At 52.6% G+C, this 115,343-nt stretch carries 97 protein-coding genes, 2 pseudogenes and 1 CRISPR repeat array (2 of these 100 cut by a window edge); of the genes and pseudogenes, 56 read left to right on the top strand and 43 right to left on the bottom strand.

All coding sequences use genetic code 11. The annotated features are described in order from the left end of the window. From alr to ACIPUG_RS07715, 7 genes are all read left to right on the top strand, one after another. Positions 1 to 264: the 3' portion of an alanine racemase gene (alr, locus tag ACIPUG_RS07745; protein ID WP_400338062.1), read on the top strand. The gene continues 819 nt to the left of window position 1, outside the view; 264 of the gene's 1,083 nt are visible here — the last part of the coding sequence; its start codon lies off the left edge, out of view; it ends in the stop codon at positions 262 to 264. Next, a complete protein-coding gene (locus ACIPUG_RS07740; protein WP_400338060.1) occupies positions 257 to 895 on the top strand; it encodes a hypothetical protein in 639 nt (212 codons plus the stop codon). The genes alr and ACIPUG_RS07740 overlap by 8 nt, the downstream gene beginning before the upstream one ends. Positions 896 to 1,088: 193 nt before the next feature. Beyond that, positions 1,089 to 1,568 (top strand): Lrp/AsnC family transcriptional regulator, encoded by a 480-nt coding sequence (locus ACIPUG_RS07735; protein ID WP_010295086.1) that lies wholly within the window; start codon positions 1,089 to 1,091, stop codon positions 1,566 to 1,568. A gap of 250 nt (positions 1,569 to 1,818) precedes the next feature. Continuing rightward, complete coding sequence (locus ACIPUG_RS07730; RefSeq protein WP_014916569.1) at positions 1,819 to 2,433, top strand: YitT family protein; 615 nt, start codon at positions 1,819 to 1,821, stop codon at positions 2,431 to 2,433. Between the two features lie 63 nt (positions 2,434 to 2,496). Further along, complete coding sequence (locus tag ACIPUG_RS07725) at positions 2,497 to 3,690, top strand: amino acid aminotransferase (protein ID WP_039526699.1); 1,194 nt, start codon at positions 2,497 to 2,499, stop codon at positions 3,688 to 3,690. An 83-nt stretch (positions 3,691 to 3,773) separates the two neighbouring features. Next, positions 3,774 to 4,271, top strand: coding sequence for a M48 family metallopeptidase (locus ACIPUG_RS07720; protein ID WP_205531921.1), 498 nt, complete (start codon positions 3,774 to 3,776; stop codon positions 4,269 to 4,271). Between the two features lie 124 nt (positions 4,272 to 4,395). Beyond that, a complete protein-coding gene (locus ACIPUG_RS07715) occupies positions 4,396 to 4,875 on the top strand; it encodes an Hcp family type VI secretion system effector (RefSeq protein WP_014916572.1) in 480 nt (159 codons plus the stop codon). Between the two features lie 49 nt (positions 4,876 to 4,924). Here the strand turns inward: ACIPUG_RS07715 and ACIPUG_RS07710 are convergent. The 5 genes and pseudogenes from ACIPUG_RS07710 to ACIPUG_RS07690 all read right to left on the bottom strand — a co-directional run bounded on the left by ACIPUG_RS07710 (position 4,925) and on the right by ACIPUG_RS07690 (position 7,540). Beyond that, a pseudogene (locus ACIPUG_RS07710) lies at positions 4,925 to 5,330 on the bottom strand (DUF1240 domain-containing protein). Between the two features lie 49 nt (positions 5,331 to 5,379). After that, entirely contained in the window at positions 5,380 to 5,787 is a 408-nt protein-coding gene (locus ACIPUG_RS07705; protein ID WP_400338057.1) for a DUF1240 domain-containing protein, read from the bottom strand. Between the two features lie 37 nt (positions 5,788 to 5,824). After that, positions 5,825 to 6,229, bottom strand: coding sequence for a DUF1240 domain-containing protein (locus ACIPUG_RS07700; protein ID WP_400338056.1), 405 nt, complete (start codon positions 6,227 to 6,229; stop codon positions 5,825 to 5,827). A 47-nt stretch (positions 6,230 to 6,276) separates the two neighbouring features. Further along, positions 6,277 to 6,681: a DUF1240 domain-containing protein gene (locus ACIPUG_RS07695; RefSeq protein WP_072009234.1), complete on the bottom strand. Its 405-nt coding sequence runs from the start codon at positions 6,679 to 6,681 to the stop codon at positions 6,277 to 6,279. Further along, positions 6,674 to 7,540, bottom strand: coding sequence for a hypothetical protein (locus ACIPUG_RS07690; protein WP_080753156.1), 867 nt, complete (start codon positions 7,538 to 7,540; stop codon positions 6,674 to 6,676). Before ACIPUG_RS07690 ends, ACIPUG_RS07695 begins: the two co-directional genes overlap by 8 nt. Positions 7,541 to 9,256: 1,716 nt before the next feature. On the opposite strand from ACIPUG_RS07690, the gene cas1f reads away from it, so the two are divergent. The 6 genes from cas1f to cas6f all read left to right on the top strand — a co-directional run bounded on the left by cas1f (position 9,257) and on the right by cas6f (position 17,784). Then, complete coding sequence (gene cas1f / locus ACIPUG_RS07685) at positions 9,257 to 10,237, top strand: type I-F CRISPR-associated endonuclease Cas1f (RefSeq protein ID WP_400338054.1); 981 nt, start codon at positions 9,257 to 9,259, stop codon at positions 10,235 to 10,237. Further along, a complete protein-coding gene (gene cas3f / locus ACIPUG_RS07680; protein WP_400338053.1) occupies positions 10,234 to 13,536 on the top strand; it encodes a type I-F CRISPR-associated helicase Cas3f in 3,303 nt (1,100 codons plus the stop codon). Before cas1f ends, cas3f begins: the two co-directional genes overlap by 4 nt. Before the next feature lie 396 nt (positions 13,537 to 13,932). After that, entirely contained in the window at positions 13,933 to 15,267 is a 1,335-nt protein-coding gene (gene csy1, locus ACIPUG_RS07675) for a type I-F CRISPR-associated protein Csy1 (protein ID WP_400338051.1), read from the top strand. Then, positions 15,264 to 16,196, top strand: coding sequence for a type I-F CRISPR-associated protein Csy2 (gene csy2, locus ACIPUG_RS07670; RefSeq protein WP_400338049.1), 933 nt, complete (start codon positions 15,264 to 15,266; stop codon positions 16,194 to 16,196). Before csy1 ends, csy2 begins: the two co-directional genes overlap by 4 nt. A gap of 13 nt (positions 16,197 to 16,209) precedes the next feature. Then, a complete protein-coding gene (gene csy3 / locus ACIPUG_RS07665) occupies positions 16,210 to 17,220 on the top strand; it encodes a type I-F CRISPR-associated protein Csy3 (RefSeq protein WP_400338048.1) in 1,011 nt (336 codons plus the stop codon). A 9-nt stretch (positions 17,221 to 17,229) separates the two neighbouring features. Next, complete coding sequence (gene cas6f, locus ACIPUG_RS07660) at positions 17,230 to 17,784, top strand: type I-F CRISPR-associated endoribonuclease Cas6/Csy4 (RefSeq protein WP_400338046.1); 555 nt, start codon at positions 17,230 to 17,232, stop codon at positions 17,782 to 17,784. A gap of 129 nt (positions 17,785 to 17,913) precedes the next feature. Then, positions 17,914 to 18,601: direct repeats of the CRISPR family, unit length 28 nt; unit sequence GTTCACTGCCGTATAGGCAGCTTAGAAA. A 38-nt stretch (positions 18,602 to 18,639) separates the two neighbouring features. Here cas6f and ACIPUG_RS07655 read toward each other — a convergent pair. Both ACIPUG_RS07655 and uvrA read right to left on the bottom strand, forming a co-directional pair. Continuing rightward, on the bottom strand, positions 18,640 to 19,059 hold the full coding sequence (locus ACIPUG_RS07655; protein ID WP_039521522.1) for a secondary thiamine-phosphate synthase enzyme YjbQ: 420 nt from the start codon (positions 19,057 to 19,059) through the stop codon (positions 18,640 to 18,642). Between the two features lie 16 nt (positions 19,060 to 19,075). Beyond that, the gene (gene uvrA, locus ACIPUG_RS07650; RefSeq protein WP_014916582.1) at positions 19,076 to 21,910 is read right to left on the bottom strand and encodes an excinuclease ABC subunit UvrA; all 2,835 of its coding nucleotides are present in this window, start codon (positions 21,908 to 21,910) and stop codon (positions 19,076 to 19,078) included. A 249-nt stretch (positions 21,911 to 22,159) separates the two neighbouring features. Here uvrA and ssb1 point away from each other — a divergent pair, with 249 nt between their 5' ends. Further along, complete coding sequence (gene ssb1 / locus ACIPUG_RS07645; RefSeq protein WP_039283288.1) at positions 22,160 to 22,702, top strand: single-stranded DNA-binding protein SSB1; 543 nt, start codon at positions 22,160 to 22,162, stop codon at positions 22,700 to 22,702. Between the two features lie 155 nt (positions 22,703 to 22,857). On the opposite strand, the gene ACIPUG_RS07640 is transcribed toward ssb1, so the two are convergent. Then, on the bottom strand, positions 22,858 to 23,472 hold the full coding sequence (locus ACIPUG_RS07640) for a hypothetical protein (RefSeq protein ID WP_094370078.1): 615 nt from the start codon (positions 23,470 to 23,472) through the stop codon (positions 22,858 to 22,860). A gap of 232 nt (positions 23,473 to 23,704) precedes the next feature. On the opposite strand from ACIPUG_RS07640, the gene ACIPUG_RS07635 reads away from it, so the two are divergent. Continuing rightward, positions 23,705 to 24,163, top strand: coding sequence for a GNAT family N-acetyltransferase (locus tag ACIPUG_RS07635; protein WP_400338043.1), 459 nt, complete (start codon positions 23,705 to 23,707; stop codon positions 24,161 to 24,163). A 67-nt stretch (positions 24,164 to 24,230) separates the two neighbouring features. Here ACIPUG_RS07635 and ACIPUG_RS07630 read toward each other — a convergent pair whose 3' ends face one another. From ACIPUG_RS07630 to ACIPUG_RS07605, 6 genes are read right to left on the bottom strand one after another with little or no spacing between them, the layout of a single operon-like run. Further along, positions 24,231 to 25,268: a LacI family DNA-binding transcriptional regulator gene (locus ACIPUG_RS07630; protein ID WP_400338041.1), complete on the bottom strand. Its 1,038-nt coding sequence runs from the start codon at positions 25,266 to 25,268 to the stop codon at positions 24,231 to 24,233. Continuing rightward, complete coding sequence (locus ACIPUG_RS07625) at positions 25,268 to 26,320, bottom strand: carbohydrate ABC transporter permease (RefSeq protein ID WP_014916590.1); 1,053 nt, start codon at positions 26,318 to 26,320, stop codon at positions 25,268 to 25,270. Before ACIPUG_RS07625 ends, ACIPUG_RS07630 begins: the two co-directional genes overlap by 1 nt. 8 nt (positions 26,321 to 26,328) lie before the next feature. Beyond that, entirely contained in the window at positions 26,329 to 27,327 is a 999-nt protein-coding gene (locus ACIPUG_RS07620) for a carbohydrate ABC transporter permease (protein ID WP_010279314.1), read from the bottom strand. 23 nt (positions 27,328 to 27,350) lie between these two features. Beyond that, the gene (locus ACIPUG_RS07615; protein WP_039501417.1) at positions 27,351 to 28,442 is read right to left on the bottom strand and encodes an ABC transporter ATP-binding protein; all 1,092 of its coding nucleotides are present in this window, start codon (positions 28,440 to 28,442) and stop codon (positions 27,351 to 27,353) included. A gap of 2 nt (positions 28,443 to 28,444) precedes the next feature. After that, positions 28,445 to 29,551 (bottom strand): glycoside hydrolase family 105 protein, encoded by a 1,107-nt coding sequence (locus ACIPUG_RS07610; protein WP_010279320.1) that lies wholly within the window; start codon positions 29,549 to 29,551, stop codon positions 28,445 to 28,447. Between the two features lies 1 nt (position 29,552). Beyond that, the gene (locus tag ACIPUG_RS07605) at positions 29,553 to 32,015 is read right to left on the bottom strand and encodes a hypothetical protein (RefSeq protein ID WP_400338038.1); all 2,463 of its coding nucleotides are present in this window, start codon (positions 32,013 to 32,015) and stop codon (positions 29,553 to 29,555) included. A 453-nt stretch (positions 32,016 to 32,468) separates the two neighbouring features. On the opposite strand from ACIPUG_RS07605, the gene ACIPUG_RS07600 reads away from it, so the two are divergent. The 8 genes from ACIPUG_RS07600 to ACIPUG_RS07565 all read left to right on the top strand — a co-directional run bounded on the left by ACIPUG_RS07600 (position 32,469) and on the right by ACIPUG_RS07565 (position 40,706). Then, on the top strand, positions 32,469 to 33,776 hold the full coding sequence (locus ACIPUG_RS07600; RefSeq protein WP_010286561.1) for an ABC transporter substrate-binding protein: 1,308 nt from the start codon (positions 32,469 to 32,471) through the stop codon (positions 33,774 to 33,776). Further along, positions 33,773 to 34,324 (top strand): glucosamine kinase, encoded by a 552-nt coding sequence (locus ACIPUG_RS07595; RefSeq protein WP_039501421.1) that lies wholly within the window; start codon positions 33,773 to 33,775, stop codon positions 34,322 to 34,324. Before ACIPUG_RS07600 ends, ACIPUG_RS07595 begins: the two co-directional genes overlap by 4 nt. Further along, positions 34,321 to 35,217, top strand: coding sequence for a BadF/BadG/BcrA/BcrD ATPase family protein (locus ACIPUG_RS07590; protein WP_400338036.1), 897 nt, complete (start codon positions 34,321 to 34,323; stop codon positions 35,215 to 35,217). The genes ACIPUG_RS07595 and ACIPUG_RS07590 overlap by 4 nt, the downstream gene beginning before the upstream one ends. 41 nt (positions 35,218 to 35,258) lie before the next feature. Next, positions 35,259 to 37,082 carry a metallophosphoesterase family protein gene (locus ACIPUG_RS07585; RefSeq protein WP_400338034.1) on the top strand — a complete coding sequence of 608 codons (1,824 nt, stop codon included), beginning with the start codon at positions 35,259 to 35,261 and terminating at the stop codon, positions 37,080 to 37,082. Positions 37,083 to 37,646: 564 nt separating this feature from the next. After that, a complete protein-coding gene (locus ACIPUG_RS07580; RefSeq protein WP_400338128.1) occupies positions 37,647 to 38,357 on the top strand; it encodes a metal ABC transporter ATP-binding protein in 711 nt (236 codons plus the stop codon). After that, positions 38,354 to 39,208: a metal ABC transporter permease gene (locus ACIPUG_RS07575; RefSeq protein WP_014916598.1), complete on the top strand. Its 855-nt coding sequence runs from the start codon at positions 38,354 to 38,356 to the stop codon at positions 39,206 to 39,208. Before ACIPUG_RS07580 ends, ACIPUG_RS07575 begins: the two co-directional genes overlap by 4 nt. A gap of 41 nt (positions 39,209 to 39,249) precedes the next feature. Beyond that, positions 39,250 to 40,128 carry a metal ABC transporter substrate-binding protein gene (locus ACIPUG_RS07570; RefSeq protein ID WP_104212783.1) on the top strand — a complete coding sequence of 293 codons (879 nt, stop codon included), beginning with the start codon at positions 39,250 to 39,252 and terminating at the stop codon, positions 40,126 to 40,128. A gap of 107 nt (positions 40,129 to 40,235) precedes the next feature. Then, positions 40,236 to 40,706 (top strand): lipocalin-like domain-containing protein, encoded by a 471-nt coding sequence (locus tag ACIPUG_RS07565; RefSeq protein ID WP_400338032.1) that lies wholly within the window; start codon positions 40,236 to 40,238, stop codon positions 40,704 to 40,706. A gap of 40 nt (positions 40,707 to 40,746) precedes the next feature. Here the strand turns inward: ACIPUG_RS07565 and ACIPUG_RS07560 are convergent, their stop codons facing one another. The 3 genes from ACIPUG_RS07560 to dtnK all read right to left on the bottom strand — a co-directional run bounded on the left by ACIPUG_RS07560 (position 40,747) and on the right by dtnK (position 44,021). Continuing rightward, a complete protein-coding gene (locus ACIPUG_RS07560) occupies positions 40,747 to 41,562 on the bottom strand; it encodes a DeoR/GlpR family DNA-binding transcription regulator (protein WP_014916601.1) in 816 nt (271 codons plus the stop codon). A gap of 157 nt (positions 41,563 to 41,719) precedes the next feature. Then, a complete protein-coding gene (locus ACIPUG_RS07555; protein ID WP_014916602.1) occupies positions 41,720 to 42,700 on the bottom strand; it encodes a D-threonate 4-phosphate dehydrogenase in 981 nt (326 codons plus the stop codon). Beyond that, positions 42,693 to 44,021, bottom strand: a complete 1,329-nt coding sequence (gene dtnK / locus ACIPUG_RS07550; RefSeq protein WP_400338031.1) for a D-threonate kinase — start codon at positions 44,019 to 44,021, stop codon at positions 42,693 to 42,695. The genes ACIPUG_RS07555 and dtnK overlap by 8 nt, the downstream gene beginning before the upstream one ends. A gap of 235 nt (positions 44,022 to 44,256) precedes the next feature. Here dtnK and ACIPUG_RS07545 point away from each other — a divergent pair, with 235 nt between their 5' ends. The 12 genes and pseudogenes from ACIPUG_RS07545 to ACIPUG_RS07490 all read left to right on the top strand — a co-directional run bounded on the left by ACIPUG_RS07545 (position 44,257) and on the right by ACIPUG_RS07490 (position 58,138). Continuing rightward, positions 44,257 to 45,393, top strand: a complete 1,137-nt coding sequence (locus ACIPUG_RS07545) for an iron-containing alcohol dehydrogenase (RefSeq protein WP_400338029.1) — start codon at positions 44,257 to 44,259, stop codon at positions 45,391 to 45,393. Positions 45,394 to 45,459: 66 nt separating this feature from the next. After that, positions 45,460 to 46,344 (top strand): dihydrodipicolinate synthase family protein, encoded by an 885-nt coding sequence (locus ACIPUG_RS07540; protein WP_205591887.1) that lies wholly within the window; start codon positions 45,460 to 45,462, stop codon positions 46,342 to 46,344. Between the two features lie 38 nt (positions 46,345 to 46,382). Beyond that, positions 46,383 to 47,798, top strand: coding sequence for a sodium:solute symporter family protein (locus ACIPUG_RS07535; protein ID WP_039278406.1), 1,416 nt, complete (start codon positions 46,383 to 46,385; stop codon positions 47,796 to 47,798). A 3-nt stretch (positions 47,799 to 47,801) separates the two neighbouring features. Beyond that, positions 47,802 to 48,989, top strand: a complete 1,188-nt coding sequence (locus ACIPUG_RS07530; protein WP_400338027.1) for an exo-alpha-sialidase — start codon at positions 47,802 to 47,804, stop codon at positions 48,987 to 48,989. A gap of 184 nt (positions 48,990 to 49,173) precedes the next feature. Then, entirely contained in the window at positions 49,174 to 49,641 is a 468-nt protein-coding gene (locus tag ACIPUG_RS07525) for a YhcH/YjgK/YiaL family protein (RefSeq protein ID WP_014916607.1), read from the top strand. A gap of 44 nt (positions 49,642 to 49,685) precedes the next feature. Continuing rightward, the gene (locus tag ACIPUG_RS07520) at positions 49,686 to 50,375 is read left to right on the top strand and encodes an SDR family NAD(P)-dependent oxidoreductase (protein WP_039278400.1); all 690 of its coding nucleotides are present in this window, start codon (positions 49,686 to 49,688) and stop codon (positions 50,373 to 50,375) included. Between the two features lie 669 nt (positions 50,376 to 51,044). After that, positions 51,045 to 53,420, top strand: a pseudogene (gene cutC, locus ACIPUG_RS07515) (choline trimethylamine-lyase); the annotation flags it as partial. Positions 53,421 to 53,495: 75 nt separating this feature from the next. Further along, complete coding sequence (cutD, locus tag ACIPUG_RS07510) at positions 53,496 to 54,446, top strand: choline TMA-lyase-activating enzyme (protein ID WP_094371448.1); 951 nt, start codon at positions 53,496 to 53,498, stop codon at positions 54,444 to 54,446. 46 nt (positions 54,447 to 54,492) lie between these two features. Beyond that, positions 54,493 to 54,909, top strand: a complete 417-nt coding sequence (locus ACIPUG_RS07505) for a multidrug efflux SMR transporter (protein ID WP_039465841.1) — start codon at positions 54,493 to 54,495, stop codon at positions 54,907 to 54,909. 17 nt (positions 54,910 to 54,926) lie between these two features. Then, a complete protein-coding gene (locus ACIPUG_RS07500) occupies positions 54,927 to 55,253 on the top strand; it encodes a multidrug efflux SMR transporter (protein WP_039509866.1) in 327 nt (108 codons plus the stop codon). A gap of 384 nt (positions 55,254 to 55,637) precedes the next feature. Beyond that, positions 55,638 to 57,050, top strand: coding sequence for a hypothetical protein (locus tag ACIPUG_RS07495; RefSeq protein ID WP_400338024.1), 1,413 nt, complete (start codon positions 55,638 to 55,640; stop codon positions 57,048 to 57,050). A 245-nt stretch (positions 57,051 to 57,295) separates the two neighbouring features. Further along, positions 57,296 to 58,138: a fatty acid desaturase gene (locus tag ACIPUG_RS07490; protein ID WP_400338023.1), complete on the top strand. Its 843-nt coding sequence runs from the start codon at positions 57,296 to 57,298 to the stop codon at positions 58,136 to 58,138. A gap of 374 nt (positions 58,139 to 58,512) precedes the next feature. Here the strand turns inward: ACIPUG_RS07490 and ACIPUG_RS07485 are convergent, their stop codons facing one another. Continuing rightward, positions 58,513 to 59,703 carry a LacI family DNA-binding transcriptional regulator gene (locus ACIPUG_RS07485; protein WP_039501443.1) on the bottom strand — a complete coding sequence of 397 codons (1,191 nt, stop codon included), beginning with the start codon at positions 59,701 to 59,703 and terminating at the stop codon, positions 58,513 to 58,515. Positions 59,704 to 60,007: 304 nt separating this feature from the next. Between ACIPUG_RS07485 and ACIPUG_RS07480 the strand changes: the two genes are divergently transcribed. From ACIPUG_RS07480 to fsa, 4 genes are read left to right on the top strand one after another with little or no spacing between them, the layout of a single operon-like run. Next, complete coding sequence (locus ACIPUG_RS07480) at positions 60,008 to 60,451, top strand: PTS sugar transporter subunit IIA (protein ID WP_010286817.1); 444 nt, start codon at positions 60,008 to 60,010, stop codon at positions 60,449 to 60,451. 22 nt (positions 60,452 to 60,473) lie between these two features. Beyond that, entirely contained in the window at positions 60,474 to 60,761 is a 288-nt protein-coding gene (locus ACIPUG_RS07475; protein WP_010286822.1) for a PTS sugar transporter subunit IIB, read from the top strand. A gap of 14 nt (positions 60,762 to 60,775) precedes the next feature. After that, entirely contained in the window at positions 60,776 to 62,035 is a 1,260-nt protein-coding gene (locus ACIPUG_RS07470) for a PTS ascorbate transporter subunit IIC (protein WP_010286825.1), read from the top strand. 54 nt (positions 62,036 to 62,089) lie between these two features. Then, entirely contained in the window at positions 62,090 to 62,755 is a 666-nt protein-coding gene (fsa, locus tag ACIPUG_RS07465) for a fructose-6-phosphate aldolase (protein ID WP_039317201.1), read from the top strand. Positions 62,756 to 62,869: 114 nt separating this feature from the next. Here fsa and yacL read toward each other — a convergent pair whose 3' ends face one another. Then, on the bottom strand, positions 62,870 to 63,229 hold the full coding sequence (yacL, locus tag ACIPUG_RS07460; protein WP_014916617.1) for a protein YacL: 360 nt from the start codon (positions 63,227 to 63,229) through the stop codon (positions 62,870 to 62,872). Between the two features lie 205 nt (positions 63,230 to 63,434). Next, positions 63,435 to 66,032 (bottom strand): bifunctional aconitate hydratase 2/2-methylisocitrate dehydratase, encoded by a 2,598-nt coding sequence (acnB, locus tag ACIPUG_RS07455; protein ID WP_100018553.1) that lies wholly within the window; start codon positions 66,030 to 66,032, stop codon positions 63,435 to 63,437. A 445-nt stretch (positions 66,033 to 66,477) separates the two neighbouring features. Between acnB and ACIPUG_RS07450 the strand changes: the two genes are divergently transcribed. Further along, complete coding sequence (locus ACIPUG_RS07450; protein ID WP_100018182.1) at positions 66,478 to 66,984, top strand: DUF3060 domain-containing protein; 507 nt, start codon at positions 66,478 to 66,480, stop codon at positions 66,982 to 66,984. Between the two features lie 143 nt (positions 66,985 to 67,127). On the opposite strand, the gene ACIPUG_RS07445 is transcribed toward ACIPUG_RS07450, so the two are convergent. Then, positions 67,128 to 68,528, bottom strand: coding sequence for an RtcB family protein (locus tag ACIPUG_RS07445; RefSeq protein WP_205591890.1), 1,401 nt, complete (start codon positions 68,526 to 68,528; stop codon positions 67,128 to 67,130). Between the two features lie 260 nt (positions 68,529 to 68,788). Between ACIPUG_RS07445 and ACIPUG_RS07440 the strand changes: the two genes are divergently transcribed. Further along, entirely contained in the window at positions 68,789 to 69,100 is a 312-nt protein-coding gene (locus tag ACIPUG_RS07440; protein WP_320721892.1) for a metalloregulator ArsR/SmtB family transcription factor, read from the top strand. A gap of 105 nt (positions 69,101 to 69,205) precedes the next feature. On the opposite strand, the gene ACIPUG_RS07435 is transcribed toward ACIPUG_RS07440, so the two are convergent. Beyond that, on the bottom strand, positions 69,206 to 71,500 hold the full coding sequence (locus ACIPUG_RS07435) for a TonB-dependent siderophore receptor (protein WP_400338020.1): 2,295 nt from the start codon (positions 71,498 to 71,500) through the stop codon (positions 69,206 to 69,208). 423 nt (positions 71,501 to 71,923) lie between these two features. Here ACIPUG_RS07435 and ACIPUG_RS07430 point away from each other — a divergent pair, with 423 nt between their 5' ends. Both ACIPUG_RS07430 and ACIPUG_RS07425 read left to right on the top strand, forming a co-directional pair. Further along, the gene (locus ACIPUG_RS07430; RefSeq protein WP_205535333.1) at positions 71,924 to 72,907 is read left to right on the top strand and encodes an AraC family transcriptional regulator; all 984 of its coding nucleotides are present in this window, start codon (positions 71,924 to 71,926) and stop codon (positions 72,905 to 72,907) included. A gap of 107 nt (positions 72,908 to 73,014) precedes the next feature. After that, positions 73,015 to 74,343, top strand: a complete 1,329-nt coding sequence (locus tag ACIPUG_RS07425; protein WP_400338018.1) for an MmgE/PrpD family protein — start codon at positions 73,015 to 73,017, stop codon at positions 74,341 to 74,343. 118 nt (positions 74,344 to 74,461) lie between these two features. On the opposite strand, the gene ACIPUG_RS07420 is transcribed toward ACIPUG_RS07425, so the two are convergent. The 4 genes from ACIPUG_RS07420 to ACIPUG_RS07405 form a co-directional block, all read right to left on the bottom strand. After that, positions 74,462 to 76,174 (bottom strand): hypothetical protein, encoded by a 1,713-nt coding sequence (locus tag ACIPUG_RS07420; RefSeq protein ID WP_400338016.1) that lies wholly within the window; start codon positions 76,172 to 76,174, stop codon positions 74,462 to 74,464. 238 nt (positions 76,175 to 76,412) lie between these two features. Then, the gene (locus tag ACIPUG_RS07415) at positions 76,413 to 77,591 is read right to left on the bottom strand and encodes a dienelactone hydrolase family protein (protein WP_400338014.1); all 1,179 of its coding nucleotides are present in this window, start codon (positions 77,589 to 77,591) and stop codon (positions 76,413 to 76,415) included. A gap of 121 nt (positions 77,592 to 77,712) precedes the next feature. After that, entirely contained in the window at positions 77,713 to 78,897 is a 1,185-nt protein-coding gene (locus ACIPUG_RS07410; protein ID WP_400338013.1) for an MFS transporter, read from the bottom strand. Then, positions 78,894 to 80,087 carry a serine hydrolase domain-containing protein gene (locus ACIPUG_RS07405; protein WP_400338011.1) on the bottom strand — a complete coding sequence of 398 codons (1,194 nt, stop codon included), beginning with the start codon at positions 80,085 to 80,087 and terminating at the stop codon, positions 78,894 to 78,896. The genes ACIPUG_RS07410 and ACIPUG_RS07405 overlap by 4 nt, the downstream gene beginning before the upstream one ends. Before the next feature lie 116 nt (positions 80,088 to 80,203). Between ACIPUG_RS07405 and ACIPUG_RS07400 the strand changes: the two genes are divergently transcribed. After that, complete coding sequence (locus tag ACIPUG_RS07400; protein WP_400338009.1) at positions 80,204 to 81,100, top strand: LysR family transcriptional regulator; 897 nt, start codon at positions 80,204 to 80,206, stop codon at positions 81,098 to 81,100. A 61-nt stretch (positions 81,101 to 81,161) separates the two neighbouring features. Here ACIPUG_RS07400 and lpdA read toward each other — a convergent pair whose 3' ends face one another. The 4 genes from lpdA to pdhR all read right to left on the bottom strand — a co-directional run bounded on the left by lpdA (position 81,162) and on the right by pdhR (position 88,274). Then, entirely contained in the window at positions 81,162 to 82,586 is a 1,425-nt protein-coding gene (lpdA, locus tag ACIPUG_RS07395) for a dihydrolipoyl dehydrogenase (protein WP_014916629.1), read from the bottom strand. Positions 82,587 to 82,800: 214 nt separating this feature from the next. Then, positions 82,801 to 84,690 (bottom strand): pyruvate dehydrogenase complex dihydrolipoyllysine-residue acetyltransferase, encoded by a 1,890-nt coding sequence (aceF, locus tag ACIPUG_RS07390; RefSeq protein WP_400338007.1) that lies wholly within the window; start codon positions 84,688 to 84,690, stop codon positions 82,801 to 82,803. A gap of 14 nt (positions 84,691 to 84,704) precedes the next feature. Then, positions 84,705 to 87,368, bottom strand: a complete 2,664-nt coding sequence (gene aceE, locus ACIPUG_RS07385; RefSeq protein ID WP_400338006.1) for a pyruvate dehydrogenase (acetyl-transferring), homodimeric type — start codon at positions 87,366 to 87,368, stop codon at positions 84,705 to 84,707. Between the two features lie 141 nt (positions 87,369 to 87,509). Beyond that, the gene (pdhR, locus tag ACIPUG_RS07380; RefSeq protein ID WP_010306328.1) at positions 87,510 to 88,274 is read right to left on the bottom strand and encodes a pyruvate dehydrogenase complex transcriptional repressor PdhR; all 765 of its coding nucleotides are present in this window, start codon (positions 88,272 to 88,274) and stop codon (positions 87,510 to 87,512) included. 682 nt (positions 88,275 to 88,956) lie between these two features. Here pdhR and ACIPUG_RS07375 point away from each other — a divergent pair. The 3 genes from ACIPUG_RS07375 (at position 88,957) to ACIPUG_RS07365 (ending at position 92,872) form a co-directional block, all read left to right on the top strand. Then, complete coding sequence (locus tag ACIPUG_RS07375; protein ID WP_014916632.1) at positions 88,957 to 90,315, top strand: amino acid permease; 1,359 nt, start codon at positions 88,957 to 88,959, stop codon at positions 90,313 to 90,315. A 189-nt stretch (positions 90,316 to 90,504) separates the two neighbouring features. Further along, complete coding sequence (locus ACIPUG_RS07370) at positions 90,505 to 91,938, top strand: glycoside-pentoside-hexuronide (GPH):cation symporter (RefSeq protein WP_014916633.1); 1,434 nt, start codon at positions 90,505 to 90,507, stop codon at positions 91,936 to 91,938. Further along, positions 91,916 to 92,872: a family 43 glycosylhydrolase gene (locus tag ACIPUG_RS07365; protein ID WP_400338127.1), complete on the top strand. Its 957-nt coding sequence runs from the start codon at positions 91,916 to 91,918 to the stop codon at positions 92,870 to 92,872. The genes ACIPUG_RS07370 and ACIPUG_RS07365 overlap by 23 nt, the downstream gene beginning before the upstream one ends. 36 nt (positions 92,873 to 92,908) lie before the next feature. On the opposite strand, the gene ampE is transcribed toward ACIPUG_RS07365, so the two are convergent. After that, entirely contained in the window at positions 92,909 to 93,763 is an 855-nt protein-coding gene (gene ampE, locus ACIPUG_RS07360) for a beta-lactamase regulator AmpE (protein WP_010681499.1), read from the bottom strand. Next, a complete protein-coding gene (gene ampD, locus ACIPUG_RS07355; RefSeq protein ID WP_249647356.1) occupies positions 93,763 to 94,335 on the bottom strand; it encodes a 1,6-anhydro-N-acetylmuramyl-L-alanine amidase AmpD in 573 nt (190 codons plus the stop codon). The genes ampE and ampD overlap by 1 nt, the downstream gene beginning before the upstream one ends. 455 nt (positions 94,336 to 94,790) lie before the next feature. Between ampD and ACIPUG_RS07350 the strand changes: the two genes are divergently transcribed. The 5 genes from ACIPUG_RS07350 (at position 94,791) to hofC (ending at position 100,136) form a co-directional block, all read left to right on the top strand. Further along, positions 94,791 to 95,651 carry a nucleoside-specific channel-forming protein Tsx gene (locus ACIPUG_RS07350; protein WP_039283422.1) on the top strand — a complete coding sequence of 287 codons (861 nt, stop codon included), beginning with the start codon at positions 94,791 to 94,793 and terminating at the stop codon, positions 95,649 to 95,651. 144 nt (positions 95,652 to 95,795) lie between these two features. Then, positions 95,796 to 96,686 carry a carboxylating nicotinate-nucleotide diphosphorylase gene (gene nadC, locus ACIPUG_RS07345; protein WP_039501466.1) on the top strand — a complete coding sequence of 297 codons (891 nt, stop codon included), beginning with the start codon at positions 95,796 to 95,798 and terminating at the stop codon, positions 96,684 to 96,686. Between the two features lie 314 nt (positions 96,687 to 97,000). Next, a complete protein-coding gene (ppdD, locus tag ACIPUG_RS07340) occupies positions 97,001 to 97,447 on the top strand; it encodes a prepilin peptidase-dependent pilin (RefSeq protein WP_039501468.1) in 447 nt (148 codons plus the stop codon). Between the two features lie 2 nt (positions 97,448 to 97,449). Continuing rightward, a complete protein-coding gene (gspE, locus tag ACIPUG_RS07335; RefSeq protein ID WP_400338003.1) occupies positions 97,450 to 98,934 on the top strand; it encodes a type II secretion system protein GspE in 1,485 nt (494 codons plus the stop codon). After that, positions 98,931 to 100,136, top strand: a complete 1,206-nt coding sequence (gene hofC / locus ACIPUG_RS07330) for a protein transport protein HofC (RefSeq protein ID WP_400338001.1) — start codon at positions 98,931 to 98,933, stop codon at positions 100,134 to 100,136. Before gspE ends, hofC begins: the two co-directional genes overlap by 4 nt. Before the next feature lie 107 nt (positions 100,137 to 100,243). Here the strand turns inward: hofC and ACIPUG_RS07325 are convergent, their stop codons facing one another. Beyond that, complete coding sequence (locus ACIPUG_RS07325; protein WP_010681506.1) at positions 100,244 to 101,284, bottom strand: GMP reductase; 1,041 nt, start codon at positions 101,282 to 101,284, stop codon at positions 100,244 to 100,246. 292 nt (positions 101,285 to 101,576) lie between these two features. Between ACIPUG_RS07325 and coaE the strand changes: the two genes are divergently transcribed. The 3 genes from coaE to yacG all read left to right on the top strand — a co-directional run bounded on the left by coaE (position 101,577) and on the right by yacG (position 103,216). Next, positions 101,577 to 102,203, top strand: coding sequence for a dephospho-CoA kinase (gene coaE / locus ACIPUG_RS07320; RefSeq protein WP_039497919.1), 627 nt, complete (start codon positions 101,577 to 101,579; stop codon positions 102,201 to 102,203). Then, entirely contained in the window at positions 102,196 to 102,948 is a 753-nt protein-coding gene (gene zapD / locus ACIPUG_RS07315; protein ID WP_039509888.1) for a cell division protein ZapD, read from the top strand. Before coaE ends, zapD begins: the two co-directional genes overlap by 8 nt. Before the next feature lie 73 nt (positions 102,949 to 103,021). Further along, on the top strand, positions 103,022 to 103,216 hold the full coding sequence (gene yacG / locus ACIPUG_RS07310) for a DNA gyrase inhibitor YacG (protein ID WP_039509889.1): 195 nt from the start codon (positions 103,022 to 103,024) through the stop codon (positions 103,214 to 103,216). Between the two features lie 64 nt (positions 103,217 to 103,280). Here the strand turns inward: yacG and mutT are convergent, their stop codons facing one another. The 3 genes from mutT to secM all read right to left on the bottom strand — a co-directional run bounded on the left by mutT (position 103,281) and on the right by secM (position 107,096). Continuing rightward, positions 103,281 to 103,676 (bottom strand): 8-oxo-dGTP diphosphatase MutT, encoded by a 396-nt coding sequence (gene mutT / locus ACIPUG_RS07305; protein WP_039278334.1) that lies wholly within the window; start codon positions 103,674 to 103,676, stop codon positions 103,281 to 103,283. An 89-nt stretch (positions 103,677 to 103,765) separates the two neighbouring features. Then, complete coding sequence (gene secA / locus ACIPUG_RS07300; protein ID WP_205564989.1) at positions 103,766 to 106,468, bottom strand: preprotein translocase subunit SecA; 2,703 nt, start codon at positions 106,466 to 106,468, stop codon at positions 103,766 to 103,768. Positions 106,469 to 106,580: 112 nt separating this feature from the next. After that, a complete protein-coding gene (gene secM / locus ACIPUG_RS07295; RefSeq protein WP_174435823.1) occupies positions 106,581 to 107,096 on the bottom strand; it encodes a secA translation cis-regulator SecM in 516 nt (171 codons plus the stop codon). Between the two features lie 26 nt (positions 107,097 to 107,122). On the opposite strand from secM, the gene ACIPUG_RS07290 reads away from it, so the two are divergent. Further along, complete coding sequence (locus ACIPUG_RS07290) at positions 107,123 to 107,650, top strand: DUF721 domain-containing protein (protein WP_010681513.1); 528 nt, start codon at positions 107,123 to 107,125, stop codon at positions 107,648 to 107,650. A gap of 18 nt (positions 107,651 to 107,668) precedes the next feature. Here ACIPUG_RS07290 and lpxC read toward each other — a convergent pair whose 3' ends face one another. The 7 genes from lpxC to murG all read right to left on the bottom strand — a co-directional run. Further along, positions 107,669 to 108,586 carry a UDP-3-O-acyl-N-acetylglucosamine deacetylase gene (gene lpxC, locus ACIPUG_RS07285; RefSeq protein ID WP_400338125.1) on the bottom strand — a complete coding sequence of 306 codons (918 nt, stop codon included), beginning with the start codon at positions 108,584 to 108,586 and terminating at the stop codon, positions 107,669 to 107,671. A 104-nt stretch (positions 108,587 to 108,690) separates the two neighbouring features. Continuing rightward, entirely contained in the window at positions 108,691 to 109,842 is a 1,152-nt protein-coding gene (gene ftsZ / locus ACIPUG_RS07280; protein WP_005975217.1) for a cell division protein FtsZ, read from the bottom strand. A gap of 68 nt (positions 109,843 to 109,910) precedes the next feature. Then, on the bottom strand, positions 109,911 to 111,167 hold the full coding sequence (gene ftsA / locus ACIPUG_RS07275) for a cell division protein FtsA (protein WP_010298002.1): 1,257 nt from the start codon (positions 111,165 to 111,167) through the stop codon (positions 109,911 to 109,913). Between the two features lie 53 nt (positions 111,168 to 111,220). Further along, positions 111,221 to 112,063, bottom strand: a complete 843-nt coding sequence (gene ftsQ / locus ACIPUG_RS07270; RefSeq protein ID WP_039278323.1) for a cell division protein FtsQ — start codon at positions 112,061 to 112,063, stop codon at positions 111,221 to 111,223. A 1-nt stretch (position 112,064) separates the two neighbouring features. Next, positions 112,065 to 112,985: a D-alanine--D-alanine ligase gene (locus ACIPUG_RS07265; protein ID WP_039509897.1), complete on the bottom strand. Its 921-nt coding sequence runs from the start codon at positions 112,983 to 112,985 to the stop codon at positions 112,065 to 112,067. An 8-nt stretch (positions 112,986 to 112,993) separates the two neighbouring features. Further along, the gene (gene murC / locus ACIPUG_RS07260) at positions 112,994 to 114,454 is read right to left on the bottom strand and encodes a UDP-N-acetylmuramate--L-alanine ligase (RefSeq protein WP_010681517.1); all 1,461 of its coding nucleotides are present in this window, start codon (positions 114,452 to 114,454) and stop codon (positions 112,994 to 112,996) included. Between the two features lie 62 nt (positions 114,455 to 114,516). Continuing rightward, positions 114,517 to 115,343: the 3' portion of an undecaprenyldiphospho-muramoylpentapeptide beta-N-acetylglucosaminyltransferase gene (gene murG / locus ACIPUG_RS07255; RefSeq protein WP_400337999.1), read on the bottom strand. 265 nt of this gene lie beyond the right edge of the window; the window shows 827 of its 1,092 coding nt (coding positions 266-1,092); the start codon falls outside the window, past its right edge; its stop codon occupies positions 114,517 to 114,519.

Below are 115,343 nucleotides of genomic sequence, written 5' to 3'. Positions count from 1 at the left end.
GGCGATGGCTATCCGCGCTGCGCGCCAGCAGGAACCTCCGTGCTCATCAACGGGCGCGAAGTGCCGCTTTCCGGCCGCGTATCAATGGATATGATTACGGTGGATTTAGGGCCGGATGCGCAGGACAAGGTTGGCGATGAGGTCATTCTTTGGGGGCCAACGCTACCGGTTGAACGCATTGCCGCGCATACGGGTGCCAGCGCCTACGAACTGATCACGCGCTTAACCCAGCGCACTGCGGTGGAATACGTCGACGGTGAGTAAAAACGTACCAGCAGGTTTTTATCGGCAGGCGCATGGCTTGCCGACCTTAAAACGGGTTATCTACTATGCGGCAAGCTGGCTTGCCGTCTCCGCGATCCTGACGCTGTTTGCCCTCGTCAATTTCTATACTCTGAAACCGACGGATGTCGGCGGCACGCTGTTTGGCGGCATGTTTAGCGCGATGTTCGATCTCATCTACTGGTCTTGCGCGGCATCGGGTTTCTGTTTTCTGGCGCTCTTTCGGCTTTCAGGATGGCGTGTTGCCTGGATACTCGCGGGTCTGGTGCAAATCGGCATCAGCGCCCTGTGGCGGATTCAATATTGGCAGGAGTATGAAAACGACAATTTGATACTCTCCCCGATGCCCGGTGAACTGTATGTTTCCATGCTGGTAGGCGCAGGCATGGCCGCCATCGGCATCGTGAAATATCGACACACGCGGCGCAGCCCAGTCGCTCAACGCCCAACCTATGCTAAAGCCGTCGCCGCATTGCTGCTCGTTGCGCTTTATCTTGCGCTTCCGCTACATCTCTACCTGCGTGAACCTCTCCCCTACTGCGCCTTTAGCCCTGACGGACAACAGTTAAGCATATGCCTGGGAGACAATGACGAGCGGATTATTGTGGAGTGATGGATTTACTACCGTATAGGCAGCTTAGAAAATGCTAACAATTTACATCACAGAGCTAATAAGGTTCACTGCCGAGCAGGCAGCTAAGAAAATAAAGCTCTCCTAAAATCAGGAATAAAAAACTCATAGGCAACGCGGCCTAAAAAGCTGGTAGTCTGTTTGGCCGACTGCCTGATACTGTTTAGGAAACGCGATGTACCACATTGATGATTTCGATCTGAAAATCCTGACGCTGCTACAGACGAACGGCCGCCTGACCAATCAGGAACTGAGCGATCTGGTTGGGCTTTCCGCCTCGCAGTGTTCCCGCCGCCGCATCGCGCTGGAACAGGCACAGCTGATTCTCGGCTATCATGCCCGTCTGTCGCCGAACGCGGTCGGGCTGGAATGTCTGGGGTTGATTGAGGTGCGACTGATCAATCACACCAGCGAATACGTTGAGCGCTTTCACCAGATGCTGGGGGAAGTGGATGCCATCATCGACGCCTATAAAACCACGGGTGATGCCGATTACCTGTTAAAAGTCGCCGTGGCAGATCTGCCCGGACTCAGCACGCTGATTAGCCAAATTCTGTCGCAGAACAAGAGCGTCGCGCACCTGAAAACCTCAGTGGTATTAAACCGCCTCAAAGAGAACGGTTTGATGATGCCGGAACTGCCTGCGTTGCCCTAAGTTGGGGCAATCGCCTCTATTTGGTGCAAAAAAGGAATGATTCGCGCAACAAAAACCGAATAAACGCACAAAATAGACAAATAAATAATAAAAAACGCATGAATCACGCATTATTTTCATTCATATAATTCAATATGTTGCTCTTATCGCAGGCGGGATTATGCTGATGCCCGCCGCTAAGCAGCACTATCTGGTGCGATTCTTGCTTTGGTAAGCACATGTTTTTACGACAGTCTGTTGAGTGCTCACCATGGATAACGTTATTCCCACACAAAAACTATCACACACGCTGCTGGAAGATATTCTGGCGATACTGATCGGCACGCTGATGGTATCGTTTGGCGTCATTCTGCTGCGTCAGGCCGGTGCCCTCACCGGCGGCACCGCAGGTATCGCTTTTCTTATCCACTATCTGACAAACATCTCCTTTGGCGTCGCGTTTTTCCTGCTGAATCTGCCCTTCTATTATCTGGCCTTGCGCCGCATGGGGTGGGAATTCACGGTGAAAACGTTCTGCGCCGTCGGGCTGGTGTCGCTGTTTTCCGACCTGCACCCGATGTTCGTTCATTTCGATCAGCTCAATCCGTTCTACGCCACGCTGTTTGGCAATATCATCACCGGAATCGGCTTCGTAGTGCTGTTCCGCCATAAGGCCAGCCTCGGCGGCATGAACATTCTGGCGCTGTATCTTCAGGATAAATACGGCCTGCGGGCGGGAAAACTCCAGATGGGTGTTGACGTTGTGATTGTGCTGACTTCCCTGTTCGTGGTAAGCATACCGATGTTGATTGCTTCGATTCTGGGGGCAACCATTCTGAACCTGATTATCGCGATGAACCATCGCCCCGGCCGTTACGCGGCCTGATTGTCCCCACCATCGTCGGGGTTGCGGTACCCATAAAAATGACACATTCAGGAGAGCTACACTGTGTTTCAAAACGTTGATACCTATGCCGGAGATCCTATCCTGTCTCTGATGGAAAAATTCAAACAGGATCCAAGAGCGGATAAGATCAATTTGAGTATCGGGCTCTACTACAACGAGCAGAATATTATCCCACAGCTGCGCTCCGTCAGTGCGGCAGAAAGCAGCCTGAAACAGCCAGCACAGAGCGCGAGCTCTTATTTGCCGATGGAAGGGCTACAGCCTTACCGTACCGCGATCCAACAACTGCTATTTGGTGAAAACCACGCGGCGCTGGAAGCGGGTCGCATCGCCACCATCCAGACACTGGGCGGTTCCGGTGCGCTAAAAGTCGGTGCGGACTTCCTGAAACGCTACTTCCCGAATTCAGAAGTGTGGGTCAGCGATCCAACATGGGAAAACCATATTGCGATTTTTGAGGGCGCGGGCTTTAACGTTCACACTTATCCGTATTTCGATGGCGAAAATCTGGGCGTGAAATTTGACGCCATGCTGGCCACCCTGCAATCGTTGCCAGCACGCAGCATCGTGCTGCTGCACCCGTGCTGCCACAACCCGACCGGTTCCGACCTCACCACCGAACAGTGGGATCGCGTCATTGAGGTCATCATCCAGCGTGAGCTGATTCCGTTTATGGACATCGCCTATCAGGGCTTTGGCCTCGGGATTGAGCAGGACGCCTATGCGATTCGCGCCGTTGCCAGTGCGGGTGTTCCGGCACTGATCGCCAACTCGTTCTCCAAGATTTTCTCACTGTATAGCGAGCGCGTCGGCGGCCTTTCCGTGGTGTGTGACGATGCTGACAGCGCACAGCGCGTTCTGGGTCAGTTAAAAGCAACCGTCCGCCGCAACTACTCTTCCCCACCGAATTTCGGCGCACAGGTGGTCTCTAAAGTCCTGAACGACGTGCAGTTGAATGCCGACTGGAAAGCGGAAGTCGAAGAGATGCGTACCCGCATTCTGAGCATGCGTCAGGAACTGGTTTCGGCACTGAAAAACGCACTGCCGAACCGTAACTTCGACTACCTGCTCACCCAGCGCGGTATGTTCAGCTACACCGGATTCAGCCCAGAACAGGTTGATCGTCTGCGTGAAGAATTCGGCGTGTACCTGATCGCCAGCGGCCGTATGTGTATGGCGGGGCTGAACCACAGCAACGTCCAGCGCGTTGCTGCGGCTTTCGCCGCGATTCAGTAAATCGTAAAATAATAAAGCCACTGGCTTAACCGACTCACCGTTGTGAACTCGCTTAACTCAGTGGCTTCTGTGATAAAAATCCCATGACCCAACTACGCTATCTGAACGGCTATCCCCCAGCGATTGTTGCCCAAGTACAAACGCTCCTCGATCAAGGCAAACTCGGCCTCTGGCTGGAAAAAAGATACCCTGACCGTCATCCGATCCAGAGTGATAAGTCGCTCTATCAGTTTGTCGCCGAGCTGAAACAGCGCTATTTGAAAAACGCCCCAGCGATATCAAAGGTGCTTTACGACAATAAACAGAACCCGATAAAAGGGACGCTAGGAACCAATACGTTTGTGGCGCGTGTGCAGGGCGGAAAATTAAAGTCCAATAACGAAATCAGAATAGCGACGCTGTTCCGTGACGGGCCGGAAGATTTCCTGCGGATGATCGTGATACACGAACTCGCTCACCTCAAAGAAAAAGATCACAACAAGGCCTTCTACCAACTCTGCTGCCATATGGACCCTGATTATCACCAGTTGGAATTTGATATGCGAATCTGGCTGAACTGGCGAGAAATAAATGCGGGTTAGGTCTAACTTCACCTTTTATTATGACTCGCTTTACTTTAGCTTTGCCTTAGCCGTATTATTTCCGCGCGGATAATCAATATATTATCACGTAGTCTATTGATAAATATTCTCATAAGGATTTGATATGGCTAATTTGATTTATGCCAGCATTAATGGTCAAAAACAGGGCTTAATATCATCTGGTTGCTCAACGCTAGATTCAATTGGTAATCGCTACCAAACGGGTCATGAAGATCAAATACAAGTATTAGGTTTAAACCACAGCATCAGTCGCGAACAGAATGTCGCACATCACCCGATTCATTTTATTAAGCCAATCGATAAATCGTCTCCGTTATTAGGGATGGCGATCTCTTATAATGAAAAAGTTGATGTGACATTTTATTTTTATCGCGTCAATTCCGCTGGGCAGTTAGAGCTTTATTACGAAGTGACCTTAACGGATGCGAGCATTGTCGACGTCACCTGTGTCTATCCACACGTCATCGATAATAACGACATCATGCCGTATGAAAAAGTCCAGCTGAAATATAAAACCATAGCATGGAATCACAAAATCGCAGGAACATCAGGTTACAGCATTTGGGAAGAAATGAGTCTCTAAGATTTATGACCTTTGATAACAGGCGCATCTTATCAGGTGTGCTTGTTATTTACCATTCATCACAAAGAGCGATATTTTTCACATATTTATTGGGATCCATCCAGAAGTTTTTAGGACAGATTTCATAGCCTTGTTCTCTAAAATTAAAAGATATATACATAGATGCAATAAAACTAACCACCACACCAATAAAAAAAATAACCACACACACTTGCTAATATTCCATGCATTCCTATAGGTTTGTTTTTTACTGCCATGTAAAACCCTAAATACGAAAAGTAGAATAATATTGGTGCACCAAAAATAAGTATACCTACTTTCCATGAAAAGATAATGACATCGTTTAGCCTAAATAGATTCCAATAGCCGTTAAAAGAAAACCATATTCCCCAGCATGTAAGAATAAAAGTCAACACTGAAAACGCGAAAAATAATGGCCTATTTATTTTAAACACGAACAATCCTCCACAAGCATGAAAAAATAAAGACCTATCAGATCATTGTTTACCATTCATCACAAAGAGAAATGTCTTTCACATACTTATTGGGAGCTATCCATGAGTTCTTAGGACAGGTTTTATAATCTTGATCATTAAGATCATATGATATATAAATTGATGAAAAAAAACTAACAACCGCACCAAATATAGCCACAACAGCTAATGAGTTAGCTAGTTTATTATTCATTTTAGGCACTTCATTTTTTATAGCTGAATAAAATGCCAAATATGAAAAATAAAACAACAAAGGTGATCCAAATACCATTAAACCAAGTTTCCATGAAAAAATTATCACATCACTTTTTTGTAAAAAACTCAAATATCCATTGAAGGAAATCCAGCTAATAAAACATGAAATAAAAAAAAGGAAAACTGCAAACGCACCAACTAATGGCCTGTTTACCTTAACCACAAATACCCCCTAAATTATAAAGTAATTATAACTACATTTATTCTTTACAAAGAGCAATATTCCTTACATATTTATTGGGAGCTATCCATGAGTTCTTGGGACAAATTTTATAATCCTGTTCATTAAGACTATAAGAAATACACATAGATGAAAATAAACTCGCCGCAGTACCAAAAATAGCAAATATAACCAATACATTTGAAACTTTATTATTCATTTTAATTGGTCTATTTTTTACAGCAGAAAAAAAACCAAAATAAGAAAACTGGAACACTATTGGAACTAGAAAAATTATCACCCCGAGTCTCCATGAAAATGAAATAACATCATTTAGATTAAAGAAATCAATATACCCGCTTAAAGAGAACCATCCTCCCCAGCATGAAAGAAGAAAAATAAAAACTGAATATATGAAAAAAAACGGTCTATTTATCTTAACCACGACTGACTCTCCCCTCATCCATGAAAAAGTATACTCTTGTACCATTTCTAGTCTTTACAAAGAGAAATGTCTTTCACATACTTATTGGGATCCATCCAGGATATTTTTTGACATACTAAATAACCTCTATCATCCAGACTATACGATATATACATTGATGAAAAAAAACTAACCACTGTGCCAAATATAGCTATAACAGCCAATACATTAGCTAGTTTATTATTCATTCTCGCCATTTCATTTTTAATTGAGGAATAAAATGCCAAGTATGAAAAATAGAACAATAGTGGCATTGCAAATACTAAAACACCAACTTTCCAAGAAAAAATAATTACATTACTTAATTTAAAGAAGGCTAAATACCCACTTAAAGAAAACCAGCACCCCCAGCAGGACATGAGGAAAACCAACGTCGCAAATGCACCAACTAATGGCCTATTTATCTTAACCACGACTATATCTCCCCCAAGCATTAAAGAATTGATCGGGATGGTATGGATAATATTTTGAATTATATGATTTATGCGATTTCAATTTTTTTATTATTGATTCACTTATTTTATACTCATTATCTAACCAGTATAAGATTGCACTCACTAAAACACCTAAAAAGAACACCCCCATAGCAATAGCAAGAACGCCACCGCCTGTAACCATAAGCCCAGTAGCTGCCATTTTCGCCCCCCATGCAACCCCAACCGATACAGCTAACTTTGCCGCATCCATCGTTAAATTAACAAAGAAATCGGTTAGTGCGTATTCATCTTTCACCATCAACTCAATGGCTCGATAAGCACCTGAAAACACAATGCAGAACCTCGCTCCTGCCGCAATACCACTTTCAATGCCTTTGGTACCTATTCCTATATCGAGTATTTTTTGGTTACTGACTAAATATCGGGTGGCATCTAGATACTTTCTTACCCCCGGATAACCAGATAATTTTATGTACTTACTGCCATTTTTCCCGACATATTCCGTTGCCGTTACACCGAATCCTTTTATCTCCATCACGATTCGGCTCACAGACACGGCTTCTGCGATGTTCCCAGCAAACGATGAAACAGGATCGGTACAGGCAAAAATGGCCGTTTTCCACGACTCATTAGGGTTTGGTGTACATAACGTCTTTAAAAAATACGTCGCTTCCTGCACAGTTAATATGGCATGAATGTTATCGTTATTTATTTCATTGAGTTGAGCATGTAATTTCTGATAGTTAATATCAGCATGCTGCTTTTTAAAATCAAGATGATCTTCTAGCCGATAGTCATCATCCACAAGCGTTTTTAAAACCGGGTCATATTTCACAGCATCTCATTCCTTTGAATTTTACTTAAGTCAACGAACTATTTCCCTGTAAGGCTACTTTAACGGAAAAATGATGATTTTTAAATGTTAATAATGCCCAATCCGCAATTTTCCATTCCACACAAAGAAACCCATTACTTAAAAATGTTACGAGAAAGGGGAATCAGAAATACGTTATTTAACGATGATAACGCATCAAATACTGACGATAGTGCTACCTCGATAATAGCCAGATAATGGCGCTTAAGACAGGGGATAAACTGCCTGTACGGCAGTGAACGGTAATACCGCCGCAACATCCTTGTATCTCTTTTTCTAAGCTGCCTATTCGGCAGTGAACATGGCCGAATTTGTGAACGCATGCACGTCAGATTTCTAAGCTGCCTGTGCGGCAGTGAACAATCACTGGCTCAGGGGATTCTACAACCCTAATTTCTAAGCTGCCTAACCGGCAGTGAACACCACTGCCGCGCCGCAATGCTCCAGTTGTCCTTTCTAAGCTGCCTATACGGCAGTGAACATTAGAGGCTGGCGTTTAGAATCCGTTTAACGCGTTTCTAAGCTGCCTATGCGGCAGTGAACCAATCGGCAGTCAGTGGCAGCGGCACCAGTACTTTCTAAGCTGCCTATACGGCAGTGAACGGAGAAACCGAGCTGGCGCGGATATCGCGTAATTTCTAAGCTGCCTATACGGCAGTGAACTAGGGGTATCAGACAGACACCCTGTTATCACCTTTCTAAGCTGCCTATACGGCAGTGAACGTTCTGACGAACTAAACCGGCATGGTCTTCCATTTCTAAGCTGCCTATGCGGCAGTGAACGATAAACATCGGGCTATCACACAATGGGCATATTTCTAAGCAGCCTATGCGGCAGTGAACAATTCGGTGGTACAACGTTCCCTATTGGAAAATTTCTAAGCTGCCTATGCGGCAGTGAACAAGTCCCAGCTTGATATGGTTGCTCAGTCTCCTTTCTAAGCTGCCTTTGCGGCAGTGAACACTGTGGTCGAAACGTGGAGCGGTGACGTGCTTTTCTAAGCTGCCTGTGCGGCAGTGAACTATTTTGTCGCCTATCCACGTAAATACTGGCTTTTCTAAGCTGCCTGTGCGGCAGTGAACCATACATCCAACACTTAGCCTTTGTTAGAGCATTTCTAAGCTGCCTGTGCGGCAGTGAACCAGCCTGATTGATGACTGGTATGCAGCAGAGCTTTCTAAGCTGCCTGTGCGGCAGTGAACAGGTTGATATTTAGCCCCAGCATGTGGCGGGATTTCTAAGCTGCCTGTGCGGCAGTGAACATGCGACGAATCAGGCTCAGCGCGCAATTGATTTTTCTAAGCTGCCTGTGCGGCAGTGAACGTGTCGTAAATTCGTCGATTTCATTAATTGGCTTTCTAAGCTGCCTGTGCGGCAGTGAACTGTAGCCAGATCACTCTAACGGTTTGTTTTATTAGCAGCAATTGCCGTTTTCTCTGCAAAAACCCTTTTTTTCAGCTCATCTGTAACTCATTGATTGTTAAGCCTGTGAAATAGGCCAAATAAAAAGGGTCTGTGTTTGGGTAATATTTTTGCGGTCAGAATTTTTCATATACAACTGTGATAATCTGATTTTCGTTAGTTTTCTGAAGATTATATTTTTCTTATCAAATAATTAGCCTGCGATTTATTTCACTGGCGTCACAGCTATTATCGATTGCGGCAGAAAATACATTATGGATAACGCCTTTAGCCCTTCGGACTTAAAAACCATTCTGCATTCCAAACGCGCCAATGTTTATTATCTCCAGCATTGCCGCATTCTCGTTAACGGTGGACGTGTCGAATATGTGACGGAGGAAGGAAACCAGTCTCTGTACTGGAATATTCCCATCGCCAATACCAGCGTTGTTATGCTGGGGACCGGCACCTCCGTCACACAGGCAGCGATGCGGGAGTTCGCCAGAGCGGGCGTGATGATCGGTTTTTGTGGCGGCGGCGGTACTCCGCTGTTTGCAGCCAACGAGGCGGAAGTCGCGGTATCCTGGCTATCGCCACAGAGCGAATATCGGCCAACCGAGTATTTGCAGGATTGGGTCAGCTTTTGGTTCGATGATGAGAAAAGGCTGGCTGCCGCCATCGCTTTCCAACAGGTGCGAATAACACAAATTCGTCAGCACTGGCTGGGCTCGCGTCTGTCCCGCGAATCCCGCTTTACTTTTAAAGCCGACCATCTTCAGGCGCTTCTCGATCGCTATGAAAAAGGGCTAACCGACTGCCGCACCAGCAATGACGTGCTGGTGCAGGAAGCGATGATGACCAAAGCCCTGTACAAACTGGCCGCCAATGCCGTGAGCTATGGCGACTTTACCCGCGCCAAACGCGGCGGTGGCACCGATCTGGCTAACCGCTTTCTCGATCACGGTAATTATCTCGCTTATGGGCTGGCCGCCGTCTCGACATGGGTGCTGGGTCTGCCGCACGGGCTAGCCGTGTTGCATGGTAAAACTCGCCGTGGCGGGCTGGTATTCGACGTCGCCGATTTAATTAAGGACGCGCTCGTACTGCCGCAGGCGTTTATTGCTGCGATGGAAGGCGAAGATGAGCAAGAATTTCGTCAACGCTGCCTGACCGCATTCCAACAATCTGACGCGCTGGATATGATGATCGGCAGCTTGCAGGATGTCGCCAGCAAGCTAAGTCAGGTGGGGCGATGAACATTCTGCTGATTTCAGAATGCAATAAGCGCGCGCTAGTCGAAACCCGCCGGATACTGGATCAGTTTGCTGAGCGCAAGGGCGAACGCACGTGGCAAACCGCTATCACGCAGGAAGGGCTGAACACGCTACGCAAGCTGCTGCGCAAAACGGCGCGTCGCAATACGGCCGTCGCCTGTCACTGGGTTCGCAGTGCGAATCATACCGAGCTGCTGTGGATCGTCGGTAATTTACGGCGTTTTAATGCACAAGGGAGCGTGCCGACCAACACCACCAGCCGCGATATTCTGCGCTCGAAAGATGAAAACCCGTGGCACAGCGCCGAGGTGTTTAGCCTGCTGGCCGCTATTGCTGGGTTATTTCACGATGTCGGCAAGGCTAACGCGCTATTCCAGACGGGGTTGAGCGGTACAGGTCCACGCAGCCAACCGTATCGGCATGAATGGGTATCGCTGCGGCTGTTTCAGGCCTTCGTGGGGGAGCAAGACGATAAAGACTGGTTAACCGCGCTCAGCACGGCGACTCCAGAGGCAGAAACAACCCTGCTGGCAGCCTTACAGCGGGATAAGCAAACGCCCAGTAGCAGTCCATTTCGCACTTTGCCGCCGCTGGCGCAGGTTATCGCCTGGCTGATTGTTTCACACCATCGGCTGCCTGTGTTTAACAAATCGACAGAGCTTGCGCCCAACAGCAGTGAACCCCAGCTCGACTATGCAGAAACATGGTTAACCGACCATCTCTCGGCACAATGGAATGCACTCAATCATTGCAAGCTCGATGTCACGCCAGCCAATCTGGCACAGGTGTGGCAGTTTCCGCATGGCACACCGCTATGCAGCAGCGTCTGGCGTGAGAAGGCGCGCAAGTTTGCGGGTCGAGCGCTAAAACTCCCCTCATTCATGCATTTCGCTCAGTTAGATCAGCGGCTGACCGTGCATCTGGCGCGTCTCGCACTCATGCTGGCTGACCATCATTATTCAGCAGGCGCGGCAACGGTTGGCTGGCAGGATCCCGCTTATCCGGTTTGGGCTAACACCGATCGCAAAACGGGGGAATATAAACAGAGGCTGGATGAACACTGCGTCGGCGTCGGACAAAATGCTCTGCTGCTGGGGCGCAGTCTGCCGCATCTGCGCGATACGCTACCGGCAATTACTCGGCATAAGGGATTTCGTCAGCGCAGCGCACACCCGCGCTTTCGCTGGCAGGATTGCGCATTCGATCTCGCCTGTTCTATTCGCGAATCCAGCAAGCAGCATGGATTTTTCGGCGTCAACATGGCCTCGACAGGCCGGGGGAAAACCTTCGCTAACGCCCGAATTATGTATGGCTTGTCGGACGAAGCACTCGGCTGCCGCTTCTCTGTCGCGTTAGGGCTACGCACGCTGACGCTACAAACGGGTGATGCGCTACGGCAGCGCTTAAAGCTGGATGAAGACGACTTAGCGGTGCTGATTGGTTCACAGGCCGTGCAAGATCTCCATGAAATGCAGTTGGAAAATGAGACACGCCAACAAAACACAGCGCAGACGGGCAGTGAATCCGCTGACCCGCTGTTCTCTGAACATCAGTATGTTCGTTACGATGGTTCGCTGGACGATGGCAGGTTAAAGACGTGGCTGGAACGTAGCCCAACTCTGCATCAATTACTGAGTGCACCGGTGCTGATCACCACCATCGATCACCTGATGCCCGCCACAGAAAGTCTGCGCGGCGGCCACCAGATTGCCCCGATGCTACGGCTATTGACCTCAGATCTGGTACTCGATGAACCGGATGATTTTGGGCTGGAAGATCTTCCCGCGCTCTGCCGGCTGGTAAACTGGGCAGGCATGCTGGGATCGCGTGTTCTACTTTCCTCGGCCACGTTGCCACCCGCGTTAATTCGCGCGTTGTTCGGTGCCTATCTTGATGGACGTGCTGCCTGGCAACAGGCTTACGGCACACCGAATACACCCTTGAACGTGTGCTGCGGCTGGTTTGATGAATTTGATTGTCAGCATGAGCAGTACGGCGATGTGAAAGGCTTCATAACCAGGCACGATGCGTTCGTTCAGCAGCGGCTGAAGCATCTGACCAAAGAGGAACTCCCGCTCCGGCTGGCTTCCATTGTGCCCGTCAGCAGCCCCAGTAAAAATGCGGATGAGGTTCATCTGGCAGTCGCACAGGCGATCCACCCACTGCTGCGCGATTTACATTCACAGCATCACCAACAGCATAAGAGCGGAAAAACCGTCTCGCTGGGACTGGTCAGAATGGCAAACATCGACCCGCTGGTTGCCGTCGCCCGCCAGTTGCTTGCCATCCCCTCACCGCCGGATACCTGTATTCATTACTGCATTTATCACAGCCAACATCCGCTGGCGATGCGTTCCTATATTGAGCAGCGACTTGATGCAGCACTGATGCGTAACGACGCCGATGCACTATGGCAGGTCGATGAAATTCGTCAGGCGATAGAAAACGCGCCGCCGCAGCATCATATCTTTGTGGTGTTAGCGACCTCGGTCGCCGAAGTGGGTCGTGACCACGACTACGACTGGGCGATTGTCGAACCCAGTTCAATGCGTTCATTCATCCAACTCGCCGGACGCATATTGCGCCATCGTCAGGATGAACAGCATGTGCCTAAAACGCCGAATATCGCCCTGCTCAGCCACAATATCAAAGCGCTCAAAGATGAAGACGTCGCGTACTGTAAACCTGGGTTTGAGTCAAAAGACGAACGGCTGGATACGCACGACCTTCGTCAGCTATTGCAGGAGGAGGACTACCGTCATCTCAATGCCGCCCCGCGCATTGTACAACCGGCGGCCCTCACCAAACCGTTTTCACTGGTGGAGTTAGAACATGCTGTTTTAGGAAAAACGCTGCTTGGCCTCACAAATCAAAAGCTCGATGACCTGAAACGCCCGCCCGCCGCCTTCTGGTGGCGCGCACATCCGCACTGGAACGGTGAATTGCAGCGGCGCACGCCCTTTCGAAAATCCGACAGAGATGAACCGTATACCCTGTGGATCGCCGATGACGATGAAGATGCCGTTTTCATGATACCGGACGACGGCCCCAGCGGCTGGAAGCAAAGCGATGTGATCCGCCCCACGTCACTGCACATGGCAGAAGGCGTTTGTGCGTGGATCGATCCCGACTACCACGCCTTATACCAGCGGCTGGCGGACGAGAAACAGTGGGAACTCGAACGGGTTAGCGCCCGCTTCGGCGAAATCCGCCTGCGGGAAGACGAGGAAAAAGACTGGCTCTGGCACCCGCTACTGGGAGTGTTTGGCGCACTCAATTGAGTGCGCCGCTACCTGTACGGCAGTTTTACTTAGAGCATCTATTTCTAAGCTACCAATGCGGTAGTGATTTCATTCTATACGGAGTGCTATACAAAGACCAGAAAACCAAAAAATTTTAGAGTATCTAGGTTGTATGCATGAGAATTTCCATTTATGATGCTTTCATAGTGCAGGCTTTAAGCAGGTCACAGCATATGAAACGATTAAACGTTATTGGATTAGCAGCGTTATTGGTCGCCATTTTGATTGTCATCCTTTGTATGAAACCCATGACCATGCATATCAATAACCAAGCAGACAGTTCAGCAAAGGGACAGCAATTTTCCATTTTTTCTATCACAATCAACCGAAACTAGAAGAAAGTTCATGTAAAAGGCTAATAATAAAGGATTAACTATGAGTGGTGAGAAATTGAAAACGTTCATACTCTCCTACATCAGCACGCGAAAGCAGGCCAAACTGGATGCGTTCGATAAAGAAGCGGAGAAGAAACGCGCGGTGCTCAGCGGTGAAGCCTTAGCCGCAGAGGAATTGGAGCTGGCCGAGAAGCGGCGAGAGATTGAGCAAAAACACGAGGTTCGCGCGTGGTTAACCGATGCCGCCAGCCGCGCCGGACAAATCAGTCTGGTCACCCACGCGTTGAAATTTACCCACAGCGATGCCAAAGGCACCAGCGTCTTTAGCACCGGAACGGTAACGGAGGCTAAAACGCTTTCGACCGCAACACTGGCACAACCCGCTATCGATGCCGTGGGAAACGCCGCCGCCCTTGATGTCGCCAAACTGCTCCAGACTGAACACGACGGGGATTCGCTGGTCGCGGCCCTACAGCGTGGCGATCACCATGCATTAGAAAAACTGGCAGAAAACCCGGAACAGCTCGCACAGTGGCTGGTGGGGTTTCAGCAGGTCTTCACCGATCGCCAACCCAGCTCACATAAGCTAGCCAAACAGGTCTATTTCCCACTAAAAAACGGTGAATACCATCTGTTAAGCCCGCTTTACTCCTCTTCACTCGCGCAGGCGCTCCACCAGCGGATTAACACCGTGCGCTTTGGTGAGGAAGCCAAAGCGATTCGTCAGGCGCAAAAAGCGAATCAGTGGCACGCCCAACTCTCCATCAGCTACCCCTATCTGGCAGTACAGAATATGGGCGGTACCAAGCCACAAAATATTTCCTCACTCAATAGCAGCCGCAGCGGCCGTTCCTATTTGCTTAACTGCGCACCACCACAGTGGAACAGCATTGAAAAACCACCGCAGCAGCATGACTCTATTTTCCGTCCACGCGGCGAGGTGGACTACCACACCCGAGCGACCTTAGCGCAGATGCAGCGCTTTCTGCTTAGCGTCAAAGAGGTGGAAAACAATCGCGACATTCGTCAACAGCGCCTGCGTTATCTCGACCAGTTGATCGATCAGCTCTTCTTTTATGTCTCCAGCGTGCAAAACCTACCCTCCGGCTGGAGCGCAGAATCTGAACTGAAACGCGCCCAGCAGCTGTGGCTCGATCCCTATCGTGCAGAAACGGATACGGTTTTCCGCCGCGAGCGTGAAGCAGGAGACTGGCAAAAGGCAGTGGCCTACGATTTTGGCCGCTGGCTGAACCGTCAGCTCAAACATGAAGAGTTGATCTTCGGCGAAGTCGAACGCCGCGAATGGTCTACCGCTGCGCTGTTCAAACGCCGGATGCGTGAAATGGAAAGCACACTGAAAGAGGATCTGGCATGAGCACATTACTTATCCTGCGGCGTATCAAAGTCGAAAATGCCAACGCCATTGCCGGGTTGACCTATGGCTTCCCCGCTATTACGCACTTTCTCGGCTTTACCCATGCGCTGTCACGCAAGTTACAAACCAGCCACGGACTAACGCTGGACGGTTGCGGCGTGGTGAGCCATCAACATCAGCTACACGCCTACGGTTCTAGCTGGGAACGGAGTTTCGCCCTGACCCGCAGTCCATTGACCAAAGAAGCGAAAACCGCTGCTTTCAATGAAGAAGGCCGCATGCATATGACCGTCTCGCTGTTAATCCGCTGCGAGGGCCAGATCCCGGCGGATACCACGGCATTGTGTGATTTCCTCACCCAGCAGGCACAGTGCCAGCGACTGGCGGGCGGCACGATTGTTGATATCGAACGCGTCACCATCCAGTCATTACCCAGCGACGAAGCGGAAACCCGTACAGTTATGCGCCGTTTGTTACCTGGCTTTGTACTAAAAGATCGCACATCGCTGCTGCATGACCATTTCCAGACGCTACAGCAGGACAATCCGCAAGCGGAACTGATTGATGCCTGGCTGGATTTCGCCGCGTTAAAAATGCGGGCAGAGCGCGATCCCAACGGGAGCAATGTACAGTGGCAGTACCAGCCCAAACCCGGTGGCGGCGGCTTTCTGATCCCGTTAATGATCGGCTACCGCGCTATTTCGCCGCTTTATGCCCCCGGTGAAGTCGATAAAACCCGCGATCCGCACACGCCATTCTGTTTTGCCGAAGCCGCCTACGGCATCGGGGAATGGCAAGGCGCGCACCGCATCAGTGATATCCGCCAGATACTCTGGGAGTACGACTATCAGAACGGCGATTATCACTGCCGCCAATTAGCAGACACCCATTCAGCAGCAGAAGACATTTCCTACGAATTCGATGACTAAAAAGGACGACATCATGGCAAAAGCATCAACAAGTTTAAAAACCGCATCGGTACTGGCTTTTGAACGCAAGCTGGCGAATTCGGACGCAGTAATGTACGCAGGCAACTGGGCGCAGCAGGATAACTGGACGCCTATTGCCATTCAGGAAAAATCGGTGCGCGGGACGATCTCCAACCGCCTGAAAAATGCCCTTACCAGCGACCCCGCCAAGCTGGATGCAGAAATCCAGAAAGCCAACCTGCAAACCGTAGACGTCGCCGCCCTTCCCTTCGGAGCCGATACCCTGAAAGTCGTGTTTACCCTGCGGGTGCTCGGTAATCTGGCGCAGCCCTCGGTCTGTAACGATCAGGATTATCAAACCGCGCTGGGTAACATCATCACCGGATACGCTCAGGATCAGGGTTTTGGCACACTGGCGGCACGCTATGCGGAAAATATCGCGAACGGCCGTTTTCTGTGGCGCAACCGCGTCGGCGCGGAAGCCATTCGCGTGGTCGTTACCACAGGCGAACTGCGTTGGGAATTTAACGGCGAAGACTATTCGCTGCGGGCGTTCAGCCAACCAACGGGTGACCTTGCAGCACTGGCGCAAGCCATTGAGCAAGGGCTGGCGGGTGACTCATCAGTGCTTTTTACCGTGGAAGCCTACGTGCAGCTCGGTAACGGGCAGGAAGTCTTCCCGTCTCAGGAACTGGTGCTCGATGAAAAAGCGCGTAACGGCAAGAGCAAGATTCTCTATCAGGTGAACGATGTCGCGGCCATCCACTCGCAGAAAATCGGTAACGCGCTACGCACCGTTGATGACTGGTATCCGGCGGCGGATGAAGCGGGCCCGATTGCCGTCGAACCCTACGGTTCCGTCACCAGCCGGGGTAAAGCCTACCGCCAGCCCAAGGAGAAGATGGATTTTTACACGCTGTTGGATAACTGGGTGATTAAAGGGGATGTTCCTGCACCGGAGCAGCAGCATTACGTGATTGCCACGCTGATTCGCGGCGGCGTGTTCGGTGAAAAAGGCGAATAAGGTGGCAGTATGGATCACTACATTGATATTCGCGTCCAGCCCGATCCTGAGTTCACGGCCTCACAGCTCTTGAACGCGCTGTTTGCCAAACTGCACCGAGCACTCGGACAGGTGGCGGATGGCAAGATTGGGATCAGCTTTCCCCAAGTGGGTAAAACGCTGGGGGAATGCCTGCGGCTGCACGGTACAAAAGAGGCGCTCTCTACACTGGAGCAAACGGCCTGGCTGAAAGGATTACGGGATTACACATTGGTTTCTGAGTGCAAAACCGTACCCAACGGCGTGAAATTTCGCACCGTGCGCCGCGTTCAGCTCAAGAGCAGCGCAGAACGGCTGCGTCGACGCTCGGTGAACAAAGGCTGGTTAACGGAAGCAGAAGCCGCAGCACGAATTCCCGATGCCGTAGAAAAACGCAGCGCCCTGCCGTTTGTGCAAATTAAGAGCTTGTCCAACGGTCAGATGTTCTTCGTGTTTGTGGAACATGGCCCGCTACAGGATGCACCTATCGCCGGACGCTTTTCCTCCTACGGCCTAAGTGCAGAAGCCACCGTTCCTTGGTTCTGACCCTTTTTTGGCGACCAACTGCAAGCTATTGATTTTTAATTGCGGTTGGTCGCCCTAATAAAAAAGGGGTTTTCGCGATAAAATGAGTATTCTCTTTAACAATCTGGTGGTTAGCGTAAAAAAGGAACAGTTCACTGCCGTATAGGCAGCTTAGAAAGGCGATTCGAATATTCACCTGTATGACCTGAGGTTCACTGCCGTATAGGCAGCTTAGAAAATTATACAGTAATATTGTTTTTCTTTCTTTTTGTTCACTGCCGTATAGGCAGCTTAGAAACAGCCGGAACCTACTAATACGCCGGACGCTATGTTCACTGCCGTATAGGCAGCTTAGAAACGTTGCCGTCTGGTGCCACAAACATATCGGCAGTTCACTGCCGTATAGGCAGCTTAGAAAAGCGTGCGCGCCAGTAGCTGGCAAGCTCTGACGTTCACTGCCGTATAGGCAGCTTAGAAATACGGGACGGCCAGCAGTCGCCGCGACGGGATGTTCACTGCCGTATAGGCAGCTTAGAAAGCACGATTGCCAACAAATTGCATACCTTTGTTGTTAACTGCCGTATAGGCAGCTTAGAAATGTAGTGCCCTATGCCATGCTCTGCGATTTCTGTTCACTGCCGTATAGGCAGCTTAGAAAAGAACCGCAGACGCATACCCACGTTCCCGCGTGTTCACTGCCGTATAGGCAGCTTAGAAAATGCGCACGGCCAGCAGCACACCGCGTAATATGTTCACTGCCGCATAGGCAGCTTAGAAACACTGAGTTGTGCCAAGGACAACGACGCATCGGTTCACTGCCGTACAGGCAGCTCGGTGCTTATCGAAATGCGTCACTGGTGCGACGCATTTTAGAGGCTATTCCCCGTTGAGGGTGACCACCAGCGAGCGGCTGCCGCCGTGGTTGCGGTGCTCGCACAGGTAGATACCCTGCCAGGTGCCGATGTTCAGGCGTCCGTTGGTGATGGGAATCGTTAGACTGTTGCCCAGCAGACTACCTTTTAGGTGCGCGGGCATGTCGTCGCTACCTTCATAGGTATGGCGGTAATACGGTTCATCCTCCGGCACTAAGCGATTAAAAAAGCTCTCGAAATCCTGCCGCACCGTGGGGTCGGCATTCTCGTTAATCGTTAGCGCCGCCGAGGTGTGTTTGATGAACACCTGCATCAACCCGACGTTTATCTGGCGCAGTGCAGTAACCTGCGCCAGTATTTCGTCAGTCACCAGATGGAAGCCTCTGGCTTTCGGCTTCAGGCGGATTTCATATTGCATCCACATCGCCATCTCCCTGCTATCAGGCTTCGCGCGCCAGAATAGGTCGCAGGAAGCGTGCAGTGTGGGACTGTTCGCACTCCGCCACCGTTTCCGGCGTGCCGGAGACCAAAATTTCTCCGCCACCGCTGCCGCCTTCTGGCCCTAAATCGACAATCCAGTCAGCCGTCTTAATCACGTCCAGATTGTGCTCAATCACCACGATGGTATTGCCCTGATCGCGCAGCTGATGCAGAACGGTAAGAAGCTGCTGAATATCGGCAAAGTGCAGGCCGGTAGTAGGTTCGTCGAGAATATACAGCGTCTGCCCAGTTCCGCGTTTTGACAGCTCGCGCGACAGTTTCACACGCTGCGCTTCCCCACCGGACAGCGTGGTGGCCGACTGCCCAAGGCGAATGTAGGACAGGCCGACATCGATCAGCGTTTGCAGCTTCCGTGCCAGCGCCGGAATGGCATCAAAGAACCCTCGCGCTTCTTCGATGGTCATATCCAGCACTTCATGAATGCCTTTGCCTTTGTATTGAATTTCCAGCGTTTCGCGGTTGTAGCGCTTGCCTTTGCACTGGTCGCACGGCACATAAACATCGGGCAGGAAGTGCATTTCGACCTTAATCACGCCGTCGCCCTGACAGGCTTCGCAGCGTCCACCGCGCACGTTAAAGCTGAAACGGCCAGGGTTGTAACCACGGGTACGCGCTTCCGGCACGCCAGCAAACAGCTCACGAATCGGTGTGAAAATGCCGGTATAGGTTGCCGGATTGGATCGCGGCGTACGGCCAATCGGGCTTTGATCGATATCGATCACCTTATCGAAATGCTCCAGCCCCTGAATTTCACGGTGAGCGGCAGGTTCCGCCAGCGTCGCACCGTTCAACTGACGCTGCGCCAGCGGGAATAAGGTATCGTTGATGAGGGTGGATTTACCCGATCCCGACACGCCGGTGATGCAGGTAAACAGTCCAACCGGCAGCGTCAGCGTGACGTCTTTCAGGTTATTGCCCTTCGCGCCAATCAGCTTCAGCACTTTGGTCGGATCCGCAGGCACGCGCTGTTTCGGGATTTCGATCTTGCGTTTACCGCTGAGGAACTGCCCCGTCAGCGAATCCGGCACCGCCATGATCTCTTCCATCGTGCCTTCTGCGACAATCTGGCCGCCGTGCACGCCCGCACCGGGACCGATATCAATCACATGGTCGGCGGCACGAATCGCATCTTCATCATGTTCCACCACAATGACGGTATTGCCCAGATTACGCAGGTGAATCAGGGTTTCCAGCAGGCGTTCGTTGTCACGCTGATGCAGGCCGATGGACGGCTCATCCAGTACGTACATGACGCCAACCAATCCAGCACCGATCTGGCTCGCCAGACGAATACGCTGTGCCTCGCCGCCGGACAGCGTTTCTGCCGAACGGGAGAGCGACAAGTAGTTCAGCCCGACGTTCACCAGAAACTTCAGTCGATCGCCAATCTCTTTCAGCACTTTCTCGGCGATTTGGGCGCGTTGCCCGCTGAGCTTCATATTCTGGAAAAACGTCATCGCATGGCCGATGCTCATATCGGAAATCTGCGGCAATGTCGTCTGTTCAACAAACACGTTACGCGCTTCTTCACGCAGGCGCGTTCCGCCGCAGCTGGCGCAGGAACGGTTGCTGATGAATTTCGCCAGCTCTTCGCGCACCGCCGTGGATTCCGTTTCTTTATAGCGGCGCTCCATGTTGTGCAGCACGCCTTCAAACGGATGACGACGCACCGAGGTGTCGCCGCGATCGTTGATATATTTGAATTCGACGTTCTCTTTACCGGAGCCGTACAGAATCACTTTCTGCACCGCGGCACTCAGGCTTTCAAATGGGGCATCGACGTCAAATTTGTAGTGCTCCGCCAGTGAGCGCAGCATTTGGAAATAGTAGAAATTGCGGCGATCCCAGCCGCGAATCGCCCCCCCCGCCAGCGACAGCTCGGCATTTTGCACCACGCGGGACGGATCGAAGAACTGTTGCACACCCAGACCATCACAGCTTGGGCACGCGCCCGCTGGGTTGTTGAACGAGAACATACGCGGTTCCAGTTCGTGCATGCTGTAGCCACACACCGGACAGGCAAAGTTCGCCGAGAACAGCAGTTCTGGCTGAGTCGGGTCGTCCATATCCGCCACCACCACACTACCGCCGGACAGATCCAGCGCGGTTTCAAACGACTCTGCCAGCCGCTGCGCCAAATCTTCGCGCACTTTAAACCGGTCAACGACGACTTCAATGGTGTGTTTTTTCTGTAATTCCAGCTTCGGCGGATCGGACAGATCGCACACTTCGCCGTCGATACGGGCGCGGATATAGCCCTGTGAGGCCAGGTTTTCCAGCGTCTTGCTGTGTTCGCCTTTGCGATCTTTCACAATCGGTGCCAGCAGCATCAGGCGCTTACCTTCCGGCTGCGCCAGCACGTTGTCCACCATCTGGCTGACCGTCTGCGCATCCAGCGGCACATCGTGCTCCGGGCAGCGCGGCTCACCCACGCGAGCAAACAGCAAACGCAGGTAGTCATGAATTTCGGTAATCGTCCCGACCGTGGAACGCGGGTTATGCGAGGTAGATTTCTGTTCGATGGAGATGGCGGGCGACAGCCCTTCTATATGATCGACGTCCGGTTTTTCCATCAGCGACAAAAACTGACGAGCGTAGGCGGAGAGAGATTCCACATAGCGCCGCTGCCCTTCGGCATACAGCGTGTCAAACGCCAGCGATGACTTACCCGAGCCCGACAAACCGGTGATTACGATCAGCTTGTCACGAGGGATTATCAGGTTGATATTCTTGAGATTATGGGTACGAGCACCACGAACTTCGATCTTATCCATTCACACACTTCCCGGAATAAAAACGGTTTGTCATCGCCTCTCGAAGGGAGAGAACCGGTACGAAACGAGCAATTATGGCACAAAAAAAACTGAATGGATATCCAGTATTAAACCCGTTTACTTTGCAAACGCTGCAAATCTTACTTTCATTTCTGAAGCCATTTCGCAGGTATGACAGAGAGTTTTCCCATGGTAAGATTGATCGTTTAGACTTAGAAAATAAATCTACCGATTCATCAGGAGACGAGCATGGCCAGCAGAGGCGTTAATAAAGTGATTCTTGTCGGGAATCTGGGTCAAGACCCGGAAGTCCGCTATATGCCGAATGGTGGTGCAGTTGCCAACATCACGCTGGCTACGTCGGAAAGCTGGCGTGACAAGCAAACCGGTGAGCAGAAAGAGAAGACCGAATGGCACCGTGTCGTGCTGTTCGGCAAACTGGCAGAAGTCGCGGGCGAATACCTGCGCAAAGGCTCTCAGGTTTACATCGAAGGCGCACTGCAAACCCGTAAATGGGCCGATCAGGCTGGCGTAGAGCGCTACACCACCGAAGTCGTCGTTAACGTCGGCGGCACCATGCAGATGCTGGGTGGACGCCAGGGCGGCGGCGCACCAGCAGGCGGTAACGCAGGTGGCGGTCAGCAACAAGGCGGTTGGGGTCAACCTCAGCAGCCGCAGGGCGGTAACCAGTTCAGTGGCGGCGCGCAATCTCAACAGCGCCCTGCACAGAACAGCGCTCCAGCACAAAGCAACGAACCGCCAATGGATTTCGACGACGACATTCCGTTCTAAGTTGAACGCAGACTTGATTGTTTAGAAACCCTCGATAAGACCCCGAACGTTCGGGGTTTTTTTACGATGTTAAACGCGAATAGAGAAACAAGGGACGGCAATTCAGGCCACAAACCGCACATTTGTGGAAATGATAAACCCTATCAACCACAGCGCTATTGGTTCGACTTGGGCATCGGCCGCCAATCCACCTTTATGGGATACGCTTTGAAGTTATAGTCGATACCGTACGAGTGCTGCCTGCCAGCAAGGCTGCATTTACCGAAGAAAGAATATTCCCCGTTGTATCGCTCTGGAGGTGTCGAAATCACGATTTTTCCGCAGCAGTCTGGATAAATACACGCCGTCGTGTGGGTAAATACAATATAGCAAGCCTCGGTTCTGCTAAATAACCTATCGGCATAAAGCTGTTTACATTCCCCTTTATTCGGTGCTCCAGAGACCAAAATACGGAGATTGTCATAATATCCCACCACCACCACGCCAAATATCACCCCGAATGCGGCGACATACGCCCACAGCGGCAAGTTGATCGCAGGATGAATCTGCATAAAATCCGCGACAAGACTTAATCCCGGTAATAAACAAACAGCCACAAAGCTGACGATGAACTTACCCTGTTCCGCACGTGATATTTCCTTATAGACACGCACCGTATTTTCACCCGCCAGATTGGTGTATTGCCCGTGGTGATGATTAATGTGGACGACACCGGATTCATTGTTGATAACCGTTTGATGTTCGCCAGTGTTTCTCTGTTCAATATCCATCGCTCCCTCCTTAGATACAAAAAACCAGCACGATAAGAGATTTGAGCACAGCATAAGTGAACCTGCCACTTTAGCCTACTTCATCCACAGCCTATGTCAGTTTAGATCGTAACGAATTGGTCTGGTTCTCTCTCAATAAATGGAGGGGCATATCCATCTATTTGATTGCTATTTTATTCCTATAAATATCAGCCTGATTGCCATCACCTATCCACGAACATATGAGAGTAAAATGATGAATAGAGACCAAGAAATTATTGTTAATTCCGTTGAGCCAGAAGATCACGAGCAGTGGCTGCCCTATTGGAAGCGTTATCAGGAATTCTATAAGGTGCAGCTTTCCGATGAGGTCACGGAAGTCACCTGGAATCGTTTTTTTAAAGCCGATATACCCGTGTATTGCGCTGTGGCGCGGGAAGGGGCGCATATTATTGGTTTCGCGCACTTTGTTTTTCACGATTCCACGTGGGGAGTAAACTCTTATTGTTACTTAGAGGATCTGTTTGTTGCTCCCACCGTGCGCGGCAAAAACGTGGGGAAAAAACTCATTGAGTACGTGAGAGAAAAGGCGCAAGAAAAGCACTGCGATCGTCTGTATTGGCATACTCAGGAAACCAATAAAACAGCCCAGCGTCTTTATGATTGGGTTGCAGAAAAACCGGGCGTTATCGAATATAGGATGCCGCTTTAATTATAGTATTTATGCAGAAACTATAGTGCTTATGCGGAGTGAAACTTCCCTGTAAATAACGCCCCGCCTACTCCACCCGCCGCACCGATTCTCTGACCACCACCTGTCCGGCTAGCTCGGTGCGCTGGGCAATACCCAGCGCCTGTGCAGGCGTCATTTGCTGCGCCAGCAGCTGTAGCGCCGCGCGGGCGATGGTCTCAAACGGCAGATGCACCGTGGTGAGCGAAACCGGCAGCATGTCGAACGGCAGGATGTCGTCCATCCCCATCACCGACATGTCCTCCGGCACCCGCAGCCCGTGCTGATATAGCGCATCGATCACGCCGATAGCCTGATTGTCCGCCGCACAGAAGATCGCAGTGACGCCCAGCCTGTCGGGGTTAGCCGTCAGCCAGCGCAGCAGTGCATCACGCGCGGTACGCGGATGGAAATCCGGCAGAGAGAGGATCAGATCCTCATCCACCGCGATCCCCGCCTGCATGAGCGCATCCCGATAGCCGCGCTCGCGCTGTTTGATCGTCATGCGCGACGTCCAGGTCAGGTGCAGGATCCGCGTATGCCCTTGTTCGATCAGGTAACGCACTCCCGCCGCCGACGCGTAGTGGTTGGCGGGCGTGACGCTGCTCAGGCGCATTGAGGGATCTTCACCGTTGATCAGCACCGCCGGAATCCCGCTTTCCGCCACGGCGTTCAGCAGCGTCGGGTGATCGTCATTCACAATCAGAATGCCGCTCTCTTTTCCGCCCTGAAGTTCACGCAATAGCTGCTGTTCGTTAATGGTGTCGTGCTCCCCCAAAAACGGACGCAGTTGGATATTGCGTTGCAGACAGAGCGTTTTCAGGGCGTTAATCAGCGTCAGCGACACCAGATTGTACTCACTCTCCAGCATCAGGTTGCGCGGCGTCGCCAGCAGAATGTGGCGCAGCGGTTCCGTCTGCGCGACGGTCGCTTTGGCCACTTTATGCAGCGGATAACCCTGCTCGGTGGCAATCGCCATGATGTGCTGCCTGACTTTGGCGCTGATCGGTGCCGTCCCGTTCAGCGCGCGGGAAACCGTGCTGATGGAAACCCCAGCGCGGTCGGCAATATCCTTGAGTGTCGCCATTATTTCATCCCCGTGTTGGCAATCCCCGTCGTGATGTATTTTTGCAGGAAGACGAACACCGCCGTCACCGGCAGAAGCGAGAGCATCGTCATCGCCAGTATATAGTGCCACTGCACCGAGAACTGCCCCTGAAACGCATTCAGACCGATTTGCAGCGTAAAATTATCCTGACTGGAGAGGACGATCAGCGGCCAGAGGAAGTCATTCCAGCGCCAGATCACCGAGAAGATCGCCAGCACCGCCAGCGCAGGTGCGGTCAGCGGCAGGATGATCTTCCAGTAAATACGGAACTCGCTGGCGGCATCGATGCGCGCGGCCTCGATCAGCTCATCGGGGATCGTCAGCATGTATTGCCGCAGCAGGAATACGCCGGTCGGCGTCGCCACCGTGGGAATAATCACACCCCACAGGTTATCGCCCATATTCAGGCCAATCACTACCAGGAACGTCGGCACCATCACCACCGACAGCGGGATCATCATCGTGGAGAGGAACAGCGTCAGCACCGTACCGCGCCCGCGAAATTCGTATTTCGACAGCGCAAACGCCGCCATCGAACTGAGCAAAAGGGTCAGCAGCGTCGCCATCACCGTCACGAACACGGTGTTCTTCAGGTAGGTGGCAAAGTGGAACTTCGTTATCGGCGTCGTGTAGTTCTCCGTCTCCAGATGCAAGGCCTTCATCGGCACCAGATCTTTCGTCGATACACGTACCACCTCGCTCGGCGCATCCGGGTTCACCAACTGTGCAATCAGGCCAATGCGTCTAACCAATGCCATGGTTTTCGCTTCGCCGTCTTCCTGCTTAACCTGCCACAGCTCCAGCGGCTTCGGGTACTCCGGCAACGTGATGGTATCCGCCGCCTGCGGCAGAAAGCTGGGCGGAAAGCGGTTGATCTCTGCGGGCGTTTTGAACGACGACATCGCCGCCCACATCACCGGAATCATCACTAGCAGCGTACCCACCACCAGCCAAACCCAGCTCATGATATCCGTGATGTGAATGCGCCCCGGATGACGGGTACGGGTGAGAAATGCGATTATTTTCATCATGGCTCCCGTTATTTTTTCCCTTCCAGCCGACGTGTCAGCAGGAACTGTAACGCTGTCAGGATCATCAGCACTACGCCCATCAACACCGAGGCCGCCGAAGCCAGCCCGTAGAGCGACGCGTTTGACGAAAAGGCCGTCTGGTAGATGTACTGCACGATAAAGCTGTTGGCCGTACCGGGGCCGCCGCCGTTGGTGAGCACCCAGGCTTCATCGAAGATCTGCACGCTGTTGATGGTCAGCAGAATCACCACCACCAGAATGTTCGGTGCTAGCAGCGGCAGCGTCAGGCGATAAAAACCGCGCCAGCGCGAGGTGCCGTCCACCGCCGCCGCCTCATAGATATCACGCGGGATCGCCTGCAATCCGGCCAGCAGGATCAGGGTATAAAACCCGACGTGAAACCAGACGGAGACAAACACCACCCAGAAGCGCGATAGCGTCGGGTCGAGCAGGAAGGTAATCGGCTGCCCGCCCAGCGACGACAGCACCAGATTCAGCAGGCCGTTGCGGTTAAGGAACCACTGCCAGATCAGGCCCACCACCACCGGCGACAGCAGCACCGGATAGAAGAACATGGCGCGGAAAAAGCCACGGGCGATAATCTTGCGGTTGAGGATCAGCGCCGTTACCAGGGCCACCAGCAGCGTGCAGAGCACGTTGAAAAAGGTGAACGACACCGTGTTGTAGACGCCGGTCCAGAACAGATCCTGTTCACAGGTGGATGGCTCGGCGTAGTTGCCGCAGCTCAGCAGCGTGGAAAAGTTATCCACGCCGACGTAAGGGCGTTCCCACAGCAGGATATTGGTGCCGCCGGTAAAGGCGTAGCACACCGCCAACAGAATCGGAATAAAGACAAAAACGGCGAACAGCAGCATATTCGGCGCGATAAAAAACCACGGCATCACTTTGCGGCCACCGAGTTTTTGTAGCAGATTCACCGCTTTTTCCACTGGCGTGACCAGCTTGTCGATCAGCGATCCTGCGGGCAGTAAGGCAATTTTCTTCATGTCGTCCTCTCCCGTCGCGATAATTAGTGCTCGGTACAGCGCGGCAATGTGTCATCCGTTTTGCCGTCGAACAGATGGCAATACGTCGGCGGGAAGCGGACGAACACCGATTCACCTGCGGCGAACTCGCGGTGCTGCGCCAGATGGACGATCATCTCATCGTCAATACCGCCCATCCGCCCATAGATAAAGGTTTCATGTCCCATCATCTCGCAGCGGTCGACGCACAGCGCCATGCCCTCGCCGTCCTCCACCAGCTCACAGTGTGAAGGACGAATGCCGAGCGTGACGTTTTGTCCGACGGTGCCGATAAACGGCAGCACCAGACGATTGCCGGACGGGCACTGCACCTCAACCCCGTCTGCACAGGTGGCGACGATCTGCGCTGGAAACATATTCATGCGCGGTGAACCAATGAAGCCGGCGACAAATTTGTTTTTCGGCCGATTGAACAGCTCCAGCGGTGTGCCAACCTGCTCGATGCGGCCAGCGTTCAGCACCACAATGCGCTGCGCCATCGTCATCGCTTCCACCTGATCGTGAGTCACGTAAATCATGGTGGTACGCAGCTTCTGGTGCAGGCGGGACAGCTCGCCGCGCGTCTGCACGCGCAGCTTGGCATCCAGATTGGAGAGCGGTTCATCAAACAGGAACAGGTCGGGTTCACGCACAATCGCACGACCAATCGCCACGCGCTGCTGCTGCCCACCCGACAGCGCACGCGGTCGGCGATCCAGATAAGGTTCCAACCCCAGCATGCGGGCGGCTTCATCAATACGGCGAGCGATTTCGTCTTTGGGGAAGTGCAAATTCTCCAGCCCGAACGCGAGATTCTTACGCACCGAAAGGTGCGGATAGAGCGCGTAAGACTGGAACACCATCGCAATCTTGCGCTCTGCTGGCGTGAGATCGTTCACCTTGCGGTTGTCGATCAACAGCTCACCGCTGCTGATCTCTTCCAGCCCGGCAATCATGCGCAGCAGCGTGGATTTTCCACAGCCCGACGGACCGACAAAGACCATGAACTCGCCGTCATGAATCGTTAAGTCCACGCCTTTGATGATGTTCACCGCACCATAGCTTTTGTGGACGTTTTTTAGTTCCAGACTCGCCATTATCAGCCCTCGCAAACAGAATCTAACTGTGCCAATAACATCAGCATGACCAGCGCCTGCCCGTAAGGCACAGCGACATTGGGAATATCGCGATAGAACTGTAAATCGTGTCCCATCGCCGTGCCGTCCGAGACACCTTGCACCACGCCCTGCGCGTCAATCTGCGCCACTACGGCGGCATAGCCTTTTTCCAGTACGTCCTGCGGGAAATCGTGCAGCATGCCCAATCGACGCGCCGTCAGAATCCCGGCGATAAATCCGGCGCTGGCGGAGGTCTCCAGCGGCGAATCCGGGTCATCCAGCAGCGTGTGCCACAGGCCAGACTCGTGCTGGCAGCGTGCCAGCGTTGTCGTTTGCTGTTCCAGAATCGCTTCCAGCGTGCGCAGAACTGGCGCGGACAGCTGATCCTCCGCCAGCACTCGCATTTCCGGCAGCACCAGCGTGATCCAGGCGTTGCCGCGTCCCCAGAACGCATTGGCATAGTGATGGCGACCGACGAACGTCCAGCCGTGATACCACAGCCCGCTACGCACATCGGCCAGATAGCGCGCATGCGTGACGAGCTGGTATTCCGCTTCTTCGATCAGATCGCGGCGGGAGAGCAATTTCCCCGCCACCACCAGAAACAGACCGGCCATAAACAGCGTGTCATCCCACAATTGCCCGGTGTTCGGGCGCTCTTTCACCGTGTGCTGGAAGCCGCCGTCCTCGGTTTTCGGTAGCGAGTGCAGCAGCCAGTCCGCCCAGTCACTCACGGTTTCACGCCACTGTGCGGGCGCATCCGGTTTGTCCTGACACAGCAACGCCAGCACCAGCATCGGCGCCGTCGAGTTGATCTGACGCGGCGGCAGCCCGGCATCCAGCTTTTGCTGATACCAGTTCGCCAGCGTCGTCAGCATGGTGTCGTCCTGCGTCAGATGCGCTAACTTCCAGAAACCGTACAGCCCGACGCCGACTTCCCAATCCCACTCTTCGAATTGAATCGTCAGTCCGGCGTCCGGCGCATCGTCCTGCGTCACGCTGTCGATTGCTTTCAGGCGGCAAAATGCCCGCGCCACCTGCGCCAGCAGCGCTTCAGTTTGTTGTCGGTTAAGTGAACCTGTCTGCATGTCATGGGTTTCCTGTGTTGAACTGCGGGACGACCGGGACATCGTCGGGGAAAATGAAAGACTGCTGCGCCACGCTGAATCCTACCGCGTAGCTAAAGGCCAGTTCGCCGTAATCGGGATCGTCGATACGCACGCCGTCGCTATCCTGTATCAGAGAACGCCCTCGGAAGCGGGCAGCGAATGCGGCGAATCCTTGCGCGCCGTCGCCGCTGTCCACGGCAACGAACCAGATATTCTGTTCGCCATACGCGCGTAGTTCGCCTTCCGCCTGCTGGCCTGCTGTCGCAAACGGCTGTAATCCGGCGGGATTATGAAACGCGGCATAGCCGTTGCCGCCGCGTACGAAGCACCAGACATCTTCAACGATGACGTCATCCAGCGCGGTTTGTGGCAGATAGAGATGTGTCCACGGGCGGATATCCTGTTGCAGATCGAACACCATCAGCGCGCGATTACGATGCTGCATCAGGTGCGGCAAACGTCCGTTGCCCGCCCAGTAAGAAGGACGGTGCACACCGTCAGGGCGATCTTCGCCGGGGTGGTTCACCCACAGGCGGGCGGCATAGTGCGTGCCCAACCGCACATCCAGCAGATGCTGCTGGTGTCCGGGCTGGCCGGGGTGATGATCGAAGACGGAAGAAAACGCCACGTCGTGCTGCTTCCAGGCGATGATGCGGGCGCTGCGGTTCAGCCCTTGAACCCAACGTGCTTCTGCACCGTGCGGCAGTGACCAGTGCGCGATCCGATCCGTCGTTTCCGGCGGCTGATAGTCGCTCAGGCACAGCAGCGGCAGCGCGGCACAGTGCGGAATCAGCCAGCCCTCGCCCCACATCAGCGCACACAGGCCGGACAGCTCGGTCAGCATGCCGGAACGCAGTTCTTTATCGTAGGCGCGTCCCATGGTGCCAACCGCGACGCCATTCTGATGCACCCACGCCGTCATCAGCATGATGCGGTCAATCACCACGCGAGATTTCTCGCGCAAATCGGCGTCCTGCGCCAGTTCATACAGCGCCACCAACCCAATCAGATCGATGGGGTAATAGGCCGCCGAATTCCACTCCACCAGCCCGTGCTCCAGAATGGAATCAAACCAGCGCGTCAGGCGTTCGTGGGCAATCGCTTTTTGCTCCAGACCGCGACGGCCGCTGCATGGGAAGGTGTCATCAGGGAAGTTTTGCCCGGCCAGATATTGCGCGACGTGGAAGCACAGGCAATGGTTTTCGCTCCAGAACCACATGGTGTCGTTGCCCGGTTCATCAATCCAGTAGCGGAAACCGAGAATCGCACTGCGCACGCGCCGCCAGTCCTGCGGTGGCAACTGCTGCCCTTGATAGCGCTGCCACAGCCAAATCAGCGGCACCAACTGGAAATCGGCACAGTCTTCGCGGCGGCTGATTTTCTGCAATGCGTTGTTGAGAATCGGCACGGCGGCCTCGCGGCCCTCGCCCGTCGCGATAATCGCCAGTAGCCGCCCGAGGCGTTCAAAACCGTGCAGCGCGGTATGGCGCAGTACCGCTTCACGCCGTGCGGCCAGCGTCGGTAACGCAGGCATCGTTTGCGATGGCAAGCGCCCGAAACTGAGCGTGCGCGTCAGCGTAACGCCATTGCAGGTCGCGGCGCAGACCAGATCGTAGTAGCCCACCAGAACCGCAGGCAGATCCACCTGCCAGCCGAGATTGCCAGCAGGCAGCGCTTGTTTTTGCTGCCATGCGGGGACGGATTCGTTGACGTTGCCAATCAGACGATGCGCCATCGTCACGGATTCAGGCAGCGGCTGCGCACTATTGAGCACCAGCACGGGCGGTTGGATCAGGTTATTTTCCAGCGTCAGCCCGTTCACCCAGCTATCCAGCGCGGCCAGCTGTGCGCTGAGCGCCACGTCTTCATCAAGCTGCCAGAAGAGCGTGTCGTCCCCCTGATAGAACAGGCTGAACAGGTAGTCAGTATCGCGCTCGCACAGCTCTTCGCTATGCACCACCAGCGTGTTCGCCCCTGCTTGCAGCGGCAGCGTGATAGCACAGGTTTGTTCGGTATTGCGGGTAAACGGCGTAAAGCGGGTAATCGGCTCGCCGTTCAGCCACAGGGTGACGCCGCCGCAGGTGCTGAGCGTAAACGGTGCCGCTTGAGCGCTGTCGCTGTGGATCACGCAGCGGGAAAAGCGCTGCACGTGAACCGGACACGGCCAGAAATCGCTGAAATTCACGCTGCGGCTTTCATCGCCGCCGCTCCACATCAGCGGGAAGCGTAAATCGTCCGGCAGTGCCACCTCACGCTTTGCCTCTTCCTGCAAAAAACGCACGCGACAGGGCAGCACGCCGACATCGACAAAACCGTTAATAAAGCGGTAATTCACCTTATCCGGCAGCGTATCCGGCTCGGCGAAATAACGTTTTTCCGTCAACTCGGTGATGAGAAACCGATTAATGACGCCGTTCTTCTTTAATTTCCAACCGATATTCATACGAAATCCTGTTTACGGCGTTGAAAAATAAAATAACGAAAATGTATGGCGGAACTTATTTGCACTCTCGCTGTGCACACCCTGCCAATATTTAGGGCAGCGGGTCATTCTCTGCACCGTGATATCGCAATTAGAATGCAAATTTGCATTAAATTGTCATTTGCATTCATTTATTGACATTTCGCATTAATAAATAAGATTCTCGCGTTTATATATGTGATTAATATCACAAAAATGCTTTATTTAAATCAACATTTAAAATATCTTTAACCTGCTTCACATAAATCAATCAGCGTTCTGTCCATGATTGCATGATGAAAATGACAGATGAATGCAAATTTGCATTAATTAAAAGACAGCCTAAATCGCAGGAATAAAATAAACCCCGTCGCCAACGCCAGGGTATTTACGTCATTAATCAAACATAAGATGTGCTCACCAACGGAGAGGTTTATGATGCGTTCCAACACCGCGTTATTTTTTTCCGCCCTTGCACTGGGGTTATTCAGCAGCAGCGCGTTAGCCGCTAAAACGCAAATAACATTTTTATATAGTGACGACGATCCCGAATTAGTGCATTTCATGGAGCAGAAAGTAAAAGCTTTCTCCCAGAGCAATGAGCGCATCGATGTGAATTTTGTCAGCACCGGCTATAACGCGCTGCAAACACAATTACCGATGCAGCTGGCAGCAGGCTTAGGCCCGGATATTGCCAAAACCACGCAAATGGGGCTGCTCGGCTATACGCTGGATTTACGCCCTTACCTGAAAGATCCGGCCGCCTTTGAGAAACGCTACAGCGCCGGCATCGAAAAAATCATGCGCGTGAAAGGCGTGCATAAAGCGGATGCGCTGCCGGGCTTTGTCGCGTCCTGGACCGCCGATCTGCCGTTCGTTAACGTGACGCTGTTTGAACAGGCGGGCGTGCCCCTGCCACAGCCGGGCTACACGATTGATGACTTGATGAAAGCCTCGAAGCTGGTCGCGGAAAAAACCGGCGTGCATATACCCTTCACCATCGACCGCAGCGGTTTCCGCTTCTCTGGCCCAGCTTACTCCTACGGCGCACGTTACGATAAAGACGGGTTGATCAACTTCCCGGACGCCGCCGCGCAGCAGTGGATTAAAGATCTGAAACGCTGGTCGGACGAAGGCGTGTTCCCGCGTGAAATGTGGGGCGCAGCGGGCGGTGGTCAGTACAAGAGCATGGCGGACGATTTCGTGAACGGCAACATCGTGACCTACTTTTCCGGCAACTGGCTGTTGAACCAGTTCAGTAAGCAGATTGGCGACGGTTTTGACTGGAAAGTGCTGCCTGCGCCGTGCAAAGAGAAATGCATCTCGATGGGCGGTGCGACCTTCATCATGCCGTTCACCACCACCAAACACCCGCAGGAAGTCGCCGAATTTATGGAGTGGCTGGGCAGCGAACCGCTACAACGTGAGATTGCCGAACGCTTCAATATCATCGTCGGCGCGGATATCACCGATCTGCACTACCAGACCAAAGATAAGCACGTGATCGACGGCCTGAACACCGCGCGTGAAGAGATCAAAAAGATCCCGTCTTATGTCTTTGATTGGGAACGCATGGAAAGTCTGGGCGCGAACGAACTGTATCCCATCATCCTGACGCGCTTTACCCAATATCTGAACGATCAGGTGTCGTTTGATGAGTATCTGCGCCTGACGTCAAACGATGTGAAGCGCCTCAACGAGACGATCGCGACCAATCAACAACAGCGGAAAAACGCACCGTGAAATGGCAGCTGAGGGAGATCGACATCGATGGCGATCGTCCCTTTGATCGCATTAGCGAAAGCACGATATGCGAACAGCGCTGGCCGGGACAACATCGCTATCTGCTGGTCACAGGCGGTTTCACCCGCCTGCTGCACTGGCATGATGGCCTGCTGACCTGCCGCGGCGGCGACCGTTTTCCCATCGGCGACCCGGCCAGCCTGTCGCGGCTAGGGCTGTGGGCGGTACAGGAGATGCTTCAGGCCGTTGAGGGCATCACGCCGCTTACGCCGCTCAGTGAAGCCCTGTTCCTGCACTTCGATAAGCATGTCGATCGCGTGATCGACTGGTCAAAGCAGGCACAGGCCGCTGACTACACCACGCTCGGGCACGTTGTGCTGGCACACCCGCAGGACGCGCTGTCGGTGCAGTTGCTGACCCGCTGCGCGGGCGAGTTGAGTCTGCTGCTCAACAGCCTGCCGGACTCACAAACTGAACCCGTCAGCCTCAGCGGCGATCTGGCGATTGCCTGTCTTCCCTATCTGGATTCTGGAGCGCACGCATCATGACGACATGGCTCTATGCCGGTGTAGATGGAGGCGGTACAGGCTGTCGGGCACGTATTTATCAGGCCGACGGTACGCCGCTCGGTCAGGGACACGGCGGTCGTGCCAATCTGCTGCTCGGCGTGGAAAGCGTGCGCCAGTCGGTGGATGATGCCATCGCGCAGGCGTTGAAGCACAGCGGGCTATCGCCGGATGACACATCACGGTTGAAAGTCGGGCTGGCACTCGCCAGCGCAGAACATCGCGCCGCCTACGAGGCGTTTCTGGCGTTGCCACATCCTTACGCGACGCAGGTGCTCAACACCGATGCGCTGGGTGCCTGTCTGGCCGTCAATCAAGGAAAAGACGCAGGCGTGGTCATTGCCGGAACCGGCTCCTGCGGGCTGGCGTGGCAGAACCAGACGATTACCGCCTACGGCGGCCATGAATTCCCGATTTCCGATCAGGGTAGCGGCGCACGGCTTGGGCTGGCGGCGCTGCAACACACCTATAATGTGCTGCAAGGCTGGTGCGCGCCGTCTGCGCTCAGTCAGCGTATCGACGATTTCTTTTCCGCCAGCACAGCGCCTACGAACACGCTCGACGCGCTACAGACATTTAGCCAGCAGGCGAAACCGGGCGACTATGCGCAGTTCGCCCGCCACGTATTTGACTGCGCTCAGCAGGACGATGCCGTTTCTCATGCGCTGCTAGCGCAAACGGCCAGCGAAATCAGCCTGCTATTGGCCGCCGTGGCACGCCACGCAACACCTCGTTTATCGCTCATGGGCAGTATCGGCCTGCATATTCGGCCCTGGCTACCAGACGAGTGGCAATCCCAACTCGCCGCCCCGGTGGGTGATGCGCTCGACGGCGCACGATTGATTGCCTGTCATGATTATGCGTTATACCGCTAGTCCTTTGGGTTCGACCAGCAACCCCGCCTATGGAGATAGTCATGGAATCACTCACTCGCAGAACCTTCGTCAAGCTCGGTGCAGGCAGCGCCATTACGCTGGCTGGCGGTTTTTTTCACGCGAATGGCGAATCAGCAGCGCCCGCCAGTCCGCTGCGCATTGCCATTATTTCGGATGTCCACGTCCATAACATCTACGGCAACTACGATTTTGACGGCCTGCCCGATACGCAGACCGGAAAGACGCTGACCATTCGCACCCTGAAAGATTCGGTGAATTCGACCCGCATCTTCAATGAACCCTACTTTGCGCTGCTGGCCGCGCTGGACGAACTGGCAAAACAGCAGGTGAAATACGTGGTGCTGTCCGGCGATTATTCTGATGACGGCCAGCAGCCTACCGTTGAAGGCATTGCCGCCATCCTGACGCAGTATGAACAGCGCCACGGGATGCGCTTTTTCGCCACGCCCGGCAACCACGATGTCAATCGCCCGCAGGGGGATGACTCCTGGCAACGGATGCTCAACGCCGACGGCACCAGCACCATGCTAAGCAGCAAACCCGGCGTTAAGCTTGGCGACGCGCAGTCGCTGATTGTCACCGCCAAGATGCAGGCGCTCGGCTATGAACGCGGCCTGCCGCTGATGAAGCCGTTTGGTTTCTTTAAACGCGACGACTTCCTGCACTGGGAAACACCGTTTGGCGACAGCGATGAACTCAGTAAACGCCAGTATCTCGCCCGCTCGCCGGACGGCAGCAAACAGTGGAATATTGTCGACGCCTCCTATCTGGTGGAACCGGAAGCGGGACTGTGGCTGCTTTCCATCGATGCCAACGTGTATCAGGTCAAAAACGGCCCGGAGAAACGTGAAGGGATTGAAGGCTACTCCACCAGCAGCAATACCGGCTGGAACGCCTTGCTGACCGAGAAACCCTTCATGTTGCCATGGGTGAAATCAGTGGTACAGCGGGCGAAAGCGCAGAATAAGAAGCTGCTGGTGTTTTCACACTATCCGCTGGTCGATTTCCTCGACGGCACGGTGGAGGACGAAAAACAGCTGTTTGGCAGCAACAGCTTCATTAAACGCACGCCACGGCCGGAGGTTGCCGAGCAGGCGCTGGCGGCCGGAATCCGCCTGCACTTCAGCGGTCACCTGCACGTTAACGACACCGGCGTGTATCGCGGTTCACAGGGGACGCTGGTGAATGTTGCGGTGCCGTCGCTGGCCGCTTACCCGCCCGCCATGAAGCTGGCGACGCTGCATAATGACCGAGTCGATATCGATACGCTGGTTCTGCGCAACGTGCCGCAGTTCAACCATCTGTTCCCGTTCTATCAGAAAGAGTTGGATCGCACGGGTGAACCGCTGGGCGACATTCTGAAAAGCCGCGATTATTACGACTTCCTGCATCATCATCTGGCGCTGCTGGTACGCCAGCGTTTTCTGGTAAAAGACTGGCCGGAAGATTTATCTCCCCTCATTAACACACTGAACTGTGGCGATCTGCTGTGGATTGCCCAGCAACAGGAACCGCTCAGCGCCAAAACGCTGCCCGACGCCGCTGGGCGCAAACCGAATGCGGTCGCGGGCACAGATGGGTTACAGGATATTTCACTGCTCACGCTGGTGACCGACTGGTACTGTCTGCGCAACGGCAGCGATCTCGCCTGGCAGGATATCCCAGCTGCGCGGGTGAAGCAGTACCGCGCCCTGCTGGCAGCCTACACGCCAACCGCCACGCTACCGCCGGACAGCCTGCAATACCGCTTCGGCCTGATGCTGAAAATCCTCGCGGGTTACATCAACGATGAGCCTGCGACTCGCTTTGTGGTTGATATGCAGGGGAATTTCGTCACGGTGTGATGTATTCATGGAATAGGCTTTTAGTCACATTGCTTGTGCACGGTTTCGTGCGCCACACTGGAGATAAAACTGAGCTAACTCATATGCTCATGGGTCTTCTCTTCACGGCGTAAAAAATTATGCTGAGGTGAGCATGAACGCCGAGTGAGCGACATGGACGCCGCGAAAGCCAGTGCCGCGTCGGGAACGCGTCACTGGCGGCTCGAAAAGCGGGCATGGGCACCGAAGGGACCGCGTTAGCGGCATAATTTCCGCCAAAAGCCGGGGTTCATAGGGGGCTGGCTTAGCCCCCTATGTCGGGCGCGTGCTACGACGTAGCATGAAGATAACAGTGCTTGAAGCGCACGAAATATTCCCCCAAACCAAACCTAATCGCCTTACATACTTTCTTACCTATTGCCTCTATCGTCATCGATAAAAATCAGTATGTTATAATATAACAATTAGCCTTTTACCGATGATAATGACAAGTTTTTACTCTCTCTCTGCGCTGAAGCGCGTGTTACTGGTTTTCCTGCTGTTGGTGCCGTTGTGGCTATTGGTTGGATGGGCGGTGGTGTTGCCATGATTGCCCTGCAAGAACTGGCCTTTGGCTATCGTAATCAACCACCGCTCGCGACGCTCAGCGGGTGCTTTCATCAAGGCTCGCTGACAGCCATTATCGGCGCAAACGGCACGGGCAAATCCACGCTGCTGAAAACGCTGGCGGGTCTGTTGCCGCCACTATCCGGCTCATTCAGCCTCGGTAGGGGTTGTGAAGATAGCGCTATCGGCTATTTGCCTCAGCTCTCCGAATTTGATCGGCAGTTTCCTATCAACGTACGCGATCTGGTGCTCATGGGGTCGCTGCCCCATCGCGGATTACTACGAAGTATCAATACCAACTGGCATCGTAAAGCGGCAGACGCGCTCGACGCCGTCTCAATGGCAGACTTTGCCGATCGGCATATTGGCGTCCTGTCCGGTGGGCAGCTACAGCGTGTACTCTTCGCGCGGCTGATGCTGACTCAGGCTCCCATCATTCTGCTGGATGAGCCTTTTACCGGGGTCGATAGCCACACCACGCAGGCGCTTTTGCAGATTATTGAGCAGCTTCACGCAGAAGGCAGAACCATTCTGGCCGTGTTGCACGATCTGGAACTGGTCGGTCAGTACTTCCCGAATATCTTGCATCTCACCCCAGACGGCCCTCACTGGGGAGAGGCTCAGCCCATCTTACATAGCCTGCGCAAGGCAGACAGCGATACGCCAACGCTCAGGATCGTCACGTCATGATGTTATTTCACCTTATTGCTTCGCCTTTTATCGAATTCGGTTTTATGCGTCGTGCGCTGGTCGGCTGTCTGGTCATCACGCTAAGCGCCGCGCCGTTGGGCTGTTTCCTGCTGTTGCGACGCATGAGCCTGATTGGCGATGCGCTGTCACACGCGGTCTTACCCGGCGTCGCCATCGGCTACCTCATCTCCGGGATGTCGCTGCTGGCGATGGGGATCGGCGGCTTTATCGCCGGACTGGCCGTCGCCATGCTCTCCGGCTTCGTCACCCGCCACACGGAATTAAAAGAGGACGCCAGCTTTGCCGGATTTTACCTCGGCTCGCTGGCGCTCGGCGTCACGCTGGTGTCACTGCGCGGCTCCAGCGTCGATCTGCTGCATGTGCTGTTCGGATCGATCCTCGCGGTGGATCGCGCCGCGCTGATCGACATTGCGCTGATCGGATCGACCTCTTTGCTGGTGCTGGCGGTGATCTATCGGGCGCTGGTGATTGAATCGTTTGACGTGACCTTCCTGCGCATCAGTTCAGGCCGCTATCGGGCGTTGATCCACGGCCTGTTTCTGTCGCTGGTGGTACTGAACCTGGTCGCCGGGTTCCAGCTGTTAGGCACGCTGATGACGGTCGGCATGATGATGCTGCCTGCCGCCAGCGCGCGATTCTGGACACAGCGTCTGCCCGTCATGCTCGGCATTGCGGTGCTGCAAGGGATGCTCGCCAGCCTGATCGGGCTGCTGTGGTCCTACTATGCCGAGCTGCCCGCCGGGCCCGCCATCATTCTGACGATTACGCTGTTTTTCTGTTTTTCGGTCTGCGTTGGTCACAACGGCGGGCTGCTACGCCTGCGTCGTTAACCAATGAATCTCGTTATCTGCAATGTTCTGTGAGGAAAGAAATGAAACGTTCACTGTTAGCTATTGCGTTATCCGGCCTGCTGCTTAGCCCACTGGCAATGGCAAAGAATCTTGATGTTGTAGCCAGCTTTTCCGTACTTGGCGATATGGTCAGCCATATTGGCGGCGATCGCGTTACCGTGACCGATCTGGTGAAGGTCAATGGCGATCCACATGAGTTTGAACCCTCTCCGAAAGACAGCAAGACGCTGGCTCATGCCGATCTGGTGTTCGTTAACGGGCTGGGGCTGGAAGGGTGGATCGACCGACTCGTCACCGCCTCCGGCTATCATGGCGATGTCATTACGGCCTCAAACGGAATTGAAACCCGCACCATGGTGGAAGATGGCAAAACAGAAACCGATCCGCATGCCTGGAACAGCATGAGCAACGGTGTGGTCTACGCGCATAACATCGTTAATGCGCTGGTGAAAGCCGATCCAACGAATGCCGATTACTATCGTCAGCAGGGTGAAGCCTACATCAAGCAGCTACAGGATCTGGATAGCTATGCGAAGAAAACCTTTGCCGCGATTCCGCCAGAAAAGCGTAAAGTGCTGACCAGTCATGACGCGTTTGGTTATTTCGGCCATGCCTACGGCGTGAAGTTCCTGTCGCCGGTGGGCTACTCTACCGAATCGGAAGCCAGCAGCAAAAAAGTGGCCTCGCTGATTAAGCAAATCAAGCAAGAGAAGGTGAAAAGCTACTTCATTGAAAACCAAACCGATGGACGTCTGGTGAAACAAATCGCCGATGCCAGCGGCGCACAGCCCGGCGGTGAACTGTACCCGGAAGCCCTGACTGACGCCTCCGGCCCCGCGGCAACCTACACGGCTGCGTTTAAACACAACGTCGATACCCTCGCCGCCAGCATGAAGTAAATCTCATTCCTGCCGGTGCCACAACACTGGCAGGAAATCTCGCTCTGCCCCGCCCTATGAAAAAAATTCACTACACTTAACCAGCACGATCTTTCCGAGGAGGGTCTATGACATCGCAATCTTTCGACAACAACGGGTTACGCCAGAAACTTCGCGGGCTATGGTTTCTGGAATCCTTCATTGATGTACTGGGTGACGGCAGTGTGGTTCATATGATGGGAGAAGGGGCAACCGGCTATATTCAGTACACTGACGATAACTGGATGACGGTGCAAATCATGGACAGCGACAGAGTGCCCTACGACTCAGGCATCATGACGGGAGGTTCAGAGCAGCAGCTGATGCAGGCCGCCGCCACCTACTTCGCGTATGCGGGCCGTTATGAAATCCATGACGCCGCGCAGACCGTCACGCACTATCTGGACTATTGCCTCATTCCGAACTGGATTGGTTCCAGCCAGCTGCGCTACGCACAGTTCAGTGAAAACGACACACGTCTCTGTTTAACAACGGATCCGATGACGTTCAACGGTGTGGTGCATAAACCCGAACTCAACTGGCGGAAGCAGTCGGCCTGACACAATGCGTCATGCACAAGGCGTCAGGCACAAACTCGGTTTACACCAGCGTCAGATTGAACGCTTTGCCTTTCAGCTCCGTTTGCGCCTCGGGTGCTAACGCGCTGTCGGTGATGATATCGGTCAGCTCTGACAGAGGCGTGACGCAGAACAGTGAGTACGCGCCGTACTTGCTGCTGTCGGCCAACAGTATCCGGCGGCTGGCATTCGCGCCAAGATCTTGTTTCACGCCCGCTTTCTCTTCCGTCGGCGTGGTGACGCCTTTATCCAGACTCCATGAGTTGCAGCTGATAAACGCAATATCGGGGTAAATGCTGCGCAACAGACGGCGGCCGTGTTCGCCGATGCAGGACTGGCTGCTGTCATCAATACGCCCACCGATAATCGTCACTTCGATCTGCTTGAACTCAGACAGGAACAGCGCAATTTGCAGATCGGCGGTAATCACACGCAGCGGCAAATGCGTCAGGTGGCGCGCCAGCTCCAGCATGGTCGTTCCCGCATCCAACACCACCGCACTGCCCGGTTTAACCAGCGTCGCGGCATAGCGCGCTATCGCCTGCTTCTCTTGAAGGCTGCGATGTAATTTCTCATTCGTGGTCGGCTGGGAAGGAATAAAACGATTGAGCGTCACGCCGCCATGACTGCGACTAATCACGCCCTGCTCATCCAGTTTGATCAAATCACGACGGATCGTCGCTGGGGAAGCGTCGATCACGGACACCAGTTCATCTACCGTCACCAGATTATGGCTTTTCAGGTAATCCATAATCTGATCAAGACGGCTCTGCCCTTTTACTTTATCCCCGCTCATGCGGAAAGCATCAGTTAATGTAGGATCCACGGCGATATCCATCTTGCTGTTATCGAGTTATTTTACGTTGTTGGTTCTTGATTGCAGGATACCAGAAACCTTTCCGAACGCGGGAAGGAAGATATCCTGCAATGCGTGCTGTATCGCGTTTTATTCGCTTACAAAAACCATGCTATCAACCGTGATGGGCTACCGCCAATCAGGCCAGCTGCATGGCGAGCTGGATAGAGATCGCCATACTTTCTGACTTCGCTTTACCCGTCCAGGCAATATCAAATGCCGTGCCGTGGTCAGCAGAGGTGCGGATGAACGGCAATCCGGCGGTGATATTCACCCCATCATAGAAGCCCAGCAGCTTAAGCGGAATGTGCCCCTGATCGTGATACATCGCCACCACCATGTCGTACTGGCCTTCATACGCCTGTAGATAGACGGTATCCGGCGGACATGGGCCATACACATCAATGCCTTTGGCCTTCATGGCTTCCACCGATGGCGACACAATTTTGATCTCTTCGTCACCAAACAGGCCATTCTCGCCCGCATGCGGGTTAACCCCGGCAACGGCGATACGCGGGTGGGTAAAACCAACGCGCTTGAGGAAGACATCCGCCATGTCGATCACCGTTTCCACGCGATCGCGGTTCAGCGTATCCAGGAATTTACGCAGCGCAATGTGCGTTGAAACATGGATAACCTTCAACTTATCGGTATACAGCACCATCGCATAGTCACGGCTGTTGGTCAGCTTCGCCAGCAGTTCGGTGTGGCCCGGATAGAGGTGGCCCGCCGAGTGCAGCGCTTCTTTATTCAGCGGTGCAGTGGCAATCGCATGGACTTCACCCGCCATCGCCAGTTCGGTCGCTTTCTTGATGCAGCGGTAAGCCAAATCGCCCGCCTGCGCCTGAACAACGCCCGGCTTCAGTGCCTGAGGATCTTCCAGCGGCTCATCAATCATGTTGATTACGCCCGGCGCGAAGACCGCGTCAGCCGGTTTATCAATGATTTTCAGCTCTACGGCTGGCACGATATTCAGCGCCAGAATACGTCGCATCGTCTGTACACAGCCCACCACCACAGCAGATGCGCCGGAAAGCTCGCCTTCGGCCAGCGACTTGATAATAATTTCCGGTCCAATCCCTGCCGGATCACCCATCGTTACCGCAATAATTTTACTCACTGACCTTCTCCTCAATAAAACGTAAAACGTCGAGCAAAGTAGTTTCGTTGCCAAAACCCCCCGCTTTAGTCATCACAGGGGTCGTGCCGACAACGCTGTTCAGCAGGTATCCCCAGGGCACACAGGATGCGATTTGCCCCTTAATCTGAAAGCCGGTCGCGCCCAGTGCGGTTGCCACGGCAATCGCAATGTCACCACCGGATAAATACAGTCCGCTCGGCAGATGCTGGTTAGCGCTGCCCGCCGTCAGGCTGTCTAGCGCCTGAACAATATTGCGCGTAAGTTCCCCCAGATAGTGGCTGATCGTTTCGCCAAGCTGCTGTCGGCTAAGCCCAAGCTGCTGGCACCGCGCGTCGATCTCGAAGCGCTGATTTTCGTTATGACAGGTACGAATAATGCAGTGATTACCGCTCATCAGCGCCTTCACCGTGTCCTCACACTGGGATGCCATGACGGTGGATGACTCGGCTGAAAAGAGTGCGTTGATATCAATATCAACCAGCGTGACATCGCTGCGCAGCCTGACGGCCGCAATCTGTTTTTGAGCGATGTCGCTCATCGACCCGACGACAGCCAGCAGCGGCTTTTCAGTTTTACGCGTAAAATTCTGCGTATTCGCCAGCGCTTCGCTCAGGCCCGCCGAACCGACCAGCAAGGGGCGAAACGGCAACGTTCTGGCGGCATCAACGATATGTGTCAGATCGTCCTGCACGTCCGTATCAAGAATAATCAGACGCACGCCCTCGTCCGCCAGCTGCTGCAAGCGGTGGGCTAAATTAGCCTGACGGACGTCATCAAGGTGTATCTCCGCCACCGGTAACGCGGTTTGTTCTGCCAGACGGGCAGCGATAGAAGCGGAGGTCACCGGCGTTTTGGGATCGCTGGCAAACTCCGTGTCGGTAAGCAGACGACCATTCACCCAGACTTCACCTTTGCGGGTCACACGCCCCAGCATCGGCGATGCCGCGGCAATCAGCGCGACGGGCACGGCTGCCGCAGACAGCGCAGCGGCGATTTCCGCGCCCAAATTCCCGCGCAGCGTCGAATCAATCTTCTTGATAATCCAGCCTTGTCCGCCAGCGGCCTGCCAGGCTGCAACCGCTTCTGCGGTACGTTGAGACGCCATGTCGTCACGCGCCGCACGGCTATCGGTGTTGATCACCACCGCATCGCCCAGTAAATCCGCGTGCAGTTTATTAACGTCAAAGACGACGCTAACCCGCGCGCCATGCTGCGCCAGACCGACGCCCGCATCATTGGCACCCGTAAAGTCATCAGCGACCACTAATACCTGTTCTGCTGATTGCTGCACGTTTGGCATACCTCATCCCCGGTTCATGATTACCTGATAATGATTATATTGAATCACATTTGATTATATGTGAGCAATATCAAATTATTTAAAAGGAATTTCACCTATAAATTATCACCACGATGTGGCAAATGGCGTTTAGCAGTGACTAAAACCATTCCATTTGACTGAAAGTAATCACTATAGCAACCATTATCATCGCGATAACGCTCTGGCGAAGAAGAGAAAAGGCAAGGTAATAAGCATGAATATCAATAGCACTATCCTCAGCGGTTACCGGGTACTTCAGGACATTAGTCACCTGTTGGCAGGGAAACAGCACGTTTTATTTGTCACCGACAAAAACATCGTCGGGCTGCCTGACGTTCAGGCGCTGATCGCACAAGTTAAGCACGCCGTTCCGCAGGTTCTGTTGGTTGATCATGTTCCTGCCGAACCAAGCCAGCACGACGTGGCACAGATACTGAGCCAGCTCAATCAAATCCAGACCGATCTGGTCATCGGCGTGGGCGGCGGCAGCGTACTGGACGTCGCCAAACTGCTTTCCGTACTGTGCACGGGCGATGAAACCGTCACGCTGGATAGCCTGCTGGCGGGAGAGAAACCGACGCGCCGCACGACATCCCTGCTTATCCCGACCACCGCAGGAACCGGCTCAGAAGCCACGCCGAATGCCATTCTGGCGATCCCGGAAAAAGAGACCAAAGTCGGCATTATTACGCCAGTGATGCTGCCGGACTACGTTGCGCTGGTGCCGGAGCTGACCATCAGCATGCCGTCACATATCGCCGCTTCAACCGGTATTGATGCGCTCTGCCACCTGATTGAGTGTTTCACCTCAACGATTGCCAACCCGGTCAGCGACAACTACGCGCTGATTGGCCTGAAAAAGCTGTTTGCCAACCTCGAAACCTCCGTGCGCGAGCCGAGCAATATGGAAGCCAAGCTGAACATGCTGTGGGCGTCTTATTACGGCGGTGCCGCCATTGCCCACTCCGGTACGCATCTGGTCCACGCCATGTCTTACCCGCTGGGCGGCAAGTACCACATCCCACACGGCGTAGCGAACGCCATCCTGCTCGCCCCTTGCATGCGTTTCGTGCAGGACGCCGCACAGGAGAAATTCGCCCAGGCGTATGACCTGCTGCCGGATGCCGATCTGACGCTCAGTACCACAGAAAAAGCGCAGGCGCTGGTGACCTACTTCAGCGAGTTGGTTAAACGCCTCAACCTGCCTAACACCTTACAGCAGCTCGGCGTGGAAAAAGACCACCTGCCGTATCTGGTTGATGCCGCGTTACAGGTTCAGCGCCTGATGAAAAACGTGCCAACACAGGTCAGCGCCGACGACGTCCGTGAGGTTTATCTGACCCTCTTTTAAAGCGCGGATTTAGGCAAAACGGTTTTAAATTTTCATCTTTTTGATTACGTGTCACGAGGAAGAACAATGAGTAAAAATATTACCGGCGTCCTGACCGCCATCGTCACGCCGTTTGATAACCAGGGCGAATTTAACCCCGCTGCTATGCGTCTTCAGGTTCAGCGCCAGATGCGCTACGGCAACGGTATTTTTTGTAACGGCACCAACGGTGAGTTTTTCGTACTGCACACCGATGAAAAAGTCGCCGTTACTGAAACCTGCGTTGATGAAGTCGCCGGAAAAGTGCCGGTTGTCGGCCACATCGGTGAAATCTCCACGCGGGAAACCATCAAGCTCGGCAAGCGCATCGCCGCGCTGGGTGTTGATGCCGTTTCGGTCATCACCCCGTATTTCATCCCACTCAAACAGGAAGAACTGATCGCCCACTACACCGCCGTCGCCGATGCGCTGACTGTGCCGGTGTTTCTCTACAACATTCCTGCACGCACGGGGAATACGCTGGCGCCGGAAACCGTCCGCACGCTGGCGGATCACCCGAACATCATCGGCATTAAAGACAGCGCAGGCAGCTATGAAAGCCTGAGCGGTTATGTGCAAGCGGTGAAAGGTGTACAGGGCTTTAACGTATTGAATGGCCCAGACTCGCTCATTCACCAGGGCTTTGTTGACGGCTGCTCCGCCTGTATTTCCGGGCTGGCTAACGTGGCACCGGAACCGATCAGCCAGATTTGGCATCGTTTCCACGCCGGTGACATTGAAGGCTCCCGTCAGGCACAAGAACAGGTTGCCGAGTTGCGTAAGACACTGTACGCCATCGCGTTCTCACCGGCTGTGGTGAAAAAAGCGCTGGCGCTCATGGGTGAAGATGTCGGCGTCAGCCGCTATCCGATCCAGTTTTCCGCACAGGATGAAGACAACATCCGCAACATACTTAGTCAATTCTCGCAGTAACAGAGAAATATCAATTTCCACTTATAGGCCGAGAAGATATGAACCATTTTAACCTTACTGACACCCTCATAATCGTTGGGATGATTGTGTTTTATATCGCATTCACCTCATGGTTAACCTACAAGCTCCGCAGTAAATCGAACACCGAGTTCATGGAAGGCTCACGCGCGCTACCGGCGTTTATCGTCGGTATCCTGCTGATGACCGAGTTCATCGGTGCCAAATCCACCATCGGTACGGCGCAGTCTGCCTTTGAAAACGGCTTTGCCGCATCCTGGTCGGTGATTGGCGCCGCCATCGGTTTCCCGCTGTTTGGTATGATTCTGGTGAAGAAGATTTATAACACCGGGAAGATCACCATCTCCGGCGCAATTGCCGAGAAATACGGTACCAGCACCAAGAACATCATTTCGATCATCATGATCTATGCGCTGTTGCTGGTTAACGTGGGCAACTACGTCAGCGGCGCGGCAGCCATCGCCACGGTGTTGAAGGTCTCTCTGCCTGTCGCCGCACTGATCACCGCTGTCGTCAGTACCTTCTACTACTACTTCGGTGGCCTGAAAGGGACAGCCTACATCACGCTGATCCACAGCGCCGTGAAGTACGCTGGCGTCATGATCATTCTGTTCGTGGCGTTGAAAATGACCGGCGGCTTCAAGCCAATGATCGAACAAATGCCGGATTACTACTGGACGTGGGACGGTAAACTCGGTGCCAGCACCATCTTCGCCTGGCTGATCGGGACTATCGGTTCTATCTTCTGTACGCAGTTCGTCATTCAGGCCATTTCGTCAACGAAAGATGCCACCAGCGCCAAACGTGCGACCTGGGTTGCCTTCTTCTTCTGTATGCCGATTGCGCTGGCTATCGCGGTCATCGGTGTTGCTGCGAAGTTCGCTCACCCTGAAATCAACAGCCTGTACGCGATGCCGGTCTTCCTGCAAGACATGAACCCATGGCTCGCCGGTCTGGTCACCACGTCACTGGTCGCGTCTATCTTCATCAGCGTGAGTATGGTGGCACTGGCTATCGTTTCCCTGCTGATTAAGGACTTCTACGTTCCTTACTGGAAACCGACGCCAGAAAAAGAAATGAAAATGACTCGGATCCTGTCGCTTGTCGTGGGTTTCGCGCCGCTCGTCTTCGTTCTGTTCGTTCCTGAAATTCTGAAGCTGTCGTTCTTTACGCGTGCCATTCGTCTGTCGATTTCCGTGGTTGCGGTGATTGCGTTCTACCTGCCGTTTTTCAACAGCGCACGCGGTGCAAACGCCAGCCTGATCTCCGCCTGCGTGGTCACCTCTGTTTGGTATATTCTCGGCAACCCGTACGGCATTGATAACATGTATGTCGCGTTGATTACTCCAGCTATCGTCATGCTGATCGACCGCATGATTCCGAACAAAGCGACCAAAATCAAAATTTCTCAAACTGAAAATAAATCAGGAGCCTGAGTCATGAGTAGCGAAATCATTACCGTGGAACGTAGCGGAAAAGTTCATCACGCAGAAGGCGATGCCGCGCGTCTGGATGCCTACATTCCATCGGAATGCCCGCAGAATCATGCGGCCAACCTGCTCCATCTGCCGAACGGCGATGTATTGTGCGTCTGGTTCGGCGGCACACAGGAAGGGATTGCGGATATCTCTATCTACATGTCCCGTCTGGTAAAAGGTAACGATAGCTGGAGTCAAGCCGTTAAGCTGTCTGAAGATGCCACGCGCTCCGAGCAGAACCCGGTTCTGTTCCTCGCACCGGACAACGTGCTGTGGCTGCTGTACACCGCGCAGAAATCCGGTAATCAGGACACCGCGATTGTACGCTACCGTCAGTCTACGGATTTCGGTGCGACCTGGGGCGAGATCGGCACGCTGCTCGATCAGCCGGGTACCTTTATCCGCCAGCCTATCACCGTGCTGGCAAACGGCGACTGGCTGCTGCCGGTGTTCTACTGCCGCGTTCAGCCGGGTGAAAAATGGGTCGGCAACGATGATGACAGCGCCGTAAAAATTTCCAGCGATCAGGGAAAAACCTGGCAGGAATACCCAGTGCCGAACAGCACGGGCTGCGTACATATGAACATCACCCCGCTGAAGGACGGCACGCTGCTGGCGCTGTACCGCAGCCGCTGGGCGGATTTCATCTACCAAAGCCGTTCAACGGATGGCGGTAAAACCTGGTCAGATCCCGTGCCGACCGAGTTGCCGAACAACAACTCGTCCATTCAGGTGACAACGCTGGAGAATGGCCATCTGGCGCTGGTGTTCAACCATATGAGCGCCGCCGATGCTACCGAACGCCGTCTGTCGCTGTACGATGAAATCGAGGATGAAGAAGACAAAGCCAGCAATGCCAAAATGCCGGAAGTGCAAGCCGGTGCTCGTAGCGCCTTCTGGGGTGCTCCACGCGCGCCGATGACGCTCGCCATTTCGGAAGACGGCGGTAAAAGCTGGCCGTGGCAGCGTAATATCGAAGTGGGTGACGGCTACTGCATGACCAATAACTCCACGGAGAAGCTGAACCGCGAGTTCTCTTACCCCAGCGTCAAGCAGGCGCAGGACGGTAAGCTGCACGTGGCCTTCACCTACTTCCGTCAGGCGATCAAGCACGTCGTGGTGAGTGAGGAGTGGGTCAAAGCGAACTAAACCACGCTGCTTTTCTCTTTATCAGCGGGGCGCTCCCCCGCAATACCCTAAATAATTCGAGTTTCAGGAAGGCGGCAAGTGAGGGAATCCCGATGAGCTTACTCAAGTAAGTGATTCGGGTGACCGAATGAAGCCAACGCACATGCAACTTGAAGTATGACGGGTATATACCCGGGATATGATTATGATTGCAGGAAACCTCAACGCCCTAAAACTCGCCACGCTGCCCGATGCACTGTGGACCATTCTGTCCGCACCCGGCATGTCGTTAGCTGAACTGAATGCGCTCCCCGAAGGCCGTTATCAGCCGGAAGGCGCCGACTGGTTTTACAACATCGGCACCGTGAACACCGCACCGCGCGCCACGCGACACACCGAATTTCACAGCAACTACCTCGATATTCAACTGATTCTGGAAGGCGAGGAAATTATCGGTTACGGTCTGAATGATGTGCACGGCCAACCCGCGACCGAGCGTAAACCGGATCTCTACATTCTGGATAATCCTCAGGTGCCGCATCAGATCCACCTGCGGGCAGGCGACTTCGTCACGTTCTATCCAGGTGAAGCTCATCAGGCGCTGTGTGCGATTAACGACAGCCCTGCTCCGGTCAAAAAAGCCGTGTTTAAAATCCCCGTCACGTTGTTGTAATTAAGAATGGGCATCAAAGCCGTTAAGTTTGATTAAGGAGACACATGTCAGCGACAGCCCCCAAACACGCCCTGATTACCGGTAGCAGCTCAGGGATCGGTGCCGCCATCACACAAAAATTACTGGCGGAAGGCTGGCGGGTAACCGGCCTGTCACGCAAGCCGGGTGACTATTCACATCCAAACTTTACCCACCGCGCGGTGGATATCATGGATACGCCCGCGCTGACGGCCATTCTGGACGAAATTACGCAGGTTGATGCCGTCATCCATGCCGCGGGCATCATGAAGGCCGCACCGCTCGGTCAGCTTTCGCTGGAAGACGGTGAAACGCTATGGCGATTGCATATCAACGCGGCGCAGGTGCTTGCCGACCGTCTGGTCGATAAGCTGCCGCAAGGTGGAAGAATCGTGCTGCTGGGCAGCCGTACGTCGAGCGGTTCAGCAGGGCGTAGCCAGTACGTCACCACCAAATCCGCGATGATCGGCATGGCAAGAAGCTGGGCAGCGGAACTGGCTCCGCGCGGCATTACGGTAAACATCGTCGCACCGGGTGCAACGGAAACGCCGATGCTGACGATGCCGGGCCGCCAGAGTTCTCCGCCGAAGCTGCCGCCGATTGGGCGCTTCATTCAGCCGCAGGAAGTGGCCGATCTGGTGGGCTATCTGCTCTCCCCGTCTGCCGCAGCCATTACCGGGCAGCAGTTGGTGATGTGCGGTGGCGCGTCGCTGTAAGCCATCACGATTTTCATAACTGCTGTTCATAACTCATAGTTTATAACTACAGGCCAATACTCTTAAACGGAGATTGGCCTGAATTATTTCCCCTCCCTTGCGCCCCCCGTAACTCGCATGATGTAGAGAGATATCACTTCCTTTTATTATGAACACATCCATCCGAAATAATTAACAAAAGAATAATAAAAATAAACCACCCAATAAAATAGAATCAATTGATCTTAGTCAAATTATTAACACCATTATTAACCACCATGAATTAAATATCACCTACACTATCTGAACGTATAAATATAATAAAATATCAACCAAAAAACATTCGTTAACTAAGAGTAATTTACTTTCTATTTTTCTCAAAAAAACAAATAAAACCAATATATTGATATTTAACAAATAAATAATTAAAAAAACAAATAACCAGCATAAATAGTGACACCAATATTCAGGTCGGCATTTTCCTGCCTATTCCACCATTTAGAGATGATGAATTGAGTTTCTCTTATAGCGTTTTACTGATGTAGACAAATAACCGCAGGAGATTGTCGTATGGATAATGACGCATTAGCACCAGAAAGAAATCATTTCCCGTTTAATAACAGTCTATTGAACAATGAAAAAATGACTATGCTGGGTGGAATAAAAAAATCATCCAGCCTAGCGGAGCAAGAAATCCTTACCCCACGCATGCAACGTCTTCGCGCCCGCTATTTAGAGGCCCGCCCCAGTATTTCTATTTATCGCGCACTGGCCTTCACCGAGGTGGCAAAGCACAATCCTGGCCTGCCGCCTATTCTGTTACGGGCAAAATCCTTTCGTAAAGCCTGCGAAACGGCACCGATACTGATTCAGGATGAGGAACTCATCGTAGGCCATCCCTGCGGTAAACCGCGTGCAGGGGCGTTCTCTCCCGATATTGCCTGGCGCTGGGTGCGCGACGAGCTGGACACCATGAGCACCCGTCCTCAGGATCCTTTTCAAATTTCAGAAGAAGATAAAAAAACCATTCGTGACGAGATAGTCCCCTTTTGGCAAGGCCGCTCGCTGGATGAAATTTGCGAGACGCAATACCGTGAAGCGGGCGTCTGGGCATTCAGCGGAGAAACCTTCGTCAGCGATCTTTCTTACCATCAGATTAACGGCGGCGGCGACACTTGCCCCGGCTACGATGTGCTGTTGTTTACCAAAGGCATGGAAGGCATCAAAGCTGATGCGCAGGCGAATCTGGCTCAGCTTGATATGGAGGAACCGGATAATATCGATCGTATCTATTTTTATAAGGCCGCAATTGAAACCTGCGACGGCGTCATGACCTATGCCCGCCGCATGGCGGCACACGCACGTGAACTGGCGGCACAGGAGACCGATGCTTCACGGCGCGCTGAACTGCTGACCATTGCAGAAATCAACGAGAACGTGCCAGCCCATCCTCCCAAAACATTGCAGGAAGCGCTGCAAAGCATCTGGACGCTGGAGTCGCTGTTTGAAGTGGAAGAGAACCAGACGGGGATTTCACTGGGGCGTGTCGATCAATACTGCTACCCGATGTATGAAGCTGATATTCAATCCGGTCGCCTGACGCGCGAACAGGCACTGGAAATGATGCAGATGTTCATTCTGAAATGTGCGGAACTGATGTGGATGTCCAGCGAAAGCGGTGCGAAATATTTCGCGGGCTATCAGCCGTTTATCAACCTGACGGTCGGCGGGCAGAAGCGTAGCGGAGGCGATGCCTGTAACGACTTGACTTACCTGATCATGGATGCGGTGCGCTTCGTGAAGGTGTACCAGCCGTCACTGGCCTGCCGTATTCACAACCAATCCCCTCAGGCGTATCTGGAGAAAATTGCCGACGTCGTTAAATCAGGGATGGGCTTTCCGGCATGTCACTTCGATGATTCCCATATCAAGATGATGCTGCGCAAAGGCTTCGATTTTGAAGATGCGCGCGACTACTGCCTGATGGGGTGCGTTGAACCGCAAAAATCAGGCCGCATTTATCAGTGGACCTCCACGGGCTACACCCAGTGGCCCATCGCTATTGAGTTTGTCTTAAACCGCGGCCGTATGATCCTGTTCGATCGCGTTCAGGGACTGGACACTGGTGAATTGAGTACGCTGGATACCTTCGAGGCGTTTGATCGCGCAGTGAAAACGCAGATTGCGCACATTATCCGCTTGTCCGCGATTGGCACGGTGATCAGCCAGCGCGTGCATCGTGATGTGGCACCCAAACCGCTGATGTCACTACTGGTCGAAGGCTGTATGGAAAAAGGACGGGATGTGGCAGCCGGTGGTGCCGTCGTCAATCACGGGCCGGGGCTCATTTTCTCGGGACTCGCGACTTACGTTGACTCCATGGCAGCCATTCGCAAGCTCGTTTATGAAGACCATCAATACACGTTGGAACAGCTACGTGATGGCCTGTTGGCGAATTTTTCAGGCTATGACGAACTCAGAAGAGACTGCCTGAATGCCCCGAAATACGGCAATGATGATAACGCAGTCGATCAGCTCGCGCGGGATATCACCGAATGGACGGAAAAGGAGTGTCGTCAGTACAAGATGCTCTACTCCACGTTTAGCCACGGCACATTATCGATCTCGAACAACACCCCAATCGGTGAACTGACAGCAGCCAGCGCGAATGGCCGACTGGCATGGGCACCACTCTCCGATGGGATCAGCCCAACGCAAGGGGCTGACAAAAAAGGGCCAACAGCGAGCATCAAATCTGTCAGCAAAATGAATGTGGAAAGCATGAACATCGGCATGGTGCATAACTTCAAATTCCTTAAAGGCATGCTGGATACGCCAGAAGGCCGCAATGGCTTGATTTCCCTGCTGAGAACATCGTCCATTCTGGGTAATGGGCAGATGCAATTCAGCTACGTTGACGATGAAGTATTGAGAAAAGCCCAACAAACGCCGGAGCAATACCGTGATTTGATCGTGCGTGTCGCGGGATACAGCGCCTACTTCGTTGAATTATGCAAGGAAGTTCAGGATGAGATCATTAGCCGCACCATGATCGATAAGTTCTGATCGCCACAACGCCTAAAGGAATTCGCGGCATATCGTCGAGCAGGGACGCTGATGGTCACAGAAGGAGGCATCGCAATGCAACACGTGCAGAAAACCACAGGACGACTCTTCAATATTCAAAAGTATTCGATCTACGACGGAGACGGCGTCCGCACGCTGATCTTTATGAAAGGTTGCAATATCCGTTGCCCCTGGTGTGCAAACCCAGAGGGGATCAGCAACGCCTATCAGATCATGTTCTCTCTGGATAAATGCATCGACTGCGGAAAATGTGCGGACGTTTGCCCGACTGGCGTTCACCGCATGCAAGCGGGCAGCAAGGGCGAATGGCACCATCATCTCGATCGCACAGCGGACTGCATTGGCTGCCGAAAGTGTGAAACAGCCTGTCTGTCCGGCGCGCTGGACGTCATAGGACAAGAGATGACGGTTACGGAATTGATGGAAATCATCATGCAGGATTACCCTTTTTATATGTCCTCTGGCGGTGGCGTCACTCTTAGCGGCGGGGAAATGAGCCTACAAACGGATTTCGCTGTCGAACTGCTCACCGCCTGCAAGCGCATGATGATTCACACCGCAGTAGAAACACAGGGCACGACCCTAAAATCTCACTACAGCAGGCTAGCCGCTGTAACAGATTTATTCCTTTTTGACATCAAACACATTGATACCCAGCAGCACAAGACACTGTTTGGCATTGGGAATGAAAACATACGGCGTAATCTGGAACATCTGGTCGGGCTGGGAGCCGATATCGTCATTCGTATGCCACTCGTTCGCGGCTATAACGATTCGTACGATGCGGTGACCAACGCCATTCACTATGTTCAGATGCTGGCACAGCGCGGCAGTATACGGCGCATCGACGTGCTGCCTTACCACCAGTTAGGCCGTAAAAAGTACGAAAGGTTGGGCATGATTTACCCAATAAAAGAGGATCCCAGTTACAACGAAGAAGAGTTAAATCGTTTGGAGATTTTCTTTAACGAATTTGATTTCGATATTCGTCTGGTTCGTCATTAAAGAGAAAATCAGATAGCGTGTTCTTAACATAAGTCAGGAGCAATATATGTCATTGAGAAAGCAATCATGGCTTTGGATGTTATTAGTTATCCTGTCAGAAACGTCAGCCACATCTACGCTAAAAATGTTTGATGATAGTCAGGGGATAACAAAAATCGCGTTATTGGGGGTTATTATTCTGCTGTACTGCGTCTGCTATTATTCGCTGTCAAAAGCCGTAAAACATCTTCCGGTGGGGTTAGCTTATGCAACCTGGTCCGGCACGGGTATTTTATTGGTTTCGACGCTCAGTATTATTTTTTACGGCCAACGTCCTGATATTCCGGCCATCATTGGCATGATTGTGATTGCCACTGGAATAACAATCATGAATCTTTTCTCTAAAATGGGCGCTGATGAACAGCCAGAAATACTCACGGACAGCGATAAAAATCCGCCATTGAATACAAAAATCATTCATTAAAAATAAGGATAAACATCATGTTAAACGGATTTCTCTGGCTGGCGCTTTCCATTGGTTCAGAAATTACTGGCACGTCGATGATAAAGAAAACCGATGGATTCAAAAAACTTTCGCCTTCTATTATCGTGATTCTGGCTTACTGCCTTTGCTATTTCTCGTTAACGCGTGCGATGGGCTATTTACCCGTAGGGGTTGCCTACTCCCTATGGTGCGGTTTTGGCATCGTCGGCGTGACGTTTATTTCGATGCTGCTTTATAAACAAAAACCCGATCTCCCCGCCCTATTCTCTATAGCGTTAATTATTAGCGGAGGAATTATCATGAATATTTATTCTAGCATGTAAAAGATATTGACTTCATTACACTCCGTCATAAGCACTCATCGTCCCTTTCAGCGCCACGGTAGCTACATCGCGGGGTCATTCAGGCCTCATCTACACTTACTCACTGTTATTGGCGAGTAGAATAATATCTAATAATATTTAATTAAAATATATAAATAAAAATTCAAAAAAAATAAACAACTAATCCATCCATCTTTATGAAATCATTCATTAATAAAAATAAAATCCAATTAAATTAATAATATGCACCCTACTTAATAGCGAAAAATGATTATTTCCCCCTTAAACAAAACAAAGTCACAACTATACTGAAAAACTCTTATCATTAAGAAACCCCATATACTTATTTAATACCATATTTAATAATCTATCGGAGGGGGGAGTATGTCTTGCAATGATAAATTTAATAAAATTATAGAAATGAAATTATTTGATCCAAGAGTAAGGCATCATATTTCATCGCGTGATTATATGGATTTAACGGTAAAAAGAATGCGGGTTATTTTTCAAGAAGGATTGATTAATAACGAAATGTGGTTGGGCCAAGAAAATCAGGCACAGTTTGATGAGCTCTGTAAAAACGTCGCTTTATTCGGTACGTTAGATTTATCATTAGGCATATCCCTTGCGGCGCACCTCATTGCAGGAAATGTAATATTTACGCAATCCAGCCCCAGTCAGATAAGACAATATCGAGACGAGGTCATTAATTTGGATCGTATCTATTCTTTTTGCTGCACAGAAATAGCCTGTGGTACTAATTTACGCAATATAAAGACTACCGTCACTTACGATCATCTGCAGCACAGACTGATTCTCGATTCCCCAACGCCTGATTCTGCGAAATTCTGGATAGGAAATGCACTTTATTCCGCTACCGTCGGTATGGTATTGGCAAGACTGATCGTTAACGGTCGTGATGAGGGCATTCATTGGTTTCGAGTACCGTTGAGAGATAAAGAAGGTGAGAATTTACTTACCGGCATCAGTGCTATTTCTTGCGACCCCAAAGGCGGTGTGGAAGGATATCAAATCTCTGGCCTTCGGTTTAATCAAGTCAGTTTGCCCCTTGAAGCGATGATGCAGCGTCATTCTGAAATTACTTCCGATGGCGTGTTTTATAGTCAGACGTCCAAATCCCAACGTTTTGCGTCACTATTTGAAACCTTTTTGCAGGAACGTATTTTTCCATTGAGCAGCGGTAGCCTGTCTGCAGCAGCAGCACTTTATATTACCTATAAATATTCTGAACACCGAGTCACATCATTAAAGCCAACATATCAAACCTTAATTATGGAACCATTATTTTGTCAACGATTATACCCCGAGTTACTCAAGGCATTCTCTCTGCACGTTTTGAATAATATTATTATTGAGCAATTCAAAATAAATTGGGCAGATAAAAGCACGCATAAACAATTGCAGATTTTAGTCGCCGTCGGAAAATACTTAGGGTCATCACTGGGGTTGGAAATCCTACGCAAATGCCGGGCTATGTGCGGGGCTCAGGGTCTACATCACTACAACCAAATTATGTCTATGCAGATTGACTATGAGGCTAATATTACCTTTGCTGGTGATAACTCCGTCATGTCTTATCAGATTGCCAAGTATATGATTGGATTAAATAGATTTAAAAATCATGATATTAAACCAGAAAACATTGCACAAGAAATAGAAAAAAAGTGGTCACCGCCTGCAATCAGCGCAGATTCACCCATGCAGAAGCACAGGCTCTTACCTATACCTACGCACTGGATCTTATTATTCAAAACATCCAAAAAACAGGCATTTTAGATAGTGACATGCTACAAGATCTCAGCAATAGCTTTACACCGTATATGTCAGATACTCTACCTTTCAATGTCATTAACCCGACAATAGAAAAGATAAACTATTTGATGAAGATACTTACTCCACCCATTGAGTTAATTACCGCACCTATCATTACCCCCAATTACACAGAAGAGTTTACTTCAGAGCTTTACGCGATGTCATAAATAATCAATTAACATTTCACCTGCTTCCCGGAGAAATATACCATGAATGTACCTATATCTAACCTGATAGATATAGATGATAGCGCAAAGTCAAAACAAATCAGAAAAGTCATTATTGAGTATGGTAAGGAACTGCGAAATAAACATCCTATTCTAAATCATCAGGACCTATTAGGATTTAGTGCCTTAACTGCAATCACAGTCGTGATGGTGCTCAGTTCATTATTCTATTTTTATGCTTATATTCCCTGGTGGGCTTGCCTGATAGTCAATACGCTATGTATTTCTGTTGCACATGAAATTGAACATGACCTAATCCACAATTTATATTTCAGAAAAAATCGTTTTATACACCATATGATGATGACCGTAGTCTGGCTAATGCGTCCCAGCACAGCAAGTCCATGGATGAGGCGTGACGTACATCTACTGCACCATCAGGTATCAGGATCTGAACATGATGTGGAAGAGAAATTTTTAGGTAATGGTAGAAAGTGGGGGCTTCTACGAATTTTAATGCTCAGTGATTTAGTTGTCGCCGCCGTTGTTATGATGAATAATGCCAAAACGCCTTTGGAGAAAAAGAAACTGCTTTCATTCTCCGTCAAAGCATTTTTCCCCTTCGCCGTCATCTACTCGGTAATATGGTATTCTTTTTTAATTTTTCACGGCGTAAACCTTTATTTTATATTAACAGAAAATCCAGTAGTCTGGTCTGAAACTATGATGAGTGCCATTCACTTTATTAATATCTCCGTGGTAATCATTGTTGGCCCCAATATGCTATGGTCATTCTGCTTACATTTTATCTCGTCAAACCTGCATTACCATAGTGACAATGAAAGCGGAAATGTCATTCAGGAAACACAGGTTCTTAATCCCTAGTGGCTCTACCCCATTAATTTCTTCTGTTTTAACTTTGGCGGCACACATGCAATACATCATTTTGTCGTGAATGAACCCTTTTATATAAGACAGCTATCAACACCCGTGGCGCATAAAGTCATGAGGGATATGGGCGTTCGGTTTAATGACTTCGGTTCTTTCAGCCGCGCGAACCGCTGGAACCAGAATCAATAACGAAGAAAGGCGGCGCTTTTTGAAGCGTTGCATCGGATAGTGGCTGCCAACCATCGCAATATATCAACGGCCGAAATCTCTGCTTTGGCCGTTGATACTCGACGCGAGTCTCTTTTCAGGAAAAACACGATCATGTTGCCCAATAGCTATGCAACATGCAGCACAACACGCCTCTCCGGCTAGCTGCTGGCGCGAGGTTCAAAGATAAACTTCACTTTTTCGACTACCGGTGGATGCTCGTCGTTGTCCATCATGGCGAGTACCAGACGCCCGACCTCCGCGCCCAGCTTTTCATAATCAAGCCGCATCGCGGTCAGCGCCGGAAACGTGTGCTCACATTGTTCAGAGCCATCCAGACAGGTAATCGCCAGATCGTAAGGGACTTTCATCAGGCGGCGCTGGCATTCAAAGAGCGCACCCAGCGCTATTTCCTCATGGCTACAGATAATCGCATCCAGCTCCGGCTGGTTTTGCAGCAATTCCGTCATCGCATAGCGGCCAAACTGTAGGCTAGGCGCTTCCGGGATCGTAATTTTCAAATCCGCATTGTGATAGTGCGCCAGCATGGCTTTATTCCAGCCGTTCAGTTGCTGTTTTTGCAAACGGTTATCCGTATGCGCGCCGATATAAGCCACGTGGCGATACCCCTTTTCCAGCAGCGACATCGTCAGCTGTTCCGCCGCTTCGGCCAGGGCGATATCAATATTGATATTCGCACTCAGCACGTCAGCACCGGAAACGTTCACCGTAATAACGTTGCTGGCCTGAATAATGTCTCGGGTTCGCTGTGAGAGTTGCGCGCTGAATAACACCAGCGCCGCTGGCCGCTGCTGCAGGAGTTTTTCGACCATTCCCGCTTCGGTATGCTGGCGATATTCATGGCAGCCCATGATTAACGGAACGTTATGTTTGCCCACCGCCTGTTGCAGCGCCTGCACAAAACGCACGCTGGCGCGATCTTGCTGAAAAGGATAAAGCACCGCGATAGCAGGCTGATAGGCTGATGCCAGCGTGCCTGCTGCCTGATTCGGAACATAGCCCAGCGTTTTTATCGCGTCATTGATTTTCTTCTGTGTCGCATCAGAAACCAGACCGGGTTCCCGCAACGCGCGGGACACCGTCATCGCGCCGACACCAGCATGGCTCGCAATGTCCTGTAGCGTCACGCGACTCGTACTCTCGGTGAGCTGGCTGGCCTCTTGGTTGGGTTCATAGCCTAATGCTCTGGCGGCCAGTTCCACTTTGCTGCGTAACTTTTCAGAGACCAGATCGGGTTTGCGCATCACGCGCGATACCGTCATCGTCCCTACGCCCGCGTAGTCGGCGACATCCTGTAGCGTAACCTTACCGGTACTACGACGCTTACGCATGCTCACTTCCTCTCCATTCGTCATGTTTCTCATCGCACGGTCGCGATAACAGCCTGTTACGTCATTGCCTTCAGGCTAGCGTAAAGGGCGAACGCCCCGATTTCCCGACGCATTCACGCCGAACCATCGCCGTTCCTAGTGTGCCTGTGACAACACGGGGGAACAAATAATGGCCCCGCTTGTGCTAAGCAGGTCACAGTTAATGATAGCCATATCAGTTAGCGCTATCTTTTTAGATGTTAATCACATTATTTTCGAGGGCGGCACACTATCCTGCGTTCAGAATGATACAGAGGTGACTCTAATGCTTAACACTTTACTAACACCAGACGTTGTTCAGATTTTACCTGCCTGTGATGACTGGCGTCACGCTATCGCCTTGTCCTGTAAGCCTTTACTGGATAACGGTTCGATTGAACCCACCTATGTTGAAGCGATCTACCGCTCTCATGAGGCTATCGGTCCTTACTATGTCGTCGGCCCGGGGATTGCCATGCCGCATGCACGCCCGGAAGACGGCGTGAACCAACTTGCCGTCAGCCTGACGCTGATTCGCGACGGCGTGGTTTTCCATTCCGAAGGCAACGATCCCGTGCATTTACTAATCGTTCTGGCAGCCACGGACAGCAATAGCCATATCGATATTATTTCACAGCTCGCTCAGTTGTTCGACACGCCTGATGACGTCGCCGCGTTAATTAACGCGACGGAAGTAGAACAGGTGCTTTCCGTTATTTCTCGTTATTAATTGCCACCAGAGGACACAGATTATGAAAATTACAGTCGTATGCGGTAACGGCCTGGGTACCAGCCTGATGATGGAAATGAGCATTAAAAACATCGTTAAAGAACTCGGCGTGGTTGCTGACGTGGACCACGTGGATTTAGGTTCGGCGAAAGGTACGGACAGCGACATCTTTGTCGGTACAAAGGATATTGCCGATCAGCTCGTCGCGCAGGCAGTGGGGGGGAAAATTGTGTCCCTGAATAACATGATCGATAAAGTGGCGATGAAAGAGCGCCTGTCGGTCGCCCTGACAGAACTTGGCGCGTTATAAGCGAGGGATCAAAAATGGAATTCTTCCGTTTTTTAATGAGTGATGTGCTGTCTGAACCGTCCATATTGGTCGGTTTGATCGCGCTTATCGGCCTGATTGCACAGAAAAAACCGGCCACGGAATGCATCAAGGGAACGGTGAAAACCGTAATGGGCTTCCTGATCCTCGGGGCGGGCGCGAGCCTGATCGTGTCCTCGCTGGGCGATTTCGCCCAGATTTTCCACCATGCGTTCGGTATCGCCGGTGTGGTACCGAACAATGAAGCCATTGTCGCGGTAGCACAGAAGAACTTCGGCACCGAGATGGCCATGATCATGTTCTTTGCGATGGTCATTAATATCGCGATCGCCCGCTTTACGCCGTGGAAATACATTTTCCTGACCGGCCACCACACGCTGTTTATGTCGATGATGGTTGCGGTGATTCTGGCAACAGCAGGCATGAAAGGGGTGATGCTGATTACCGTTGGATCGCTGGTCGTTGGGGTATCGATGGTACTGTTCCCTGCCATTATTCACCCGTATATGAAGAAAGTCACAGGCTCGGATGACGTCGCCTTTGGTCACTTCTCGGCGATATCACAGCTGCTGTCAGCGTTTATCGGCAGCAAGTTTGGTAATAAAGAGAAATCAACAGAGGACATGGAAGTACCGAAGAGCCTTCTGTTCCTGCGTGATACGCCGGTTGCCATCGCCTTTACCATGTTTTTCATCTTCATTTTCACCTGTCTGTTTGCCGGTCCGGAAGCGGTGAAAACGATGAACGCTGGTGGGAAAAACTGGTTCATGTTTTCGCTGATCCAATCCATTACCTTTGCCGCTGGCGTGTATATCGTGCTGCAAGGCGTGCGGATGGTGATTGCGGAAATCGTGCCTGCGTTTAAAGGCATTTCTGACAAACTAGTTCCCAACGCTAAACCAGCATTAGATTGCCCCGTTGTTTTCCCGTATGCCCCGAATGCCGTTCTGGTCGGCTTCCTGAGCAGCTTTGCGGCTGGGGTGATCGGTATGGTTCTGCTCTACCTGATGGGATTAACGGTGATCATTCCTGGCGTAGTGCCGCACTTCTTCGTCGGCGCAGCGGCTGGCGTTTTCGGTAATGCCACCGGCGGACGTCGCGGTGCGATTCTAGGTTCTTTTGCCAACGGACTGCTGATTACCTTCCTGCCTGTTTTCCTGCTGCCGGTGTTGGGCAGTATCGGACTGGCAAACACCACGTTCAGCGATTCCGATTTCGGCGCGGTGGGGATTCTGTTGGGCATTATCGTGCGCTAAGCCCGCATTGATGAATGTCATCCAACAGATCGGTTTTAGTTAACGGGGGAAATGATGGAATTCTATTTAGATACGGCGGATGTCGCCGCAGTAGAACGACTCGCTGGCGTGTTGCCGATTAAAGGCGTGACCACCAATCCGAGCATTGTTGCACGCGGAAAATCCGATATTTACAGCGTGCTGCGGGACATGCAGGCCATTATAGGCACGGAAGGACAGCTGTTTGCTCAGGTGATGTCGCGCGATCCTGATGTGATGGTGGAAGAGGCATTGAAGCTCAGAGAGGTGATTCCTTCTCTGGTCGTCAAAGTGCCAGTGACGCATGCGGGTTTGAGTGCCATCAGGCAATTGACGGCGCTCGATATCCCTACCCTCGGCACCGCTGTATACGGTGCGGGGCAAGGGTTTTATGCCGCGCTGGCTGGCGCTCGCTATATCGCGCCTTACGTCAACCGCATCGATGCGCAGGGTGGCGATGGGATTGCGCTCGTGAAAGAGCTGCAAACCCTGATTAACCTGCACAGCCCGCAGACTCAGGTGCTGGCAGCCAGCTTTCGCACGCCGCGTCAGGTGCTGGACTGCCTGCTGGCGGGGTGTCGGGCGATTACCGTCGACCCTGCCGTTGCTGAACTATTCCTGCAAGATCCTGCGGTTGACGATGCGCTTAACCGGTTCGATCACGACTGGCAGGCGCGCTTTGGTCATGCCGATCTTGGCTGATTGATGAAAAACACCACTCGCTCGCCGGGTGGTGTTTTCAAAGCGATCATATTTTCAAAGCGTTCATATTTTCAAAACAATCTTGTTATCAAAATAATCGAATAACTAAAACGATCAATGCAGGACGAAATCGCGGTACTTTTCCACCAGCGTCAAAAAATCATCCAGACCGCATAAAGACAGGCTCTCTTCGTCGTAATAACTCATGCCCTCTTCCAGCTCATCGGTGGTGAAAGACAGCTGATTTGCCTGCACCATCACTTCTTCTTCATCCAGCGACAGCGTGTATTCATGCCCCACGCGCCGCCACTGTCGTTCGCTGCCTGCGACGGAACGCGCAGCCTCTTCAACGTCAGTCAAGATCGTCAGCTGGCCTTTCACTTCTTCATTGAACCAGTGTCCGATCGCTTCATGTCCCATCGACATACGAACGATGACCTGGCCCGTCACATCCCGCAAAAATTCATAGTCCATGATGCCATCCTCACTGTGATGTTTCTTTTGTTCAGTTTAGTCGCCTCTGCCCCCTCTCGTCGTGATACACCTTCACCTTTCATGCTGCAAAGGCACGATGCCAACCGCCGATGCACAGGCAGCGTGAGATATGATGCGTATAAAACGGGCAGAAAAAAAGGAGGCACAAGGCCTCCTTCGGTGTAGAGATGCGAACTATAGCGAGTTAGACCGCCGTCTGGAAGATCACGCTATCCGCTTTCTCGGTATATTGACCTAACTGGTCAAAATTCAGATAGCGATAGGTGTCCTGCGCGGTTTTATCCACCTGCGACATGTAGGTCTGGTACTCTTCCGAGGTCGGCAAGCGACCCAGCAGCGACGCAACCGCAGCCAGTTCGGCAGAGGCCAGATACACGTTAGCGCCGGTTCCCAAACGGTTCGGGAAGTTACGCGTCGACGTGGAAACGACCGTTGCACCATCCGCTACGCGCGCCTGGTTACCCATGCACAGCGAGCAACCTGGGATCTCGATACGCGCGCCGCTCTTACCAAACACGCTGTAGTAGCCTTCTTCGGTCAGCTGTGCCGCATCCATTTTGGTCGGCGGCGCAACCCACAGGCGGGTCGGCAGTTGGCCTTTGTGGCTATCCAGCAGTTTACCTGCCGCACGGAAGTGACCGATGTTGGTCATACAGGAACCGATGAAGACTTCATCAATCTTCTCGCCCTGCACGTCAGACAACCAGCGCGCATCGTCTGGATCGTTCGGCGCACACAGGATCGGCTCTTTGATGTCGGCCAGATCGATGTCGATCACCGCGGCGTACTCGGCATCGGCATCCGCTTCCAGCAGTTGTGGATCGGCCAGCCATTTTTCCATGCCCTGAATACGACGTTCCAGCGTACGACGATCGCCGTAGCCTTCAGAGATCATCCACTTCAACAGCACGATGTTGGAGTTCAGATACTCGATGATCGGCGCTTTATCCAGCTTGATCGTACAGCCAGCCGCAGAACGTTCCGCCGAGGCGTCGGTCAGTTCAAACGCCTGCTCGACTTTCAGATCTGGCAGACCTTCGATTTCCAGAATACGTCCAGAGAAGATGTTCTTCTTGCCTTTCTTCTCAACGGTCAGCAGGCCTTGCTTGATGGCGTACAACGGAATGGCGTGAACCAGATCGCGCAGAGTAATGCCCGGCTGCATTTTGCCTTTGAAACGCACCAGAACGGATTCCGGCATATCCAGCGGCATCACGCCCGTCGCGGCAGCAAACGCCACCAGACCGGAGCCCGCAGGGAAAGAGATACCGATTGGGAAACGGGTGTGTGAGTCACCGCCCGTACCGACGGTATCCGGCAGCAGCATACGGTTCAGCCAGGAGTGGATAACACCATCGCCCGGACGCAGTGAGACGCCGCCACGGTTCATGATGAAATCAGGCAGCGTATGGTGCGTGGTCACGTCAACCGGCTTCGGATAGGCCGCAGTGTGACAGAACGACTGCATCACCAGATCGGCGGAGAAGCCCAGACAAGCCAGATCTTTCAGCTCATCACGGGTCATTGGCCCGGTGGTGTCCTGTGAACCTACAGAGGTCATCTTCGGTTCGCAGTATTCGTCAGGGCGAATACCCGCAACGCCACAGGCACGTCCCACCATTTTCTGCGCCAGCGAGAAACCTTTTTTGCTGACTTCAACCGCTTTGGAAATACGGAAGACATCGCTGTGCGGCAAGCCCAGTGATTCGCGCGCCTTGGACGTCAGCCCACGGCCGATAATCAGCGGAATACGGCCACCGGCACGCACTTCATCCAGCAATACGTCGGTCTTCAGCGCGAAGGTCGCCAGCACTTCATTGGTGTCATGACGACGCACTTCACCTTCATACGGGTAAATATCAATCACATCACCCATATTCAGATCGTTCACATCGACTTCGATCGGCAGCGCACCGGCATCTTCCATCGTGTTGAAGAAGATCGGGGCGATCTTACCGCCCAGCACCACACCACCACCGCGTTTGTTCGGGACATAAGGAATATCTTCGCCCATGAACCACAGCACGGAGTTGGTTGCCGATTTACGCGACGAACCGGTACCGACAACGTCACCGACGTAAGCCAGCGGGAAGCCTTTCTTATTCAGTTCTTCGATCTGTTTGATCGGGCCCACGGCGCCAGGTTGATCGGGATCGATACCTTCACGGGCGTTTTTCAGCATCGCCAGCGCGTGCAGCGGGATGTCAGGGCGTGACCAGGCATCAGGTGCCGGAGACAAGTCATCCGTGTTGGTTTCACCGGTGACTTTAAAAACGGTAACGGTAATTTTTTCCGCCAGTTTCGGGCGGGACAGGAACCACTCGGCATCAGCCCAGGATTGAATTACTTTCTTGGCGTGCGCATTGCCTGCTTTCGCCTTTTCTTCTACATCGTAGAAGTTATCAAACATCAGCAGCGTGTGGGACAGCGCTTCGGCGGCGATCGGTGCCAGCTTGTCGTTGTCTAACGCATCAATCAGCGGATGAATGTTGTAGCCCCCTTGCATGGTGCCCAGCAGCTCGATCGCTTTTTCCTGGGTGACCAATGGGGAAGTGGCTTCGCCTTTGGCGACGGCAGCCAGAAAACCGGCCTTCACGTAGGCGGCTTCATCAACGCCGGGGGGGACACGGTTAATCAGCAGGTCAAGCAATACTTCTTCTTCGCCCGCCGGGGGATTCTTGAGTGACTCAACCAGCGCGGCCATCTGCGTGGCATCTAACGGTTTAGGAACAATCCCCTGCGCAGCCCGGTCGGCTACGTGCTTACGATATTCTTCTAGCACGACGTTCTCCTCGCTCTCATTGTCTTCATTATGCCCGGCGCTCTTGTTCCCGCTTGTGGTGTCCATGCCTGGGTGCCAGCGTGTGGATGTAAGGTAGTAGAGTGTCCGGTCCAGCCTCGTCAGCATATCAGGATTTGAATTGATTGTTAATTCGTTCACATAATAGCAACATTAATTTTTATTCAACTATGCTATGTGCCCAATTTCACTATCACTAAAAAATGCCGACATCAGCAGAATAGCATGTCCCTGACGGCACACACTAACTATGCTGAGTTAACCACATAATAGGTAAGTTTTTAACAACATAGCGCGATTAATCATCGTTTGATGGCGTAGCGATAATCAGAATGTTCGCAATAGAGTCGGGAAAAGTGTTAACAGATGATAGGTGCCTTTACGGCAACGATGCCGGATGACCTCTTTGATAACAGGAAAAAACGCCATGAAGATAACACGGTATCTGCCAATGGTTTTCGTCTCTGCTTTCGCGTTCACCGCATCCGTCTATGCCGCCCCCATCGAGCTGGAGGGTATCGGTTTAACACGCGATATCCCCTGTAATGGCAATAATGTCAATATTTCAGGCAACGGCAACAACATCGTACTGACAGGCAAATGTGCCACGATTTCCGTCGCGGGCTCTGAGCACAACATCACGTTCGATACCGCGACATCGCTTATCGTGACCGGTGCAGAGATTGCCGCTACAGGTCAATCGACGGGTGACCTGACTGTCGCCGCGTATAAAAACACCATCCGCACGAACATTTTTTCCGAGGATAAACCCGCAAAGGTGAATGTGACGGGTACGGAACATCATCTCGATCTGGATTTTAAAGGCCCTGCCGTTGTTTCCTTCAATGGCATCAGCAACCGCCTCTCATGGGGAGGAACAGAACCGAAACTCTCTTCCAGCGGTGCCAACAACGTCATCAAACAAAAGCCCTAATTTGCTGCGTTTATTCCTCTGACAGATGCCTGATAAACGGATTCCGGCAACGAAGAACACACGACCCAATCGACAGCTTGCCGATTGGGTCGTTATTTTTAGTACAAAGAATACCGAATCAATTCCCGCCAGAGCGGGTCACATCAGGCCTTAAACGTCAGCCACGGGCGTAACCGTGCCACAGGTTGAATCAGCCCTGACTGCGCCTGAATATCAATCACAGGCGCAACCGGCTTATAGGCCGCAGGCGCTTCTTCCCGCAGTCGTTCGTCTTTCAGCGTGATGCACTGCCAGGGCAACGTATCTGCCAGACTCGCCGTATCGACCTTGTTACGCATATTTTGCCGACGTTCGGCACGCCCCGCGCCGTGTGAACACGACCACAGCCAGTCGGGATTTCCCTTTCCTGTAACGAGATAAGAGTAATCGCCCATTGAACCGGGAATCAGCGCAAATTCCCCGGCTTTGGCCGGCGTCGCGCCTTTGCGATGCAGGTTCATTCCGTGCTCCGGCAGAATAATGTTATGCGACAGATCGACCACCAGCTTGCTGGCGTCATGCGTAAACACTTGCTTCCAGGAAGAGCGAATCAGTTCAGTCAGCACGATCCGGTTGATCCACGCATAGCGTGCAGCGACGCCCATAGCTTCCATATACTCCGTCGCCTGTTCATCAACCAGACCAAACAGGCCGGACGCCGGATATTTTTCTCCCGCAGGCCAACAGGCTCGCGCTTTATCGATCCCACGCTGGCCGACATAAAAACCCACGTCCCGTGAACCGGTGTGAATCATCACCACAACTTCACCTTCCTGCACGCCAGCCTGATACGCCGCGTGCCTGTCCAACACGGCATCGACAATTTGTAGCTCGACGAAATGGTTACCCGACCCTACCGTGCCCAGACTGGAAGGTCGAAGTATCTCGCGAGGCGCAAAAAACGGCTCAGGCGCATGTCGACTAGCGGCGCGAACCGCATCGGTTCCGGCGATGGAGCCAAGTTCAGCCGACAGCCGTCGAAAGTCCACATCCTGCCAAAGCCCCAGCTGAGGCAGTGCCGCCAGCCACGCTGGCAACCCCTCGTCAAAGAGCGCGGAAAACGAATCCGGCGTAACAGGAACATCACGCCGATCCAGCAGTAACGTGTTTTTGAGCGCCTGAATCAGCGCGGGTTTGTGCTCATCGGCATCCGTATGATGCACGCCCGTCGTCAGCAGTCGCATGCCGCAATTGATATCCGTCCCAATCGCCGCAGGGATAACGAAGTTCTCCGTTGTGGCGACAATGCTGCCGACAGGCGCAAGCGTACCGGGATGGAAATCCGGCGTCGCGCGCGCGGCACAGACACGTGCATCGCTACCCGGCAGGTGTACCGAGGCGAAATCCAGCAGTTGCTGAACCGCCTTTTCTTCCAGCGGCAACGTGTCCGGCAACAGAACCTGCGCTTCTGCATTTTGCCTGCGGAGATGATAAATAGAATGTTGGTAATCGGTGTCTATCCCCAAACGGGATAAACGTTTTTGTAAGCGAGTAAATGTAGACATGGTGCTACCTAGAAAAACAAAAAATCGCTCCTCCCGTTTCGGAGAGAAGGTTGTTTTTCCTGCAGCAGCAGATTCAGGAAAGGATGTCGCGCTATTCTAGGGAGGAACGCCCCTATTGTAAACCGCACGTCACATCGCACAGGCTCCGTTATAAGCTGTTTTATCGATGTTAGTCATTATCCTCGCTCAAGGCCGAGGGTATGATAAGCTCAATACATTAGGCATCACTAAATTAGTCAGTTACGCAGGATGGCAGGAACATGGCGTTGAGCAATTCGGATCGAGAATTCATGCAGGACGGTGCTGCAAAAGCAGCGGCTATGCTGCGCGCGATTGGCAACGAGAACAGGCTACTGGTGCTTTGTCTGCTTATCGATCACGGCGAAATGTCGGTTGGCACGCTGCTTGAACACATCCCGCTGAGCCAGTCCGCCCTCTCGCAGCATCTGGCAAAAATGCGTGAAGAAGGGTTGATTAGCTATCGGCGCGAATCACAAACGCTGTACTACCGCATCGAAAATCAGGACGTGGAAAAAATCGTCGCCACCTTAAAAGGCATTTTCTGTCCCTGATAGCGGCAACGACCCGCAGGGTGGCGGCCAGGCATGCCGCAATAAAAAAACGCCACGGCACAATGGCACCGTAGCGTTCGCGATTCAGTATGACGGATATAAACCTTAGAACGACGTATTCACGCTAACAAAGAAAGTCCGTCCCGGTTCGTTATAGGTTGCCGCACCAGCACCCGCAATGGTAACCACGTTGTTGTTCACCACATCCTGCGCATTACCCGCGCGGAACAGGCGTTTATCAAACAGGTTATCGACACCACCGGTCACGCTCAGGTTCTTGTTAAACTTATAGGTACTGCTTAACCCGAACAGCGCATAAGGGCTTAACTCATTGGTTGCGCTACCCGTTACGCGCTCACCTTTGTAGTTATATTTCTTCGGCTTCTGGCGACCATACCAGGTCACATCGGCCAGGAAGGAAAGGTTCTCCGTTGCCTGCCAGTCCACTGATGAGTTCAGGGTAAACTCCGGCGTAATCGACAGATAATCGCCCGTGGTTTTATTTTTCGATTCCAGCATCCAGGTCAGGTTGTTACGCCAGTTGATGCTTTCCGTGACAGGAACGGTCAGGTTACCTTCCAGCCCCTGAATAACCGCTTTCGGTACATTGCCCCATTGGAAAATATTGGCATTAGCATATTGGGAATTGGTTCCGCCCACCGCTTTGCCAATGACATTGTTACCTGCTTCAATCTTGTTGCGGTAATCGTTATGGAAATAGGTGATGCCCGCGATCAACCCATCACGGTGAAACTCCAGACCAATCTCTTTATTCAGGCTGGTTTCCGCCTTCAGGTCTCCATTGCCGATCAGGTAGCAAGACGTGCCGCCAGCACAGCCCTGTCCACGGCTATAGAGGAGATAATTCTCGTTAGTTTGGTACAGGTTCGGCGCTTTGTAAGCACGAGCAATGCCTAACTTCAGCGTGTAATCGTCACCCAGCTCCTGCGACAGGTTGAGCGACGGGCTCCAGTTGGTGCCTGCCGTGCTGTGATGATCGACACGTAACGCCGGCGTCAACATGGTACTGTCCGTCAGTTGGACGTTATCTTCCACGAAGGCAGAAACCAGACGAGCCGCGGATTTCTCACTACGGCCGCTGCTGCTCAGCGAACCCACACTGCCCGCTTCGGTTGTCGTCTGCGTGTTCGACACCGGATCCGTCATCTTCTGCTCGTTCCACTCAACTCCGAACGTGAGTACCTGCTCGACCCAGAGATTAAGCGGAATATTCACTTCATTGTGCGCAGTGAAATTATCCAGTTTTATCGTGCCATATTGGTTCGGACTATTGGTATCAAAAATCCCTTCTAAACCGCCAGACAGCCCTTCAAGGATACGGGTATTGTGCGTACGTTCGTATTGTAGATACGACGTAGAACTGACGCCGCTGTCCCAGTAGCCGCGATGCGTGACCGCAAAGTTCTGGCGGTACATGCGGTTGGTTTCCTTGCCATAATTACTCACGACAAGCGGGTTGGTGTTGGTATTTTGCGAATCGCCCGCATAGATATTGCCCTGACGGCTGGAACCCGCTTCGAATTCCAGCGACTGCTGCTTGGTCATATCCCAGCGCAACAGGCCGTTGATATCTTTATTACGCACGCCTTCACGCCCGGAAGGCAGTGAAGCTGACTGATTGCCTGCGCGTGCGGACTGATGCCCTTGGTTAATATCGCGCGCATCAGCTTGGGTTTTGTTCAGATTACCAAACAGACGGAAGCTCAGACTGTCAGTCAGGCCGCCCATCAGGCTGAAATCGGTACGCTTGGTTGCGCCTTCTGAACTATGCTCCGGCGCGTTCAGGAAGGTATTCCAGGTGCCGTGCCATTCTTGCGTCGGCTGTTTGGTGATGATGTTAACCACACCACCCGCTGCGCCGTTACCATAGCGCGCCGCGGCTGGGCCGCGCAGCACTTCAATACGCTCGACCATATCGGCAGGCACCCAGTTGGTATCACCGCGAGTATCACGCTCGCCGCGCCAGCCGTAACGCACGGCTGTACGGCTCGACACTGGCTTGCCATCCACCAGAATCAGCGTATTTTCCGGTCCCATACCGCGGATATCGATCTGGCGGTTGTTACCGCGCTGGCCGCTGGTTGAGTTACCGGACAGATTGACACCCGGCATAGTGCGAATCAGATCGGACAGATCGTTAGCGGGCGGACGTTTGCTGATATCTTCAGCCGTAATCACCGACACGCCCGGAGCCTGACGGGTTTGCTCAGCGGCCGTCACTACCATCGTATCGCCCGATGCTTTACTTTCGGCCTGATTCTGCACCTGAGGGGCAGGTTCTGTTGAAGGCGAGGTCTGCGCAGCGCTCAGAAACGACGTCATCCCGCAGCTAACGCCAATGAGCGTCGCCAGATAACGACGCGATTGTGGTAGTTTCATCAAAATTATCCTGCCCTGTAAGAAATGAATAAGTAGCCTGAAAAAGGATCAACATCGCAGCCGGTACAGCGACACCTAACGACAATCAGCAAAAACGCTGAATAACGGCGGAGATAAAACGCGCAAACGTGGCGGTTATCGGGGAGAAGCGTCATGCCAACGGCATCACGTCGTGTTGTTATGAAATGCTGTGTGTAATCAATCAGCCCTTTTCTCCGCATTGCCGGAAATGGAAAATGCATTTATCGTGCAGTGTGATGTCCTCAACGAAAAATGCTATTGAGAAGTATTTGCATTACCATTTTGGCGCGGTCATTGTTACATTTGTCATTCAGGACGGGGTTTGCTCTAGCAGCAAAATGTTTTGCCAAAGCATCAAAATGGAAGGCGCAGGTCGAAGGGTTTAATCAGGTAGGTAATCACGTGCGCAGCTTCACTCAGTCATCAAAGCCGATCTATAAAGATCACATCGTCCAGCAATCGAGTCTGGTCGCGAATAATTACCGTTTTATCGGCCCCCGGCTGATCGATAACACGCCGGTGCTATTCGGGTCGTTCACTGTCGTACAGCTCAATCCCCATCTGATCCTGCATACCGCGGATGTGATTAATCGCCACAACATGAAAACCCAAAACCTGCTGGATGGCGCAATCAAGCTGGCCATCGTGGTAAGTGGCAATGCGCACATCTCCTTTGGTCATCAGGAACTGCATCTGGGAGAGAAGCAGCCCGCCTCGCTGATTGCGCTGACGGAGCCGACGATGTTTACCCGCATCGGCAAGCGCGATGAATATGAGCGAACGATTACGCTGACGTTCGACAGGGAATGGCTGTACGGCAATATGATGGACACCGTTGGCGACTGGCAGGCTATCCACGATTTCACGCAGACCCATCTGGCGACACACCTGTGGACACCGTCCCGGCAGGCGCTGGCGATTGCTTTGCAAACGCTGGATGCAGAACCTTGCCAAACGCCACTCCAGCGCCTGTATCTGGAAATGCAGTGTATGAGCCTGATTATCGAGGCGTTTACCTCATTGACCGCCAGTGTCGCGCAAGAGAAAAGTAGCGGTGTTACCCTGCGCAGCTACCATCGCATTCAACAGGTCAGAGATATGCTGGAAAGCGGCAGCGCCGACCAGCTTTCGATGAGTGAAATCGCTAAAAGCGTCAACATGAGCGAAAGCACGCTACAGCGCCATTTTCGTCAGACGTTCAATATGAGCGTGTTTGAATACCTGCGTAACTGCCGTTTACAGCGCGCTATGCTGGCCTTGCAGAAAGACGGCATCGGTATTGCGCAAGCCGCCAGCATCGCCGGTTACAACAGCCCCGCCAACTTTGCCACCGCCCTGCGTCGTGCGTTCGGTATCACGCCGGGACAGCTAAAAGACCGCTTCTGATTCTCAATCACTAATAACCAAATGGAATTTGTTATTCCGTTTGGTTATTAATCGCTCTTCAGCGATGCGCAGTAAATTAGTGTTTTTCTGCCAGCACATGACTATCCATGACCAATCAGACTGATATCACCGCAACGCTTGCCCACCATATCATCCATAGCGAACCTAATCAGGAAGCGATTGATGCCGCCCGTAACGGGGTGACTGATTTCGTTTCGACCGCACTTCCCATCGTACAGGGTGCGATTGCCGATAGCGGGCTTGCGCCGTTAAAGCAGGTCTTCAGCGTTACGGACAGCCTGACGCGTAGCCTGATTCTGGGTTATGCCGGTCACGTATTGGATTTTGACGATTACCATCCGGCGTTTCGCGGCCACCCCAGCACCGTCATTCTGCCCGCGCTATTTGCCCTGGCCGCAGAAGATTCCTCCGTCACGGAAGAGGCGTTTTTGACGGCGTATGTGATCGGCGTGGAAGCCGCAGGCAGAATCGGGCTGGCATGCGGCCCGCGTCATTACAGCCTCGGCTACCACAACACGGCGACGCTCGGCGCTATCGCCGCCGCTGCCGCTGCTGCACGTCTGTCTGGTGCTTCGGTAGAACAGACGCAGACCATTCTTGGTCTGGCTGCCACACAGGCCGCAGGGCTGCGGGCGCAGTTTGGCTCAGCGGTCAAACCGCTACATGCCGGGCTTTCCGCCAGAGCGGGGCTAACCGCCGTCAAGCTGGGCTTAGCGGGCTTCGAGGGCAACGAACAGCAGGTGATTGACGCCTTTCTTGCCGCGCATGGCGATCAAAAACAGCAGCCGGAGCTGCTGGTTGAAAGCTGGGGTGCGCCGTGGCGCATACTGTCTCCCGGTCTGGAATTCAAGCGCTACCCAACCTGTGGTGGCACCCACAGCGCAGCCGAAGCGGCTTTTTCCCTACGGGAACAGTGGCATCAGCAGAATGGCGCGGATGCCGATCTGGCTGCTGCCATCGAACATATCACGGTGACTTTCCCGCCGGGCGGCGATGTTGCTCCCTTTATCCGTAACGCGACCAACGGCGTAGAAGCACGGTTCAGTCTGGAATATGTGATTGCGGCGGCGCTGATTGAAGGAGAACTGAAGCTGGCTCATTTTTCAGAAGCCCCGGTTGAAACCACGATCGCCGCGCTGGCAAACCGCGTCATACGCCGCGCCGATGAAACCGCGCCACCTGATGAGCTTGACCCAGAGGCGCGCTTTCATGAGGTGACGCTGCACTTGCGTAACGGCAGCACGCTAATCCAGCGCACCACACGTCAGGAAACCTCGGCGCGCCCTACCGATCTCCGTGCCAAGCTGCGGCAAACGATCGGTTCGCTGGCGCATCTCGACAGCAACCGAATCGCTGACCGCTGCGCATTACGGCAGGAAGGCGATCTACGCTATTTGCTTGGGCTGTTGTTTTAACAAGGTACTGTTTTTAGCGGGATGCTGGTTTTAACGGGATGCTGGGATGTTAGTTGCTGTCGATAATCCTCATTATCGACAGCACCATTACCGGAAATTACCACGCCGCCAGATCGGCTTAATCTGCCTGATGGGAAATTAATTTCCCCTTTTCATCAAATACCGTCACGCCCGGCACCCTGGAATAATTCCCTTTCCCCTTTGATTTATAATGGATCGCCTGTATATGGGGGGACTCGTATGTAAATTCAAAGTAGCCATCATCAGGATTCTTGACGATCAGCTTGCCCGTGCTGTCAATGAGGCCTTCTTCTACCTTGAAGTAGCGATTATCAAGGTTGTTTTTAAATGACGTCGCTTCGCCATACGTAAACAGGTTCTTTTTCTCTTGCGCGGCAATAGCTGGGAATCGCGTTACATCAAGCTGACGTAATACATGCAGAAACATCAGGCGTTCCAGTGGCGTGCCTGCATCTTTCGGGACTAAAAATTGTAATGTGAGCCCACTTCCCACATTCACGTTATATTCATAGCCGACAAACGCGCTGTCGCCATAAATAAACAGGTTATCAACTTCTTTACCTTCGGGGACGATCTCTTTGGTTTCGGCCATGAGTTCAGGAATCGATTGAGGAGAAATCGTAAAATAAACATCGTACTTAAACACTTCCGACGGGAACCGTATTTCAATGCGCGTTTTTGACATGCTCCGTTTAATAAAGCGCTCAGGCTTTTCCATACGCTGTTCGAGTGCTTTCCAGATAGCCTGATGCATTTCTGCGATAGTAAATTCATCAGCAATCTTTACGCCATACTTCGCTTCCAATTCCGGCTGAGATAATGCCAGATCGTACATCGACAATGCCTGCTCGCCACGGTAACGTTCATCCATGGTACGCAGTACGGCAAATGCGTTGGCTAACGCGACGGTGTCCTCAGCATTCGCTAACCCGATAAAGTAGCGTTGCTTAGCCTCATCATATTGAAAATAGACGGCTTCCAATTTGCCCTGTTGATTATCATATGCCGCGCCGTTTTCCGACTGGAACAACACGCCCTTTTGCCCCTCCAGCCACGATGCCAGATTAAAATCCTCTTTTGCCGCGCTAACGGTAAACAGGTCAATGTCGGTGTTATTTTGCTTATCCCGATAGGAATAGATCTGCGTGTCTTTATTTTCCCGATCGATGAGTAGACGCCCCATCTTGCGAATATACATCCCGTGCTCTTGTAGGCTCAGCTTGTCGTACATGCTAAACGGCAGCTTAATCGTAAAGTCGTCTTCAGGATAAAAAGGGATACCGGGGAAATCATCCATCGGCGCGCGGTTAAATGTTTCTTTCTCTTCAAGAAGCCACGCCTGATAGGCTTTTTTATGTTCTTCAAAACGCTGCTGGATTTTGAGTAAACCGGGTGACTGTTCTTCCGTCTTTTTCAAGACCATGGTGATTTCACAATAATAAAACGCACAGGCAGCGCTTTTATCCGATACGAACGTAACCGTGTTTTTCCCGGTGATGTTTAGCGTGTGCCACATACCGTTGACCCGTATACGGTTGTCTTTCATCTCCTCGGTATATTCGCCATCCTCGCTGTAGTAACTCACCTGCGTCGGCGTCAGATTAAAATAGAGGTCATTTTTAATGCTCTTGAGGTTTTGCGTGATATGTTCTTGAAGGTTATCTCTGTTTTTATTGGCTTCAGGATTTTTACTGTTATCAAATACCACACTGATATCTTCAACCAGATATTTCCCCTCGCTCAGGGTTTCTTCTCCGTTACAGCCCGACAGCCATAAGGCCATCATGATAATACCCAGGTATTTCTTCATCACTTCATCCCTGTAAAATTAAAAAGCCTCTGAATGCCGCGGCACGCAGAGGCGAGTCATGCATCAGTAAGCTGATGTTATCAAAAAACTTATTGCACTCGTCATACTTCAAGTTGCATGTGTGTTGGCTACGGTCACTCACCCGAATCACTTACCTGAGTAAGCTCATCGGGATTCCTTCCCTTGCCGCCTTCATGAAACTCGAATTATTTAGAGTATATAATGCAGGCACTGACGGCTAGGGTTTTAGCCATTGGTCCAGAAAGCAAAACACCTCTTCCTGCTGTTCCTGATAGAACACGTGCCCCAGCTCAGGCCAGATTTTGGTTTGCAGCTTGCTGTCTGCCCGCTGGGATTGCCACACCTTGTGCATTTTGGCGTAAGCATCTTCAACAGATTGCGTCGGGAACAGTTTGTCTTGGCCGCCATTAAATAACAGCATCGGTTTTGGTGCAGCTACGCTCGCCACATCGGGGAAATCAAAGCGCGTCGGTTGCCCCGGATGCAGCATATAGAATGATGACTGCCCTCTCAGCACATTGTTGCCCGGCGTCATCAGACCGTCATACGTGCCAATCCAGGACACCGCTGCCGTTGCGGCCACTTTGTCGGACAGCGCGGCGAGCTGCCAGGCACGATAGGCCCCCATCGAGAAACCCACAACGCCGATGCGTTGTTTATCAACCTGCTCAAGCGATGCCAGAAAGTCCGTCGCCCGCATGTCTTCGTAGGCCATCAGCCCCGCGAGTGAGCGCCCCAGATTAAAGAAATTGCTCGCCAGCGCCTGCTGCTGCTCATACTTGATCGGCCCGCGCGATCCCCAACCTAGCGCATCGACCGCCAGCACCACATAGCCCCGCTTCGCCAGCTCATCCCCGACAAAACGGCCAGTGAAAAACTTATCGGCCCATGCCTGTGCGGAATCGAGCTGTGCGTCATTGCCCCACGGCTTGATCATCTTCTCTTTGCCGATATCAAACTTCGCGCCGTGATCGTGTAGCAGAATCACCGCAGGATGCGGCCCCGCACCTTTTGGCGTCAGGAGCAACGCGTCTACGCGGCTTTCATCCGTCAGATTGAATGCGACTTTCTCCGCCGTGTAGCTACCGCGATCCTGTTTTTCCATCGCCTGCGGCGCAAAGTCTTTGGTGGAATCCGGCGTCAGGAGCAGCGAACGCAGCGTTTTTCTCGACTGGACTTGCCACTCGCTAAAATCCGTAAAACGCCCAGATAGCCAGGAATCCGTGTAGGTCATCTGCTGTTTAAGCTGCGGATAAAATGAAGGCAGTCCTTCATCCGTCACCGCCTGATCTGTCGCGTGTTGAATCGTAGGGTTCATATCGTTCGCCATCAGTGAAGGGCTGGTCAGCAAAGCCGCCAGTAGCCAGACAGAGGAGCGTAAGGTATTAAGATTCATCATAACCTCAAAAATAAAACATCGTTTCTTTTTGAGGTTTGATTGTAATTGACGTTGCTAAAAATAAACGGACGGAACGCGCATTCTGCGAAGCGTCTGGCAAAAAATCGCACCAGACACCCTACCGTCGCGTCATGGGGAAGCCGTGTTGTCTGGCAGACCACACCACAACAAACGCAATCAATAACAGCACCAACAGCACCGGAGAGAAGGCGGCAACGCCGAGGCGCTCCAGCAGAACACCACCGATGATACCTCCCCCTGCAATAGCCATGTTCCAGGCAGTAACCAACATAGACTGCGCCACGTCAGCCCCCCCTTCAGCCGTTCTGACAAGAGCCGTCTGGAATAACGTCGCCGCACCGCCGAAGGCTAACCCCCAGACGGCCACTGCCGCATAGACCACAGCTGGTACATCACCTGCCACGCCAAGCGCCAGTACGGACAGGCAGAACAATGCCGAGCAGCCAAGCGTAAGAGCTCGCAAATAGCGGTCAATCAGCACGCCGACAATCCAGATGCCCAGCAGTGATGTAACGCCGAATACCAGCAGCACCAAACCGGTTTGTGCAACCATGCCCACCGCCGCGAGAAACGACGCAATGTAGGTGTAGAGAATGTTATGCGCCAGCACAAAGGCCAGCACTGCGCATAGCACGGGTCGCACGCCTGCCATGGTGAACACCTGCCCCAGAGATAGCCTCCTGCTTGCAGATTGCCCAGCGAAATCCGGTACCTGAATCCGTACCCACAACATGAGCACGACTGCCAAACCACTCATCATACCGAAACACATTCGCCAGCCGATCACGTTGCCAAGAAAGGTTCCCGCGGGCACACCGAGCGACAAGGCTAATGGCGTGCCGACCATCGCTATCGCAATAGCCCGTCCCTTCTGGTGTTCAGGCACCATACGGGCTGCATAGCCCGCCAGTAGCGCCCACAGTAGCCCAGCGGCAACACCCGCTAGAAAACGCGCCGCCATCGTTAGCACATAGCTACCGGAAAATGCCGTAATCGCATTGGCGACAGCGAAGTCTGCAATAGCTACCAGCAACAGCAGGCGGCGACGCACACCTTGCGTCGCGGCGGTCAACGGGATCGCAGCCGCCAGAGAGCCTACGGCATAGATAGTGACGGTTTGCCCGACCCAGGCTTCGGACACCGACAGACCTTGCGCCATTTGTGGCAGCAAACCCGCTGGCAGCGCTTCGGTCAGGATAGTGATGAAAGCTGCCGTGGCTAATGCCAGCAATGAGGCAATGGGCAGTCTGTCACGGTGTATATCGGTCATTGAGGCCGTCATCGTGCAGCCTCCAACTCACCATACACGGCATCGCGCAGTTCAGTGACAAAACGCCCCGACATCCCTTCGTACATCGTGTTGGTGAAAGCCACTACGCTCAAACCTTGTGTTCGATCGACAAACCATGAATGACCGTAGGCACCTCCCCAACGCCAGGTGCCAGACGATTCCGGCGACTCGGCTAGCAGAGGATCGCGCAAGACGGAGAAACCGAGGCCAAAACCGCAGCCCGGTGCATTGGGCAGTTCCAGACCCTGTGTATGATCGCGTTCCATCTCCTCGATCAGCGCGTCAGGCAGCGGGACACCGCCCCCTTTACGCAGAGCTTCCAGCAGGCGCAACAGATCCCCGGCGGTGCCTGCCATGCCAGCACCGCCTGATGGAAAGGCCTGAGGATCACAGATGCGAGCGGGACTATACGCGATACCGATGGCTCCCTCGAAGGGAGAAACCGTTTCGCCTTCGGTCAGGCGATGCGGCTGCGGGGTGTCGTTCACGTAAGCGATTGTCAGGCGTGATGGATCACGCACAACGAAGCCGGTATCGTGCATGCCCAGCGGGTCGGTCACCAGTTGGCGAACCGCCTCGCCCAATGACGTACCGTAAATGTATTCGATCAAGGCGCCCAATACATCTGTTGCCAGCGAATAGCCCCAACTCTCTCCCGGCACGTATTGCAGGGGAACGCTGGCGATACGACGCAGGTTCTCCGCCAGGCTGATGCCAGAGGCATCTATACCATCTGAGACACCCGCCTGTGCGTAGGGGCCGTCCGCATGGGTTTCGAAAAAGCGGTAACCCAAACCCGCGGTGTGACTAAGCAACTGCCGCGCGGTAACGCGAGCAGGGCTGCCGTCGGCCAGCCGGAGCTGGAACGTCGGCATCCAGCGAATGATATCCTCATCCAGATCGAGCCGACCTTGCGCCACCAGAACCTGTGCCGCGACTGACACGATGGGCTTGCTGACAGAAGCCAGCCGGAAGATAGCGTCCAGCACCATAGGGCGGGCGCTCTCCCGGTCAGCCCATCCTGCAGCCTGCTGATGAATCAATTCTCCGTTGCACGCGACCAGCACGACAGCACCGACCAAACGCCCATCGTCCAGCGCCTGTTGAACGACGGCCTGAATTCGGGCAGAGAGAGGAGCGGTTGAGGCACCGGTATCCAGAGAAAATACGGGAGTTATCACGGGGTGTTCCTTTTATCAATGGGCGTTCCCGTTACGATAGAAAATCAGCAATTAAAGAAAAAGTAGGCTACTGTTCCTTGATATACGGAACAAACCGTCCGCAATAGAGAGGGAATATGGACAGCCTGAATGGCCTGGCGGTATTTGTGCAGGTAGCCGAAACACGTAGTTTCATTGCCGCTGGCCGGCTACTGGGCGTGTCAGCGTCTGCGGTTGGCAAAAGCGTCGCACGGCTTGAAGAAAAACTGGGCGTGAGGCTATTTCACCGCAGTACGCGCAGCATCACATTGACCGCCGAAGGCTCACTATTTCTGGCGCGTAGCCGACGAATTCTGGCTGAAATCGAAGCAGCAGAACTGGAGCTGTCGCAGACCAGCGCCGTACCGCGCGGACGCCTGCGAGTCAGTCTGCCGTTGGTCAGTTCACTGGTGTTGCCCGTACTCGGCGAATTCATGCGTGAATACCCCGAGATCGAACTGGATCTGGACTTCACCGACCGCATGGTGGATGTCATTGAGGAAGGTTTCGATGCTGTGGTACGGACAGGAGATCCCGTTGATTCACGCCTTACCGCACGGAGGCTGGGAGCCTTCCGTTCTCTGCTAGTCGCTGCGCCAGACTACCTTACCCGGCGTGGCACCCCTCAGATACCCGTCGATCTGATGCAGCACGCCTGTCTGCACTACCGTTTTCCCAACAGCGGCAAACTGGAGCCGTGGGCGCTACGACTTCCCCCCGGCGAACCAGAGTTGCCATTACCCACCTCGATGGTCTGCAACAACATCGAAACGCGCCTCTGTTTCGCACTGCAAGGGTTGGGGATCGCCTACCTGCCAGACTTCTCCATCCGTGAACCGCTGGCCAGCGGCCATCTACAGCCGCTCCTGACCGACTATGTGGAGCGCAGCGGCGTCTTCTATGTGTTGTGGCCTGCCAGCAAACACCCGTCACCAAAAGTACGGGCACTCGTCGATTTCCTCTGCGCGCGAGTATTTCCCGCCTCTGATGCGTAAAAAAAATCCGGCACCTATAAAGGTGCCGGATTAAATTCACGCTATTCGAACCTGAGCGAACTTACTTCTTCTTCGCTTTCGGGTTCGGCAGGTCGGTGATGCTGCCTTCAAAGATTTCAGCCGCCAGACCAACGGACTCATGCAGCGTTGGGTGCGCATGGATGGTCAGTGCGATATCTTCTGCATCACAGCCCATCTCGATCGCCAGACCGATTTCACCTAACAGTTCACCACCGTTAGTACCGACAATCGCACCACCGATAACACGGTGAGTTTCTTTGTCGAAAATCAGTTTGGTCATACCGTCAGCACAGTCAGACGCGATAGCACGGCCAGACGCTGCCCATGGGAAGGTCGCGGTTTCGTAGCTGATGCCTTTCTCTTTCGCTTCTTTCTCAGTCAGACCTACCCAGGCCACTTCCGGTTCGGTATAGGCGATAGAAGGAATTACTTTCGGATCGAAGTAGTGTTTCTTGCCGGAGATCACTTCGGCAGCAACGTGGCCTTCATGCACACCTTTGTGCGCCAGCATCGGCTGACCGACGATGTCGCCGATAGCGTAGATGTGTGGCACGTTGGTGCGCATTTGCTTATCAACGTGGATGAAGCCGCGATCGTCAACTTCCACGCCCGCTTTGCCAGCATCCAGGTTTTTGCCGTTCGGTACACGACCGATAGCAACCAGAACCGCATCGTAACGCTGTGGCTCGGCTGGCGCTTTTTTGCCTTCCATCGTCACATAGATGCCATCTTCTTTGGCTTCTACTGCCGTCACTTTGGTTTCCAGCATCAGGTTGAACTGCTTGCTGATACGCTTGGTGAAGACCTTAACAACATCTTTGTCAGCAGCCGGGATAACCTGATCGAACATTTCAACAACGTCGATCTGTGAACCCAGAGCATGGTAAACGGTACCCATTTCCAGACCGATGATACCACCGCCCATAACCAGAAGACGTCCAGGGACGCTTTTCAGCTCCAGCGCATCGGTAGAATCCCATACGCGCGGGTCATCATGAGGAATGAAAGGCAGTTGGATTGGACGTGAACCCGCCGCGATAATCGCGTTATCGAAGTTGATCGTCGTTTTGCCGTTTTCGCCGTCAACTTCCAGCGTGTTGGCACCTGTGAATTTGCCCAGACCGTTAACCACTTTAACTTTACGGCCTTTCGCCATGCCAGCCAGACCACCGGTCAGTTGGGTGATGACTTTTTCTTTCCACAGACGGATTTTATCAATGTCGGTTTTAGGTTCACCGAACACGATACCGTGTTCTGCCAGTGCTTTGGCTTCTTCAATAACTTTAGCAACGTGCAGCAGGGCTTTGGAAGGGATACAACCCACATTCAGACACACCCCACCCAGCGTGGAGTAGCGCTCTACCAGTACGGTTTCCAGACCCAAATCCGCCGCGCGGAATGCAGCAGAGTAACCCGCGGGGCCGGCACCAAGTACCACTACCTGAGCTTTAATTTCAGTACTCATCATGACCTCTTAATTGATTTCCGGCGGGTCTGTGACGTCATTGTTATTGAGTCTTAACGCCCTCTTCCACCGGGACGTGTCTTTGCCGCAGTAGTTTACAAAATCGTTAACAATTTTGAAACAACAAGCGACTAACGATTTGTCCTTGATCACTGACAGCTGTAACAAATTACAGCTTATCAGAAAAAAGCCGGCCGTCAGGCCGGCTTTTCGATTACATCACCAGACGGCGGATGTCAGACAACATGTTGTTAATGATGGTAATGAAGCGAGCACCATCAGCACCGTCAATGACACGGTGGTCGAAGGACAGAGACATCGGCATCATCAGACGCGGAGTGAACTCTTTACCATTCCAGACAGGTTCCATCGCGGACTTAGACACACCAAGAATAGCGACTTCCGGCGCGTTGACGATCGGCGCAAAGTGCGTAGTCCCGATGCCGCCCAGGCTAGAAATCGTGAAGCACCCGCCCTGCATTTCGCCAGCAGTCAGCTTACCGTCACGGGCTTTCTTGGAGATCGCCATCAGTTCGCGAGACAGCTCAGTGATGCTCTTCTTGTTCACGTCTTTAAAGACCGGAACCACCAGACCGTTCGGGGTATCAACCGCAACACCGATGTTGATGTATTTCTTCAGCGTCAGACGTTGCGCGTCTTCAGACAGGGAACTGTTGAAGCGTGGCATCTGCTCAAGCGCAGCGGCAACAGCTTTCATGATGAAGACAACTGGGGTGAATTTCACATCCAGTTTGCGCTTCTCAGCTTCGGCGTTCTGCTGTTTACGGAACGCTTCCAGATCGGTGATGTCAGTTTTGTCGAAGTGCGTAACGTGCGGGATCATCACCCAGTTACGGCTCAGGTTAGCACCAGAGATTTTCTGGATGCGGCCCAGTTCCACTTCTTCCACTTCACCAAACTTGCTGAAGTCGACTTTCGGCCATGGCAGCATGCCCGGCAGACCGCCGCCAGCGGCAGCAGCTGGCGCAGACTCAGCGCGTTTCACTGCATCTTTCACGTAAGCCTGAACGTCTTCGCGCAGGATACGGCCTTTACGACCAGAACCCTTCACTTTCGCCAGATTCACGCCGAATTCACGTGCCAGACGACGGATAACCGGCGTTGCGTGAACGTAAGCATCATTCTCAGCGAACTCGCTCTTGCCTTCCGCTTTTGCAGCCGGTGCTGGCGCAGCAGATTTTGCCGCCGGAGCCGGTGCAGCCGCTGCTTCTTGCTTGGCTGCTGGAGCCGCCGCAGGTGCAGCGCCTTCCACTTCGAAGACCATGATCAGTGAACCGGTTTTCACTTTGTCGCCGGTGCTGATTTTGATTTCTTTAACCGTACCCGCGAACGGCGCAGGGACTTCCATTGAAGCCTTGTCGCCTTCTACGGTGATCAGTGATTGCTCAGCCGCGATTTTATCGCCAACTTTAACCATCACTTCAGTCACTTCGACTTCGTCACCGCCGATATCTGGTACGTTAACTTCTTTAGCGGCAGAGGCCGCTGGCGCAGCTGCTGCTGGAGCAGCGGCTTGTGCCGGAGCGGCGGCAGGTGCAGCACCCGCCACTTCGAATACCATGATCAGAGAACCGGTAGAAACTTTATCGCCGGTGCTGATTTTGATCTCTTTAACCGTACCTGCGAAAGGTGCCGGGACTTCCATAGACGCTTTGTCGCCTTCTACGGTAATCAGAGACTGTTCAGCAGCAACGGTGTCGCCTACTTTAACCAGTACTTCAGTCACTTCGACTTCGTCACCGCCAATATCCGGTACGTTGACGTCTTTCGCTGCCGATGCCGCTGGGGCAGCAGCCGGAGCCGTTTCTTTCTTCTCTTCTGCCTTGGCAGGTGCAGCGTCAGCTGCACCGTCGGCGGAATCGAAAATCATGATCAGTTTGCCAGTTTCAACTTTGTCACCGACAGAGACTTTAATCTCTTTCACGACACCAGCCTGCGGAGAAGGGACTTCCATAGAAGCCTTATCGCCTTCAACCGTGATCAGCGATTGTTCAGCTTCAACTTTATCGCCAACCTTCACCAGCACTTCGGTGACTTCAACTTCATCTGCACCGATATCCGGCACGTTGATTTCGATAGCCATGTAATCTTTACCTCTTATGCCAGACGCGGGTTAACTTTATCTGCATCGATGTTGAATTTAGTGATGGCATCAGCAACCACTTTCTTATCGATTTCACCGCGTTTAGCCAGTTCACCCAGAGCCGCAACCACGACGTAAGACGCATCCACTTCGAAGTGGTGACGCAGGTTCTCACGGCTGTCAGAACGACCGAAACCGTCAGTACCCAGTACGCGGTAATCGCTAGCTGGGATGAAGTTACGGATTTGCTCAGCAAACAGCTTCATGTAGTCAGTAGATGCCACCGCTGGCGCATCGCTCAGTACCTGAGCCACGTAAGGTACGCGTGGCGCTTCGGTTGGATGCAGCATGTTCCAACGCTCACAATCCTGGCCTTCACGTGCCAGTTCAGTGAAGGACGTCACGCTGAATACGTCAGAACCGATGCCGTAGTCTGTCGCCAGAATCTGAGCCGCTTCACGTACGTGACGCAGGATAGAACCTGAACCCAGCAGCTGCACTTTACCTTTGCTACCTTCAACCGTTTCCAGCTTGTAGATACCCTTACGGATACCTTCTTCCGCACCCTGCGGCATCGCAGGCATGTGGTAGTTTTCGTTCAGCGTGGTGATGTAGTAGTAAATGTTTTCCTGCGCTTCACCGTACATGCGATGCAGACCGTCATGCATGATGACCGCAACTTCGTAGGCAAATGCCGGATCGTAGGAAATACAGTTCGGAATAGTCAGAGACTGAATGTGGCTGTGACCATCTTCGTGCTGCAGACCTTCGCCGTTCAGCGTCGTACGACCGGAAGTACCACCGATCAGGAAGCCACGAGCCTGTTGGTCACCCGCTGCCCAGCACAGGTCGCCGATACGTTGGAAACCGAACATGGAGTAGTAGATGTAGAACGGGATCATCGGCAGGTTGTTGGTGCTGTAAGACGTTGCCGCCGCCAGCCAGGAAGAACCTGCGCCCAGCTCGTTGATACCTTCCTGCAGAATCTGACCTTTCTGGTCTTCTTTGTAGTAAGCAACTTGCTCACGGTCCTGCGGAGTGTACTGCTGGCCTTTCGGGCTATAAATACCGATCTGGCGGAACAGACCTTCCATACCGAAGGTGCGCGCTTCGTCAGCGATGATCGGAACCAGACGATCTTTGATAGATTGGTTCTTCAGCATCACGTTCAGGGCACGTACAAACGCGATAGTGGTAGAGATTTCTTTGTTCTGCTCTTCCAGCAGAGTGCTGAAATCTTCCAGCGTTGGCAGTTCCAGCTTCTCATCAAAGTTCGGCTGACGAGACGGCAGGTAGCCACCCAGCGCCTGACGACGCTCGTGCAGGTATTTGTACTCTTCAGACCCTTTATCGAAAGTGATGTACGGCAGTTTTTCTATATCAGCATCAGACACTGGCACGTTGAAGCGGTCGCGGAAGTAACGCACGCCATCCATGTTAACTTTCTTAACCTGGTGAGCGATGTTCTTACCTTCAGCCGCGTCGCCCATACCATAACCTTTAATGGTATGTGCCAGAATAACGGTTGGTTTGCCTTTGGTGTCCTGCGCTTTTTTCAGTGCAGCGTAGACTTTCTTCGGATCGTGACCACCACGGTTCAGTGACCAAATTTGATCGTCGGTCCAGTCTTTAACCAGTTCTGCCGTCTCCGGGTATTTACCGAAGAAGTGCTCACGCACATAGGCACCGTTTTTGGATTTGAAGGTCTGGTAATCACCGTCAACGGTTTCTTCCATCAGTTGGATCAGTTTACCGCTGGTGTCTTTACGCAGCAGTTCGTCCCAACGGTCGCCCCACATGACTTTGATCACATCCCAGCCAGCGCCGCTGAAGATACCTTCCAGCTCGTTGATGATCTTACCATTACCAGTAACCGGACCATCCAGACGCTGCAGGTTACAGTTGATGACGAACACCAGGTTGTCCAGTTTTTCACGGGTCGCGATAGTGATCGCACCTTTGGATTCTGGTTCGTCCATTTCACCGTCGCCCAGGAAGGCATAAACGGTTTGCTTAGAGGTATCTTTCAGACCACGGTTTTCCAGATACTTCAGGAATTTAGCCTGGTAGATAGCACCGATAGGGCCCAGACCCATAGAGACGGTCGGGAACTGCCAGAAATCTGGCATCAATTTAGGGTGCGGATAAGAAGACAGACCGTTACCGTGAACTTCCTGACGGAAATTGTTCATCTGATCTTCGGTCAGGCGGCCTTCAAGGAAGGCACGAGCGTAAACGCCCGGAGAAATGTGGCCCTGGAAGTAGACCAGGTCGCCGCCGTCCTGCGCAGTGCGAGCACGGAAGAAGTGGTTAAAGCACACTTCATAGAAAGTGGCGGAAGACTGGAAAGAAGCCATGTGGCCGCCCAGATCCAGATCCTTTTTAGAAGCACGCAGCACTGTCATGATCGCGTTCCAGCGGATTGCTGAGCGAATACGACGTTCCAGATCCAGATTACCAGGGTATTCCGGCTCGTCTTCCACTGCGATGGTGTTGATGTATTGACGTGCAGCTGTACCAGCAGCAACGCTGACACCGCCTTTACGTGCTTCACTCAGAACCTGATCAATCAGGAACTGGGCGCGTTCAACACCCTCTTCACGGATGACCGATTCGATCGCCTGCAGCCAGTCGCGGGTTTCGATCGGATCCACGTCATTATTTAAACGATCTGACATGGTTATTCCTTATCTTCTCTAATCAGTTAGTTTATGGAGCCTGTCTTCCTGCATTCTGACTTAGGTTTCGTCCTAAGCAAAACGCATGAAGACAGGCTCATCGTCGTCATTACCGCATTCAGAGCCCCAAATTACGGATGCTCAATCCCTGCGTTGCTGGAGCCGACGCAGCGATCTCTCGCGCCGACTATGTTCCCGGTTAAGATCCAGCAATACTTCCTCAATAAACGCCAGATGACGGTGTGATGCTTCGCGCGCCTTTTCCGGCTCACGGGCAACAATCGCCTCAAAAATGCTGGCGCGATGAATGCTAACCTGAGCCAACACTTCACGGCTCAAATAAAGCAATTCAAAATTCTGCCTCACGTTCTGTTCGAGCATCGGCCCCATACAGCGCACCAAATGCAGCAACACCACATTATGCGTGGCTTCTGTTACAGCAACCTGATACTGCATAACGGCTTCTGACTCGGCGTCCAGATCGCCCGCTTCCCTCGCCTTCTCAATCACGGCATGACAATCCCGGATACGCTGCAGATCCGACTCTGTGCCACGCAACGCAGCATAGTAGGCAGCAATGCCTTCCAGCGCATGACGCGTTTCCAGAAGATCGAACTGTGATTCGGGATGTGTGCTCAGTAATTCTGCCAGCGGATCGCTGACGCTTTGCCATAGATTGGCTTGAACGAAGGTACCACCACCCTGACGGCGCAAAAGGAGACCTTTGGCTTCCAGGCGTTGAATGGCTTCTCTCAGAGAAGGGCGGGAAACATCGAACTGTTTTGCCAGTTCGCGCTCCGGTGGGAGCTTCTCGCCGGGGCGCAAGGTTCCCTCAAGGATCAGAAACTCCAGCTGCTGTTCAATCACATCTGACAGTTTGGGCTGACGGATCTTGCTGTATGCCATAGTGAATTCTTCTCTGCGAATGGCGCGGAGTCAATTGGTAATACCAATTTCAAAAACGTGACGCTAAAGTAACAAAGTATTCACCTTCTGTCCATAAGGACCTTGAGCTAAATCACCAATCCCACCAGATTTTAACAAATGCACGAGAAACATGCGGCAAAGTGATAGCCCGCCTGTGGTATTACCATTAATCCCCTCTGTCTATATTTTAACTTTTTTGAAACGTAAAGCAGGCATTGCTGAACCGTTTAAATACGAAAATAGTGAATTTAAATGCAAAAAATAAGGTTTTTTATTCTCATAAGGAAAACGTAGTTACCCACAGCTTCACATCGTGGTAAACAGCATTTTACAGCAGGGATAAAGAGATAATAAAAGGGAGTAAAACTAAAGGAGTAGCACTCCCCTTCTCCCCTGAAAAATCCTCTCTCAATTTTCTCGTCATCAGGCTCTTAATCAGGGAAAGGTAAAATTTTTGATGTGGCGATAGTTTTTAATTATCAGACGATAAGAAATCAGTGCAATCTTGCGTACTTACCACTATTCTCTGCCAAACGGTAGCGGTTTTCTTATTTTAAGAAATACCACCCCGTAAAAATAAAATTACACAAACGTATAGTCACTAATACGCGTGTTCGTTCACACCGTGTTTTTTACTTGCACTGGCAGAGGGTTAAATTTGATGGATAATCAACAAACGGACGGCACGCTAAAGCGTGGTTTGAAAAACCGTCATATTCAGTTGATTGCCTTGGGTGGCGCGGTAGGTACTGGCCTCTTTCTTGGTATTGCGCAGACAATCAAAATGGCCGGGCCATCGGTCCTGTTAGGCTATGCGATTGGCGGCCTGATCGCGTTTCTCATTATGCGCCAACTGGGCGAGATGGTGGTTGAAGAGCCGGTAGCCGGATCGTTCAGCCACTTTGCCTATAAATACTGGGGCGATTTCGCGGGCTTTGCATCGGGATGGAACTACTGGGTGCTGTATGTGCTGGTCGCCATGGCCGAGCTCAGCGCCGTGGGGATTTACGTCCAGTACTGGTGGCCAGATATTCCGACCTGGGTGTCCGCTGCCGTCTTCTTCCTGCTGATTAACGCCATCAATCTGGCGAACGTCAAAGTCTACGGTGAGATGGAATTCTGGTTTGCCATCATCAAAGTCGTCGCGATTATTGGCATGATCGTCTTCGGTGGCTGGCTGCTGCTCAGCGGTACGGGCGGGCCGGAAGCGACCGTAACCAACCTGTGGGCGCAGGGCGGGTTCTTCCCGAACGGCGTGCTCGGTCTGGTGATGGCGATGGCCGTGATCATGTTCTCATTTGGCGGGCTGGAACTGGTGGGGATTACCGCGGCAGAAGCGGATGACCCAGAGAAAAGCATTCCACGCGCGACCAATCAGGTTATCTATCGCATCCTGATTTTCTACATCGGTTCACTCGCTATCCTGCTGTCACTGTATCCGTGGGGCAAGGTTGTAGAAGGCGGTAGTCCGTTCGTCATGATCTTCCATGAACTGAACAGCAACGTCGTAGCAACGGTGCTGAACATCGTGGTACTGACCGCAGCGCTGTCCGTTTACAACAGCTGCGTGTATTGCAACAGCCGCATGCTGTTCGGTCTGGCGAAGCAGGGTAACGGACCGAAAGTACTGAAAACTGTCGATGCGCGTGGCGTTCCGGTTGTTGCTATCGGTATCTCCGCGCTGGCGACGGCGCTGTGCGTCCTGATCAACTACCTTATTCCCGGCAAAGCGTTCGAGCTGCTGATGGCGCTGGTCGTGTCGGCTCTTGTGATTAACTGGGCGATGATCAGTCTGGCGCACCTGAAGTTCCGTGCGCAAAAGGACAAAGAAGGTACGGTGACCAAGTTTAAAGCGCTGCTTTATCCGCTGGGTAACTATATCTGTCTGCTGTTTCTGGCCGGCATACTGGTCATCATGTTCCTGACGCCGGGCATTCAGATTTCCGTCATGCTGATTCCGGTCTGGCTGGTTATTTTAGGCGTGGGCTACTTTATCAAAAAGAAAAATCAGGCGGCGTAAGCCTAAGCCTCTGCGTTCACCACATCCTTTCCCATGGCCGACTCTGTCGGCCATTTTCATATTTGCCACGTCCATCACACTTTGCCCCACCCGACCCGTTTGTCCATTTTTGCAACCGATTTCATACGCTCTTTTATCCCTATCGAGAGGAATAATCGTGCTTACACGTTAAGCACAGGAGTCGTATTCATGAAGAACAACGCACTGTCCGTTAAAGAAAAGATCGGCTACGGAATGGGTGATGCAGGATGCAACATGATTGGCGGGGCCATCATGCTATTTCTGAGCTACTTCTACACAGATATCTATGGCCTCTCGCCTGCTTTAGTCGGCACCCTGCTACTTTCCATTCGCGTCATCGATGCCGTCACGGACCCGATTATGGGCGCGATCGCCGATCGCACCCAAAGCCGCTGGGGTCGCTTTCGGCCTTATCTGCTTTGGGTCTGCGTGCCCTACGTTCTGTTCAGCGTCCTCATGTTTACCACGCCAGATTGGAGCTACAACGGCAAAGTCATCTACGCTTTCGTCACCTATTTTCTGATGTCGCTGACGTACACCGCCATCAACATCCCCTACTGCTCACTGGGCGGCGTGATCACCGCCGATCCGCATGAGCGGGTTTCTTGTCAGTCATACCGCTTCATCATGGTCGGTATCGCCACGCTCATCCTCTCTTCGACGCTGCTGCCTATGGCTGAGTGGTTCGGCGGCGAGGACAAAGCGCGCGGTTACCAAATGTCGATGGGCGTGATGGCGATCATTGCCCTATTCATGTTTCTGTTTTGCTTTGCTACCGTTCAGGAGCGAATTAAACCCGCCATCCCCACCAACGATGCGCTGAAAGCGGACCTGCGAGACGTCTGGAAAAACGACCAATGGCCGCGCATTCTGCTGTTAACCCTATGCAACGTCTGTCCCGGATTTATCCGCATGGCCGCCACGATGTACTACGTCACGTGGGTGATGGGAAAGTCCGCCTCATTCGCCAGCCTGTTTATCAGCCTCGGCGTGGTCGGCATGATGTTCGGCAGCGCATTGGCGAAACCCCTGACCGACCGTTTCTGCAAGCTGAAAGTGTTTTTCTGGGTCAACATCGCGCTAGCGATCTTCTCCAGCGCCTTCTATTTCTTCAACCCTCACCTGACCAGCTTTATTCTGGTGATGTACTTCCTGCTCAACGTCCTGCACCAGATCCCGTCCCCGCTTCACTGGTCGCTGATGGCCGATGTGGATGACTATGGCGAGTGGAAAACCGGCAAGCGAATCACTGGGATCAGCTTCTCAGGCAATCTGTTTTTCCTGAAGGTCGGGCTGGCGATTGCAGGCGCGATGGTCGGCTTCCTGCTGTCCTACTATGGTTATGATGCCAATGCTCCACAGCAAAATGCAGAAGCCATGAACGGCATCATTATGTTGTTCACCCTTATTCCCGGCGTAGGCTATTTGATTACCGCAGGCGTTGTGCGCTTGCTGAAGGTCGATCGCCAGCTCATGCAGCAAATACAAATCGATCTGGAAAAACGCCGTAATAACTATCGGGAACTGAGCGAGAGCCGCGACAGTCAATCACTCAACGTCAAAAGAGGAGGAGAGAATGATGAACCCACATCAATGGCCTAACCCCCTGATTGAACAACGGGCTGATCCTTTCATTCTTCGCCACACGGATGGACAATATTATTTTATTGCCTCAGTACCGGAATACAATCGGCTCGAAATTCGCCGGGCCAGTTCGCTGGAGGCACTTGCCCACGCGACCCCGGTGACAATCTGGCGCAAGCATGAACGCGGCCCGTTAAGTGCGCTGATTTGGGCACCGGAACTGCACGTGATTCATGGTAAGTGGTATATCTATTTTGCCGCTGCGCCGACGGAAGACATCAAAGACGGCTTATTCCAGCACCGTATGTTTGCGCTGGAATGTGCAGACAGCGACCCGCTAAAAGGCAACTGGGTAGAAAGAGGCCGGATTTATACGCAATTCGATACCTTCTCGCTGGATGCCACCCACTTTGAACATAAAGGCAAACGCTACTATCTGTGGGCGCAAAAAGATCCCGCTATTTCTGGTAATTCGAATCTGTATCTGGCGGAAATGGAAAATCCGTGGACGCTGAAAGGCACGCCGGTCATGTTGAGCAAGCCGGAGCTACCGTGGGAAGTGATTGGTTTTAAAGTCAACGAAGGGCCCGCCGTCATTAAGCACGGCGCACGTCTCTTCATCACCTATTCCGCCAGCGCCACCGATGAAAATTACTGTATCGGCTTACTGTGGGCGAATGCAGACAGCGATCTGTTGAACCCGACAAGCTGGCATAAATCGCAGCAGCCGGTCTTTACCACCAACCGAGCAAACCGACAGTTTGGGCCAGGCCATAATAGCTTTACACAAACAGAAACGGGCGAAGACGTTCTGGTTTACCACGCCCGCAACTACACGGAGATCGAAGACGACCCGCTGTATGATCCGAATCGCCATACGCGGATTAAAACCTTCACCTGGGATCGTGACGGAATGCCCGTGTTCGGCGAACCGCCCGCTGACAGGCAATAAGCGAGAAACGAGTGCGCTGGGATGCCCAACGGGAAATTAAACCAGCGCACCGTATATCGTCAGGAGCGCGACGACGACCACTAATACCAGCGTCACCTTTTTCGCCAGCGTCACAGCGGCTTTGGGCGTCTCCACAGGCTCAACGTGGGATTCACGCGCGAGAGAAAATTGCGCCAGTTGAGTCAACACCCAATACTGTGAACTGCGAGAATCCCCCAGCGAAGCGAACCAGGCTGGCAGCGCTTTCTCGCCGTGTCCCAGCAGTGCGTAAGCGGCACCCGCCAAACGTGCGGGGATCCAATCAAGCCAATGCAGTAAACTATCGACGCCAGACTGCGCGCGCTCCAGCGGGGTGTGGTGGCGGGCAAGCCAGGTTTGTCTGGCGCGTAAAAATGCATACCCCGTCAGCGCAATCGGCCCGTAGGGTCCGGCAGCGATAAACCAGAACAGCGGCGCTAAATAAAACCGGAAATTTATCCACAGCAGCGCATTTTGCAGCTCTTTCAGTTGCTCTTCTTCTCCCGTGCCAACGGGCAGACCGTGAATCAGCGCCAGTTCAGCCGCCATTTCTCGGCTGGCATCCGCCTCGCCGCGCTGCGCCGCCTGCAAATAGCGCCGATAGTGCTGACGGATTTCACCCGCACCAATACACATCAGGCTGATGACAATCCACAGCAAAAGAGAAATCAGGCCGAACAGAATGCCGCTCGTGAGCCATAGCAAGCCCGCTACGATGCTCATGCTGCAGAGCGTCAGGAACAGCGTTTGCAATAAAGACGGAGACGGCACATGCCGGAATACGACCTCAAGCCGATGATCGATCTGCCAGTGCTCGCCCTGTTTGAACAAGCGTTCCCATGCCAGCGTAAGCAACAGTGTAAACAGCGTCATTAATCCAGACTCCCTTTGTTCTCTGTCCCGCTTTCTTGTAGCAGACGATGATAACCGTCCCAGTCAAATGCCGGTCCGGGATCGGTTTTACGGCCCGGCGCGATGTCGCTGTGTCCGGTGATTCGCGATAGCGTAATAGGATAGGCTCGCATTAACAGGCGTGTAATCGCAACCAGCGAGTGATACTGCTGCGCGGTAAAAGGCAGCGTATCCGTCCCTTCCAGCTCAATACCAATAGAAAAATCATTACAGCGTTCCCGGCCTTCAAACACCGAAACACCGGCATGCCAGGCACGCTGCTCGAAAGGCACATACTGGGTGATTTGCCCATCGCGGCGAATCAGGCAGTGTGCCGCGACGCGTAAATGGGAAATATCGGCGAAATAAGGATGCGCAGTAGGATCCAACGTCGCCGTAAACAGTTGATCAATATACGGGCCGCCAAACTCACCAGGCGGCAGACTAATATTGTGGATCACCAGTAGGGAAGGCACCTCATCATTCGGGCGACCATCATAATGCGGTGAAGGCGTGTGTGTAATGTCGGATAACCAGCCATTTTCCAAAAGCATCGGCGATAACCTCGCATCGTATCGTTTGCCGGCTGAATCAGGCGAAAAATCAATTTCAGGAGTAAAAACAATGTCAGATATAAAAATAATGTCAGGTGTAAAACTCATTGTAGCCAAAAGGTCCTTGTATCCAAGATACCATGTTTCACGCCATGCTATCTATTCAACTGGATATCAATAGGTTTTACCGTTTGTTTCGTGATATTCCCGTCGCTTTCCTGCCTGAACGCTATCCCGATAATTTTTTAGTAAGGTGAAATTCCTAACACCATTATGTGATTAAAATCACATTACAAATGTAATGGCATAACAAAAGGCAATCGTTTTCGTGCATTGCGTCTATTTTTACTTAAAATGCATGACAAAATTATCTTCTGATTTTTTTAGATATTACCAAAACTTATTTTGCGGTCTTACGTACGACGTAAATAACGTCTAACACTATGGTACTTAACATGAAAAAAACTTTCGCCGCAGGCGCTTTGCTCGCGCTGTCATGCTCCATGCCTGCTCTTGCCGACAGCAATAAAGCCGAATACCTGTCCGACTGGTGGCACCAGAGCATTAACGTCGTCGGGAGCGCCCACACGCGTTTCGGGCCGCAACTGAACAGCACGACTTATCTGGAATACGAAGCCTTTGCGCGCAAAGACTGGTTCGATTTCTACGGCTACGCCGATGCGCCTAAGTTTTTTGGTGGCGATCCCGACAGCCGTGGCATTTGGGACAAAGGCTCTCCGCTGTTTGTCGAGATCGAACCACGCTTCTCCATTGATAAACTGACGGGCGCTGATCTGAGCTTTGGTCCGTTTAAAGAGTGGTACATCGCCAATAACGTTATTTACGATCAGGGTCGCAACAGCGGTTCACGCCAGAGCACCTGGTACATGGGCTTAGGCACCGATATTGATACCGGCACCGACCTGTCTCTGTCAGTGAACGGCTATGCCAAATACCAATGGCAGAACTACGGCGCCGCTAACGAAAACGAGTGGGACGGCTACCGTGTAAAAGTGAAATACTCTTACCCACTGGGTTCGATGCTGGGCGGCAACGTTTCGTATATCAGCTTCACCAATTTCGATTTTGGCTCAGAACTGCGTGATAAATCGAACTCAAGCCGCACCAACAATTCCATTGCCTCCAGCCATATTCTGGCGCTGGGCTACGACCACTGGCACTACTCTTTCGTCGCACGTTATTTCCACAACGGCGGCCAATGGGCTGATGGCGCAGAACTCAATTTCGGCAAAGGCCCGTTTGAAGTGAAATCTACCGGCTGGGGCTACTATCTGGTCGTCGGTTACAACTTCTAACATCGCTTCCTCTTTCCGGCGACCACGGATGTTCGCCGGAAGACTCATAACAGTAACAGATTGAATTTTAATAAGTATTCATTCTGGATGTCCTGATATAAACAAGGTAGCATAGACCTCCGAATCCCCCTTCGGAGTTTTGTCATGTCAACGCGTCGCTACAGTCAGGAACAACGCCAACAAGCCTTGCTCGCTCGTATTGCACAAGATATCCCCGCCAGCGTGCAACTGGCCTTGCGTGAAGATTTAGGTGGCATCGTCGATGCTAATCAAGACATTACCGCGCTTCTGCTCCCCGACAACGAGACCGCCAGCGCACGCATTATCACGCGTGAAGCAGGTATATTCTGCGGCACGCGCTGGCTTGAGGAAGTCTTTTCTCAATTAGGCAATACAACAACGATCGTCTGGCACGTTGCCGATGGCGACGCTATCACGCCCAACCAAACGCTGTGTGACATCACGGGACCAGCTAAACAACTCCTGACGGGCGAACGCACGGCGCTGAATTTCCTGCAAACGCTGTCCGGTGTCGCCACTGAAGTCAGCCGCTATGTTGCCGTGTTACAGGGAACGCGTACTCGACTGCTGGATACGCGCAAGACGCTCCCTGGGCTGAGAACCGCGCTGAAATACGCCGTATCATGCGGTGGTGGAGACAACCACCGACTTGGCCTATCCGATGCTTTCCTGATCAAGGAAAATCATATCATCGCCGCGGGTTCAATCAAAAATGCGGTAGAAAAAGCACAGTCTCTGCGCAGCGATGTTCCGGTAGAGGTTGAAGTCGAATCACTGGACGAATTACAGCAAGCGCTGGAAGCGGGCGCCGATATCATCATGCTGGATAATTTCAGTCTGGATAACATCCGGGAAGCCGTTAACACCACGCAAGGCCGCGCGCTGCTGGAGATATCCGGTAATGTCACCCTCGACACGCTGCGTGGCTATGCGGAAACGGGCGTAGACTATATCTCCGTGGGAGCGTTAACCAAGCACGTACAGGCACTGGATTTATCCATGCGCTTCGTCTAACCGCCCTTCCATTTCTATCGGCGAGGTGCTAGTTCGCACCTCGTTCACTTCTCGACATCCCATCCTTTCGCACACCACCGTAACAACACAAACGACAAATCTCGCCCGGACGTCCTGTCCCAACAACGTGAAAATTGCGTCTCTGCTCGCAAAAAATTTTCAATCCTCTGCAAGTCGCTAAAAACATGTCGTAGCGCTTTCCTGTTTCACATTTCCCTGCTCGTCAGCCTTCGCTCCCTTTTCTATGCTGCCGCCATCCGTATGAATTTCTGCACCAAAGCCTTTAATTTATGAGCAACAACAGGGAAATCAACATGACAACACAACAAGGATTTACGCTGATTGAGCTGATGATTGTTATTGCGATCGTCGCCATCCTCAGCGCTATTGGCGTACCGGCTTATCAAGGCTATCTGCAAAAAGCAGCGCTAACAGACATGCTGCAAACGATGGTGTCTTATAAAACACCGGTCGATCTCTGTGGTCTGGAAAATGCCGCGTTTACGGCCTGCAATGCAGGTAGTCAGGGCATTCCGGGTAGCAAATCTTCACGCTATGTCAGCGCCGTTAGCGTCGCTCAAGGCGTGATTACGCTGACTGGCCAATCTACTCTGCAAGGGCTGCGCGTTGTTCTGACGCCAACGTGGGATACCGAAATCGGCGCTTCACGCTGGACGAAAAGCTGTGCCACGGATGACAACGCAGAGAGCCTGCAATCTGCCTGTCAGGACGTTTTCCGTTTCGATAATACAGCAGGCTAATCATGACAGACTCCTCCTTCTCCTCCGAGCATACGCTCAGCGAGTTACAGACGCTGTGCCGACGTTATCAGGCATTGTTGCTCGGTCTCGACGAACAAACGCTGTCGGTCGCCGTCACGGCTTCCCCTTCTGCGGAGATGATTGCCGCGCTGCGTTTCGCCAGCAATCGCCGCATTATGGTGGAACAGTGGCCACAAGCCAGAATGGAACAGCAGCTTAACCCGGTGAACGCCGTTGCCGAGCCCGCAGAAACCTACCATGCCAACACTCATAACAATATTCATAACAACAGCACAGGGCAGCAGGATCATGACGATGACTCACCCGTTGCACAATTTATCCATCAAACGTTGCGTCTCGCGGTTCAGCGGCGCGCCTCTGATATCCACTTTGAGCCATTACTGGACGGCTATCGCGTACGCCTACGCATTGACGGCGTGCTACAGGCCATATCCGCACCGCCGCCCGAACTGACAAACCGTATTACCGCGCGGCTGAAAATCATGGGTAAGTTGAACATCGCCGAACGGCGACTGCCGCAGGACGGCCAATTCAGCCTGACGCTGGATCAACAAGCCTACTCATTACGCATCGCTACGCTGCCCGTACAACAAGGCGAAAAAGTCGTACTGCGTATTCTGCAAACGCACCAGCAGGAGCTAGCACTGGATAAACTCGGGCTCAGCGCAAAGGCGTTACAGCAGGTGATTAGCGTGCTGAGTGCTTCACAGGGAATGCTGTTAGTCACGGGTCCAACGGGCAGTGGAAAAACCGTCACGCTTTACAGCGCGATACGCTGGCTAAACGAGTGCAGCCGCAATATCTGTAGTGTGGAAGATCCGGTCGAAATTCCCCTGCAGGGCATCAACCAAACGGCAATTAATCCCAAAGCCGAACTGGGCTTCGGCCGAATTTTACGAGCACTACTGCGACAGGATCCAGACGTCATTATGATCGGTGAAATCCGTGACGCAGAAACCGCAGAAATTGCGGTAAAAGCCGCACAAACCGGCCATCTGGTCATGTCCACGCTGCATACCAATTCTGCCGTAGAAACGTTAACTCGCCTCAGTCATCTGGGCATCCCCGGTTACCTGTTAGCTGCGGCGCTAAAACTCATCATCGCACAACGCCTTGTTCGTCGGTTATGCCCGCACTGTAAAACCCCAGGAGAACCGCTACTTTCACTACCAAACGATGTATGGCAGGGGCCACTGCAACATTGGCAAGCCCGCGGCTGTAGCCACTGTTTTTCTGGCTACTATGGTCGCGTTGCGTTCTATGAATTGTTACCTATCACGCCAGATTTTCAGGCAGCGCTAGCGGGCAACGCCAGCACAGGGGAATTATCTGCACTCTCTCGCCATGCCGGTTTTCCAACGTTACTGACCGCAGGGCTTGAGTTGGTCAACGACGGCCTGACCTCACTTGCTGAAGTCTACCGTGTGGTGGGCGATGAGCGGTCAATGAATCAGGAGGCGAAATGAGGCTACAGCGCTTATATCACTGGCAGGCCATCACATCCGAGGGCGAATTTATCGATGGAGAACTCATTAGCACACATCGCCAGCACGTCTATGCCAGCCTGATTGCACAGGGTTACCAACCGCTTCTCGTAAAAGTCAGCCATTACCTGTCACTACGCTACTGGAAACGTGAACAGCTAGGCGAGTTAATCAAACAGCTTGCTGCCCTGCTACAAGCCGGATTACCACTGCTGGAAGCATTAAAACTGGTGTCGGAACAGCACGATCGTCCCGGCTGGCGCTGCGTATTACGGGATGTTCGTACCCATGTTGCTCAGGGAAGCTCACTGTCTGAAGCACTACAGGAATATCCTCACATCTTTCCCGTTCTGTATCGTTCCCTCATTGCCGTCGGCGAGCTAACCGGCAAGCTGGACGCATGCTGCCTACAGCTCGCCCAGCAGCAAGAAAAACAGTCCAGGCTGCAACAGAAAGTCATCAAAGCGTTACGTTACCCCTGCTTTGTTTTAGCAATCGCCATGCTGGTCAGCATGATGATGTTAACGCTGGTTCTGCCCGAGTTTGCCTCGCTCTATTCCTCGTTCGAGACGCCGTTGCCGTGGTTTACCCGGCAATTGCTTTATCTGGCAGAGGCCATATCTGACTACGGATTCATTGGGGTGCTGGTACTTAGCAGTTTGATAGTGGGGTACGCCCGCTTGAGGCAGAAACGGCCATTGTGGAAAACCCGAGAGCAAGAATGGTTGCTGAAGCTTCCTATCGTATCCAGCCTGTTACGCGTTAAATCACTGAACCAGATATTTCATATTCTCGCCATGACGCAACATGCTGGCTTGACGCTCCCCGAAGGGCTGGATGCCGCCGCGACGATCCGTCACCCACTTTATCAGGCCGCAATTCAACAAATACAGGCGCAGCTGCATCAGGGGACGTCGCTATACCACGCAACACAGCATCACGCCGTACTATTCCCTGCGCCCTGCCCGCAACTGATCCGCGTGGGGGAAGAAACCGGTGCGTTGGATGCGATCTTTACACAACTGGCAGAATGGCATGAAGGTCGGGTACAGCAGCAGGCAGACATGCTGACACAAACGCTGGAACCGTTGTTGATGATGGTCGTCGGGGGAATGGTCGGGGCGCTGGTGATTGGCATGTATTTGCCTATCTTCCAGTTGGGGAATGTATTGGCCGGTGCCTGAACCGGCCAATACAACATACAAACCAATGCAACATACAAACAGCGACAAACTACGCCGTATGCATCACCGCTGACAACGGACGGAAAGACGGCACGTAACGGCGGCAATTACCCGTTGAAAATGCGGTTTTCCTGCTCGGCCACGCGGATAAACGTTGTACGCTTTGTCAGCTCTTTCAAACGGGATGCACCAACATAGGTACAGGCCGAGCGCAGACCGCCAAGAATATCGCGCACGGTATTGTCTACCGGACCGCGCAGAGGCAACTTCACGGTTTTTCCTTCTGCAGCACGGTACTCCGCCACACCGCCAACGTGACGCTCCATAGCGGATGCGGAACTCATGCCGTAGAACAACATCATCTTCTCACCGTTTTCTTCCACGATGGTGCCTTCACATTCGTCATGTCCTGCCAACATACCGCCCAACATGACGAAATCGGCTCCACCGCCGAATGCTTTCGCGACATCGCCCGGCATAGCACAACCGCCGTCGCTCACGATTTGCCCACCGAGACCATGTGCAGCATCAGCACATTCAATAACGGCAGAAAGCTGAGGGTAGCCTACACCCGTTTTAACACGCGTCGTGCAGACAGAACCGGGGCCAATGCCGACTTTCACGATGTCCGCACCGGAGAGAATCAGTTCTTCAACCATTTCGCCGGTCACAACGTTTCCTGCACAGATGACCTTATCCGGGCAGGCCTCGCGTGCTTTTTGCAGGAACGTGACAAAGTGCTCTGAATAGCCATTCGCGACATCGATACAGATAAATTTCAGCTCAGGCGACAGCGCCAAGATTTGCTTTAACTTGATGAAATCAGCCTCAGATGTCCCGGTCGAGACCATGACATGGCGCAATACCGATGCTGGTGTGCGTTGCACAAACTGAGACCATTGTTCGACAGAGTAGTGTTTATGCACAGCCGTCAGAACATCAAAAGAGGCCAAGACTTCCGCCATACTAAACGTACCCACGGTATCCATATTGGCTGCGATAATCGGTACGCCGGACCAGTTGCCGCCGGCATGGAGGAAGGTGAATTGACGTTCCAGTTCAACGTCGGAGCGGCTTTTCAGCGTCGAACGCTTTGGCCGGATGAGAACGTCTTTAAAGCCTAACTTTAAATCTTCTTCAATACGCATGAGGTTCGAGTTCCTGGTTAATGACGGCGGCATACTCAGTATCGTTACTGAGCATAATCATTTCTGAAAAAATAATGCCCTTTACCAGTGACGTTATCATACGCAGGAATAATCCTGCGGCAAGACTGCGATTTTCACTTTATTTGGGATAAAATCAGAGAAATTTACCTATCACCCAGCAAGTGATAACGTGAAGCACACTGCGGTTGATACCTGATTGACTTCAGGGGGACGGGAAGATATTCCTCACCCTTGAAAATAGTAGAAATGTTAACTTTTCAACACGGGTGCAATGACATACATCGTAGCCTTAACGGGCGGTATCGGCAGCGGAAAAAGCACCGTAGCTGATGAATTTGCCAAATTAGGGGCCACCATCGTTGATGCGGATATTATCGCGCGTCAGGTAGTCGAGCCTGGGGAACCCGCACTGGATGCCATCAGGCTCCGGTTTGGCGACGCTATGCTCAATACTGATGGTTCATTGAATCGTGCCGCACTACGCCAGCGGATTTTCTCCTCACCAGAGGAGAAACAGTGGCTGAATAATTTACTCCATCCGTTGATCCACCAAGAAACACAGGCCCAGTTTCAGGCTGCATCCGCACCGTACATTCTGTGGGTCGTCCCTTTACTGGTGGAGAACGGTTTACAGCAGCGGGCACAGCGTATTCTGGTCGTTGATGTAGACAAAGAAACACAGCTTGCACGTACGCTGGCCCGCGATGGCATCAGCCAGCAACAAGCAGAAAACATACTGGCAGCACAGGCTACCCGAGAACAGCGCCTGGCTTATGCCGATGATATTATTGATAACAGTCGCTGCCCAAACGAGCTGGTTCCACAGGTTGCGGAATTACACCGCCAGTACCTGGAGCTTGCCGCCTCCGCAGCCGACAGGATGACTAAGAATGAGTGACGCCCCCTCAACGATTTTATTCGAATACCCGCTGAACGAAAAAACACGTACCTGGTTGCGTATCGAATCATTATTGCAGCAGTTACATCAAAACCACTCCCTGACCGATATGGGAGGCGCTCTGACATTTTTTCGTGCTATCGCCGAACTGCTCGATGTGCTGGAACGTGGAGATGTCCGTACCGAGCTGCTGAAAGAACTGGAACGGCAACAGCAAAAACTGCTGCAATGGAGTGATGTACCGGGCGTGGACATGGAGCGCATCCATACGTTGAGACGCCAGTTGAAAGATCTGGCCAGTACGTTGATGGCCGCACCACGAATGGGGCAGTTCTTACGGGAAGATCGCCTGATTGGCATGGTACGCCAGCGGCTTGGTATTCCCGGCGGGTGCTGTAGTTTCGATCTGCCCACTTTGCATAGCTGGCTGCACCAGCCTCAGGAACTGCGTGAGAAATTGGTTTCCGGCTGGCTTAACTCCTTATCGCCGCTCAAACAAGCCTTGGACATGATCCTGGAACTGATCCGCCATTCTGGCACGTTCCGCCCGCAGACCAGCCTGAACGGTTTTTTCCAGGACAATGCCTCCGATGCTGATCTGCTACGTTTGCGCCTTGAGCAGATACATCAGCTCTATCCGCAGATATCCGGCCATAAGACACGCTATGCCATCCGTTTTCTGCCATTAGATAGCGAAAACGGCCATATTCCTCCGCGTTTAACCTTTGAACTGGCCTGCTGCTAGACTCAGCCCGACCAGCCAGAATGCGTTAAGTAGCAAATATGTGTTAAGTACCAAATAGAGTGAAAAGAATTTTATGACAGCAGAAATTACGACGGTAAAGTGCCCAACCTGCAAGCAGGCAGTCATCTGGGATAAAACCAGCATCTATCGCCCATTTTGCAGCAAACGTTGTCAGCTCATCGATTTAGGGGAATGGGCTGATGAGGAAAAGCGTATTCCAAGTGATGATATGGTTTCTGATAGTGAAGACTGGAGCGAAACGCGCTAACGGCCACGTTTCGCCACGATAGTTTGAAGGCAGGGGCTTTCAGACAGGAAAAAGTAAAGCCAGATTAAAGCGATTTCAGCCAGCGGATCATCTCCGCGTTCGCTGGCGGAAACTCTTCCTCACGTAATTCTTCTACGCCCACCCAGCGAGATTCCTGACCTTCCCGACCATAGGGTTCCCCCTGCCACGTTTCAACCAGAAAGAAATGAAGCGTGATGATTCTCTCCGACGTAGAAAACGTTTTGTCGTTTAGCGGCTGTGGTGCGCTGGCTTCGATACCCGTTTCTTCACGCAGTTCACGAATCAGCGCCTGCTCTGGCGTTTCACCTTCTTCAACTTTACCGCCGGGAAATTCCCACATCCCGGCCATATGAACGCCATCAGGGCGGCGAGCAATGAAATATTGCTGCTCCGCATTGCGGATGATGCCGACCGCGACGGATAACTGTTTTTGCGTCATGACACTTCCTATCAGATTCTTATCAAGTAAAAGGCGGTCAATGACCGCCCTTGTACTTATCACATATTAACTACTGGATCAGCAGTCAATTATTTCTGCAAGCGACCGTGGCACTGCTTATATTTCTTGCCTGAACCACATGGGCAAGGGTCGTTACGTCCAATTTTACGATCTGCTTGCGCCGGTGAACCGGTGTTCAGGCTATCTTCTTCCTGATGGCTAAACTGTTGCTGCTGTGCCAAACGCTCAGCTTCTTCGCGGCGTTGCTGCTCCAGCGCTTCAATTTCTTCCGGCATTCTCACCTGAACTTTGCTCAGTGTACTGATCACTTCATATTTCAGTGATTCCAGCATCGCGGCAAACATAGAGAACGACTCACGCTTATATTCTTGTTTCGGATCTTTCTGTGCATAACCACGCAGATGGATGCCCTGACGCAGATAATCCATTGCCGCCAGATGCTCTTTCCACAAGGAATCCAGCGTCTGCAACATCACGCCTTTCTCAAAGTTGCGCATGACTTCAGCGCCAACCACTTCTTCTTTGCGATGATAAACCTCAAGCGCCTGCTGGAAAATACGCTCACGCAGTGTTTCTTCGTGCAGCTCAGGCTCTTTATCCAGCCACGCCTTGATCGGCATATCCAGATCGAAGTCGTTCTTCAGGCGCTGTTCCAGACCTTCCGTATCCCACATTTCTTCCAGAGATTCCGGTGGAATATAGCTGTCGATGGTCGCTTTAAACACATCTTCACGAATGCTGGTGATGGTTTCACTGATATCGGACACATCCAGCAGTTCGTTACGCTGTGTGTAGATCGCACGACGTTGGTCGTTCGCCACATCATCGTATTCCAGCAGCTGTTTACGAATATCAAAGTTACGGCTTTCCACTTTACGCTGTGCGTTAGCAATCGCCTTGGTGACCCACGGGTGCTCAATCGCTTCGCCCGGTTTCATACCCAGTTTACGCATCATATTAGAAACGCGATCGGAGGCAAAAATACGCATCAGCGCATCTTCCATCGACAGATAGAAACGTGATGAACCCGCATCCCCCTGACGACCGGAACGACCACGCAGCTGGTTATCGATACGGCGAGATTCGTGGCGCTCTGTACCGATAATGTGCAAGCCACCCGCAGCCAGCACCGCATCATGGCGTACTTTCCAGGCTGCTTTGATTTCTGCAATTTGCGCGTCATCTGGATTTTCCAGATGGGCGACTTCGGCCTGCCAGCTACCACCCAATACGATGTCCGTACCACGACCAGCCATGTTGGTCGCGATGGTGACCGCACCAGACTGCCCCGCCTGTGCAACAATGTCCGCTTCCATGGCGTGGAATTTCGCATTCAACACATTGTGTTTGATGCCCGCTTTTTCCAGCGCCTGAGAAACCACTTCTGATTTCTCAATGGAGATCGTACCGACCAGAATAGGCTGACCTTTTACAGAGCGGTCTTTGATATCTTCAATGATGGCATCAATTTTTTCCTGCTCGGTCATGTAGACCAAGTCAGGCAAGTCTTTACGAATCATCGGACGGTTAGTCGGCACCACAATCGTATCCAGCTTATAGATGGAGCTGAATTCGAACGCTTCGGTATCTGCCGTACCGGTCATACCTGCCAGTTTTTCATACAGGCGGAAGTAATTCTGGAAGGTAATGGAAGCCAATGTCTGGTTTTCATTCTGAATGGTCACCTTCTCTTTCGCTTCCACAGCCTGATGCAGACCATCAGACCAGCGACGCCCCTGCATAGTACGGCCTGTGTGTTCGTCGACGATGATGACTTCACCGTCTTTCACAATGTAATCGACATCGCGGGTAAACAACACGTGCGCACGCAGCGCAGCGGTCACATGGTGCATCAGCATAATGTTGGTCGGAGAGTACAGCGACTCGCCCTCTTCCATAATGCCTTCTTTCACCAGCAGTTCTTCTACCAGAACTAGACCACGTTCGGTGAGGTTAACCTGACGCGCTTTCTCATCAACAGAGAAGTGGCCTTCACCGTGGAAGGTATCCGAATCTTCTTTCTCCTGACGGATCAGGTGAGGGATGATTTTATTGACGCTGATATAAAGCTCAGAGCTGTCTTCAGCCGGGCCAGATATGATCAGCGGCGTACGCGCTTCATCGATTAGGATGGAGTCAACCTCATCCACCAGCGCGTAGTATAATTTACGCTGCACGCGTTCTTCCGGGCTAAACGCCATATTGTCACGCAGGTAGTCAAAACCGTATTCGTTATTGGTACCGTAAGTGATGTCTGCCGCATAGGCTTCACGCTTCGCTGGAGCAGGCATTCCCGGCAGGTTGATACCAACGCTCAGGCCAAGGAATTCAAACAAAGGACGGTTATTTTCGGCATCACGCTGTGCCAGATAATCGTTCACGGTAACTACGTGTACGCCACGGCCGGTCAGCGCATTCAGGTACGCAGGCAGCGTTGCCGTCAGCGTTTTACCTTCACCGGTACGCATCTCCGCGATGCAGCGCTCGTTCAGTACCATACCGCCGATAAGCTGCACGTCGAAGTGACGCATGCCAAAGACACGCTTACTAGATTCACGGACTACCGCGAAGGCTTCCGGCAGCAGGTTCTCCAGCGTCTCACCTTTTTCCAGACGGGCACGGAACTCCTGCGTTTTCGCTTGCAGTTCCTCATCTGAAAGTTTTTCCATTTCTGGTTCTAAACGACCAATGACATCAACATTTTTACGCATACGACGCAGCGTACGATCGTTACGGCTACCAAAAATTTTGGTTAGGATATTCATGACCATAATAGTTTTAATCTCACAAGTGCCACGTATCCAGTGGCAACACAACATCGAAAAACTGAGAAACTCAGCAAAAAACGAGAGAAATTTCTTCAGCTAATTATCCACTACACGTTCAGCTGAAAAGAGAGGGCCCTGCGCGGATGCCGCGGATTTGGGCAAGCCAGACGCCGATTTGATGGTGTGCCTGAGGATAAAAAGTGACATGCCCAGCATGGGGGGAGATCACAAAGGGATACTGGGAATCCTGCGTCAACAACGCATTTAGCGTATCCAGCAAAACCAAAGAATGAGGTTGAAGATCGTCAACCTGCTCGGCACTGGCCGTCTGTGGCGTCGTCAACGCAAAAGAAAGATGACGGATTACCGTGCGAATCGCATGCTGATGCCAATAATCAACGCTGTAGGACGAGCGCCGATGCGCTTCCTTCAGCGCGACCAGATCGGTAAGGTTCAGCGAGACGTGATTCTGGCGACTCACGCTGGAGCTTGAATTAGGGAGTGAGGCGATATCCTGTGAGTCGTTCAGGCTTGTCGGCAGGCCAAGACTCGCCGCGACCATCCCTAATAAGAGATGCGGCCAGAAATAACGTCTGCCAAATTGTCGCCAACGATTTAGAATACCAATCACGAGTAACATCCACCGGAGCCAGGTCTATGCGTGATAGCCGCCCACAATCACTGGAATTTCTGTTTGATAGCGCATCTATGTCGGGTAAAGGCCCGCTACAAGATGTGCAACAGCGCGCTATCGCCTTATTAAAACTCAACCGTGCCGTACGCGGGTTACTGCCTGCACCGTTGCACCCATGGTGCCGCGTCGCTAATTACCGGCAAGGTTTACTGATACTGGAAACCGCCAACGCCAGTTGGCTGATGCGATTACGTTACGAACAACCTGCGCTGCTCTCTGCATTACGCGCACAAATACTACCATCATTGGCTTCAATCGACATCAGGATTAATCCAACGCTTGCCGCAAAAGGGCATGAAATCGTGAAAAATAATGACATTACGCCGACGGAAAATACCGATGACAAACCGTTGCGTCAGTTGAGTGAACAAAGTGCGGAGACATTGAGGACATTAGCAGGCAACAGCCCGGAAAAACTCAGAAAGATATTAGAACGACTGGCTTCACTGGCCGGAGAGAGTACCAATAAAACCAGTCGTAATAAGAAATGATTACTTCAAGTTCAAGCGTTACGCCAGCACGATAGACGGTGCTTTAAATGCCAACGGCATCTCAGCTTCGTCTTCAAAGGTCACGTATTCCCACGCTTCCTCATTTGCCAGCACAGCCTGCAACAGTTTATTGTTCAGTGCGTGTCCAGATTTAAACGCAGAGAACGCACCGATGATGTTGTGGCCACACATAAACAGGTCACCGATGGCATCCAGCATTTTATGGCGGACAAACTCATCTTCAAAACGCAGACCGTCTTCGTTCAGTACGCGGTAATCGTCAACGACGATGGCACAATCCATACTGCCGCCCAGGCACAACCCACGAGACTGCAAGTATTCGATATCGCGCATGAAGCCGAATGTACGCGCACGGCTGATCTGGCGAACAAACGCATCAGCGGAGAAATCCAAACGATAGCGCTGGTTGCCCGCATCAATCGCCGGGTGGTTGAAGTCGATAGTGAAATCCAGGCTGAAGCCGTTAAACGGTTTCATCTCGGCCCACTTGTCGCCGTCTTCAACGCGAACGGGCTGTTTGATACGTACGAATTTCTTGGCACAATTCAGCTCTTCGATACCGGCATCTAACAGCAGGTAAACGAACGGGCTGGCGCTGCCATCCATAATTGGAATTTCTGGCGCGTCAACATCAATGACAATATTGTCAATGCCCAACCCTGCAAGCGCAGCGTTAAGATGCTCCACCGTAGAAATACGGACGTCATGCTCATTAACCAGGCAAGTACAGAGCATGGTATCACGCACGGATTTTGCATCAGCCGGAAAATCAACCGGGGGATTCAAGTCTGTGCGGCGATAGATGACCCCGGTATTTGCCGGTGCAGGACGCATGGTCAACGTGACCTTCTTGCCGGTATGTAACCCGACACCAGTCGCCTGAACAATACGTTTTAATGTACGTTGTTTGATCATCATTTTATCTCGCATGTTACTGAACCTACCGACCTAGTATACACCAGGCTCGGCGGCACAGTTTAGCACAAAGAGCGGAGATTCCAACGTTATCTGGCAGCAAATTAGTCTGCCTGCTTACGCAGAAACGCCGGGATATCCAGATAATCTGGCTCTTTATTCGTCTGCGGATTCTGGTCGTTAACCACTTTAGCAGCCGGTTTTTCCTGCGCCAGTGGCGTCATACCGTGTTGCTGATAACGATGATCCATCACAGGCTGGCTGGCCTGCTTGTTCGTCACCAGAGTAATCTCAGGACGCTTGTCCATGCCGATACCCGTCGCAACAACCGTGACACGCAGTTCATCATTCATTTCCGGGTCAAGCGACGTACCGATTACGACTGTCGCATTATCGGACGCGAATGCACGGATGGTGTTACCAACCGTCTCGAACTCATCCAGACGCAGATCAAAGCCCGCCGTGATGTTGACCAACACGCCACGTGCGCCGGACAGATCGATATCTTCCAACAACGGGCTGGAGATCGCCATTTCAGCCGCTTCTTCTGCACGGTCTTCACCACGCGCAACACCGGAACCCATCATGGCATAACCCATTTCGGACATCACGGTACGCACGTCTGCAAAGTCGACGTTCATCAGGCCTGGACGCGTGATCAGCTCGGCAATACCTTGCACCGCGCCTTTCAGTACATCGTTTGCCGCGCCAAATGCATCCAGCAGGGAAATACCGCGTCCCAGCACTTTCAGCAGCTTGTCGTTTGGAATAGTGATCAGCGAGTCGACGTGCTTAGACAGCTCAGCGATACCCTGCTCGGCAAACGCCATACGCTTTTTGCCTTCAAAGTTGAAAGGCTTGGTCACCACAGCGACGGTCAGAATGCCCAGGTCTTTTGCGACTTCAGCCACAACTGGCGCAGCACCTGTACCTGTACCACCGCCCATACCTGCGGCGATAAACACCATGTCCGCACCTTCCAGTGCTGAACGCAGTGCTTCACGATCTTCTTCAGCCGAATTACGGCCGACTTCAGGGTTAGCGCCAGCGCCCAGACCTTTCGTGATACCACTGCCGATCTGAATCGTCTGGCCCACAGCCGTTTTACGTAATGCCTGCGCATCCGTGTTGACCGCGAAGAATTCGACGCCTTCGATGCGCTCACGCACCATGTGTTCGACGGCATTACCACCACCGCCACCGACGCCGATGACTTTAATCACCGCGTCGTTGGTTAATTCCATTGGTTCAAACATAATTTCTCTCCGTTTGTGCCTGTAACTGCGAGATCATAAAACTGTGCCAGGTGATCTCTTTGATAAAATTAAAATTCTTTCCTCAACCAGCTGTTGATTCTCTTGAACCAGTTGCTCACTGAGGCACGTTTTTCGACTTCATGCTCACCACCCAGATGAGATTCTTTTCCGTAATGCAGCAACCCAACCGCCGTTGAGTAATAAGGCTCTTGGGCATAATCCGTCAGCCCTGTTATATTCATTGGTTGTCCAATACGCACCTGTGTATGGAACACACGCTGCGCACAGGCCGCCAGACCGTCTATTTGCGCGGCACCGCCCGTCAGCACGATCCCGGCTGCCAGATGGTGTTTCACGCCTTGTTGACGCAACTGCTCCTGCAACTGTAAAAGTTCATCGTTCACCAAGTTCAACAGCTCGGTGTAACGTGGTTCAATCACTTCCGCCAATGTCTGTCTTTGCAGACTGCGGGGTGGACGTCCTCCAACGCTCGGGACTTCCACATTCTCATCTTTGCCAACGATCGCGCCTAATGCACAACCGTGACGAACCTTGATCGCTTCGGCATCCGTCGGCGGAGTACCAAATGCGTAAGCAATATCGCTGGTAACCACATTACCCGCATACGGAATCACTTTAGTGTGTCGCAATGCGCCGCCGGTATAGACCGCGATATCCATTGTACCGCCGCCAATATCAACGACACACACGCCCAGCTCACGTTCATCTTCTGTCAGAACCGCATAACTGGAAGCCAGTCCCGCAAAAATCAGCTGGTCGACCTTTAAGCCGCAGCGTTCAACGGCTTTAACAATATTCTTCGCCATATCGTTATGGCAGGTTATCAGGTGGACTTTCGCCTGCATGCGCACGCCGGATAAGCCAACCGGGTTTTTAATCCCTTCCTGATAATCGATCGCGTACTCCTGTGGAATCACATGGAGAACACGATGTTCATCACGCACGCGCACGGATTTAGCGGTATGCACCACGCTTTCCACGTCGTCCTGCGTAACCTCTTCTTCTGAAATAGGCACCATCCCTATTTCATTCTGGCAGCTGATGTGTTTTCCCGAGAGCGCCAGATACACGGAAGAGATCTGGCAGTCTGCCATCAACTCAGCCTGATCAATAGCACGCTGAACACATTTAACGACCGATTCCAGATCGTTTACACCGCCTTTATCCATACCGCGTGACGGGCAACTGCCTACGCCAATAATGTTGACCATGCCATCGGGCAGAACTTCCCCTACCAGCGCAGCCACTTTTGCTGTACCGATTTCCAGCCCAACTACCAGTTTTCTGTCCGTCGACTTGATCATTGTTGTTTAGCCTGTGCCTGTTTCTGGTTACTGTTCTGTTGCTGATCAATGTCTTAGTGCTGACCAACTCGTTGCCGATCACCGTGTTGTTGTTGATCACCCTGTTGCTGATCAAGCAAAGCTGGAGCCCAACCTATCGCGGCCCCGCTGTCATACCGCAAATCCACATGGCTGATACGTTTGTTTTCGCTCTGAGCCTGCCGCTGCAACAGCGGATACAGCTCGATAAAGCGTTGCAGACGTTTAGCCCTGTCGTCCCGCCCCAATTCGAGGCGAGTATCATCGTCTAATCCTAGTTGCCACGAATGCCGCGCACTCATCGCCACCATTTTTAACGTAAACTTCCCGGCGGCCAGCGTCTGATTCATTGTGCGATAGCCTTCCAGCACTTCTGCTTCACTGCCTTCCGGGCCATACAGCAGCGGCATTTTGCGATTGCCAATACGTTCGGCGGGTACACTGAACGAATTTCCTTCTGCATCAACCATTAGCTGATCATTCCAACGCGCTACCGGAACATATTCAACCAGATGAATCTTTAATTCGTCCGGCCACTGCTTGCGCACGCTAGCCTGTTTTATCCACGACAGACGCTCGATCTGCTGCTGGATCACGTTCACATCCTGTGTCATGAACGTTCCCGGCGACCCCAACGACAAAATAGCCTGACGGATATCGTCGTTGGTGGTGTACTGTCTTTCCCCTGTCACTGCCATGCGGGAGAGCGGTAAGCGGCTGGCATCTTTCATCCACCCCACAACCATCCAGCTTCCCCAGACGATCGTCCCTATCACCATCAGCAGGAAAATCATCCCTGCCAATTGGCCTCCATTACTGCGACGTGTTCCTTTGGTTTCAGGCTCTCGTCCGCGTGTATTCAGCGCTGCCTGCGACATATCAGCCAGCGAGCTCTAAAATTTTCACGACCAGTTGCGAGAAAGTCAGCCCACGTTGGCGCGCTGCCATAGGAACCAGACTGTGGCTCGTCATCCCCGGAGACGTATTCACTTCAAGCAGATAGAAGGCACCGTCGCTATCCAGCATAAAATCGACGCGTCCCCATCCGCTACAGCCCACCGCACGATAAGCCGCCATCGCCAGTCCAGCTAGCGCCTGCTCTTGCTCGTCCGGCAAACCACTCGGACAGAAATACTGCGTATCATCCGATAAATACTTCGCTTCATAATCGTAAAACGTACCCGCAGGTTGAATACGAATAGAAGGCAACACGTCATCACCCAGGATAGCCACCGTATACTCTGGGCCGCTCAGCCACTTCTCGATCAGAATATCGTCATCGTGACGGAATGCTTCTTCCAGTGCAGCAGGCAGTTCGCTCAGCGTATTCACTTTGCTCATCCCCACGCTGGAACCTTCACGGCTTGGCTTGACGATCAGCGGCAGCCCGAGATGGGTGAATTTCGCCAGCAGCGCGTTTGCCGCCGTTTCTGAATATTGGCGACGATCCAGCGCCACGTATGGCGACACCGGTAATCCCACGGCTTGCCACACCTGTTTGGTGCGGAGTTTATCCATCGTCAGTGCAGATGCCATGACGCCGCTACCGGTATAAGGCAGCCCCAAGAACTCCAGAACGCCCTGCAATGTACCATCTTCGCCACCACGACCATGTAAGGCGATGAAAATCTTGGTAAAGCCTTCTTCCTTTAACGTCGTCACAGAGACGTCACGGGTATCAACCGCATGCGCGTTGATGCCCGCTTCTTTCAGGCCAGCCAAAACCGCCTGACCGGAAAGTAACGACACTTCACGTTCGGCAGAGGTTCCACCAAGCAATACAGCAACTTTCTCAGTCATGATGTTCCTCATTCACTCATCTGTGGCTGTAATCTGGAATCAGCCAGTTTACGCGCCAGTTTACCGATGTTGCCGGCGCCCTGAACCAAAATCAGGTCTTCACCTCGCAGCGCCTGTGACAACAGTTCCGGTAAAGTATCCACATCCGTCACCAGAATCGGATCAATCTTACCTCTTCCGCGAATCGTACGGCACAGCGAACGGCTGTCCGCGCCCGGAATCGGCGACTCTCCAGCAGAATACACATCCAGCATCAGCAGCACGTCAACCTGCGATAGCACATGTGCGAAATCGTCATACAAATCACGGGTTCGCGTATAGCGATGCGGCTGAAAAATCATGACCAACCGCTTATCTGGCCACCCGGCGCGGGCGGCTTTAATCGTGGCATCGACTTCCGTCGGATGGTGGCCGTAATCATCCACCAACATCGCCGTACCGCTTTGACCATTCACCAGCTCAAGCGGGTATTCACCGAGAAAATCAAAGCGACGACCGGTGCCCTGAAAACGCTCAAGCGCGCGCAGAATCGCCTCGTCATCAATGCCTTCATCGGTCGCCACGGCAACCGCCGCTGCCGCGTTGAGCGCATTGTGACGCCCCGGTGCATTCAGCGTGACAGTAAGCAGCGGTTTATCTTTCCGCTCCAGCGTGAAATGCCCTTGCGCGCCAGTCTGGTGATACCCTGAAATACGCACATCAGCATCGTCGCTAAAACCATACGTGGTGATATGACGACCCACGCGCGGCAGCAGTTCACGGATTACCGCATCATCAATACACATCACCGCTTGCCCATAAAACGGCAAGTTGTGCAGGAAATTGATGAATGTCTGCTTCAGGTTCTCAAAATCACCCTGATACGTGTCCATATGGTCAGCTTCGATATTGGTCACAATCGCTACCATCGGCTGCAAATGCAGGAAAGACGCATCGCTTTCATCCGCTTCCGCAATCAGGTAACGGCTTGAGCCCAAGCGCGCATGCGTTCCCGCCGCCTTCACTAATCCACCGTTCACAAATGTCGGATCCAGTCCCGCTTCCGCGTAAATACTGGAGACCATCGCCGTCGTCGTCGTCTTACCGTGCGTACCTGCGATCGCAATACCGTGACGAAAACGCATCAGTTCCGCCAACATCTCGGCACGACGGATCACCGGAATACGTGCGTCATGCGCGGCGACAATCTCAGGGTTATCCGCAGTAATCGCACTTGACACCACCACCACGCTGGCGTTCAGAACGTTCTCTGCACGGTGGTGGAAGTAAATCTGCGCGCCAAGTTCAGTCAACTGCTGCGTCACCGCATTTGGAGCCAGATCGGAACCACTAATTTCATAACCTTCGTTGGCCAACACTTCGGCGATACCACCCATGCCAGCACCGCCGATGCCGACAAAGTGTATGTGCCGGACGCGATGCATCTCGGGCACGATTGAACGTAGTTTCGCCAGTTGTTGAGTATTCACTTTATTCTATCGCTACCTTGTAGCGTCGTCGCACAGCCTTATGTCCGACAACGTTGTATTAATTAACCATGAGCCACATGTGTGGCCCGACTGCCTGCCGCTGCACTGACTTCCGCCGCAACCCGGTCGGTTGCATCTGGAATGGCCACTGCGCGGGCTTTTTGTGCCATTGTCAGCAAGGTTGCGCGCTCCCAACCGGATAGCACCTCGCTAACAGCCGCCACGCTGAACTGTGGCTGCTCAATAATTTTTGCCGCACCTGCCTTTTCCAGCGGCAGCGCATTCCAGTACTGCTGCCGATCTTTATGCTGGAACGGGACAAACAGCGCCGGTAACCCAGCCGCTGCAATTTCACTGACGGTCAATGCGCCGGAACGGCACACCACCACATCCGCCCAGGCGTAAGCTGCCGCCATGTCATCAATAAATTCGGTAATCTTGTGCTGCGTCTGTCCAACATCCTGATAGGCCTGCTGAACGGTTGATAACGCTCCTTTACCAACCTGATGCCAAATCGTCACGCGATCGCCTAACTGTGCTGCCACGCCGGGTAGCGTTTGATTCAGCACTCTTGCGCCCTGGCTACCACCAACAACCAGCACCCTCACAGGGCCTGAGCGATCGGCTAATCGTGTTTCCGGCGCAGGCAATACCAGCACATCGGTTCTGACCGGGTTCCCCACAACATCTGCTTTAGGAAACGCGCCCGGGAATGCCTGTAATACCTTTTTGGCGATATGGGATAACCAGCGATTGGTTAGCCCTGCAATACCGTTCTGCTCATGCAGGACAACCGGAATGCCGCACAGCCAGGCAGCCAAGCCGCCGGGACCGGAAACATAACCGCCCATCCCCAGCACCACGTCAGGCTGGTAACGGCGCATAATCG

This window comes from Pectobacterium sp. CHL-2024, from assembly GCF_044751765.1.
In the GTDB taxonomy this organism is placed as follows: Bacteria; Pseudomonadota; Gammaproteobacteria; order Enterobacterales; family Enterobacteriaceae; genus Pectobacterium; species Pectobacterium brasiliense.
This window is presented reverse-complemented; position numbering and strand designations above follow the sequence as displayed.

Excerpts from the sequence above, each read along its gene's own strand:
- ACIPUG_RS07440 (WP_320721892.1), top strand. The coding sequence starts at position 68,789 with ATGGCGTTGAGCAATTCGGATCGAGAATTCATGCAGGACGGTGCTGCA.
- ACIPUG_RS07575 (WP_014916598.1), top strand. The coding sequence starts at position 38,354 with ATGATGTTATTTCACCTTATTGCTTCGCCTTTTATCGAATTCGGTTTT.
- ACIPUG_RS07535 (WP_039278406.1), top strand. The coding sequence starts at position 46,383 with ATGAACCATTTTAACCTTACTGACACCCTCATAATCGTTGGGATGATT.
- ampE (WP_010681499.1), bottom strand. The coding sequence starts at position 93,763 with ATGACGCTGTTTACACTGTTGCTTACGCTGGCATGGGAACGCTTGTTC.
- ACIPUG_RS07570 (WP_104212783.1), top strand. The coding sequence starts at position 39,250 with ATGAAACGTTCACTGTTAGCTATTGCGTTATCCGGCCTGCTGCTTAGC.
- yacG (WP_039509889.1), top strand. The coding sequence starts at position 103,022 with ATGACAGCAGAAATTACGACGGTAAAGTGCCCAACCTGCAAGCAGGCA.
- zapD (WP_039509888.1), top strand. The coding sequence starts at position 102,196 with ATGAGTGACGCCCCCTCAACGATTTTATTCGAATACCCGCTGAACGAA.
- secA (WP_205564989.1), bottom strand. The coding sequence starts at position 106,468 with ATGGTCATGAATATCCTAACCAAAATTTTTGGTAGCCGTAACGATCGT.
- dtnK (WP_400338031.1), bottom strand. The coding sequence starts at position 44,021 with ATGCCAAACGTGCAGCAATCAGCAGAACAGGTATTAGTGGTCGCTGAT.
- ACIPUG_RS07290 (WP_010681513.1), top strand. The coding sequence starts at position 107,123 with ATGCGTGATAGCCGCCCACAATCACTGGAATTTCTGTTTGATAGCGCA.
- ACIPUG_RS07615 (WP_039501417.1), bottom strand. The coding sequence starts at position 28,442 with ATGGCGAGTCTGGAACTAAAAAACGTCCACAAAAGCTATGGTGCGGTG.
- ACIPUG_RS07350 (WP_039283422.1), top strand. The coding sequence starts at position 94,791 with ATGAAAAAAACTTTCGCCGCAGGCGCTTTGCTCGCGCTGTCATGCTCC.
- ACIPUG_RS07375 (WP_014916632.1), top strand. The coding sequence starts at position 88,957 with ATGGATAATCAACAAACGGACGGCACGCTAAAGCGTGGTTTGAAAAAC.
- ACIPUG_RS07425 (WP_400338018.1), top strand. The coding sequence starts at position 73,015 with ATGACCAATCAGACTGATATCACCGCAACGCTTGCCCACCATATCATC.
- ACIPUG_RS07415 (WP_400338014.1), bottom strand. The coding sequence starts at position 77,591 with ATGAATCTTAATACCTTACGCTCCTCTGTCTGGCTACTGGCGGCTTTG.
- csy3 (WP_400338048.1), top strand. The coding sequence starts at position 16,210 with ATGGCAAAAGCATCAACAAGTTTAAAAACCGCATCGGTACTGGCTTTT.
- ACIPUG_RS07325 (WP_010681506.1), bottom strand. The coding sequence starts at position 101,284 with ATGCGTATTGAAGAAGATTTAAAGTTAGGCTTTAAAGACGTTCTCATC.
- ACIPUG_RS07525 (WP_014916607.1), top strand. The coding sequence starts at position 49,174 with ATGATTGCAGGAAACCTCAACGCCCTAAAACTCGCCACGCTGCCCGAT.
- ftsZ (WP_005975217.1), bottom strand. The coding sequence starts at position 109,842 with ATGTTTGAACCAATGGAATTAACCAACGACGCGGTGATTAAAGTCATC.
- ACIPUG_RS07625 (WP_014916590.1), bottom strand. The coding sequence starts at position 26,320 with ATGATGAAAATAATCGCATTTCTCACCCGTACCCGTCATCCGGGGCGC.
- ACIPUG_RS07605 (WP_400338038.1), bottom strand. The coding sequence starts at position 32,015 with ATGAATATCGGTTGGAAATTAAAGAAGAACGGCGTCATTAATCGGTTT.
- ACIPUG_RS07490 (WP_400338023.1), top strand. The coding sequence starts at position 57,296 with ATGAATGTACCTATATCTAACCTGATAGATATAGATGATAGCGCAAAG.
- ACIPUG_RS07400 (WP_400338009.1), top strand. The coding sequence starts at position 80,204 with ATGGACAGCCTGAATGGCCTGGCGGTATTTGTGCAGGTAGCCGAAACA.
- ACIPUG_RS07610 (WP_010279320.1), bottom strand. The coding sequence starts at position 29,551 with ATGCAGACAGGTTCACTTAACCGACAACAAACTGAAGCGCTGCTGGCG.
- gspE (WP_400338003.1), top strand. The coding sequence starts at position 97,450 with ATGACAGACTCCTCCTTCTCCTCCGAGCATACGCTCAGCGAGTTACAG.
- ACIPUG_RS07420 (WP_400338016.1), bottom strand. The coding sequence starts at position 76,174 with ATGAAGAAATACCTGGGTATTATCATGATGGCCTTATGGCTGTCGGGC.
- ACIPUG_RS07450 (WP_100018182.1), top strand. The coding sequence starts at position 66,478 with ATGAAGATAACACGGTATCTGCCAATGGTTTTCGTCTCTGCTTTCGCG.
- ftsQ (WP_039278323.1), bottom strand. The coding sequence starts at position 112,063 with ATGTCGCAGGCAGCGCTGAATACACGCGGACGAGAGCCTGAAACCAAA.
- cas1f (WP_400338054.1), top strand. The coding sequence starts at position 9,257 with ATGGATAACGCCTTTAGCCCTTCGGACTTAAAAACCATTCTGCATTCC.
- ACIPUG_RS07495 (WP_400338024.1), top strand. The coding sequence starts at position 55,638 with ATGTCTTGCAATGATAAATTTAATAAAATTATAGAAATGAAATTATTT.
- ACIPUG_RS07720 (WP_205531921.1), top strand. The coding sequence starts at position 3,774 with ATGACCCAACTACGCTATCTGAACGGCTATCCCCCAGCGATTGTTGCC.
- ACIPUG_RS07480 (WP_010286817.1), top strand. The coding sequence starts at position 60,008 with ATGCTTAACACTTTACTAACACCAGACGTTGTTCAGATTTTACCTGCC.
- ACIPUG_RS07435 (WP_400338020.1), bottom strand. The coding sequence starts at position 71,500 with ATGAAACTACCACAATCGCGTCGTTATCTGGCGACGCTCATTGGCGTT.
- fsa (WP_039317201.1), top strand. The coding sequence starts at position 62,090 with ATGGAATTCTATTTAGATACGGCGGATGTCGCCGCAGTAGAACGACTC.
- ACIPUG_RS07565 (WP_400338032.1), top strand. The coding sequence starts at position 40,236 with ATGACATCGCAATCTTTCGACAACAACGGGTTACGCCAGAAACTTCGC.
- aceE (WP_400338006.1), bottom strand. The coding sequence starts at position 87,368 with ATGTCAGATCGTTTAAATAATGACGTGGATCCGATCGAAACCCGCGAC.
- csy2 (WP_400338049.1), top strand. The coding sequence starts at position 15,264 with ATGAGCACATTACTTATCCTGCGGCGTATCAAAGTCGAAAATGCCAAC.
- ACIPUG_RS07410 (WP_400338013.1), bottom strand. The coding sequence starts at position 78,897 with ATGACGGCCTCAATGACCGATATACACCGTGACAGACTGCCCATTGCC.
- ACIPUG_RS07585 (WP_400338034.1), top strand. The coding sequence starts at position 35,259 with ATGGAATCACTCACTCGCAGAACCTTCGTCAAGCTCGGTGCAGGCAGC.
- ACIPUG_RS07545 (WP_400338029.1), top strand. The coding sequence starts at position 44,257 with ATGAATATCAATAGCACTATCCTCAGCGGTTACCGGGTACTTCAGGAC.
- csy1 (WP_400338051.1), top strand. The coding sequence starts at position 13,933 with ATGAGTGGTGAGAAATTGAAAACGTTCATACTCTCCTACATCAGCACG.
- hofC (WP_400338001.1), top strand. The coding sequence starts at position 98,931 with ATGAGGCTACAGCGCTTATATCACTGGCAGGCCATCACATCCGAGGGC.
- yacL (WP_014916617.1), bottom strand. The coding sequence starts at position 63,229 with ATGGACTATGAATTTTTGCGGGATGTGACGGGCCAGGTCATCGTTCGT.
- ACIPUG_RS07590 (WP_400338036.1), top strand. The coding sequence starts at position 34,321 with ATGACGACATGGCTCTATGCCGGTGTAGATGGAGGCGGTACAGGCTGT.
- ACIPUG_RS07540 (WP_205591887.1), top strand. The coding sequence starts at position 45,460 with ATGAGTAAAAATATTACCGGCGTCCTGACCGCCATCGTCACGCCGTTT.
- ACIPUG_RS07635 (WP_400338043.1), top strand. The coding sequence starts at position 23,705 with ATGATGAATAGAGACCAAGAAATTATTGTTAATTCCGTTGAGCCAGAA.
- ppdD (WP_039501468.1), top strand. The coding sequence starts at position 97,001 with ATGACAACACAACAAGGATTTACGCTGATTGAGCTGATGATTGTTATT.
- lpxC (WP_400338125.1), bottom strand. The coding sequence starts at position 108,586 with ATGATCAAACAACGTACATTAAAACGTATTGTTCAGGCGACTGGTGTC.
- ACIPUG_RS07365 (WP_400338127.1), top strand. The coding sequence starts at position 91,916 with ATGAACCCACATCAATGGCCTAACCCCCTGATTGAACAACGGGCTGAT.
- uvrA (WP_014916582.1), bottom strand. The coding sequence starts at position 21,910 with ATGGATAAGATCGAAGTTCGTGGTGCTCGTACCCATAATCTCAAGAAT.
- ACIPUG_RS07470 (WP_010286825.1), top strand. The coding sequence starts at position 60,776 with ATGGAATTCTTCCGTTTTTTAATGAGTGATGTGCTGTCTGAACCGTCC.
- ACIPUG_RS07445 (WP_205591890.1), bottom strand. The coding sequence starts at position 68,528 with ATGTCTACATTTACTCGCTTACAAAAACGTTTATCCCGTTTGGGGATA.
- ACIPUG_RS07600 (WP_010286561.1), top strand. The coding sequence starts at position 32,469 with ATGATGCGTTCCAACACCGCGTTATTTTTTTCCGCCCTTGCACTGGGG.
- ACIPUG_RS07485 (WP_039501443.1), bottom strand. The coding sequence starts at position 59,703 with ATGCGTAAGCGTCGTAGTACCGGTAAGGTTACGCTACAGGATGTCGCC.
- ACIPUG_RS07530 (WP_400338027.1), top strand. The coding sequence starts at position 47,802 with ATGAGTAGCGAAATCATTACCGTGGAACGTAGCGGAAAAGTTCATCAC.
- ampD (WP_249647356.1), bottom strand. The coding sequence starts at position 94,335 with ATGCTTTTGGAAAATGGCTGGTTATCCGACATTACACACACGCCTTCA.
- mutT (WP_039278334.1), bottom strand. The coding sequence starts at position 103,676 with ATGACGCAAAAACAGTTATCCGTCGCGGTCGGCATCATCCGCAATGCG.
- cas6f (WP_400338046.1), top strand. The coding sequence starts at position 17,230 with ATGGATCACTACATTGATATTCGCGTCCAGCCCGATCCTGAGTTCACG.
- ACIPUG_RS07475 (WP_010286822.1), top strand. The coding sequence starts at position 60,474 with ATGAAAATTACAGTCGTATGCGGTAACGGCCTGGGTACCAGCCTGATG.
- ACIPUG_RS07505 (WP_039465841.1), top strand. The coding sequence starts at position 54,493 with ATGTCATTGAGAAAGCAATCATGGCTTTGGATGTTATTAGTTATCCTG.
- ssb1 (WP_039283288.1), top strand. The coding sequence starts at position 22,160 with ATGGCCAGCAGAGGCGTTAATAAAGTGATTCTTGTCGGGAATCTGGGT.
- coaE (WP_039497919.1), top strand. The coding sequence starts at position 101,577 with ATGACATACATCGTAGCCTTAACGGGCGGTATCGGCAGCGGAAAAAGC.
- pdhR (WP_010306328.1), bottom strand. The coding sequence starts at position 88,274 with ATGGCATACAGCAAGATCCGTCAGCCCAAACTGTCAGATGTGATTGAA.
- ACIPUG_RS07520 (WP_039278400.1), top strand. The coding sequence starts at position 49,686 with ATGTCAGCGACAGCCCCCAAACACGCCCTGATTACCGGTAGCAGCTCA.
- ACIPUG_RS07580 (WP_400338128.1), top strand. The coding sequence starts at position 37,647 with ATGATTGCCCTGCAAGAACTGGCCTTTGGCTATCGTAATCAACCACCG.
- cas3f (WP_400338053.1), top strand. The coding sequence starts at position 10,234 with ATGAACATTCTGCTGATTTCAGAATGCAATAAGCGCGCGCTAGTCGAA.
- aceF (WP_400338007.1), bottom strand. The coding sequence starts at position 84,690 with ATGGCTATCGAAATCAACGTGCCGGATATCGGTGCAGATGAAGTTGAA.
- ACIPUG_RS07715 (WP_014916572.1), top strand. The coding sequence starts at position 4,396 with ATGGCTAATTTGATTTATGCCAGCATTAATGGTCAAAAACAGGGCTTA.
- ACIPUG_RS07735 (WP_010295086.1), top strand. The coding sequence starts at position 1,089 with ATGTACCACATTGATGATTTCGATCTGAAAATCCTGACGCTGCTACAG.
- ACIPUG_RS07500 (WP_039509866.1), top strand. The coding sequence starts at position 54,927 with ATGTTAAACGGATTTCTCTGGCTGGCGCTTTCCATTGGTTCAGAAATT.
- ACIPUG_RS07370 (WP_014916633.1), top strand. The coding sequence starts at position 90,505 with ATGAAGAACAACGCACTGTCCGTTAAAGAAAAGATCGGCTACGGAATG.
- nadC (WP_039501466.1), top strand. The coding sequence starts at position 95,796 with ATGTCAACGCGTCGCTACAGTCAGGAACAACGCCAACAAGCCTTGCTC.
- ACIPUG_RS07630 (WP_400338041.1), bottom strand. The coding sequence starts at position 25,268 with ATGGCGACACTCAAGGATATTGCCGACCGCGCTGGGGTTTCCATCAGC.
- ACIPUG_RS07265 (WP_039509897.1), bottom strand. The coding sequence starts at position 112,985 with ATGACTGAGAAAGTTGCTGTATTGCTTGGTGGAACCTCTGCCGAACGT.
- ACIPUG_RS07655 (WP_039521522.1), bottom strand. The coding sequence starts at position 19,059 with ATGTGGATGCAATATGAAATCCGCCTGAAGCCGAAAGCCAGAGGCTTC.
- ACIPUG_RS07730 (WP_014916569.1), top strand. The coding sequence starts at position 1,819 with ATGGATAACGTTATTCCCACACAAAAACTATCACACACGCTGCTGGAA.
- ACIPUG_RS07640 (WP_094370078.1), bottom strand. The coding sequence starts at position 23,472 with ATGGATATTGAACAGAGAAACACTGGCGAACATCAAACGGTTATCAAC.
- lpdA (WP_014916629.1), bottom strand. The coding sequence starts at position 82,586 with ATGAGTACTGAAATTAAAGCTCAGGTAGTGGTACTTGGTGCCGGCCCC.
- ACIPUG_RS07560 (WP_014916601.1), bottom strand. The coding sequence starts at position 41,562 with ATGGATATCGCCGTGGATCCTACATTAACTGATGCTTTCCGCATGAGC.
- cutD (WP_094371448.1), top strand. The coding sequence starts at position 53,496 with ATGCAACACGTGCAGAAAACCACAGGACGACTCTTCAATATTCAAAAG.
- ftsA (WP_010298002.1), bottom strand. The coding sequence starts at position 111,167 with ATGATCAAGTCGACGGACAGAAAACTGGTAGTTGGGCTGGAAATCGGT.
- ACIPUG_RS07620 (WP_010279314.1), bottom strand. The coding sequence starts at position 27,327 with ATGAAGAAAATTGCCTTACTGCCCGCAGGATCGCTGATCGACAAGCTG.